This is a genomic window from Geomicrobium sp. JSM 1781026, assembly GCF_041949955.1.
GTDB lineage: Bacteria > Bacillota > Bacilli > Bacillales > Marinococcaceae > Geomicrobium_A.
Genome location: NZ_JBHFQF010000002.1, coordinates 345,304 through 460,393 on the forward strand (window position 1 = coordinate 345,304; position 115,090 = coordinate 460,393).

At 43.2% G+C, this 115,090-nt stretch carries 121 protein-coding genes, 1 pseudogene and 2 CRISPR repeat arrays (1 of these 124 cut by a window edge); of the genes and pseudogenes, 74 read left to right on the top strand and 48 right to left on the bottom strand.

What is annotated here, in order from left to right; translation table 11 throughout:
- On the bottom strand, positions 1–724 hold the 5' portion of the coding sequence (locus ACE1TF_RS04600; RefSeq protein WP_375014666.1) for a patatin-like phospholipase family protein. 191 nt of this gene lie to the left of the window's left edge; the window shows 724 of its 915 coding nt (coding positions 1–724); its start codon is at positions 722–724; its stop codon lies off the left edge, out of view.
- 149 nt (positions 725–873) lie between these two features.
- Positions 874–2,037: an iron-containing alcohol dehydrogenase gene (locus ACE1TF_RS04605; protein ID WP_375014668.1), complete on the bottom strand. Its 1,164-nt coding sequence runs from the start codon at positions 2,035–2,037 to the stop codon at positions 874–876.
- 133 nt (positions 2,038–2,170) lie between these two features.
- Between ACE1TF_RS04605 and ACE1TF_RS04610 the strand changes: the two genes are divergently transcribed.
- The 5 genes from ACE1TF_RS04610 to ACE1TF_RS04630 are packed head-to-tail and all read left to right on the top strand — an operon-like array spanning position 2,171 to position 4,182.
- Positions 2,171–2,461 (top strand): HNH endonuclease, encoded by a 291-nt coding sequence (locus tag ACE1TF_RS04610; protein ID WP_375014670.1) that lies wholly within the window; start codon positions 2,171–2,173, stop codon positions 2,459–2,461.
- A 29-nt stretch (positions 2,462–2,490) separates the two neighbouring features.
- Entirely contained in the window at positions 2,491–2,940 is a 450-nt protein-coding gene (locus ACE1TF_RS04615) for a hypothetical protein (protein ID WP_375014672.1), read from the top strand.
- A 12-nt stretch (positions 2,941–2,952) separates the two neighbouring features.
- Positions 2,953–3,165 (top strand): hypothetical protein, encoded by a 213-nt coding sequence (locus ACE1TF_RS04620; RefSeq protein WP_042400644.1) that lies wholly within the window; start codon positions 2,953–2,955, stop codon positions 3,163–3,165.
- Between the two features lie 60 nt (positions 3,166–3,225).
- Positions 3,226–3,768: a pentapeptide repeat-containing protein gene (locus tag ACE1TF_RS04625; RefSeq protein ID WP_042428823.1), complete on the top strand. Its 543-nt coding sequence runs from the start codon at positions 3,226–3,228 to the stop codon at positions 3,766–3,768.
- 18 nt (positions 3,769–3,786) lie between these two features.
- Positions 3,787–4,182, top strand: coding sequence for a VOC family protein (locus ACE1TF_RS04630; RefSeq protein ID WP_375014675.1), 396 nt, complete (start codon positions 3,787–3,789; stop codon positions 4,180–4,182).
- 35 nt (positions 4,183–4,217) lie between these two features.
- On the opposite strand, the gene ACE1TF_RS04635 is transcribed toward ACE1TF_RS04630, so the two are convergent.
- A complete protein-coding gene (locus tag ACE1TF_RS04635; RefSeq protein ID WP_042400639.1) occupies positions 4,218–4,691 on the bottom strand; it encodes a glutathione peroxidase in 474 nt (157 codons plus the stop codon).
- A 16-nt stretch (positions 4,692–4,707) separates the two neighbouring features.
- Positions 4,708–5,010, bottom strand: a complete 303-nt coding sequence (locus ACE1TF_RS04640) for a hypothetical protein (protein WP_042400635.1) — start codon at positions 5,008–5,010, stop codon at positions 4,708–4,710.
- A 185-nt stretch (positions 5,011–5,195) separates the two neighbouring features.
- Here ACE1TF_RS04640 and ACE1TF_RS04645 point away from each other — a divergent pair, with 185 nt between their 5' ends.
- The gene (locus ACE1TF_RS04645; protein ID WP_375014678.1) at positions 5,196–5,639 is read left to right on the top strand and encodes a PH domain-containing protein; all 444 of its coding nucleotides are present in this window, start codon (positions 5,196–5,198) and stop codon (positions 5,637–5,639) included.
- A 70-nt stretch (positions 5,640–5,709) separates the two neighbouring features.
- Here the strand turns inward: ACE1TF_RS04645 and ACE1TF_RS04650 are convergent, their stop codons facing one another.
- Both ACE1TF_RS04650 and ACE1TF_RS04655 read right to left on the bottom strand, forming a co-directional pair.
- Entirely contained in the window at positions 5,710–6,258 is a 549-nt protein-coding gene (locus tag ACE1TF_RS04650; RefSeq protein WP_375014680.1) for a hypothetical protein, read from the bottom strand.
- 14 nt (positions 6,259–6,272) lie between these two features.
- Entirely contained in the window at positions 6,273–6,464 is a 192-nt protein-coding gene (locus ACE1TF_RS04655; protein WP_375014682.1) for a hypothetical protein, read from the bottom strand.
- Positions 6,465–7,185: 721 nt separating this feature from the next.
- On the opposite strand from ACE1TF_RS04655, the gene ACE1TF_RS04660 reads away from it, so the two are divergent.
- Together ACE1TF_RS04660 and ACE1TF_RS04665 are read left to right on the top strand one after the other, a co-directional pair.
- The gene (locus ACE1TF_RS04660) at positions 7,186–8,037 is read left to right on the top strand and encodes a TetR/AcrR family transcriptional regulator (protein WP_375014684.1); all 852 of its coding nucleotides are present in this window, start codon (positions 7,186–7,188) and stop codon (positions 8,035–8,037) included.
- Between the two features lie 89 nt (positions 8,038–8,126).
- Positions 8,127–8,435, top strand: a complete 309-nt coding sequence (locus tag ACE1TF_RS04665) for a hypothetical protein (RefSeq protein WP_375014686.1) — start codon at positions 8,127–8,129, stop codon at positions 8,433–8,435.
- Between the two features lie 25 nt (positions 8,436–8,460).
- Here ACE1TF_RS04665 and ACE1TF_RS04670 read toward each other — a convergent pair whose 3' ends face one another.
- Positions 8,461–8,949 (bottom strand): GNAT family N-acetyltransferase, encoded by a 489-nt coding sequence (locus ACE1TF_RS04670; protein WP_375014688.1) that lies wholly within the window; start codon positions 8,947–8,949, stop codon positions 8,461–8,463.
- Between the two features lie 107 nt (positions 8,950–9,056).
- Here ACE1TF_RS04670 and ACE1TF_RS04675 point away from each other — a divergent pair, with 107 nt between their 5' ends.
- The 4 genes from ACE1TF_RS04675 to ACE1TF_RS04690 are packed head-to-tail and all read left to right on the top strand — an operon-like array spanning position 9,057 to position 11,886.
- Positions 9,057–9,479 carry an NUDIX hydrolase gene (locus tag ACE1TF_RS04675; protein ID WP_375014690.1) on the top strand — a complete coding sequence of 141 codons (423 nt, stop codon included), beginning with the start codon at positions 9,057–9,059 and terminating at the stop codon, positions 9,477–9,479.
- Positions 9,469–9,942, top strand: a complete 474-nt coding sequence (locus ACE1TF_RS04680; protein ID WP_375014692.1) for an 8-oxo-dGTP diphosphatase — start codon at positions 9,469–9,471, stop codon at positions 9,940–9,942. Before ACE1TF_RS04675 ends, ACE1TF_RS04680 begins: the two co-directional genes overlap by 11 nt.
- A complete protein-coding gene (locus ACE1TF_RS04685) occupies positions 9,929–10,819 on the top strand; it encodes an aminoglycoside phosphotransferase family protein (protein WP_375014694.1) in 891 nt (296 codons plus the stop codon). The genes ACE1TF_RS04680 and ACE1TF_RS04685 overlap by 14 nt, the downstream gene beginning before the upstream one ends.
- Positions 10,820–10,824: 5 nt before the next feature.
- Positions 10,825–11,886, top strand: coding sequence for an NAD(P)H-dependent flavin oxidoreductase (locus ACE1TF_RS04690; RefSeq protein WP_375014696.1), 1,062 nt, complete (start codon positions 10,825–10,827; stop codon positions 11,884–11,886).
- Here ACE1TF_RS04690 and ACE1TF_RS04695 read toward each other — a convergent pair whose 3' ends face one another.
- Genes ACE1TF_RS04695 through ACE1TF_RS04705 form a run of 3 tightly spaced genes read right to left on the bottom strand, consistent with a single transcriptional unit; the run spans position 11,887 to position 13,150 of the window.
- Positions 11,887–12,384: a cupin domain-containing protein gene (locus ACE1TF_RS04695; protein WP_375014698.1), complete on the bottom strand. Its 498-nt coding sequence runs from the start codon at positions 12,382–12,384 to the stop codon at positions 11,887–11,889.
- Positions 12,381–12,839, bottom strand: a complete 459-nt coding sequence (locus ACE1TF_RS04700; RefSeq protein ID WP_375014700.1) for a DinB family protein — start codon at positions 12,837–12,839, stop codon at positions 12,381–12,383. The genes ACE1TF_RS04695 and ACE1TF_RS04700 overlap by 4 nt, the downstream gene beginning before the upstream one ends.
- A gap of 11 nt (positions 12,840–12,850) precedes the next feature.
- Positions 12,851–13,150, bottom strand: a complete 300-nt coding sequence (locus tag ACE1TF_RS04705; RefSeq protein WP_375014702.1) for a hypothetical protein — start codon at positions 13,148–13,150, stop codon at positions 12,851–12,853.
- Between the two features lie 125 nt (positions 13,151–13,275).
- On the opposite strand from ACE1TF_RS04705, the gene ACE1TF_RS04710 reads away from it, so the two are divergent.
- Genes ACE1TF_RS04710 through ACE1TF_RS04720 form a run of 3 tightly spaced genes read left to right on the top strand, consistent with a single transcriptional unit; the run spans position 13,276 to position 15,431 of the window.
- Positions 13,276–13,785 carry a DinB family protein gene (locus ACE1TF_RS04710; RefSeq protein WP_375014705.1) on the top strand — a complete coding sequence of 170 codons (510 nt, stop codon included), beginning with the start codon at positions 13,276–13,278 and terminating at the stop codon, positions 13,783–13,785.
- A 60-nt stretch (positions 13,786–13,845) separates the two neighbouring features.
- On the top strand, positions 13,846–14,535 hold the full coding sequence (locus ACE1TF_RS04715; RefSeq protein WP_375014707.1) for a class I SAM-dependent methyltransferase: 690 nt from the start codon (positions 13,846–13,848) through the stop codon (positions 14,533–14,535).
- A gap of 2 nt (positions 14,536–14,537) precedes the next feature.
- On the top strand, positions 14,538–15,431 hold the full coding sequence (locus tag ACE1TF_RS04720) for an alpha/beta hydrolase (protein WP_375014709.1): 894 nt from the start codon (positions 14,538–14,540) through the stop codon (positions 15,429–15,431).
- On the opposite strand, the gene ACE1TF_RS04725 is transcribed toward ACE1TF_RS04720, so the two are convergent.
- Positions 15,428–16,273, bottom strand: coding sequence for a DNA-3-methyladenine glycosylase family protein (locus tag ACE1TF_RS04725; protein WP_375014711.1), 846 nt, complete (start codon positions 16,271–16,273; stop codon positions 15,428–15,430). The two genes, ACE1TF_RS04720 and ACE1TF_RS04725, sit on opposite strands and share 4 nt — an antisense overlap.
- Positions 16,274–17,293: 1,020 nt before the next feature.
- Between ACE1TF_RS04725 and ACE1TF_RS04730 the strand changes: the two genes are divergently transcribed.
- The 5 genes and pseudogenes from ACE1TF_RS04730 to ACE1TF_RS04750 all read left to right on the top strand — a co-directional run bounded on the left by ACE1TF_RS04730 (position 17,294) and on the right by ACE1TF_RS04750 (position 21,280).
- Positions 17,294–18,496, top strand: coding sequence for an MFS transporter (locus ACE1TF_RS04730; RefSeq protein WP_375014713.1), 1,203 nt, complete (start codon positions 17,294–17,296; stop codon positions 18,494–18,496).
- The gene (locus ACE1TF_RS04735; protein WP_052364178.1) at positions 18,493–19,104 is read left to right on the top strand and encodes a PadR family transcriptional regulator; all 612 of its coding nucleotides are present in this window, start codon (positions 18,493–18,495) and stop codon (positions 19,102–19,104) included. Before ACE1TF_RS04730 ends, ACE1TF_RS04735 begins: the two co-directional genes overlap by 4 nt.
- A gap of 86 nt (positions 19,105–19,190) precedes the next feature.
- Positions 19,191–19,508 (top strand): hypothetical protein, encoded by a 318-nt coding sequence (locus ACE1TF_RS04740; protein ID WP_375014716.1) that lies wholly within the window; start codon positions 19,191–19,193, stop codon positions 19,506–19,508.
- Positions 19,498–20,286, top strand: a complete 789-nt coding sequence (locus ACE1TF_RS04745) for a GNAT family N-acetyltransferase (RefSeq protein ID WP_375014718.1) — start codon at positions 19,498–19,500, stop codon at positions 20,284–20,286. The genes ACE1TF_RS04740 and ACE1TF_RS04745 overlap by 11 nt, the downstream gene beginning before the upstream one ends.
- Positions 20,279–21,280: pseudogene (locus ACE1TF_RS04750) on the top strand (C45 family autoproteolytic acyltransferase/hydrolase). The gene ACE1TF_RS04745 and the pseudogene ACE1TF_RS04750 overlap by 8 nt, the downstream one beginning before the upstream one ends.
- Positions 21,281–21,418: 138 nt before the next feature.
- Here the strand turns inward: ACE1TF_RS04750 and ACE1TF_RS04755 are convergent.
- Positions 21,419–22,573 (bottom strand): acyl-CoA dehydrogenase family protein, encoded by a 1,155-nt coding sequence (locus ACE1TF_RS04755; RefSeq protein ID WP_375014720.1) that lies wholly within the window; start codon positions 22,571–22,573, stop codon positions 21,419–21,421.
- 93 nt (positions 22,574–22,666) lie between these two features.
- On the opposite strand from ACE1TF_RS04755, the gene ACE1TF_RS04760 reads away from it, so the two are divergent.
- The gene (locus ACE1TF_RS04760) at positions 22,667–23,290 is read left to right on the top strand and encodes an HAD family hydrolase (protein WP_307189911.1); all 624 of its coding nucleotides are present in this window, start codon (positions 22,667–22,669) and stop codon (positions 23,288–23,290) included.
- A gap of 797 nt (positions 23,291–24,087) precedes the next feature.
- On the opposite strand, the gene ACE1TF_RS04765 is transcribed toward ACE1TF_RS04760, so the two are convergent.
- From ACE1TF_RS04765 to ACE1TF_RS04790, 6 genes are all read right to left on the bottom strand, one after another.
- A complete protein-coding gene (locus ACE1TF_RS04765) occupies positions 24,088–24,336 on the bottom strand; it encodes a YuzB family protein (protein WP_042404436.1) in 249 nt (82 codons plus the stop codon).
- Between the two features lie 8 nt (positions 24,337–24,344).
- Positions 24,345–24,842, bottom strand: a complete 498-nt coding sequence (locus ACE1TF_RS04770) for a hypothetical protein (protein WP_042404437.1) — start codon at positions 24,840–24,842, stop codon at positions 24,345–24,347.
- Between the two features lie 84 nt (positions 24,843–24,926).
- The gene (locus ACE1TF_RS04775; RefSeq protein WP_375014723.1) at positions 24,927–26,381 is read right to left on the bottom strand and encodes a glycoside hydrolase family 32 protein; all 1,455 of its coding nucleotides are present in this window, start codon (positions 26,379–26,381) and stop codon (positions 24,927–24,929) included.
- A gap of 12 nt (positions 26,382–26,393) precedes the next feature.
- Entirely contained in the window at positions 26,394–27,800 is a 1,407-nt protein-coding gene (locus ACE1TF_RS04780) for a sucrose-specific PTS transporter subunit IIBC (RefSeq protein WP_375014725.1), read from the bottom strand.
- Positions 27,801–27,815: 15 nt separating this feature from the next.
- Positions 27,816–28,310, bottom strand: a complete 495-nt coding sequence (locus ACE1TF_RS04785) for a PTS sugar transporter subunit IIA (protein ID WP_042404446.1) — start codon at positions 28,308–28,310, stop codon at positions 27,816–27,818.
- 5 nt (positions 28,311–28,315) lie between these two features.
- A complete protein-coding gene (locus ACE1TF_RS04790) occupies positions 28,316–29,329 on the bottom strand; it encodes a LacI family DNA-binding transcriptional regulator (protein ID WP_375014727.1) in 1,014 nt (337 codons plus the stop codon).
- 160 nt (positions 29,330–29,489) lie between these two features.
- On the opposite strand from ACE1TF_RS04790, the gene ACE1TF_RS04795 reads away from it, so the two are divergent.
- The 4 genes from ACE1TF_RS04795 (at position 29,490) to ACE1TF_RS04810 (ending at position 33,681) form a co-directional block, all read left to right on the top strand.
- On the top strand, positions 29,490–30,083 hold the full coding sequence (locus ACE1TF_RS04795) for a DUF1259 domain-containing protein (RefSeq protein WP_375014729.1): 594 nt from the start codon (positions 29,490–29,492) through the stop codon (positions 30,081–30,083).
- A 1,512-nt stretch (positions 30,084–31,595) separates the two neighbouring features.
- Positions 31,596–32,492, top strand: a complete 897-nt coding sequence (locus ACE1TF_RS04800; RefSeq protein WP_375014731.1) for a hypothetical protein — start codon at positions 31,596–31,598, stop codon at positions 32,490–32,492.
- Positions 32,489–33,349 (top strand): serine hydrolase domain-containing protein, encoded by an 861-nt coding sequence (locus tag ACE1TF_RS04805; RefSeq protein ID WP_375014734.1) that lies wholly within the window; start codon positions 32,489–32,491, stop codon positions 33,347–33,349. Before ACE1TF_RS04800 ends, ACE1TF_RS04805 begins: the two co-directional genes overlap by 4 nt.
- Positions 33,343–33,681 (top strand): HIT family protein, encoded by a 339-nt coding sequence (locus ACE1TF_RS04810; protein ID WP_375014736.1) that lies wholly within the window; start codon positions 33,343–33,345, stop codon positions 33,679–33,681. Before ACE1TF_RS04805 ends, ACE1TF_RS04810 begins: the two co-directional genes overlap by 7 nt.
- Before the next feature lie 25 nt (positions 33,682–33,706).
- On the opposite strand, the gene ACE1TF_RS04815 is transcribed toward ACE1TF_RS04810, so the two are convergent.
- Complete coding sequence (locus ACE1TF_RS04815; protein ID WP_152549159.1) at positions 33,707–33,850, bottom strand: lmo0937 family membrane protein; 144 nt, start codon at positions 33,848–33,850, stop codon at positions 33,707–33,709.
- 182 nt (positions 33,851–34,032) lie between these two features.
- On the opposite strand from ACE1TF_RS04815, the gene ACE1TF_RS04820 reads away from it, so the two are divergent.
- From ACE1TF_RS04820 to ACE1TF_RS04845, 6 genes are all read left to right on the top strand, one after another.
- Entirely contained in the window at positions 34,033–34,389 is a 357-nt protein-coding gene (locus ACE1TF_RS04820) for a VOC family protein (protein WP_375014738.1), read from the top strand.
- Positions 34,390–34,552: 163 nt separating this feature from the next.
- Positions 34,553–35,275, top strand: coding sequence for a class I SAM-dependent methyltransferase (locus ACE1TF_RS04825; protein WP_375014740.1), 723 nt, complete (start codon positions 34,553–34,555; stop codon positions 35,273–35,275).
- Positions 35,272–35,916 carry an HAD family hydrolase gene (locus tag ACE1TF_RS04830; RefSeq protein WP_375014742.1) on the top strand — a complete coding sequence of 215 codons (645 nt, stop codon included), beginning with the start codon at positions 35,272–35,274 and terminating at the stop codon, positions 35,914–35,916. Before ACE1TF_RS04825 ends, ACE1TF_RS04830 begins: the two co-directional genes overlap by 4 nt.
- Positions 35,913–36,776 carry a hypothetical protein gene (locus tag ACE1TF_RS04835; RefSeq protein ID WP_375014744.1) on the top strand — a complete coding sequence of 288 codons (864 nt, stop codon included), beginning with the start codon at positions 35,913–35,915 and terminating at the stop codon, positions 36,774–36,776. Before ACE1TF_RS04830 ends, ACE1TF_RS04835 begins: the two co-directional genes overlap by 4 nt.
- Before the next feature lie 40 nt (positions 36,777–36,816).
- A complete protein-coding gene (locus tag ACE1TF_RS04840) occupies positions 36,817–37,389 on the top strand; it encodes an LOG family protein (RefSeq protein WP_375014746.1) in 573 nt (190 codons plus the stop codon).
- Positions 37,390–37,396: 7 nt separating this feature from the next.
- A complete protein-coding gene (locus tag ACE1TF_RS04845; RefSeq protein WP_042404026.1) occupies positions 37,397–37,591 on the top strand; it encodes a hypothetical protein in 195 nt (64 codons plus the stop codon).
- Here ACE1TF_RS04845 and ACE1TF_RS04850 read toward each other — a convergent pair.
- Complete coding sequence (locus ACE1TF_RS04850; protein ID WP_375014749.1) at positions 37,556–38,284, bottom strand: lysophospholipid acyltransferase family protein; 729 nt, start codon at positions 38,282–38,284, stop codon at positions 37,556–37,558. The genes ACE1TF_RS04845 and ACE1TF_RS04850 overlap by 36 nt on opposite strands.
- A gap of 140 nt (positions 38,285–38,424) precedes the next feature.
- On the opposite strand from ACE1TF_RS04850, the gene ACE1TF_RS04855 reads away from it, so the two are divergent.
- The 4 genes from ACE1TF_RS04855 to ACE1TF_RS04870 all read left to right on the top strand — a co-directional run bounded on the left by ACE1TF_RS04855 (position 38,425) and on the right by ACE1TF_RS04870 (position 42,199).
- A complete protein-coding gene (locus ACE1TF_RS04855) occupies positions 38,425–38,877 on the top strand; it encodes a DinB family protein (protein ID WP_375014751.1) in 453 nt (150 codons plus the stop codon).
- 214 nt (positions 38,878–39,091) lie between these two features.
- Positions 39,092–39,361, top strand: a complete 270-nt coding sequence (locus ACE1TF_RS04860) for a hypothetical protein (protein ID WP_042404027.1) — start codon at positions 39,092–39,094, stop codon at positions 39,359–39,361.
- Positions 39,362–39,777: 416 nt separating this feature from the next.
- A complete protein-coding gene (locus ACE1TF_RS04865) occupies positions 39,778–40,419 on the top strand; it encodes a DsbA family protein (RefSeq protein ID WP_375014753.1) in 642 nt (213 codons plus the stop codon).
- A 1,330-nt stretch (positions 40,420–41,749) separates the two neighbouring features.
- Entirely contained in the window at positions 41,750–42,199 is a 450-nt protein-coding gene (locus tag ACE1TF_RS04870) for an NUDIX domain-containing protein (RefSeq protein WP_375014923.1), read from the top strand.
- Here ACE1TF_RS04870 and ACE1TF_RS04875 read toward each other — a convergent pair.
- Positions 42,196–43,689 carry a BCCT family transporter gene (locus ACE1TF_RS04875; RefSeq protein WP_375014755.1) on the bottom strand — a complete coding sequence of 498 codons (1,494 nt, stop codon included), beginning with the start codon at positions 43,687–43,689 and terminating at the stop codon, positions 42,196–42,198. The genes ACE1TF_RS04870 and ACE1TF_RS04875 overlap by 4 nt on opposite strands.
- Positions 43,690–43,981: 292 nt before the next feature.
- On the opposite strand from ACE1TF_RS04875, the gene ACE1TF_RS04880 reads away from it, so the two are divergent.
- A complete protein-coding gene (locus ACE1TF_RS04880; protein WP_375014757.1) occupies positions 43,982–45,220 on the top strand; it encodes a dicarboxylate/amino acid:cation symporter in 1,239 nt (412 codons plus the stop codon).
- A gap of 40 nt (positions 45,221–45,260) precedes the next feature.
- On the opposite strand, the gene ACE1TF_RS04885 is transcribed toward ACE1TF_RS04880, so the two are convergent.
- Positions 45,261–46,196 carry an arsenic resistance protein gene (locus ACE1TF_RS04885; RefSeq protein WP_375014759.1) on the bottom strand — a complete coding sequence of 312 codons (936 nt, stop codon included), beginning with the start codon at positions 46,194–46,196 and terminating at the stop codon, positions 45,261–45,263.
- Positions 46,197–46,275: 79 nt separating this feature from the next.
- On the opposite strand from ACE1TF_RS04885, the gene ACE1TF_RS04890 reads away from it, so the two are divergent.
- The 3 genes from ACE1TF_RS04890 to ACE1TF_RS04900 are packed head-to-tail and all read left to right on the top strand — an operon-like array spanning position 46,276 to position 49,305.
- Positions 46,276–47,646 (top strand): YjiH family protein, encoded by a 1,371-nt coding sequence (locus ACE1TF_RS04890; protein WP_375014761.1) that lies wholly within the window; start codon positions 46,276–46,278, stop codon positions 47,644–47,646.
- 51 nt (positions 47,647–47,697) lie between these two features.
- Positions 47,698–48,987: an aspartate aminotransferase family protein gene (locus ACE1TF_RS04895; protein ID WP_375014763.1), complete on the top strand. Its 1,290-nt coding sequence runs from the start codon at positions 47,698–47,700 to the stop codon at positions 48,985–48,987.
- A gap of 54 nt (positions 48,988–49,041) precedes the next feature.
- On the top strand, positions 49,042–49,305 hold the full coding sequence (locus ACE1TF_RS04900; protein ID WP_375014765.1) for a hypothetical protein: 264 nt from the start codon (positions 49,042–49,044) through the stop codon (positions 49,303–49,305).
- A gap of 4 nt (positions 49,306–49,309) precedes the next feature.
- On the opposite strand, the gene ACE1TF_RS04905 is transcribed toward ACE1TF_RS04900, so the two are convergent.
- Both ACE1TF_RS04905 and smpB read right to left on the bottom strand, forming a co-directional pair.
- On the bottom strand, positions 49,310–49,717 hold the full coding sequence (locus ACE1TF_RS04905) for a hypothetical protein (protein WP_375014767.1): 408 nt from the start codon (positions 49,715–49,717) through the stop codon (positions 49,310–49,312).
- 66 nt (positions 49,718–49,783) lie between these two features.
- Positions 49,784–50,257, bottom strand: coding sequence for an SsrA-binding protein SmpB (gene smpB, locus ACE1TF_RS04910; protein ID WP_042404043.1), 474 nt, complete (start codon positions 50,255–50,257; stop codon positions 49,784–49,786).
- Positions 50,258–50,336: 79 nt separating this feature from the next.
- Here smpB and ACE1TF_RS04915 point away from each other — a divergent pair, with 79 nt between their 5' ends.
- On the top strand, positions 50,337–51,038 hold the full coding sequence (locus ACE1TF_RS04915) for a nucleotidyltransferase domain-containing protein (RefSeq protein ID WP_375014769.1): 702 nt from the start codon (positions 50,337–50,339) through the stop codon (positions 51,036–51,038).
- Here ACE1TF_RS04915 and ACE1TF_RS04920 read toward each other — a convergent pair.
- From ACE1TF_RS04920 to ACE1TF_RS04930, 3 genes are all read right to left on the bottom strand, one after another.
- Entirely contained in the window at positions 51,033–52,103 is a 1,071-nt protein-coding gene (locus ACE1TF_RS04920; RefSeq protein ID WP_375014771.1) for a branched-chain amino acid aminotransferase, read from the bottom strand. The two genes, ACE1TF_RS04915 and ACE1TF_RS04920, sit on opposite strands and share 6 nt — an antisense overlap.
- A gap of 287 nt (positions 52,104–52,390) precedes the next feature.
- On the bottom strand, positions 52,391–53,269 hold the full coding sequence (gene htpX, locus ACE1TF_RS04925; RefSeq protein WP_375014773.1) for a zinc metalloprotease HtpX: 879 nt from the start codon (positions 53,267–53,269) through the stop codon (positions 52,391–52,393).
- Positions 53,270–53,277: 8 nt separating this feature from the next.
- Positions 53,278–53,847 carry a LemA family protein gene (locus ACE1TF_RS04930; protein ID WP_375014775.1) on the bottom strand — a complete coding sequence of 190 codons (570 nt, stop codon included), beginning with the start codon at positions 53,845–53,847 and terminating at the stop codon, positions 53,278–53,280.
- Positions 53,848–53,992: 145 nt separating this feature from the next.
- On the opposite strand from ACE1TF_RS04930, the gene ACE1TF_RS04935 reads away from it, so the two are divergent.
- The 4 genes from ACE1TF_RS04935 to ACE1TF_RS04950 all read left to right on the top strand — a co-directional run bounded on the left by ACE1TF_RS04935 (position 53,993) and on the right by ACE1TF_RS04950 (position 59,694).
- Entirely contained in the window at positions 53,993–55,150 is a 1,158-nt protein-coding gene (locus ACE1TF_RS04935) for an acyl-CoA dehydrogenase family protein (RefSeq protein WP_375014777.1), read from the top strand.
- Between the two features lie 704 nt (positions 55,151–55,854).
- Complete coding sequence (locus ACE1TF_RS04940) at positions 55,855–56,343, top strand: DinB family protein (protein WP_375014779.1); 489 nt, start codon at positions 55,855–55,857, stop codon at positions 56,341–56,343.
- 68 nt (positions 56,344–56,411) lie between these two features.
- Positions 56,412–58,451, top strand: a complete 2,040-nt coding sequence (locus tag ACE1TF_RS04945; protein ID WP_375014781.1) for a catalase — start codon at positions 56,412–56,414, stop codon at positions 58,449–58,451.
- 994 nt (positions 58,452–59,445) lie between these two features.
- Positions 59,446–59,694 (top strand): hypothetical protein, encoded by a 249-nt coding sequence (locus ACE1TF_RS04950; RefSeq protein WP_375014783.1) that lies wholly within the window; start codon positions 59,446–59,448, stop codon positions 59,692–59,694.
- Positions 59,695–60,496: 802 nt separating this feature from the next.
- Here ACE1TF_RS04950 and ACE1TF_RS04955 read toward each other — a convergent pair.
- Both ACE1TF_RS04955 and ACE1TF_RS04960 read right to left on the bottom strand, forming a co-directional pair.
- Entirely contained in the window at positions 60,497–60,661 is a 165-nt protein-coding gene (locus ACE1TF_RS04955) for a hypothetical protein (RefSeq protein WP_375014785.1), read from the bottom strand.
- 57 nt (positions 60,662–60,718) lie between these two features.
- On the bottom strand, positions 60,719–61,009 hold the full coding sequence (locus ACE1TF_RS04960) for a hypothetical protein (protein WP_375014787.1): 291 nt from the start codon (positions 61,007–61,009) through the stop codon (positions 60,719–60,721).
- Positions 61,010–61,105: 96 nt separating this feature from the next.
- Here ACE1TF_RS04960 and ACE1TF_RS04965 point away from each other — a divergent pair, with 96 nt between their 5' ends.
- The 4 genes from ACE1TF_RS04965 to ACE1TF_RS04980 all read left to right on the top strand — a co-directional run bounded on the left by ACE1TF_RS04965 (position 61,106) and on the right by ACE1TF_RS04980 (position 64,461).
- Entirely contained in the window at positions 61,106–61,549 is a 444-nt protein-coding gene (locus tag ACE1TF_RS04965) for a MarR family winged helix-turn-helix transcriptional regulator (RefSeq protein WP_375014789.1), read from the top strand.
- 175 nt (positions 61,550–61,724) lie between these two features.
- Positions 61,725–62,672, top strand: a complete 948-nt coding sequence (locus ACE1TF_RS04970; RefSeq protein ID WP_375014925.1) for a ring-cleaving dioxygenase — start codon at positions 61,725–61,727, stop codon at positions 62,670–62,672.
- A 21-nt stretch (positions 62,673–62,693) separates the two neighbouring features.
- The gene (gene wrbA / locus ACE1TF_RS04975) at positions 62,694–63,365 is read left to right on the top strand and encodes an NAD(P)H:quinone oxidoreductase (RefSeq protein WP_375014791.1); all 672 of its coding nucleotides are present in this window, start codon (positions 62,694–62,696) and stop codon (positions 63,363–63,365) included.
- A gap of 202 nt (positions 63,366–63,567) precedes the next feature.
- Positions 63,568–64,461, top strand: a complete 894-nt coding sequence (locus ACE1TF_RS04980) for an alpha/beta hydrolase fold domain-containing protein (protein WP_375014793.1) — start codon at positions 63,568–63,570, stop codon at positions 64,459–64,461.
- Positions 64,462–64,486: 25 nt separating this feature from the next.
- On the opposite strand, the gene coaA is transcribed toward ACE1TF_RS04980, so the two are convergent.
- Complete coding sequence (gene coaA, locus ACE1TF_RS04985; RefSeq protein WP_375014795.1) at positions 64,487–65,428, bottom strand: type I pantothenate kinase; 942 nt, start codon at positions 65,426–65,428, stop codon at positions 64,487–64,489.
- 86 nt (positions 65,429–65,514) lie between these two features.
- Between coaA and ACE1TF_RS04990 the strand changes: the two genes are divergently transcribed.
- The 4 genes from ACE1TF_RS04990 (at position 65,515) to ACE1TF_RS05005 (ending at position 69,016) form a co-directional block, all read left to right on the top strand.
- Positions 65,515–66,024 (top strand): GNAT family N-acetyltransferase, encoded by a 510-nt coding sequence (locus ACE1TF_RS04990; protein ID WP_375014797.1) that lies wholly within the window; start codon positions 65,515–65,517, stop codon positions 66,022–66,024.
- 13 nt (positions 66,025–66,037) lie between these two features.
- Positions 66,038–67,231, top strand: coding sequence for an L-2-hydroxyglutarate oxidase (gene lhgO, locus ACE1TF_RS04995; protein WP_375014799.1), 1,194 nt, complete (start codon positions 66,038–66,040; stop codon positions 67,229–67,231).
- 176 nt (positions 67,232–67,407) lie between these two features.
- Complete coding sequence (locus ACE1TF_RS05000) at positions 67,408–67,800, top strand: DUF4362 domain-containing protein (RefSeq protein WP_375014801.1); 393 nt, start codon at positions 67,408–67,410, stop codon at positions 67,798–67,800.
- Positions 67,801–67,933: 133 nt separating this feature from the next.
- A complete protein-coding gene (locus ACE1TF_RS05005; RefSeq protein ID WP_375014803.1) occupies positions 67,934–69,016 on the top strand; it encodes a DNA alkylation repair protein in 1,083 nt (360 codons plus the stop codon).
- 369 nt (positions 69,017–69,385) lie between these two features.
- Here the strand turns inward: ACE1TF_RS05005 and ACE1TF_RS05010 are convergent, their stop codons facing one another.
- On the bottom strand, positions 69,386–69,691 hold the full coding sequence (locus ACE1TF_RS05010; RefSeq protein ID WP_375014805.1) for a hypothetical protein: 306 nt from the start codon (positions 69,689–69,691) through the stop codon (positions 69,386–69,388).
- A gap of 330 nt (positions 69,692–70,021) precedes the next feature.
- Here ACE1TF_RS05010 and ACE1TF_RS05015 point away from each other — a divergent pair, with 330 nt between their 5' ends.
- Entirely contained in the window at positions 70,022–70,921 is a 900-nt protein-coding gene (locus tag ACE1TF_RS05015) for an NAD(P)/FAD-dependent oxidoreductase (protein WP_375014807.1), read from the top strand.
- A gap of 41 nt (positions 70,922–70,962) precedes the next feature.
- Here ACE1TF_RS05015 and ACE1TF_RS05020 read toward each other — a convergent pair whose 3' ends face one another.
- From ACE1TF_RS05020 to ACE1TF_RS05030, 3 genes are read right to left on the bottom strand one after another with little or no spacing between them, the layout of a single operon-like run.
- Positions 70,963–71,163 (bottom strand): hypothetical protein, encoded by a 201-nt coding sequence (locus ACE1TF_RS05020; RefSeq protein ID WP_042403867.1) that lies wholly within the window; start codon positions 71,161–71,163, stop codon positions 70,963–70,965.
- On the bottom strand, positions 71,138–71,302 hold the full coding sequence (locus ACE1TF_RS05025) for a YvrJ family protein (RefSeq protein WP_152550220.1): 165 nt from the start codon (positions 71,300–71,302) through the stop codon (positions 71,138–71,140). Before ACE1TF_RS05025 ends, ACE1TF_RS05020 begins: the two co-directional genes overlap by 26 nt.
- The gene (locus ACE1TF_RS05030) at positions 71,295–71,882 is read right to left on the bottom strand and encodes a sigma-70 family RNA polymerase sigma factor (protein WP_042403869.1); all 588 of its coding nucleotides are present in this window, start codon (positions 71,880–71,882) and stop codon (positions 71,295–71,297) included. The genes ACE1TF_RS05025 and ACE1TF_RS05030 overlap by 8 nt, the downstream gene beginning before the upstream one ends.
- Before the next feature lie 361 nt (positions 71,883–72,243).
- On the opposite strand from ACE1TF_RS05030, the gene ACE1TF_RS05035 reads away from it, so the two are divergent.
- Positions 72,244–72,435 (top strand): hypothetical protein, encoded by a 192-nt coding sequence (locus ACE1TF_RS05035; RefSeq protein WP_375014810.1) that lies wholly within the window; start codon positions 72,244–72,246, stop codon positions 72,433–72,435.
- Positions 72,436–72,466: 31 nt separating this feature from the next.
- On the opposite strand, the gene ACE1TF_RS05040 is transcribed toward ACE1TF_RS05035, so the two are convergent.
- Positions 72,467–72,967, bottom strand: coding sequence for a GNAT family N-acetyltransferase (locus ACE1TF_RS05040; RefSeq protein ID WP_375014812.1), 501 nt, complete (start codon positions 72,965–72,967; stop codon positions 72,467–72,469).
- 52 nt (positions 72,968–73,019) lie between these two features.
- Positions 73,020–74,285 (bottom strand): L-lactate MFS transporter, encoded by a 1,266-nt coding sequence (locus tag ACE1TF_RS05045; protein WP_375014814.1) that lies wholly within the window; start codon positions 74,283–74,285, stop codon positions 73,020–73,022.
- 677 nt (positions 74,286–74,962) lie between these two features.
- On the opposite strand from ACE1TF_RS05045, the gene ACE1TF_RS05050 reads away from it, so the two are divergent.
- The 4 genes from ACE1TF_RS05050 to ACE1TF_RS05065 all read left to right on the top strand — a co-directional run bounded on the left by ACE1TF_RS05050 (position 74,963) and on the right by ACE1TF_RS05065 (position 79,602).
- Positions 74,963–76,372 (top strand): sigma-54 interaction domain-containing protein, encoded by a 1,410-nt coding sequence (locus ACE1TF_RS05050; RefSeq protein WP_375014816.1) that lies wholly within the window; start codon positions 74,963–74,965, stop codon positions 76,370–76,372.
- Positions 76,373–76,514: 142 nt separating this feature from the next.
- On the top strand, positions 76,515–77,837 hold the full coding sequence (locus tag ACE1TF_RS05055) for a GntP family permease (protein ID WP_375014818.1): 1,323 nt from the start codon (positions 76,515–76,517) through the stop codon (positions 77,835–77,837).
- Between the two features lie 26 nt (positions 77,838–77,863).
- Positions 77,864–78,646 carry a 3-hydroxybutyrate dehydrogenase gene (locus ACE1TF_RS05060; RefSeq protein WP_042403877.1) on the top strand — a complete coding sequence of 261 codons (783 nt, stop codon included), beginning with the start codon at positions 77,864–77,866 and terminating at the stop codon, positions 78,644–78,646.
- 29 nt (positions 78,647–78,675) lie between these two features.
- Positions 78,676–79,602: a 3-hydroxyacyl-CoA dehydrogenase family protein gene (locus ACE1TF_RS05065; RefSeq protein WP_375014821.1), complete on the top strand. Its 927-nt coding sequence runs from the start codon at positions 78,676–78,678 to the stop codon at positions 79,600–79,602.
- A 707-nt stretch (positions 79,603–80,309) separates the two neighbouring features.
- Positions 80,310–80,804: a CRISPR direct-repeat array (repeat unit 32 nt; unit sequence GTCGCACCCTGCGTGGGTGCGTGGATTGAAAT).
- Positions 80,805–81,126: 322 nt separating this feature from the next.
- On the opposite strand, the gene ACE1TF_RS05070 is transcribed toward ACE1TF_RS05065, so the two are convergent.
- Positions 81,127–82,038 (bottom strand): LCP family glycopolymer transferase, encoded by a 912-nt coding sequence (locus ACE1TF_RS05070; protein ID WP_375014823.1) that lies wholly within the window; start codon positions 82,036–82,038, stop codon positions 81,127–81,129.
- Between the two features lie 156 nt (positions 82,039–82,194).
- Between ACE1TF_RS05070 and ACE1TF_RS05075 the strand changes: the two genes are divergently transcribed.
- The 15 genes from ACE1TF_RS05075 to ACE1TF_RS05145 all read left to right on the top strand — a co-directional run bounded on the left by ACE1TF_RS05075 (position 82,195) and on the right by ACE1TF_RS05145 (position 101,362).
- Positions 82,195–82,944, top strand: a complete 750-nt coding sequence (locus ACE1TF_RS05075; RefSeq protein WP_375014825.1) for a YveK family protein — start codon at positions 82,195–82,197, stop codon at positions 82,942–82,944.
- Positions 82,922–83,617, top strand: coding sequence for a CpsD/CapB family tyrosine-protein kinase (locus tag ACE1TF_RS05080; RefSeq protein ID WP_375014827.1), 696 nt, complete (start codon positions 82,922–82,924; stop codon positions 83,615–83,617). Before ACE1TF_RS05075 ends, ACE1TF_RS05080 begins: the two co-directional genes overlap by 23 nt.
- Positions 83,618–83,724: 107 nt before the next feature.
- A complete protein-coding gene (locus tag ACE1TF_RS05085) occupies positions 83,725–84,492 on the top strand; it encodes a tyrosine-protein phosphatase (RefSeq protein WP_375014829.1) in 768 nt (255 codons plus the stop codon).
- Positions 84,493–84,728: 236 nt separating this feature from the next.
- On the top strand, positions 84,729–85,613 hold the full coding sequence (galU, locus tag ACE1TF_RS05090) for a UTP--glucose-1-phosphate uridylyltransferase GalU (protein WP_375014831.1): 885 nt from the start codon (positions 84,729–84,731) through the stop codon (positions 85,611–85,613).
- A gap of 116 nt (positions 85,614–85,729) precedes the next feature.
- Complete coding sequence (locus tag ACE1TF_RS05095; RefSeq protein WP_375014927.1) at positions 85,730–86,329, top strand: sugar transferase; 600 nt, start codon at positions 85,730–85,732, stop codon at positions 86,327–86,329.
- A gap of 64 nt (positions 86,330–86,393) precedes the next feature.
- The gene (locus tag ACE1TF_RS05100) at positions 86,394–87,713 is read left to right on the top strand and encodes a flippase (RefSeq protein WP_375014833.1); all 1,320 of its coding nucleotides are present in this window, start codon (positions 86,394–86,396) and stop codon (positions 87,711–87,713) included.
- Positions 87,714–87,752: 39 nt separating this feature from the next.
- Entirely contained in the window at positions 87,753–88,901 is a 1,149-nt protein-coding gene (locus ACE1TF_RS05105) for a polysaccharide pyruvyl transferase family protein (RefSeq protein WP_375014835.1), read from the top strand.
- Between the two features lie 22 nt (positions 88,902–88,923).
- Complete coding sequence (locus ACE1TF_RS05110) at positions 88,924–90,081, top strand: glycosyltransferase (protein WP_375014837.1); 1,158 nt, start codon at positions 88,924–88,926, stop codon at positions 90,079–90,081.
- Positions 90,082–90,094: 13 nt separating this feature from the next.
- On the top strand, positions 90,095–91,303 hold the full coding sequence (locus tag ACE1TF_RS05115; protein ID WP_375014839.1) for a hypothetical protein: 1,209 nt from the start codon (positions 90,095–90,097) through the stop codon (positions 91,301–91,303).
- Positions 91,304–91,309: 6 nt separating this feature from the next.
- The gene (locus ACE1TF_RS05120; protein WP_375014841.1) at positions 91,310–92,395 is read left to right on the top strand and encodes a glycosyltransferase family 4 protein; all 1,086 of its coding nucleotides are present in this window, start codon (positions 91,310–91,312) and stop codon (positions 92,393–92,395) included.
- Positions 92,392–93,501, top strand: a complete 1,110-nt coding sequence (locus ACE1TF_RS05125) for a glycosyltransferase family 4 protein (protein WP_375014843.1) — start codon at positions 92,392–92,394, stop codon at positions 93,499–93,501. The genes ACE1TF_RS05120 and ACE1TF_RS05125 overlap by 4 nt, the downstream gene beginning before the upstream one ends.
- Before the next feature lie 13 nt (positions 93,502–93,514).
- Positions 93,515–94,885, top strand: coding sequence for a sugar phosphate nucleotidyltransferase (locus tag ACE1TF_RS05130; protein WP_375014845.1), 1,371 nt, complete (start codon positions 93,515–93,517; stop codon positions 94,883–94,885).
- 244 nt (positions 94,886–95,129) lie between these two features.
- Positions 95,130–96,176 (top strand): UDP-glucose 4-epimerase GalE, encoded by a 1,047-nt coding sequence (galE, locus tag ACE1TF_RS05135; RefSeq protein ID WP_375014847.1) that lies wholly within the window; start codon positions 95,130–95,132, stop codon positions 96,174–96,176.
- Positions 96,177–96,575: 399 nt separating this feature from the next.
- Positions 96,576–98,558, top strand: a complete 1,983-nt coding sequence (locus tag ACE1TF_RS05140; RefSeq protein WP_375014849.1) for a DNA methyltransferase — start codon at positions 96,576–96,578, stop codon at positions 98,556–98,558.
- A 2-nt stretch (positions 98,559–98,560) separates the two neighbouring features.
- Entirely contained in the window at positions 98,561–101,362 is a 2,802-nt protein-coding gene (locus tag ACE1TF_RS05145) for a DEAD/DEAH box helicase family protein (protein WP_375014851.1), read from the top strand.
- 210 nt (positions 101,363–101,572) lie between these two features.
- On the opposite strand, the gene ACE1TF_RS05150 is transcribed toward ACE1TF_RS05145, so the two are convergent.
- The 8 genes from ACE1TF_RS05150 to madL are packed head-to-tail and all read right to left on the bottom strand — an operon-like array spanning position 101,573 to position 108,677.
- On the bottom strand, positions 101,573–102,220 hold the full coding sequence (locus ACE1TF_RS05150) for a GntR family transcriptional regulator (RefSeq protein ID WP_375014853.1): 648 nt from the start codon (positions 102,218–102,220) through the stop codon (positions 101,573–101,575).
- Complete coding sequence (gene mdcD, locus ACE1TF_RS05155; RefSeq protein ID WP_375014855.1) at positions 102,201–103,859, bottom strand: biotin-independent malonate decarboxylase subunit beta; 1,659 nt, start codon at positions 103,857–103,859, stop codon at positions 102,201–102,203. Before mdcD ends, ACE1TF_RS05150 begins: the two co-directional genes overlap by 20 nt.
- Positions 103,856–104,143, bottom strand: coding sequence for a malonate decarboxylase subunit delta (locus ACE1TF_RS05160; protein WP_375014857.1), 288 nt, complete (start codon positions 104,141–104,143; stop codon positions 103,856–103,858). The genes mdcD and ACE1TF_RS05160 overlap by 4 nt, the downstream gene beginning before the upstream one ends.
- Positions 104,118–104,945, bottom strand: coding sequence for a triphosphoribosyl-dephospho-CoA synthase (locus ACE1TF_RS05165; RefSeq protein WP_375014859.1), 828 nt, complete (start codon positions 104,943–104,945; stop codon positions 104,118–104,120). The genes ACE1TF_RS05160 and ACE1TF_RS05165 overlap by 26 nt, the downstream gene beginning before the upstream one ends.
- A complete protein-coding gene (gene mdcA, locus ACE1TF_RS05170; protein ID WP_375014861.1) occupies positions 104,942–106,594 on the bottom strand; it encodes a malonate decarboxylase subunit alpha in 1,653 nt (550 codons plus the stop codon). Before mdcA ends, ACE1TF_RS05165 begins: the two co-directional genes overlap by 4 nt.
- A gap of 5 nt (positions 106,595–106,599) precedes the next feature.
- Positions 106,600–107,505, bottom strand: a complete 906-nt coding sequence (locus tag ACE1TF_RS05175) for an ACP S-malonyltransferase (RefSeq protein WP_375014863.1) — start codon at positions 107,503–107,505, stop codon at positions 106,600–106,602.
- Positions 107,506–107,520: 15 nt separating this feature from the next.
- Positions 107,521–108,288: a malonate transporter subunit MadM gene (gene madM, locus ACE1TF_RS05180; RefSeq protein WP_375014865.1), complete on the bottom strand. Its 768-nt coding sequence runs from the start codon at positions 108,286–108,288 to the stop codon at positions 107,521–107,523.
- Positions 108,285–108,677, bottom strand: a complete 393-nt coding sequence (gene madL / locus ACE1TF_RS05185) for a malonate transporter subunit MadL (protein WP_375014867.1) — start codon at positions 108,675–108,677, stop codon at positions 108,285–108,287. The genes madM and madL overlap by 4 nt, the downstream gene beginning before the upstream one ends.
- 133 nt (positions 108,678–108,810) lie before the next feature.
- Between madL and ACE1TF_RS05190 the strand changes: the two genes are divergently transcribed.
- Positions 108,811–109,401 (top strand): malonate decarboxylase holo-ACP synthase, encoded by a 591-nt coding sequence (locus ACE1TF_RS05190; protein WP_375014869.1) that lies wholly within the window; start codon positions 108,811–108,813, stop codon positions 109,399–109,401.
- Between the two features lie 259 nt (positions 109,402–109,660).
- Positions 109,661–110,096: a CRISPR direct-repeat array (repeat unit 32 nt; unit sequence GTCGCACCCCGCGTGGGTGCGTGGATTGAAAT).
- Positions 110,097–110,567: 471 nt separating this feature from the next.
- On the opposite strand, the gene ACE1TF_RS05195 is transcribed toward ACE1TF_RS05190, so the two are convergent.
- The 3 genes from ACE1TF_RS05195 to ACE1TF_RS05205 all read right to left on the bottom strand — a co-directional run bounded on the left by ACE1TF_RS05195 (position 110,568) and on the right by ACE1TF_RS05205 (position 114,172).
- Positions 110,568–110,849, bottom strand: a complete 282-nt coding sequence (locus tag ACE1TF_RS05195) for a helix-turn-helix domain-containing protein (RefSeq protein ID WP_375014871.1) — start codon at positions 110,847–110,849, stop codon at positions 110,568–110,570.
- Between the two features lie 220 nt (positions 110,850–111,069).
- On the bottom strand, positions 111,070–112,869 hold the full coding sequence (locus tag ACE1TF_RS05200) for a DUF262 domain-containing protein (RefSeq protein WP_375014873.1): 1,800 nt from the start codon (positions 112,867–112,869) through the stop codon (positions 111,070–111,072).
- The gene (locus tag ACE1TF_RS05205; RefSeq protein ID WP_375014875.1) at positions 112,853–114,172 is read right to left on the bottom strand and encodes a DUF262 domain-containing protein; all 1,320 of its coding nucleotides are present in this window, start codon (positions 114,170–114,172) and stop codon (positions 112,853–112,855) included. Before ACE1TF_RS05205 ends, ACE1TF_RS05200 begins: the two co-directional genes overlap by 17 nt.
- Positions 114,173–115,090 lie beyond the last annotated feature (918 nt).

The window sequence follows — 115,090 nt, forward strand, 5'->3', positions numbered from 1 at the left end:
GAAGGTCATGGGCTTGCATCATCGTTCTGAATATATTTTGGAAAAGATGAAACGGCGTTGGGATCGTTGCATTTGCCCGAATTTCTTCTTTAATGAAATGAAAGCCAAATGTTGGAAATTCAGGATCTTCGACATCAAACAACCAAACCGGGAAGTTGCTCAACAGACCTCCATCGATAATGTAGGACTTTTTTTGGTTTTTCGTTTTCCAAACGACCGGGCGATAAAAGAAAGGCATGGACGTACTCATCAAGATGGCTTTTGAAATATTCAGATCTTTAGGTGTCATGTTGTAGCGCGGCAGATCATCGGGGAATACGAGCATCTGTCCATTCGTAATGTCAGAAGCGATGATTTTTAACCGTTCATTAGGGAGGTCGGCGAACGTTTGAATCCCTTTTTCTCGCAGGCGCTCATGGACCCACGATTCGAGGTAGTTGTTTTTGTAGATGCCGAGGTGAAAGAGTAAGTTGTATAGTGTGCCGATAATCGGGATACGATTCACCCACGTTCGACCGCGTAATTGTTCATAATCAAGCGTTTCAAGCATCGCACGAATTTCTTTACTCGTATAACCGGCTGCGAGCAGTGCCGCAACGACGGAACCGACCGAGGTCCCTGCGAGCCTGACCCATTCTACGCCTTGTTCCTCCATGGCAGAAATGGCCCCGGCGAATGCAATTCCTCGAATACCACCGCCTTCAAATACAGCATCAGCTTTCAAAGCAATCACTCCTTTCTACTACGTAAAGAGAGAAACACGGGTCAAAAATCAACATAAAAACGAAAATATTTTTTCGTTTTATCTTATGTATGACTTAAGTAAAGTAGAAGAAGAGCCAGGGAGCGTTAGTGTCCCTGGCACTATATCGTTTACAATGCTTTCTTTAGCAGATCATAAGCGGTTGTTTCATCCATTTTAAAGTAGTTTCCAAACGGTCCGTTCGCAGCAGCAATGCCGGCCATTTGTTCAATCTGATCGGCGCCAATCTCGTAATCAGCGAGTCGTGTCGGTGCCCCGAGCTTAGCCCAAAACGAAGCGAGGCGATCAATGCCTTCTAGTGCCGTCTCTCGATCCGTTTTGCCTGACCCGTCAACACCGAACACACGGACGGCGAGTTGCGCGCCCCTTGCTGGATTCACATCGACGCTTTTTCTCATCCAATGAGGGAACAAAATGGCCAACCCTCCGGCATGAGGAATGTCAGATACGGCCGATACCGCATGCTCAAGATTATGTGTGCCCCAATCACCTCTTGCTCCCATTTGCGTAATGCCGTTAAGCGCCATCGTCCCTGAATAGAGAATCGTTTCTCGTTGATCAAGATTTGTCAGGTCTTCTAACAGTTCAGGGCCAGCTTCCATCACCGTTTGCAAAATCGATTCACAAATCCGGTCTTGCAATGGTGTATGTTCAGCTGGGTGGAAGTAGGCTTCCAATACGTGGGTCATCATATCAATGATTCCATACATCGTATGGTCACGAGGTGCAGAAACTGTATTTATCGGATCTAGTATTGAAAATGTCGGGTAGCTCGATGGGCTGGACCAGCCGACCTTTTGTTGCGTTTCCCAATTTGTAATGACAGACCCAGCGTTCATTTCCGATCCCGTTGCAGCAAGTGTCAAAATCGTGCCGAATGGCATTGCCGATTGTGCGGTTTCTTTTTTTGTAATGACGTTCCAAATATCACCATCGTGTTTGGCGCCAACGGCAATCGCTTTCGTTGCGTCGATCACACTTCCGCCGCCAACGGCAAGGATGAAATCAATATGATGTTCGTGAATGAGTTCAATCCCTTTTCGTACCGTCGTCAACCTCGGGTTCGGTTCCACACCGGCAAGCTCTATGACCGTTTTATCGGCACGGTTTAGTTGCTCAATGACACGGTCGTACAAGCCGTTTGCTTTAATGCTTCCTCCTCCGTATACGAGTAGAACATTTTTACCGAATGACGTAAGCTCCTCAGCGAGAGCGTTCGTTTGATCTTGACCGAAGATAAGTTTCGTTGGGTTTCGAAACACAAATGCATCCATACATAATCGTCTCCTTCGTTTTCTATATCATTATCTATAGTAGCGGGAAGTATCAATCAACAGCAACGAAAATGCTCGGTATTGACATGAAAAAAGAGCGTTTTGGGTAAAGGTTATGAGAAAGGTGGTATCCATGAGCACTTGTGAACTGTGTGGTCGACATCCGGTGAAATGCACGACTCATCACCTGCTTCCTAAAGTTGAAGGTGGGACATTTGGGGAGACGGCCAATTTATGCATACCTTGTCATAAACAGATTCATGCACTGTACACAAATCAAGAAATTGCAGCGCGTTTAACGACCATCCGCTCCTTAAAAGAAGATGCTAAATTACGATCGTTTATTCGCTGGATTCGAAAACAAAGTCCTAATACGATTCCGCGTACGAAAAAATCCAATGAACTCCGGAAAAAAGAGAGATGAGCGCTATAGATGGCAAAGGGGGGGATCATATGACGTCTTCTACAGAAAACACAGCGGATTACTTACACCGAATGATTTTTCGTGTCGCATTTTATTTGATGTTTATTGGAATGCTCGTCAACTCAGCAACGTTAATAACCCCGGGGTTCACAGCTGTGGATACGTTATTATATTTAATTGGAATTCCGCTCGTCGTTACTGGAGCTGTTGTGTTGTGGACGACGAGTCCTGAAATAAAAAGGGACGTAAATGAACTCGCTATTCTCAAGTACGGCATGGTCATTGGTGCGCTTCTTCCCGTTACTATGATGATTATACATGTGAGTACACTTACGACCTCGATCGGCGCTTACACATGGACGATGGCGAGCGTGCTCGTTCTACTGTGGGCGTTTGGTTTTACGTATATACAAGCGTATATAAAAAGAACGATCGGCTCTTCTGAGCAAAACGTAGAGAAACGTTCACACCATTTATGATAAAGTATGAGTATGAATAATTTTTTACTTCGATTTTCAGTGTCTACCGTTAGAATTGTAAACGTATCCGTTTGTCTCGTCGTGTTTGGTTTTGCTTTTGCTGGAATTGTTGTAGGAGTGACCGAACTACGAGATACTGCACTTATCCTCTTGCCTTTTGTTCTCGTAACGAGTTATTTATCACATAAGCGCAGGCAGTTAGAAGAAGGATCAGAAAATGAATGATAACGACCGTTTGCCCGCGGAGTTATCATTTTTAACGACAACCGTTAGGAGGAACGTTTTGTGAAGGAAGAAGACTTTGACGTCGTTCAAATGAATGATGAGCCAAAAGAAAAGAATGAACGTTTGAAATATAGTAATGAAACGATGAAGAGAGCGGATTTTTCCAATGTTGCCACGATCGGTGGGAAATACAACAGCAGCAACCTTAACCACTCAGAATTCAGCAACGCGGATTTGGAAAAGAGCAAGATTAGTCACTCGACTATGGATCACGTCGTCTTTTTAGAAACGAACTTAAATCGCACGAAGTTTAATTACAGTTCATTGAAATCGGCTTCGTTTGAGAATTGCTCTTATGAGGATGCCCGGTTTTTATACTGTACCCTCTCATATGCAGATTTCAGTTATGAAACCTTCAGGCGGACAGAGTTTAAGCAATGTACACTAAAACAAACGTCCTTTTACGGTGCGACATTTCGAAACGTCACCTTTAAAGATTGCACGGTGAAACATTGTGACTTTACCGGATCGAAAATGGATAGCACAACGATTGCATATTTGCGGAGCACCGATGCCAACCTAACAGATGTAGAAATTCTATAAAGAGAAGAGGGGAAATTCATGAAACAAATGCTGCCGTTTTTCATGTTTCAAGAAGGAGTCGCTGAGGAAGCCATGAACCATTACGTATCCGTATTTGAGGATGCAAAAATCCAAGCCATTGAGCGTTACGGTCCTGATGGTCCTGGAGAAGAAGGAACCGTGCTGCGCGCCCGTTTTATGGTGAAAGACCAGGAATTTATGTGCATCGACAGCCATATTCAGCATGACTTCACTTTTACCCCATCGATTTCGATGTACATCACTTGTGAAAACGAGGAAGAAATTGATCACTTGTATACCGAACTGAAAGAAGGCGGTAACGAGCTCATGCCGATCGGGGATTACGGGTTTAGTCAGAAGTTTGCTTGGGTGAACGACCGCTTTGGCGTATCTTGGCAGCTCAACCTAGAGTAGACGATCGCGCACAATCAATGCGCGATCGTCTTATTTTAGAGCAGTTCTTTAATGGAAGCTTCAATGTCTTTTGGTTTATCTTTCGGCGCAAATCGTTTGACGACTTGTCCTTCACGATCGACAAGAAACTTCGTGAAATTCCACTTAATTTCGTCACCGAATACGCCGCCTTGTTGTTCTTTTAAATGTTTATATAAAGGGTCTGCTTGTTTCCCTTTCACATCAATCTTTTTAAACAGTGGAAACGTCACTCCGAAGTTCAAGCGGCATGATTCCTCCATCTGATCGTCAGGAACCGGTTCTTGGCTCATGAATTGATTGCTCGGGAATCCGAGAACGCGCAGCCCGTCGTCTTTGTACGACTGGTGCAACTCCTCCAAGCCGTCAAATTGATTGGCGAACCCGCATTTTGTTGCCGTGTTCACAATTAATAAAACCTCGCCCTTATATTCAGAGAGCGGAAATTCTTCGCCATTACTTTTGTCCACAGTATAATCAAATACGCTCATTGGTTTTCAACCACCTTTACTCGTATCGTGTTTCGTCTTCAGCATCAGCCAAATATTGGTCCGCCTGCGTCGCATCACGGCGGTGCACCTCAAGCCGAGTCGTCGAGATGCCAAGAGAAGTGGAACCAGCACCAAGCTTTGGCGTAATGGTGCGGAGTCGGCACTTTACCCCTCGCCCTGTGAGAATGCTATGCTTTCGGATGACATGCGTTGCTCGTTCTGAAGGCGCCTCAGCAATCGTCTTCCAAGCCAAGTGATCCGCGTAAACGATAAACAAAAGTAAGAAGATGAAGATCACAATAATCAACGTCGTTGACATGCTATGACCACGATCCTTTCTTTTGTTTACATTCGCTACCGCTTCTTTGGATCCTGCTAGAACGCGAGTGTGAAAATTAGATGCTTATAGTTATATGTTCACGGGATTCATCATTTTGAAACCCTTACTTCCATTTAACTTTGCAAACAAGTATGAGAAAATGGGGAGAGGTGAGGTGAATAGCGATGAGTTTTGCCCCAAAACGAGATAAGAGCGTCGTCCTGTTGCTATTTCTTGGATGGGCCATTTTTATCACAATATTCGTTTTTCTTATGTTCCAGATTCAGCAACCCGCGTTTGTGTTCATCATTTCTACGCTTCTCGTCATTTACGTCGCGCTCGCTATCTTTCGGGTCGTCCGTCTACGGTATGAGCTGCATGATGAATTTCTCTACGCCCGGTCCGGTCATTACAACACGATTATTGATTACAATGACATTCGGGCTGTGGACACGTATGAACAAATGTATCCACTCGGGTTCAGTTTAGCGATGGCAAAACGTGGACTTGTTATCCATTACGACAAAGGAATTTACCGATCAGTGAAAATTGCTCCAGCCGATGAAACAGAATTCCTCGAAACGCTTCATCAAAAAAATGCAAACATTAAAATCGACGCTAACCGCTGATCGTCGTTAGCGTCGAATGAAGTTTGGCATCATCCCTTCACGAAGCTCTATATTGACTCCTCCACTATCATTACCGAAATTGTTTTTTTCGTTTTTTCTTATCTTCTTGGTCACTCAAGAAGTAAAAGGCGAATCCGAAGATGATGAGAAAGACAGGTGCCCATGTAACAAGAGCCCAGTCAACGAGGAACGAAATGAAGAAAATCATAGGAGCAAGTACAAAAAAGACGATGCCTGTATGCTTTTCCAACGTTCTTGTATCTCGGTACTTGCGCATTCTAAGCAATACATTTGCCGCAAGTAAAAAGGCAAGTTCTAGTAACACATACATGTATATAGCAAACACGATAATGCCTACAGTGACCGTCCCCCACCCACTGTCCACCTGGATGTTAATGGCGTGGAGAAGAGCAGCAACGGCAGGTACGACTAAGGTAATGCTGATCGTATATCGGGGGTGAGACGTGTACGTTTTCCACGTTTTCTTTTGTTGCCCGTGTAAAGAAGAGTAGTTCGATTTCTCAATTGAATGATTTAACAAATACTGCGCGATGAAAAGAGCGAGGAGTGACACATAAGTAATGAGCCAAGCATCCTCAGTGAGAAACATAGAGGTCAACAGGATCGTTCCTTTCAGTTTTTGCGATTTTGTTTATGATGGTTCAAGTGATAGAAACCTAAAAGCAAATAAACGAGCGTAAGTGTACCGAAAAGAATAATTGGAGGCAGTGGATTCACAAGCAAAACAATTAAGACGATCATCGTAACAAAAGCGGCCGGGGCCGCAAACGTAAAGTAAAAACGGTGTTTCAAACGTTTGTTCATAATAGCCTCCTTCAAACTCCTCAAGTATACCATCGCTTACGAGCAAGTAGAAAACGAATCGTCACGGCACTACTATATAAGTCGAACGAAAGAAATTCATTGAATCGGATGACCGAGATGGGTTTTTGCGGGTGAGTGCTTGCATATTGTCTGTCGACATTCATCTCATTGCACGATCGACAACTTCGTTGTCGATCGTTGTTCGTCTTTGCAAGGATTGCGGGCAACACGAGATACGTTTGCCCAAGGGAAAAGTCGTGACCGAGGCTCACCACCTGGCACAAGCATGTGACGGTCGGTCACTTATGTGACAATCCAGCCCTCAAACCGCGCACTTTCGGCACACAACTGTCACAAATTGCAATATTTGTGACAGTTGACACCGTTTATGTGCGCATTCACGTGTAAAATCATGATTTTTCTTTCTCAAATGTCACAAATATGGATATATGGGGCATTTGGACTTCTTTCCACACACCGTAGCCAGGGGTCACTACCGAACCGATGTTGCCCTTATAGTCCAGACTACAAGCATCCGCCTGCAGTGGAAGGCAACAACAAACTGCGCAATCAGGAAAATGTTAAGTTCTTTCTATATAGAAATGAACCTGTTTCGGTCGTTTACGTTCTAGTGACTGACCAGTCATTTTAACATGATTGTCACTCTTTTACGCTAAGTGGCTAGTCAGTCAATGATAGAATGGTAGATGAGGTGTAGAAGATGAGTGAAAAAAGAGAAGCCATTCTTAAAAAAGCCATCCATTTGTTTGCGACGGATGGGTTCCACCCGACGTCGATTCAAGATATTTGCACGATTAGTGGGATTTCTAAAGGAGCATTCTATTTGCATTTCCGCTCAAAAGACGAACTGTTGTTTAAAATATATGAGTACTATTATGAAGGGTTAAATCATAAGATTGATGAGGTGCGTAGACAAGGATTGTATCCACGGGAATCATTTGAGCAACAGATGACGGTACATTTTCAGGAAGTGCTTCGTCATCGAGACTTTATCGTGATGCAATTGCAAGAACAAGAATTATCCACCAATCCGACTATTGCCCAATTTGTTCGGGAAATGAAAGAACAGCGGCAAAAGTGGTACATCGAGACATTTGCTGCCATTTATGGAGAGGAATTTCAACCTCATATATACGATTTGAGTATCATGTTAGATGGGATTACGAAATCATATTTGCAAACATTACTCGATTTGGATAGTAACTTGGACCCGAGCACACTCGCACAATTCATCCGTCGACGAATCGATGAATTGGCTGCTGGGATGAAAGAAGAGCCCCAACCTCTTTTGCAAATGAACGACCGTATGGTGGGGACGAGCAATCGTGACAGCGCTGTTCATCTTCTAGAAGAGATCAGACAGTTGCTCTCACACATCACACTTACTGAACAAAAGCGGGAACAATTGCTCGAGGCGATCAGCGTCATTGAGGCCGAATTCGAGCACGACCAACCAAGAAAAATCATTATTGATGGGATGCTGCGGACGATGGATGATGTCGAAGGCATCGAATTCTACTGCAAACGCTTAAAAAAAGTGATGCGGGTTTGATTACAGTTTTCTTAAACGTCCGCATAGGCTTAGAAACTTTGAAATAATGAATAGCAAGAGCTGTCACAACGGGAAGGGACATGTTTTTCATGTTGCACGTATTGTCAATCTCGATGAGTATGTTGCTTTTTGCCGTCGCTTATCTCATTGGTGTGAAAAAGAAACGCGCACTCGTTCGACTGGCGTTGCCCCACGTATCGCCATCCGCACTGATTACGAATAAAGAAGAGTACGCAAGAATTCTCGGTTTGTATACATTTCTTACAGGAATAATCATGCTACTCTTGCCAACACTCGTTTTATTTTTTGGCGGACTTGTAGGTGCACTCATTTGTGTTGCTCTCGTCATCGTACTCGTGTTCGTGCTACTGGCTAAGATTAGACGGGTCTCAAGGTAGCACGGGGCGACGGCTACGCGCTTCATCACGGACCATTTTTGTAATAGATGTGGTAGTCCCTTCGCACATTGTCTTCTTCTGCAAACTTTTCCCGGATACATTCGAAAGCGAAACCCGCTCGTTTTGCTAAATTTATCGATCGTTGATTCTCTTCAACAATATGAGCTTCTAACCTCCGAAAGCCTTTTTCAGAAAAGAAGTATTCACACGCCGCATGCACCATCTCAACCCCGTATCCCCTACCCTGAAACTGTGGATGAAGCGAATAACCAACCATGCCCCAATCATAACTCATACGAAGAATCGTATACACTTCCACTTTTCCGATAAGCTGTTCGTCTGAATTCCTGAACACTCCGAACTGATATATGTCATCTTTTTGAGCGGCCTGCTCGTAATCGGCGATACGGTCGGCGAATGTGCGCTCTGATTCTTCGCTTTTATAAAGATCTCTCCATATTGCATAGTCGCTCTTCTCGTACGGTCGAACAGATAAGCGTTGTGTTGCAATCATCCGTGTCGCACCTCTACATTCTATATTTTTTTGCAGAACAGTGTCATAATAAAGTCATTATTATTCTATATTTTCTCACCATTCTAACATGAAAGAGGTGCGCCGTAATGGAGTTGTGGCAAGGAACGAGTGCCATATGTGTAAATGATCAACGTCAGTTATTGATGGTCAAACAAGGAACGCCAGAAGAAGTGAAAACGTGGGCCCTTCCTGGTGGTGGAAAGAATGATGATGAGACCATCGAGGAATGCTGTGTGCGTGAAGTGTGGGAAGAGACGGGTTACGTAGCCCGAGCGATAAAAGAACTGCACGTTAAACACACACAAATTGACCCGTTTCGTGTACAAGTTCACTATATCCTTATAGAAATTGTTGGGGGGAAGATAAACATTCTAGATCCCGATGACCTTATTGAGCGAGTGGAATGGATAGATGAGTCCACATTACGCGACCTTTCGTTATCTTATGAGGAAGACCGCAAAGGGTTAATGGCTCTATTGAAGTCAGGGGGCAACGAATGTGCCGAGTGACTTGAATGTGAAATTTTGGACGATTTGTCTGATTAGAGACGGGGACTATGTTCTATTGCTCGACCGCACGCATGATGATTTTAAAGGCTTCATACCTCCAGGTGGAAAGGTAGCATTTCCGGAAAGCTTCACAGCAGCTGCAATACGAGAAGTGTATGAAGAAACAGGGTTACATGTGTGGGATCTTACATATAAAGGCATCTATGAATTTGTGAATCCGGTAAAGAAAGACCGCTATATGATTTTTAATTATATGACTGAGCATTTTTCAGGTGAACTAACGAACCATCCCCGCGAGGGGCAGCCGAATTGGATACACATTGATGATGTTGATCATCTACCGATGCAACCGTCGATTCGCCGCCGTTTTCCTTATTTCTTTAAAGAGGGTACCTTTGAAATCCATGTCGTTTGGGATGAGGAGAACGATCAGGAAGGAGACATCTATATTGAACGAACATAGTGCGAAAGCTGAGATTCGGTCGTTGCCTGACGTCTCGATCCCAGAAGTATTTCAACCTTATGCAACGGTTTTAGGACTTTGCAATTATGACGGATGGGAAAAGTTACGGGGATGGGAGTTGTCAGAAGTTTGGCGAGCGTCAGCTGGGCAACAGTCTCATATTCTTAAAATAGGCATCTCTAGAAATGCGCGAGAAATCACGATTTATGACGAGTTTTTACAAAGAATTGAAGCCGCTCCTAAAGTTATTGACTATGTAAAAGATCAAGGTATAGCGATAATAAAGCTTCAAGATTTACAAGCGCCGAATCTAGAACAAGCCCCGAATGAAGACGGATACGAAATGGCTGCAGTGCAGTTATCGAAGCTCCGCCAGGCGACAGTTCAAGCAAAGGGGCAAGGCACTTCGGTAAACGATCACTTGCGAGACTTTGATCGCATTGCTTTGTATGAAAGTCGGTTAAAACGACACCGCCCCGTCGTTCTCCACCACCTTGTTGAACTTTATGACGGGTTTCCCCCTGTGTTAACCCATAACGACTATCATACAAAAAATCTCATTTACACTGGTGGAGACGTCCGTATATTAGACTGGTCAGAGGCGTATGTGAGTCCACATCTTGGCGATTTGTATAGTTTGATTAGCTCAGCTGAAGGAGCACGGAATCAGATTGTGAGCGCATACGAACAAGCAAGTGGAGAACGGAATGTGCATTGGCAACTGACCATCGGTGCGATCTGCTGGTTAATGGAGCGCATTCGCTACTTTTTGGATGGGGGTACAGAAGAAATCCCGATCGCAAAAGAATGGATTCCTGATCTCGTAAATGATCTCCTAATGCACTGTGAAATGTTAAAAGAATGGACGAAAGGGTGAATCGCATGTGGTATGAAACGAGCATAAGTGAACGTTTTGGGATTAACTATCCAATCGTACAAGCGGGAATGGCAGGAGGTTCAACGACAGCTGAACTTGTTGCTTCAGTCTCAAATGCTGGTGGATTAGGTACGCTTGGGGCTGGGTATATGACGCCTGAACAAATACGTGAAGCCATTCATCTGATACGAGAACAAACCGAGCGGCCGTTTGCGGTGAATTTGTTTGTATCAACGGAACTTGCTGTGGACGTGAGGAACCACATTCAACATGGGCTAGACGTGACGAGACCTTTTCGCGACACACTGGGTATTGATGAGCCCGTCATCGAGCGTATACAAGAAAGTTTCGACGAACAACTTCATGTCATTATTGAAGAACGAGTGCCTGTATTTAGTTTCACCTTTGGAGTTCCAACGAAAGCACAGATGGAAAAACTAAAAGAACAGCACATCATCACTTCAGGTACGGCAACAACCGTTGAAGAAGCGATTCAACTAGAAGCGGCAGGGGTCGATACGATTGTTGCTCAAGGAAGTGAAGCCGGAGGGCACCGGGGAACGTTTGCACGATATTCGTGCTTGCCGATGGTTGGATCGATGGCACTCGTCCCGCAAATTGTCGATCACGTCAACATCCCTGTGATCGCTGCTGGAGGAATTATGGACGGAAGAGGGGTCGCTGCGTCCTTGATGCTCGGCGCGTCTGGTGTGCAGTTAGGGACGGCATTTTTAACAGCAGAAGAAAGTGGTGCACACGCTTTGCATAAACAGGCGTTACTTGAAAGTGATGAAACGAGCACGGTGATTACGAAGGCATTCTCAGGGAAAGAGGCAAGAGGGGTGCTTAATAAGTTCATTGCTCATTTTCGTACTGACACCCACTTTGCCCCGTACCCGATACAACATGCAGTAACAAAAGGCATCCGTAAAGCATCTGGTGATCAAGGCAGCTCTGAATATATGTCGCTATGGGCAGGACAAGCGACGCGGCTGAATCGCCGGGAAACAGCCGCAAACCTCATGAAGGATATCGTGAATGAGACGACGAAGCGTGTCGGCGAGTGACTATGCATCGGGTAGTTGTTCATAAGCAAGATTTCGTATAATCGGTTCATGTTGTGGATATTCTGCCAGTAACTGCTTTTGGGTGAATAATTCAAAATCCTCGTAATCAAACCCAGGGGATACGAGGCAGCTGACAAGCGCATAGTCTCGGCGGACGGTTGAACCGAAGATCACACCTGCACGTACCGGGTAACTTAGCGTTTCGCCGGCGTGGACGTTCGTACCGAGACGGATGGCTTCGTACGTACCGTCTGGATGAATCATATGAATGGTCAACGGTTCTCCGTCGTGATAGTACCACACTTCATCACTTTTTAACCGATGGAAATGAGATGGAGATGACGGGTCAAGGAGAAAGTAAATACTCGAATATTCGCTTCTTAGCCGACCGTCTCTCGTTTTAATCTTTCCATCGGCTTGAAAGGTCTCAGCGAAATACCCCCCTTCACTATGAGATTGCATGTTCAACTCTTGGATCCAGTACGCTTTCGATTTCATAGATTCCTCCCAATGTAATTCGCTGAAACTGGCGACTGATTGAGTTGTCTTGCCCACACACTCAGCTGTCCGATATGATGAACTTCATGAACAATCACATGGGCAATAACGTCTTTCTTGTCAAACGACTCATCAAGCCAAGAGGCGTATACTTTTTTCTTTTCCTCGAAGAAAAAATCATCATCAAAGTAGGAAATGATTTCTGGTCGCAGTTGTTGTGAGAGTGTTCTGATTTCTTTGAGTGTACGATATTCGGTTGAATCGATGGGTACATCTGGTTTGCCCATGACAGCGCGAACCCAACTCACTTCTACGTCAATAATATGCAGAAGGGTTTGCAGTATGCTTCCAACCCCTCCGTCTCGTTGACGTGTCAATTCTTCAAGAGTCTGCTCAGCACACCAGTTGAACCACTCGTCTCGGACTTGCCAGTTATAAGTAAATAGTTCTCTCATATCCGTCTCCTTTATATAATTACGGAAAGGGCTGGGGGTGCGATGAGCATGGCTATGGCAGTTGTGACTAGCCATCGTGACATTCGCTTTGAGAGGACAGCCATTTCGGCCCCTTCATACCAACCGTTCCATTGGAATTTGTTGCGATACAGAACGAAAAACAAAACAGCGAGCCCGGTGTAGACGAAGAATGAGGCACTTTCTCCAACTTCCAATATGTTGTATACAGGTTCGATGATCAGGTTGCCTACGAACATGAATACGATAAATAGAACGATTAATCGCGCCAATTCAGCTACAGCGCCAAACATTTCCGATCACCTCAAGTCATACATTTCGTGTGAGTATAACATATGGAGTACAATTATTCGCCAATTGCTGGAAAAAAGCATAAAAGTTAGAATATAATGAAAGCATAATCAGGAAATTGATGGAGGTGTCGTCAATCGTTAATCACGAAGAGCTTACACGCACAAGGGAAAGATTATACGAAGAGATTCGTAGTTTAAGCAAAGACGAGTTGAACAGAAAGCCAGCGGAGCGAGAAGCGTGGAGTATCGGTCAAATTTGTCACCATCTTATTTTGTCAGAAGGGTCGTTTGCTGATGCCATTGATTATGGGCTGGAAAGGGGAAAGAAGATTCCAGCAGAAACGAAGCCGATTGAGCGGGCGTTGGACCGTTCGATCAAGACTGAAGCCCCTTCTACGTCCATTCCTGACCCTGGTCCTTTTCAAGTGACCCAACTGATGGAAGGTTTAGAAAAGTCTCGGGTATATTTTAACAATGTGATTAACAAAGTCGATGATGAGCAGCAGCTCACAGACATATCAGTAAAGCATCCGAAGTTCGGGAGACTGTCTTTAAAACAATGGATAGAGCTATTGCCGATGCACGAAACCCGGCATATTGAACAAATTCAAGAACTCAAAATAGACCAGTCATAATTACCGCTGCATCGCCCTCTCCACCATGAATTATCGTATAATGGAGGAGGGGGGTTTACTATGATAACGACGTATGAACAACTACTGGAAACGTTAGACGAATTGATGCGGACGAAACCACGACTAGATTGGGATGAATTTTATCATGATCGAGAACGGAATGTGCCTTTTTTTACATCTGATCCCGATGAAAACCTCGTCTCTTATGTAGAGGACGACAAGTTAACATTTGACCGTGTGTTGGAGCTTGGTTGTGGAAATGGTAGGAATGCGCACTTCTTAGCGGAAAATGGGAGTCAAGTTTTAGCAGTAGACCAGTCAAGAGAAGCAATACGATGGGCAAAAGAAACCGCCTCGTCAGTGGACTTCATCCAAGCAGATGTACTGAAGCTTGATGTGGACCGACACGCATTTGATCTCATCTATGATTCTGGCTGCTTTCATCACCTGGCCCCTCATCAACGTATCCAGTACTTAGCGCTCGTTGACCATGCACTCAAACCTGGTGGGTACTATGCTGTTTCATGTTTTAAAGCGAATGGGCCGTTAGGTGGCGCTGTTTTGACAGATGTCGAAATATACCGACAAAGAAGTCTTCAAGGTGGATTAGGTTTTACAAAAGGCGATTTAGAGGCGTACTTTTCACCGTGGAAGCCGATTGAAATTCGTGACATGCGGGAAACAGACGAGGAGGAGCAACGGTTTGGAAAAGACGGTTTGCTCGTCGCACGATTTCAAAAAGGAGAATGATTATGAAACCATTAACATTTACTTTACGAACGAAAGACGGTACTGATTTATTTGTTCGAAAATTCGAACCCGATCATTTCCCTAAAAAAATTGTTCTTATTGCTCATGGTCTCGCTGAGCATTCCGGGCGGTATGAACGGTTTGCGAACGTACTTAACAAGGCTAGCACTGTCGTGTATGCGCACGACCAAAGAGAGCACGGGGAAACGGGTGGGACGTACCCTGAATCAGATGTAATCGATCTCATGGCTGATGATGTGCACACGCTTTTTGAAAAAGCGACGAGTGAGTATCCTGATATTCCGGTGTATGTGTTCGGGCATAGCATGGGAACTGTCGTTGTACGTCGCTTTACGCAAGTGTATAAAGGCATTTCAGGCGCAATTCTTTGTGCTCCAGTTCATCTATTAGATGAAGCGGCGAACGTTCGTGATTTTGCGAAAGAACAAGCGAGCATTCAAGGGCGAGGAGAACGTAATGAAGCGGTTATCGGTCAAACGTTTGGGTCGTTTAATACCCCGTTTGAACCAGCAAGAACAGCTTTTGACTGGTTATCAAGAGATGATAAAGAAGTAGACAAGTATATTGAAGATCCGTTATGTGGCGGTGCAGCAACGCTCGGCTTAATGCATGATATGATGAACGCCGCTTTGGAAAACGATAAGCTTGCAAACGTCGAAAAGATGGATCGTGGTTTGCCTGTTCTCATCTTGAGTGGAGATAAGGATCCTGTTACCGACTTTAGTGATGGCGCAGTGCATATGAAACGACGATTTGAAGATGTTGGGTTGCAAGTGGAGTTGCGAGATTACGCGGAGGCGCGCCATGAGCTTTTAAACGAAACGAATCGGGAGCAAGTGATGGATGATGTGGTGGACTGGCTCCACCGTTTTTAATAGAGGAGTCGCCACAAATAGAACACCGCATAAGCCGTAAAGCCTTCCCAATGACGAGCAAGTACGTGTAGCTCATCTTTGGAAGGCTTTTCTTCGCGTTGTAAAGCAATACGTACAGCATTTTGGAATCCGACATCATCGATTGGGAATGCATCGGGGTCGCGGAGGCAACGCATGCGGACGTAATTGGCTGTCCAAGGGCCAATGCCTCTGATACTCGTCAGTGTGTGATGCGCTTTCGTTAGGTCCTTTTTGAGTTCAGACTTTTGCAGTTGTCCATCTGCGATAAGGCGAGCAACGTGGATAACGTATTCACTTTTTCGCCGGCTTAATTGCAAACGGACAAGCTCTTCGGGAGTACAAGCCGCTATCCGTTCGGGCTTTGGAAACAAATAGAGCGTATGCGCTCCATAATCGACATGTTCACCGTAATTTTCAACAATCCGTTTTTTTATTGTATACGCAAAGTTTAAACGAATCTGCTGGCCAATGATCGCCCAGCTTAGCGCTTCAAATAGATCAGGGACGCCCATTAATCGTAACCCGTAAAACCGTTCAGCCGGACCGGCTAACAAACGATCAACCGCCGCCATCTCATAAAATGGCGTCAAGTCATTAGATAGATCAAACCAGTCATCAATAAACGTTTGTACTTCGTGTTTTTTCCCTTGATGTCCTTCAAAAGCAAGGCCTCCATCTCCGCCTTCGCGAATTTCAATCACTTGTTTTTTACCCGCAATCTCAAGCGCTTTAATCACCCGGTCTCCTGCAATTAAATGGGTGATCTCTTCGTCGTTTCGCCGAAGATAATCGATGTTTGCTGAAAACGAAAAATGTTTCATCAGTGTACCGCTCCTCCTCACTTTTTTGTGTTCATTAGCTTACCATATTTCACTTCGGTTGCTGTGTATGTAAATTGAGATTTATATTTTCCTGAGTTGATTTGCGTTGAAGGCGGAGGTTTGCAGTCCAGACTACAAGTGCAACATCGGCGGCCAAAAGACGCCCGCCGTGTTTTCTATGCACTCCAGAGCAAAAGTGCAACATCGGCGACCAAAAGACGCCCGCCGTGTTTTCTATGCACTCCAGACTACAAGTGCAACATCGTTGTTCAAAGTACGCCCCCGTGTTTTCTATGGAGTCCAGAGCACAAGTGCAACATCGGTGGCCAAAGTACGCCCCCCGTGTTTTCTAGGCACTCCAAACTTCAAGGGTGACGTTAGCTCACTCTTCTGTCGACTAGTTGGAGATGTTCCAAATGTCACAAACGCTGATTTAAGTGACAGTTCAGGAAGCGAAATGGACGGTTTAGGACGGCAAATGCCTCATAAAGAGTCCAAACGGTCACAAATAGTAGCGTAAGTGACAATTGGGGCCGCCCTCGAGCCCATCCAGTCGAAAGTCAAGTGTACAGGAGAGTGCAAGGCCAGTGGCGCAAATTGTCACAAATACTGGTATAAGCGACATTTCAGGCAGAAATACCGGCGTTTGGAGCAGTCAAATGTCACATAAAAGTACCAACGGGTCACAAAAAGTCGTTTCTGTGACAAAATGAGTGGATATGAGCCGGATTGCTGGCACGAATGGTCACATAAATGAATCACAGAGAGCGCCCCCCCTGTTCTCAACGCGGCCCGCGGTTCACGCACGCTTCTTCCCAAGTAATTTTATTTCTGATATTTATCGCAAAGAGCTTCTTGTTTCCTCCGACGAGGGGAAGGAACGGGTGTTGAGCAATCTCAACCATCAGCCCAGTGAGTTTCCTTCCTTCACATGTAGAAGACAAAAATGTCTTGCTTTTTCCTTTGTTTTTATATATAAATATTTATATATAAAAACTTACATAAAGAGGAGGGGTTTTCATGTGGAATTCGGCATTTAAGGTGTTATTTACGAACCGATTACTCACATTATTTGCGGACGCATTGTTATTTTTTTCACTATTAAAAGAAGTGGAACAACGTGTGAGTGACCCGACGCTGTTCGCGTGGTTTTATGTGGCGTATTACGTGCCTGTCTTGTTTTTATCGTTACCGATCGGTGCTTGGATGGAATCCAGACAACTCAAGCGAGTCATCCGATTTTCAAACGTGGCAAGGGCTGTTTGTTTGTTGCTTATCGTATTCCTATTACCGATACTTCCGCTCCTCTATGTGCTCATCTTTTTAGCGGTGCTGAGCGTATTGGATTTGTTTTTCTTACCGGCGAGCCAATCATTTTTGCCTAGAATCGTTCCCGAACAGCATCGCCCTCGAGCGAATTCATGGTTTCAAATGGCGATTACAACTGTTCGAATTATTGCACAAGTGTTTGCGGGCATAGCCATTATGCTCAATGTACCTGTCACCTATCTGCTAGTCGTGGCGATGATCTGCTTAGCTGTGGCGGGGGGGATAGCTACAAAATTACCAGCTGTTCGTAATGTTGAATCCAATCGTGAAGCACTTCGTTTGCAAATTGTTGCCGGTTTTCGTTATATGCTCTCCCACACTAAACTTAGGTGGCTATTTGTTTTCGTATCCGTAGGTATGTTTGTTGCGATGTCATTTGAGCTTGTGATTATACACTTTCTCTCTGAAACCGTTCGGGTTGGGGTTGAGAACATCGCTTGGGTGAGTGTGAGCAACATCATTGGCATCACCGCCGGCGCTTGGTTGGCACCTAAACTGATGTTGCGTCTGGATCGGAAATGGCTGCTCTTTCCACCGTTTTTATTTTTGGTCATGACGTTCGTTGTGTTACTGTTCGTGACGACGCTACCCGTTCTTCTCCCGTTTTTTATTATGCAAGGGTTTGCCATCGGCGTGTTTCAAGTGACCGCTGTTACACTCATCCAAGAGTGGACAGACCGTAAATACTACTCCCGAGTGTTTGCGTTGTACTTTTTGGCGACGAGTGGGATGATGTTACCAAGTGTTTTTGTGAGCGGATTTTTATTATCGGTGAGCTCATTCCAAGTGACGGTCACGATTATGGGTTCAATTCTATCCGTAGCAGGAATTCTAGGGGTTTGCTTATTTCCGAGCATTGGTAAATCTAACAACAGGAAGGAGAACGCTTCATGAGTCTAAAACACGGTTTACTCGGACTATTATCGACGTGGGAAGCAAGTGGTTATGATATAAAACAAGAGTTTGACGGGTTTGTAAGCGTATTTTGGCACTCGAACCTGTCGCAAATTTATCCTGAACTCGCCAAGCTTGAAACGAACGGATGGATTCAAAGTAGACTCGTTCCACAAGTCGGTAAGCCCGACAAAAAATTGTATCAAATTACAGCGGCTGGAAAAGAAGAGCTAGTGACTTGGTTAAGCCAACCACCTGAGCTTCCAAAACGAAAAGACACGTTTCTTATGCAAACGTTTTTTAGCGATCAATTATCAACCGATGAAGCACTTTTTCAACTGCAAACATTTGGGCGGAAACAACGCGAAAAGATTGACGAGATGGAGAAGTTTCTAAACGATACACTACAAAGTATTCGCACCCGTCAAGCAATTAAAAAACGAATTGTTGTCGCCGCAAGTGTGTATACACATGCAATCGAGCAAGAAAAGCTGTACTTAGCGTGGGTCAAAAATATGATGGTGGCGTTAGAGAAAGCCCGAAGTATTTGGGATGATGACGAAGAGGAGCTTACGTTTGAAGAGTTTGACCGATTGTTTTTGAAATAGAAGAAGACGTAAACAGATGACCGGGAAACCGGTTTTTCAAAAAGGTACAGACAATTTGCTATAATGGCATAAAGGTGGGTGTTGAGATGAAAGTGATCACACTATGTGGATCGACGAAATTTAAAGAGCAATTCGAACAAGCGGAGCGAGCGTTAACACTTGAAGGACATGCGGTCATTAGTGTTGGTTTTTTTGAGCAGTCTGAAGGCATTGAAATTACCGACGAGCAAGTACAAATGTTTGGACAAATTCATTTTAAAAAGATTGATTTGGCAGATGAGATTTTTGTCATCGATCCAGGGGGGTACATCGGAGAGGCGACACGTAAAGAAATTGACTATGCACACAGTTATGAAAAAGCCGTTCAGTATTACTCAGAAAGTGGGATGGACGATGATTCGTAGGTTAACTCAAGCAGATCATGAAGAATGCTTTGCTCTATTGAAAACAAAGGCAGCAGAAAATTTATTTATTATTGGTGATATTGAAGCGTTTGGGTATGAACAGGATTTTCAAAGGTTATGGGGAGAGTGGGATGAGCGAGGCGAGCTTATTGCGGTTCTTCTTAAATATCGGCAAAACTACATTCCTTTTGCCGTCGCACCGTTTGATGCGCTAGCCTTTTCAGAAATCATGCTCAAAGATTCTGAGTTTCATATGATGAGTGGGCTGAAAGAAACGACTGAGAAGATCGAGCCGTATCTCGGTGCATATAAACGAAAACGAGAAACGTATTATGCGAAGTGTACAACCGTTAAGAATGATTTCCGTGACGTGTCTGTAGTAGAGCGAGCGACAGAGACTGATGCCGAGCCGATTGTGAATCTGTTAAACAGCATTCCAGAATTTGACCAATCGGTTGACGTGACCGCTAGTGACAAACGAAAAGGGATGGAAGATGGTGTATCACGCTCAGTATACGTACAAGTTGGCGGACGAATCGTCTCGACAGCTTCAACAGCAGCAGAAAATACCGTCTCAGCCATGATCATTGCAGTCGGCACACATGCAGATTATAAGCGAAAAGGGTATGCCTCCCAGTGCATGCAAGCCCTTTGCCAAGAGCTAATCTCAGAAGGAAAAGAGCTTTGCTTATTTTATGACAACCCCGAAGCGGGGAACATTTACAAGCGTATCGGATTTGAAGATATCGGTTTTTGGATGATGTATACATATGAATGAGTATCGCGTGAGTGTTCAAGAATTGAGAGGTAGCTCATTGGATATTGGAAAGGCACAGGGGCAGCACAAAGCTGTACAATTAAGTTCACATTTATTAAAGAAGCAAGACAATTTCTCCAACGCATTTCGCACTTTTCAACGTTTTGCTCCCCATCTAATCTGTGAGCTAGAAGGTATTTCAAGCGAGAAAGGTATATCTGTAGAAGAGGCTTTTTCAATGTATTCAGGGTATGGAAGGTTTGATTTTCCGGCAATGGGGTGTTCGACACACTTTACCAATAACGGCGCCGTTCGCAATTATGATTTCTCCCCGCAGCTGTATGATAAGCGTTTGGTTTGTTCAGCGCCAACGAAAGCGTATGCAAGCGTTGGTACTTCTCTCCATCTTATTGGTCGGCACGAAGGGGTTAATGAAAAAGGGCTATGGATTTCTTTGCACTTTGTAAACAAAACAGACGCTCAAGGGTTTTTAGCGACAATGATTGTTCGGATCGTACTTGATACATGTATGAATGTTACTGAAGCAGTTGCTTGTATAGAGCAGCTTCCTCATGCGTGGTGTTATAATTTTGCTATTCGTGATGAGGCAGGGGAAAGAGCGATACTTGAAGCGTCGCCAGAAAAGGTATATGTGAGGTCGGATGATTGATGTACAAATCATTTTCATACAATGACCCAAAAGAATCGTACAATTCTCAGTTCGAGTATACAGCGTTATAACGCAATGGATCAACTAGAGCGTCTATCATTGAAACAGGTGATGAAGAGCTTTATTGAAGAAGAATCTCCGTGGTTTTTAAAAGAATATGATGAATATTTTGGTACACTTCATACATTTGCCTACGATTTTGAACAGAAAAATATCTACTTCTCCATTCCTGGAGAAAAGACCCCGTTCCAATTGAATTGGCCTACTTGGGTTCAAGGGGAGAGGCTTACGATAAGTGAGTTAATCGGAGAGTTACCAGGGTTTCGTGAAAGCCGGGTAAAGTAATGGTTTCGACAATAAAGATATTCAGTAGCGCTACTGCCTGAATTGTATCGTGTCGTAATCTAGAAAAGTATTAGTAAAATACTTGAACATCTACCATAGATTGTACTATGGTAGATGTTCATTTTCAGCAAAGAAGCCCTACATGCCGAGATGTTTGGCAATGATGGTTTTCATAATTTCATTCGTTCCGGCATAGATGCTCGCGACAGGGACGTCTCGGTAGCGCCTAGCAATTTCATATTCTTCCATATAGCCGTACCCTCCGTGCAGTTGCATGCATTCCCCGGCAACTTTCTTCGCAAGGTCTGTCGTCCACCATTTCGCCATCGACACTTCGTTCACGATGTCTTCCCCGTCGATATGCTTAACGATGAGTTGATCCACAAATGTCCGACCGATCTGAATCTCAGTAGCTAGTTCTGCTAGTTTAAACTGGGTGTTTTGGAACGAGCTGACCGGTTTACCAAACGCATGACGTTGTTTCACATAATCTAAGGTGAGTTCCAACATCCGCTCACAAGACGCCATCGCGCTAATCGCAACAGTGAGACGTTCCTGCTGCAGCTTGTCCATGAGATAGTAGAACCCTTTTCCTTCTTCACCAAGTAGGTGAGCCGCAGGAACTTCGCAATCTTCGAAAATCAGCTCAGATGTACCACCGGTATGCTGTCCGACTTTTTCTAGTTTTTTTCCTTTTTTGAACCCAGGGACAGGTTGTTCAGTAGCATCAACGATGATCAGACTCAATCCGTGATGGGCTTTTTTTGCGTTCGGATCGGTTTTGCAGACGACAACAACGAAGTTAGAGAGACTGCCATTTGTAATAAAAATCTTCTCTCCATTTAACACGTACGTGTCACCGGTCTTGACTGCGGTCGTAGTAATGGCTGACAAATCTGAGCCTGTACCGGGTTCGGTCATGGCAACCGACGATATGAGTTCTCCGGTTGTTGCTTTTGTTAACCATTTTTGCTTCTGCTCTTCTGTCCCAAAGGCTTCAATATACGGCATGACAATGTCATTGTGGACGCCAGGACCCATGAGGCCTGTACCCACTCGCTCGAGCTCTTCCCCAAGGATCGCAGAGTAGCCGAAGTCAGCTTCGATGCCGCCGTATGATTCGTCTGCCCACGGGCAAAGGTACCCTAATTCGCCGAGGTCTTTCCAAAAGGAAAGCGGAACTTCTTTTTCTCGTTCCCATGAATCAAAGTAAGGTCGAACGTTTTTGTCTAAATATGAGCGGAGTGACTTTTGAAATAATTCATGACTTTCAGTAAAAAACGGGCGTGTCATCTTCATCTCCCCAATCATTCGTGATGTATTCACTGTATTTATTATACAATAGAGTGAGTATAGAGAAAGGAGTGAAGACCAATCGATAGCATTATTTTTGACCTAGATGGAACGCTTTGGGATTCGAGTGAGACCGTTTTAAAAACGTACAATCAAGCAATTAGTGCTCACCCAAAACTTGATCAGCCCATAACAGTAGAACAATTAGGGAGCACGATGGGCTTGCAAGCGAAAGAAATTGGAGAAAAGCTCTTTCCACAGTTAGACGAACAAGAACGAATGCAATTACTCGGTGAAGTTGAACGTAAAGAAAACGAACAACTTCTTCTGGAAGGAGGCAGATTGTACCCACAACTGGAAGAAGTGTTGGCTGAACTGTCCTCCTCCTATGCGCTCTACATCGTTAGTAATTGCCAAGAAGGGTACATTGAAGCTTTTTATGCGTACCATCAACTCGGGAAGTACTTTAAAGACTTTGAAAACCCAGGGCGCACCGGGCTATCAAAAGGTGAGAACATTACGCTTGTCATGGAGAGAAATCAGCTTCACTCCCCAGTGTACGTCGGCGACACAGTCGGGGATCAGAAAGCGGCTCAGCTAGCAGGAATTCCGTTTATTTATGCTGAATATGGCTTCGGTGAGGCGGATCATTTTGATCAGAAAATCAAACATCTAGCCGAGTTGCCAAGTGCCATAAAACAAATAGAGAAGTCGTAAACGACTAAAACCCGGATGGCCGTTGATAGGACATCCGGGTTTTTATGGTGGATCGAGAAGGTGAGGCGGCGACCTTCGCCACTCTACGTTTAATTGGTAAATTATAGGAGGATGGTGATCTAGATCACGCCCAAAATGATCTATATGTAATGAACATAACATTTTTCTAATTTGCGCTGTTGGGTGTTCGGTTGAAGGGGGATCGGGGTGCCATTTTGCGCGCAAGTTTAGTTTAACGATTTTGGCGCTCATTCTGCTAAACTTGCGGGCAGATTTAATGCCTATAAGCGAGCAACCTGTCGGCCCCAATGGGACCAAAGCCAAATCAGACGTCGGTTCGGTGCGGCTCGCACCGACGTCTTTTGGGTACTTCAGGGCGGAGATGTGTAGACGTGACCATGTAATTTGTTACCTTTATTAAAAAACATACCGCTTTTTCTGCGGTTTTCCCCAACTCGAGCACCGTTTCCCCTTGATCAATCTTACCATTGGTTCGTGAAGAGATTCTTTCGTTCAACTTATATAAAACTCCACACTTTACCTCATACTCGGCGAACTATGACCCGTCGTTACTTCACAGCCCTGTTTAGTCATATCAACCTTAAGAGCTAGCAACGATCGGCACCGGAGGTGCCGAAGATAAACCGAACGGCATGTCGTTCGGTTTTGTGACGGGTAGAATTTCTTACACGAAGCGTATGGAACGGACGGTTAATGCAGCGACAACCGCAAGAACTAGCGCATTTTTCTCGTGTAACATCATCTCCTAATGAAAAACCCGCTGCATGAGCAGCGGGTTACATGGAGTAAAGTTCGAGTTCCACTTCGATGCGGAATTTGAGTTTTTCGAGGCACTCTTCTGGCGTGTCGCCGAAAACCCGATTGCCGTTTACGACGGCAAAGGGGCGTACTGCACAAAGTCCGCATTGGGAGAGGCATTCGTTCGTGACGACATCGACTTCGGGGTACTTGTCTTCTAATATGGCTTCAACGTCTATATTCGTCATCGAACTGCTCTGGCAGAGCTCGACGATAATAATTCCCATCAGATCACCTACTTTGTTGTGCGTTTAGGGGGATAGAGGTGGACGACTCGGATCATGACGAACAAAATGTAGACGATGCTTATCACAATCCAAACGGTTTGCAACCAATCAACGGTCGTTAGAATCATAATGCTCAAACCAATGACTGGAATGATGGAAGCAAAGGCAGAGATTTTGTACAACATAAAAAAGCCCATTTTCCGCTTTACAATTCGAGCGTACATCATCAAAAACAGTGTAATGAATACGAGTGGTGTAAGAATGGTGAGTACGAAAAACGGATAATACAAAAATGTGAAATACACAAAAAAGATCGGCAAGGCGAGTTCCGCAGCCATATTCTCGCCGGACAGCACCATCTGAAGTCCAAGCGGAATGCTCACGATAAACAAAATAAAACAAAGAAATACAATGGGCAATCCAAAACCTTCCCGATTGAGCGTGAAGACCGCTTGCTTTTCGGGGAGTCGGATACTCAGTCGCAGAAATTCAAGGATTGTTTTCATAAAGGCTCGCCTTTCTGAGCAGTGATTATACGTTTAGTATACTAAATGCACGAAAGGGGATGCCATAAAAAGAAACCCTCCAAGCTAGAAGATTTCCCATTGTGTTCCTTGGATTGTCACATTTGTGTCGTTTGTAAATGTGTTAAACCCGGTTGCGCCTTCGCTCGGGAAGATGCGACTTGTGAATACGGCTTCGCCACCGTTGACGAAAATTTCTACGGAGGAGTGGTCCATGAATACGTGAAGGGTATGGCAATGTTCAGTAAGGTTGAGTGCCCGGGTGGTGCCTTCACTCGTTGCAGGTATTTCGCCTGAAAGGCTCCGGTCGAGTGTGAGCTGTTTCGTTGCCATCTCATAGGTGAGTACCGTTTGCTCGGACTCGCTCGTTCTCATGTTGATTCCGTACGTACTTGACGTCTCTCCTGGTGTGAAAGTGACGTATGCTTCGTAAACATGACCAAATGTCCTCGTTGTTGTATCTGAGAAATGCGTAGAAGCTCCCCGTTGTGTCTTCAGTTCGGCAACGGGGTTTTGTAAGAGACGTTCACCTGAAATCGTTAGTTCACGAGGGATGGTGAGGCAATGTGCCCATTCGTCTCGCTCAGTCGGCACGGAACGGTCAGGCAGCCCCATCCATCCGATGAGAATTCGTCGGCCGTCTGGACAGGTTGTCGTTTGCGGCGCATAAAAGTCAAACCCGTGATCAAGCTCTCTAAAAGGGCCGTGGCTCATCGAGCCGTCAGAAACGTTTAGCTTTGAGCCGAGAATGTATCCGCTTTGGAAAATGTTTCGATAAGCATCGCCCTTTGCCTCTAATCCTTGGGGGCAAAAGAGCAATACACCGTGACCGTCGAGTTCAAAGTAATCGGGACATTCCCACATGTACCCAAAGTTATCGAGGGATGTATTTATTTCTCCGACGAGTGTCCAATCTAAGAGATCAGTAGATGAGTACAGCAATGCGCACCCGGTGATGTCTTCACGTTGTGCACCGATCACAAAGTAATACTGATCATTTTCTTGCCATACTTTTGGGTCGCGCACGTGTTCAGTGTAGCCTGGCGGCGAACCTTCGACAACGGGCGAAGGGTGTTTTTCGATGCTGCCATCTGCCTTCATAATCGCAAGACACTGGTTCGGTGTTCGCTCCCAATTGGAATCTCTCTCGTTTCCTGTGTATAACAAGTACAATTGCTCATCAACAACAATGCCACTACCTGAATACGCACCATGACTTTCAAACGATTCTTCTGGTTCAATGGCAACCCCCTGACCTTGCCACAAAACGAGGTTTGTTGATGTTGTATGATACCAATGTTTAAGCCCATGAACAGCTCCGTATGGAAACCATTGGTAAAAGAGATGATACTGCCCGTTATAAAAGCAGAAGCCGTTTGGATCATTGAGCAAGCCCGTTGGCGGCTGAATATGATAGTGTTGCCGCCAAGGAGCGTGATCTACGACGTGCAAAAGTCGGGATTCTTCAGTTTTTGACATGGCAGAATACGGTCGGTAACGTTCCTCTTTCGTCCACTCCATCTGATCACCTCATTATGCTTCTTCGATTTGTTTCTTTTCTTTATCTGAATAACCAAATAGCCACGTGAGCACAAATGCAACCGCGATGGCGATGCCGTTTGCAGCGAGGTAGAGAAGAATCTGTCCATCGAGATATAACAGCGTACCTGGGATGACGGTAATGGCCATACCTGTCCCCGCTAAACCGACGAGTGAAGCGAAGAAACCACCCGCTGCTCCACCAACGAGACCCATAATAAATGGCTTTCCGTAACGAAGATTCACACCGAATATCGCAGGTTCGGTAATGCCAAGAAAGGCTGAGAATGATGAAGGAAGAGCGAGAGCCTTCAGCTTCTTTTCTCGGGTTTTCAGGCCAACAGCTAGTGCTGCAGCCCCTTGTGCGGCAATGGCTGTCGTAATGATTGCGTTAAATGGATTTGCCCCAAGCTGATTCAAGAGCTGTACTTCTAGAAAGTTAAAAATGTGGTGCACACCGGTAATGACAATCAGCTGGTGGAAGAAACCGATCACGAGACCGCTAATGCCAAATGGAATGTCAAGAAGGTACAATACCGCACTCATCACCGCGGATTCAAGCGCACTAAATACGGGACCAATCGCAAACAGAGCAAGGACGATCATAATAAACAATGTTAAGAAAGGAGTAACAATGAGATCCAACGACTCGGGTACTCGTTTCCGAATTGTCTTTTCTAGCTTCGCGCCTAAGAAACCGGCGATAAATGCTGGAAGAACGGAAGCTTGATAGCCCGATACTTCTAAAAATCCAAAGAAAACGATCGGGTCAGCCACGCCTTCTGCAACCGCCCATGCATTTGGCAGCGCAGGGTTAACGAGCATGAGCCCAAGAACAATCCCAATGACTGGGCTGCCTCCGAAAACACGAAACGCGGACCAAGCGATAAGTGCGGGTAGGAAAGCAAAGGCGGTATCGGTAAGAACTTCAGTGAATAGCAAAAAGTTTTCTGGTATTGTCTCTGGCGTGAGACCGAACCAAGCGAGAATTTCTTCTTGCATGAACAGACCGCGAAGTCCCATAAACAGTCCCGTTGCAACGAGCACAGGAATAATGGGGACGAAAACATCTCCAAATGTTCGAATGAGTCGTTGAAACCAGTTTCCTTGCTGCTTCATCTCTTGCTTCTGATCATCGGTGCTCACTTCTGCAATGCCAAGCTTCTCGAACTGTGCGTAAATTTGGTTGACGGTCCCTGTCCCAAAGATCACTTGGTATTGCCCTGAATTGTAGTACGCCCCTTTCACCTTTTCAATGTCTTCAACGGTTTCTTGGTCAATCGCCTCTTGGTCATGTACCATCAGTCGAAGCCTCGTTGCGCAGTGAGCGACAGATTTGATGTTGTCTTTACCGCCAATCGCGTCGATGAGCTGTTCCGCAATCTTACGATTATTTGCCAATTTTGACCCTCCCTATTAAGAACCTTGATAATGAACGATCATGTCTTCTCCAGCGCGAACGTCTACGTTTTCTTCTGTAATCGTCAACGCTTCATGGTCGGCGCCTTCGGTAATGATAATTGGGGTAATGAGACTTTCTGCGTTTGCTTTTACATGTTCCACATTGAAGGTGATTAGCGAATCACCGACGTTCACTTTTTGCCCCGCTTCTACATGACTTTCAAATCCTTGACCATCTAACTGCACGGTTTCTAACCCGATGTGAATCAAAATGCCAAGGCCTGTTTCTGAAATGATACCGATGGCGTGTTTCGTTGGGAAAACTTGTTCAACCTTGCCATTTACCGGTGAGAGGACTTGCCCGTTCTCTGGCATGATTGCAATGCCTTCTCCCATCATTCGTTTGGAAAAAGTCGGATCTGGAACGTCATCAAGACTCACTGTCTTTCCTTGAATGGGTGCATAGATTTGCTCTTCACGTCGTTGTTTTCCAAATAATTTTTTTAGCATGTACATCACTCACTTTCATCGTTTTTGTTGTGGGAAGATCGCAAGATTAGCGACGTTGCCAACAGCTCGTGGCGGTTTTCAATCGGCTGTTCATTAATTTGCGCAAGCAGTTTTTCCGATGCACGGACCCCGATATCAAACACAGGCTGATGGACAACACTTAGCGGTGGGGCGGTAATGTTCGCCCATTCGTAGTCATCAAAGCCAATGACGGCAACTTCACGTGGAATGTGGATGTTTTGTTCCTTTAAATAAGTAATTGCCCCGATGCACATGAGGTTGTTTGCCACAAACAATGCTGTAATCTGTTCGGTTTCAAACAGATGTTTGCACGCATTGTACCCTCCCTGAACGTGTGAATCACCACTTTTAACGAGGGCAGTATTGTAAGGAAGTTTCGCCTCTTGAAGTGCTCGTTTATATCCGGAAGTTCGTTCGACTGTCGTGCTCAATTGATTCAGCCCAGTAATCATACCGATGTGCTTATGGCCGGTTGATAGGAGTTCGGATACTGCTGAATAAGCTCCTTCTTCATTGGCAACGGTTACCGAAGGTTGGTCCATTCCTTTAGGAATTCGATCAATGAAGACGATGGGAACATCTTCAGGAAGGTACATCTGTATGTCTTTTACGTCCAGCGCACTTGTAGCGACAATTAATCCGCTCACTTGTTGGGAAGTAAACGCTTGCAGTTTTTGGATCTCAACGTCTACTCGCTCGTTCGTGTTGCCGACGAGCAGTTGGTACCCTGCTTTCTCTAACACGTCTTCAATCCCTTTCACAACAGATGTGAAAAAGTGATTGGCTAGGTCAGGTACGATGATGCCGATTGTGGATGTTTTTTGGCTGCGAAGGGTTTTCGCAGCATGGTTTGGAATATAACCTAAAGCTTTCATCGCCAGTTGAACACGTGTCGCGGTCGTTTCTGCTACATAACGTGTTCCGTTAATGACGTGGGAAACGGTCGCTGTAGAAACGTCAGCTTTCTGTGCAACATCACGGATGCTCGGTTTGTTCATGGAATCGCTTCCTTTAAGGAGGTTATGATGTACGTAATCGTTTACGTAATCGTTTACGTACATCATAACGGAACGTTCATAAATGTCAATCATTTTTTTATGGTTGCTTCGTCATAGGCGCCAACGCGCACACATAAGCAGTAAGAAGGAGGCGATGTGCATGACCGATGCTTGGCAACAATATGTTAATGACGTGCGGACGTGGTTGAATCAAATCCAATCGCATAGTGAAGCCGATTCCGCGCTGGAAAAGGAAGCAATGAATTTCAAAGCGGAGCTTAGAGATCTCGAGGAAAACGATGAGCATTACATCCAAAAACGTATGGAGGACATATACAACAACCTGCACGTGCGTGAAGATCGAAGATGTAAAGCTTACGGGGAAACGCTAGGGGGCACAGGTAGGGATGCGGATGGTGTGTGTAAAGTTGAGCTGAAACGTCATTTCGATACAACGATTGATGGAAAAAGGAGTCGTAGTGCAACGCCAGTAGGGGTAACCTTTGAGCCTATCGATGAAAAAGGGCAAGCGTTAAATCTAGCTGAAGTAGCGATTGTGCAATCAGAAGTTGGGCCGTTTCTTAGAGCGCTTGCCCGGCAAGGGTTAACGGTCTCGGCTTTACACAATCATTGGATCAATATCGAGCCATTTATCATGTACGTGCACATTCAAGATGTGTCAGAACCGGTCAAATTTGCGGGGAAACTCCATGAAGCGTTCAAGTCATTAAACAGAATGCCCGTACAAAAGTGACAATCATGTAAGATAGACTAAAGAAAGATCGATGCCTCTCCTTACTTGGCGCACGTAAGCTGATCATTAAGGAGGGGCATACGATGAAAGGATGGTTTTTGCGAGCTTAAAGTATACTAGATAGTGTGAACTTTACATTTTCCTGATTTGGGCTATGGATTGTTGCTTTCCACTACAGGCGGATGCTTGCAGTCCAGACTATAAGGTCAACATCGGTGGCCAAAAGACAGCCACCGTGTTTTCTTGACCGCGGAGGACCGGCCGAGCCTCCTCGGTCTAGCGACCTGCGGGGTCTCGTCTCGGTCCTTCTTCCGCAGGCGTCACCGCCTTTCGTTCCAATTAACGGTACTGAATGGGCGTCGTTGTTGTACTAGAGGTTCTTCGTTTTGAAACTGAACGGTATACATACACTTTGGAGATCATGGGTAGCCGCAAAAACCATTTATTGCTACATCTACTGTGAACGAATAACATCGATTTTCAATGAATTTGAATTTTTGCCTTTAACGTTTGGTTTACCATTGGTTATTAAAGAATCTCACTGAATCCGATGACCGAGAACGGTCTTTACGGGCAAACGTCTACCTATTGTCTGTTCATGTCCATCTCACTTCAACAACTTCGTTGCCGATCGTTGTTCATCACGGCAAGAGTTGTAGGCAATACGGAAAACGTTTTACAAAGGTTTAAAGTGGTGACCTAGGGTAACCACTTGACAAAAGCATGTGATGACCTGGCACTTATGTGACAATCCAGTGCTCAAACCGTGCACTTATGGCCCTCAATTGTCACTTATATCGCGTTTTGTGACCATTGACTCCGTTTATGTGCACATTCACGTTTAAAATGATGATTTTTCTTTCCCGATTGTCACTTAAACGAATATATGGGGCATTTGGACTTCTTCACACACATCGTAGCCAGTAGGTAGAAAACACGGTGGTTGTACTTTGACCACCGATGTTGCACTTGTAGTCTGGACTACAATCAACCACTTGCACTGGAAAGCAAAGACTCGTAGCGCGAATCAGGAACACATTCAGTTCATCCCAAATCGTAGGTGTGACTGGGGTGCACATGAGAGTCAAATACTTCGTCCAAAATGAACTTGTGGATAGGGTGAACCCGCTCATCTCGAAAAGAACTGTTATCTGTAATTGTTGAGGCGTCTTTTGAGATGGACGGGGACAGATACGAGTATGCGACATCGGGTGTTACAGAGAAAGGAAATCAAGTGAAATCACATTCTCTGCAAATAACCATTGCAACCTGGCGCTTACTTAGGATTGGATACGAGGAGTACATATGTACAAACGTGGAGGGAGGTTGAGGAAGCGGATGTCCCTGAAGAGGCGAGGGAACAGTTGTGCAATCAATGAAAGGAGCATTATTTCCTGGGCAATATAATCAACTATCTTAAAGTGTAGTGATCATTTGAAATATATCCTCCAGCAACAGAAAAAACTCACTTTTCGATTAATTTGTGGTAGGGTGAGTACAGGAGGGGATCGTATGTTTGCTCGTGAAACGAAATCTTGGATAAAACGAAATGCAAGACCTTTGGAACATGCGCGCTGGCAGTATTTGTTTGAAGGCAGGTCTTCGGCATCTGTGCTTGAATGCTTGACAGCATTTCAAAATGAAGATGGAGGGTTTGGTCATGGATTAGAGCCAGATGTTTGGTTGCCAAATTCTTCTGCCATTGCCACGTGGTCTGCGGGTCAAATTTTACTTGAAGTTGAAGCCACTCGGAATGAACCGGTCGTTCAGCGGATGTTGACGTACTTGATGAATGCTTATGATGAATCGATCGGTTTATGGCGAACAGTCACCCGAGAGTTTAATGACTATGCTCACGCACCGTGGTGGACGTATTCAGAAGAGGCGCAGCAATTTTGGATGTACAATCCGTCGGTAGAACTAGCGGCATTCCTCATCCACTGGGGCGAGCAAGGTGGCCAAGAAGCACGTTTAGGATGGCGCGTCATTGAAAAGGCTACAGATCGTATTCTTAGTTGTACGGAAATGGATTTTCATGAGATTAATAATTTCCAAAATATGTTAAATGTCGTCGGTGACGATTGGGAACGAGGAAAAGATGTAAAAGCCAAACTACACGAATTGGTCCATGAAGTGATGAACAAAGAGCCTGACACTTGGGAGCAAAGTTATAGTCCGACACCACTGCAACTCATTACGAGTACAGAAGATGAATTGTACCCGACGTACGAAGAGCTTGTTGAGGAGAATTTACGTTTCCTTAAGAGACAAATACAGCCTTCTGGTGTGTGGGACATCCCTTGGGAATGGGAAGGAGATGCGTTGAACTTTGCCGTTGCAAAGGAGCATTGGAAAGGAATTCGAGCAGTAAACCACATAAAAACACTTCGGACATTTGCTGCGTTATGATCAACGATATTAAAAGGAAAATGGACAAGTATGGGGTTCCTGCGGTTAGTTTGAGCACGTGTACACATGAGAATGTGTACAGTTTAACGATCGGTGCTCCCGAACACCAGTTGTTTCACGCATGTTCAATAAGCAAAATGATGACAGCGTTGCTCGTCGTCAAGTTGGAGCAGTTTGGAGAGTTGGATCTCGATGTGCACGTAGTTGAGGGTTGTACGCTTCGGCATTTACTCGTCCATCAGACAGGCATTCAAGATATTCCCGGACTTGATTCCTCGATGCCGTTTTCGGGCCAGTCGCTACAGCATACAGAGTCACGCACATTTGTATACGCAGATAGTAATTATTGTCTCATTCAACAATATCTAGAGAACAGGTTTCGACGGCCGTTTTGGCAATTGGTAGAGTCCTACATTTTTGATGAATATGAGATGTCGAGTAGCCGTTATCCCATTCGTCAAGATTCGGATTTAGTGTACGGGACTTTTGTGGATGGGGAACGAGGACAAGTCCAATTGCCAGACCCTTCATTTCATGCGGCTGAAGGGTTGTGGACGACAGCGGCCGACCTTGGACAAATGACTGCTCAACTGATGGATAGAGATGAAGAGCTTTTCATTCAAATGTGCACACCGTTACCGTCAGCACCGTGGGCGGGGTTAGGTATATTCATCGAAGGAGATGTTGTGAATTCACTTGGATGGGGAGAGACTTTCCAAGGGATGGTCGTGCTTGACCGAAAGACGAAAGTTAGTGCGATTGTTTTGACGAACCATAATTCAGGTAGGCATCAACGTGAAGGTTTCATTGGTGATGTTGTGGATTATTTATTGAAGAGAAGGGGAGATTTGTGTTGACTGAAGATTTTTATTGCGATGAAGTACTAAGTGGTAACACCGAAGTAAATAAGGTGTATGAAACAGAGCTTGTGCTGGCGTATTATCATACGAAACCTTTTTATCCCGTACATATCGTTGTTATCCCAAAACGTCACATCGGCTCATTACTCGATCTTGAAAAAGCGGATGATGCAATTTTGTTGCAAATGATGGATGTGGTTAAGGTCGTTGCAGCAAAAGTGAAAGAAGAATACGGGGCGTGCCGAGTACTGACCAACCTCGGAAACTATCAAGACTCGAAGCATTTGCACTGGCATGTGTATTTTGGAGAACCGCTTCATAAAAAGTAAAAAAGCCAAAAGGTTACCCTCTCGGCTATAATCTTCGACCCGTAACGAGCTGCACAATCAATACAATGAGTGCGACGACGAGTAAAACGTGGATTAATTGGCCGCCAAAACTTCCAATAAAGCCGAGTAGCCATAAAACAATGAGGATGAGAATTAATGTCCAGAGCATACGATGTCCTCCTCTCGTTGTCCAATTTGTAGATTGTATGACAGGGTGTCCAATAGAATGCATTATTTATTTCTACAAGGAATTTCTCAAACGTTCATCGATAGGGGTGCTCATGACTTTTATTCATCAGGCAGGTTCGCTACAATAAACGTGATATAGAAGGATGAAAGTGAGGATTTAATTTGGAGCCAAGAATTTCAAGTGTCACAATTTTTGTGGATGATCTTTCCCGCTCATTTGCGTTTTATCGACGGTTGTTTGAAATTCCACATGAACAGATGGTTATCCATGAAGATCATGTGGCGTTCTTTTTTGAGAATGACCTCTCCCTCGTTTTATTAGAAAATGTGGGAGCAAAAGCGAGTCAGATGATGCTTACCCATGCTGCTGAATTTGCAGATGATGTTGATGCGATTTTGCAACGAGTGGTCGCTGCAGGAGGGCAAGTTGTACAATGGCCAGAGAAGGATGCTTCTAGTTACGCAGCCCTTTTTGAAGATCCAGATGGCCACTTATGGGAAGCGATTGCGTGGATATAATGGACGAGGCGAACGATGCCTTGTTCATCTTCCCGATCGATCTTGACAAAGGAATTGTGCGAAGAAAGCAGGATTTTGTAGTTTTTTGACGAAAAACAGTATATAAATACGGCTGTAACTCACTTCGTAAAGTGAGATTCGTCATGAAAGAGAGTGAACGTTTGTGGAAGATACGTTTGAACACCTTGTTGACCCTTTTTTATCAGAATACATAAAAAATACAGAAGAAAAGATGTACAACATATTAGATTTGGCTTGTGGTACGGGAGATTACTTGATTAAACAGTCGGGTAACTTTTCGAAAGAACGGATGAACTGGCACGGTGTGGATTCATCCCCATATTTATTAGAGCAGGCAAATGGTCGAGCATCACAAATTATCTATCGCCACGGCTATGCAGAGGACCTCCCTTATGATAGAGAATGGTTTCACTATGTGGCGATGTACGATGCTTTTCAGTATTTCATTCAAAAAGAGCAAGCCTTAGATGAAGTGCACCGCGTATTGAAAGATAATGGCAGGCTGACAATCGGAAATACTTCTCCTGAAGATATGAAACAATGGTGGATCTATCACTACTTTCCGGAGGCATATGCGATTGATTTTGAACGGTATTGGACGAAACATCGGCTCGTTCAGGAGTTAGAGGACCGAAATTTTCAAGTGCAATTGACGATCAATCATCACGTGGAAGTGCTCTCTTTGCCGGAGGTTGTGGAGCGTTTAGAGGCAAGGAATTATCCTATCTTGTCGATATTGAATGATCGTGATTATGAAAAAGGAAGAGCGCGTGTCGAAGCGGATTTGCAGCACGAACCTGATAAAACGATAAAAAGTGAGTACACAGAAATGGTCTGCGTGGCAGATTTAGGAGTGGAGACATGAAAGCATATATTTTTGATTTCGATGGGACGTTAGCGAATACGTTGCCATTATGTTTTGATTGTTTTCGGCGCGTATTTAAAGAATTTGACAAGCGAGACATAACTAATGATGAGATCATCGGAATGTTCGGTCCGACTGAGGTGGACATTTTACGAAAACACTTGAGAACCGAGCAGAAAGAGCAAGCGGTTCATGAATTTTTGAGCCGTTATGAGCGGGATCATGAGTTGTATATTCAGCCAGATGAGGAGATCATTCGTGTGATTCGCTCGCTAAAAGATGCAGGTTATCGGTTAGCAATCGTCACAGGAAAAGGTAGAAAAGCTTTTGATCTCACTTTTGAAAAAGTTGGATTAGAGACGTTTTTCGATGTCACGATTACCGGAGATGAGGTGCGACAGCCTAAGCCACATCCTGAAGGAATCGAACGTGCCATGCAGGTGTTAGGTGTTGAGGCAACTGAAACGATTTATATTGGCGACAGCTCGGCTGATGTAGAAGCTGGGAGGCGAGCGGGGACAGAAGTCGCTGCGGTTCAATGGTTGCCTGTTTCGCAAACAGAGAAATTTGATGAACAAACAGTTCGTGTATGGCACACGCTCAAAGATCTTGAGCAGTTTGAAGCGAGTCGACGTGAATGAAGATTTTCGACACAGTTCCTTTTTTTGTTCGCTTGTATGAACCGTCACTTGCGTTTTTGCACAACTATCAACGTGCGTTCTCTAATACGTTCAAATCGTACCGAAAATATCATTGCAAAAACACGATAGAACAAAAAGAATTCGCGCTATCGGAATACGCCATTGACCACATCGAACGTGTGCATAAAGAGATTATTCCGATTATTGAGCGGTCAGCCCGAGCGTATGAAGAGCAATACAGCCTCGTATTTCCGATTTCTGTGCAGCTGATTGTCGGTGTGTATGGGTCAAATGCGTATGCAGAGCGAGAAGTTGTCCCAAACATAACGTTCGCACTTGAACAGTTGCCCGCAGATGAAGAGAGTCTATCAATAATCGTCGCTCATGAACTCGGGCATGTTGCCCACCATATGTTGACCGATCAATTGGGGTGCGATTGGGGAGAGATGATGTGGCAGGATCCACGCATCTCCGCGTTTCAAGAAGGAGCGGCGATGTATTTTTCGAAGCAAATCGTCTCCGGCCTTCCTGATTTTAAGTACTTCTCATTCGATGCTCAAAAAGAGGACGGCTACCAAAAAGCGTTAACGCTACTTCCGGGCATCGCCCGTGCGTTTTTAAAGGATCTACAACAGCAGTCAAGTACACAAATGGTTCGAGAATGGTTTTCAATTCGAGGTGGCGAACAATTTGAGATTCCGCGATTAGGTTATGTCATCGGAGAGCAGTTTGTGGCAACTGAGATTGAGCGGTTAGGGGAAGAGCGGGCATTGACTTTGTGGACGGAACCTAACTTTCTGCAATACATGAACAGCTGGTTGGAAGAAGTGTGTGAAAATGAATTTAAGAACAGATCATGATAAAATGGTACGAAATGAGAGATAAAGGCAGGCTACAACAATGAATGTCCAATCACTGGCAGTTTTTTGCGGATCTAGTTCAGGGACCGATCCGATTTATATGAACGTTGCCCGCGAACTTGGGGAGCGACTCGCAGAACAAAAGAAGACACTCGTCTACGGTGGTGCACGAGTCGGTTGCATGGGTGCAGTCGCAGACGGTTGTTTATCCAAAGGCGGTAAAGTATATGGCGTGATTCCTGAGCGCTTAACGAATGTTGAAATTGCGCACGCAGGGCTCACAGAGCTTCATACCGTTGAGACGATGCACGAGCGTAAAGCGAAGATGGCCGAGTTAGCCGACGCGTTTGTCGCCCTTCCAGGAGGTGCGGGGACGTTAGAAGAGTGGTTTGAAGTGTTCACATGGGCACAACTTGGCTATCATGAAAAGCCCGCTTGCATTTTAAATGTAAATGGATTTTTTGATCCGCTTCTTGAGATGCTCCAGCATACGATTGAGCAAGGCTTCATGAAACCGGAGTACCGAGATACGATCCTCGTCGCCGAGTCCCCTGAAGAGCTTATTCAGATCGTCGAAGATCACCACGTCAAACCGGTGTCAAAATGGGAGTAATCATTTCATGGTAAACGGTTGGCTTATTCTATTATTACTCATTGGTTCTGCGCTTACGATTGGCGTCACACTTGCCATCGCCAAAAACCCAGGGGAAGACCGGTATAGTAGCGAGAGCAGTTTCAATCTACTCACGTTAATGTACACCGTCGTCGTCCCGATTGTTTTAGTGTTGGTGATTGCCATTCTTTTCTTTCTCTAGCCTTAGAGGTGCGGCAATCGTGTTCTCAATCACCTCGTTAAACTCGGCAGTCGTCCCGTATTGTTCAGGATTCAAAGGAGGGTGGACGTGAATATTCACCCGAGCGGGTTTTATTTGCCCATTGTTTTCTTCCAAAATTTTATAAGAACCATCGATCGTGATCGGCAAAACGGGGATGCCGATCTTTTTTGAGATTCTTGCCGCTGAATTGCTAAATTCTCCTAAGAAACTTCCTTTGCTGCGATGACCCTCGGGGAAAATGCATACTGATTTCCCAGCTTGAACCATCTCGCCTGCTTCCTTTAATTTTCGAATGGCTTCACGTGGTTTTTCTTGATCCAAAAAGATGCATTGCTTATACGTCATCCACGTGCCGAACAACGGAACGTTCTGCAATGATTTTTTCGCAATAAACGATAGATTAATATTCACGTGACTCAAAAGCAGCGGGATGTCAAAGTTACCTTGATGATTGGAAACGTATAAATACGATTCTTTTTCTTTTACGTTGTGTTGGCCATGAACGGCTACATCGGTACTTGCGATGCGTAACGTTCGATCTGATAATTTTTTCGTCAGGCGGTTTGCTTCATTATATGCCTGCTCGCTAGGCTTACGACGAAGCCAAAACATCTTAGGAATGATCAAAAGTAAAAATAGTGCTGCGTGCCCATAGGCGAAAATTGTTCTCATGGTGTGTCACTCCTCGTTCATTCTACGCTAGTACTATATCTTGTTTTTAATCGATGCGTAAAGGGCGAGGCAAAACGTTCGTAAATAACAGAATTTTCATTTAAAATGAGGGTATACATTTCGTATATTGGAGGATCTCAATGGCACAGACATTTGAATCATTAACGAACTCGATGGTAGCGATTGAAAAGCTGTATGAAGTTGGAGAAGATCGACTCATCGAACCGATGAGAGAAGGGAAATGGTCGGTCCGCGAAGTGGTTGGTCATCTAGAGTCTTGGGACACGCACATTCTTAGCGAATGGGTACCTGCAATTGAAGAAGGTGCACGGTTATCGGCGTTTCCTGATCATGAAGCCTTTAATGATGAGGCGATTGAAATACGCAAAAACCTCGATGTGAAAACGAGTCTTGATCAGTTTCTTACAACGAGAAAGAAACTGATCAGTCAGTTGTTAGCGATTGACCCGAATGTACGGTTTACTATCGGTGATGGCAAACGGCAATATTCGGTTGAAACGTTCGCAAAAATGTTTGCAAAACACGATCAACATCACATGAAACAGATCGAAGAATTCCTAAGCAACGAATAGCGACAAAGAGATTTTTAAAAAGGTATTGACATGGCCTGAAAATAGGAGTATCGTAATCCCCGGCTCAACAAATAAAGATTGTCGATAAAATGTCACATTGATTTCGACGAGAGCCCGATTTCCGTGCTGCTGGGCATAGTTATGGCCGGATCACGTATTGGCTGCATAAGCTGTAATTGCAGCAGCGCGAGACTGTAATGTTGGGGGATTAGGGATGAAATACTTCGAGTTTTTTGCGCCATTTTATGCTTTGATTAAAGCACCAACGAAAAATAAGGCAATGAGTATCTACAAGAAAAGAGTATGGGAGAACGGGCCTGAAGACTGGAGAGAATGTTCCAGAGATTACGCACTCATGCGTTTTGCCATGGATCATCATCCTGCGACCACTGATATTCCGGTTACTCTCAACGAATTCACAGATACCGATGCTGACGTATTAATTGTTACATGTCAGCCTGCAAACTTAAAAAACGCAAACTAACAACTCACAGCCGTCCCTTTAAGGGGCGGCTGTTTTTGTGTTCTGCTGGGCAAACTAAAGGTGTTGAACGTTAAATTTTCCTTATTTTCGCTGTTCGTGCTTGTGTGAGACCGTTTTTGCTTCCAAAAGAGCTTGGATTGGAAACAAAATCACACACTATCCCCGTTTTGGCCCCGTTTTGGTTCCAATCCATGGACGTCTGTTTCCAAAGACACGTTTATGGAAACAGACCGACGAACGACTGTCTTCTTTTATTCCTTAAGTTTGAATCACGCGGCTTGCGAAGAATAAGGTCGTATCAAATTGAGTGAAATCATTATTTCACCTTACACATTCACATGTAAAAAAGTTGTCAAACGAAAGGCTATCAAAGAATGGTGAAACGGGTATGATGGACGAGAGGGAGTGGTGTACATATGAAATGGTTAGTCACATCTACCGTAGGAGTTATTGTGCTTGTCGTTGCTGGGTTTCTCCTTTTTGATTCGTCTGGAGGCACTCAAGATGTTACGGAGCCTTTGCTTGAAGGACAGCCAATACTTGGTGATGAAGAGGCAAATGTGACCATTATTGAATTTGGGGACTACAAATGTCCAGCGTGTAAAGTATGGGATGAAACTGTTTTTGAGAACTTGTACGATGAATACATCCAAACCGGTGAAGCAAATTTCGCCTTCATTCACGCGCCATTTCACGGTGGAGAGTCACTTCTTGCGGCATTGGCTAGCGAATCGGTATGGGATCGTCATCCAGATGCATTTTGGGAGTATCACAAAGCGATATACGACTTCCAACCAGAGAACGTTGCCCACGATGAAGAATGGGTAAGTGCAGAAGTTTTACTCGGTATTGCGGAAGATATTGAAGCGGATATTGATGTTGCACAACTTGCGAGCGATCTCGTTGACCAGACATATCAAGAAGAAGTCGAACAAGATATTGATCTTGTTCAAGAATACAATGTTGAACGGACCCCAACGATTATAATTAATGGAACGCTCATTGAAGATCCATTTGACGAAACATTGATTCATGAAACCATTCAATCTGAACGGTAGATTGTCCCGGTTCGTGCTCGACCTTTGCTACGCACGGCTGCTCGTTACTCACGAGCAGCCGTTTGACATCGGTCGACGCTTTTGGCGATCGGGTGGATATCGATGTAGAAGATTGAATTGCCGAAAAAAAAAGAGTTCCGACTAAGCCTAACCTGAATGGTTACATAAAAGAGTTAGAGAAACGAATTGCGGTTTACGTCTATATAAGTTGAACTAGAGAAGTTCACTGAATTGAATGATCGAGATGGGTATTTGTGCGAGTGAGTGCTTGTATATTGCGTGTTGAAATTCATCTCGTTGCCGATCGTTGTTCGTCACTGCAAGGGTTGCGGCCAACACGTAAAACGTTTGCCGAAGGGTGAAAAGTTGGACCGAGGCTCACCACCTGGCACAAGCATGTGATGGCCGGTCACATATGTGACAATCCAACCCTCAAACCGGGCACTTTCGGCACGCAACTGTCACAAATCGCAATATATGTGACAGTTGACTTCGTTTATGTGCGCATTCACGTTTAAAATCATGATTTTTCATTCTGAAGTGTCACAAATATGAAGATATGGGGCATTTGGACTTCTTTCGCCACACCGTAGCCCAGGCGGGCGCTGAAAAATTAACGTGTCTCTTCATAAGTGACTCGTTAACTCGATGTATTGGTTACATCTATGTGGGGATATCAACCATTTACCGTGTTACGACCGTTAAGAATCCCATCATAGAAGCGTCTATGTGGGAATATCGCCTTTCTATGTGGGGATTCCTGACGAAAATTGTTCTTAAATGAAGAAAATTCCATCATAGAAAGCGTCTATGATGGAATTTTCACCATTTATATCAAGGGAAACACTTTTATATGATTTTTAATTTCTCTTTTTTAGTGATCTCTAGCCAGAAGGCAGGAGTTCGCCGCCGATATTGCCCTTCTGCTACGGAGTGTAAAGAAAACACGGCGGACGTATTTTGACCACCGATGTTGCCCTTATGCTCTGGAGTACATAGAAAACACGGTGGCAGATGTTTCGACACCGATGTTGCACTTGTAGTCTGGACTGCAAGCATCCGCATGCAGTGGAAAGCACCAACAAACTGCGCAATTAGGGAAATGTTTCGTTCATTCTATATAGCTACAAGTGGGCGTCTACCCGTAAATCGCGGGCACCTTTCCGACGCCGAGGATATTTTGGGCAATCATTTACCAAAGAATGCAGTGAAGTTCTTTGAGTCACGATAAATCACGGGTACACGTGTGGAACTTAACGATTCTCAGTCACCGTTTTAAACGTTTGAACATGTTATAATGTGAGGATGACGATAGAAAGGCTTGATCGGGATGACGGCTTCTCAGCAGAAAGTAACGGCGTATATTACGCGAACGGTGAACGAAGATGTGCAGTTGTTGACGATGACGTCCAATGATACAACTTGGGCAGGAGTGGAAGTTCCAGGAGGAACCGTCGATGCTGGCGAGAATTTGGAAACGGCTCTATTTCGTGAAGTGAAAGAAGAAGCTGATCTCACTGATGTTGAAATCATATCCTACTTAGGGGATAACGAATATATTTCAAGAACGACCGGTGAGCGAATTATTCGGCATAACTATCATCTGTGCTTTAACGGTCAATCACATGATGCATTCCAAGTCATTGTTGAAAGCAATGATAAAGATAACGGCTGGCTCTATGACTATGAATGGGTCTCTCTTAGTCAAGATGAAGAGCTACAATTAGCCGACAAATTACAGCCGGGTCTCATTCAATTGCGCAAACGCATTCTTCATTAAGAAGAAGTGCGTTTGCGTTTTTCGTTTTTCAACGCTTTAAACAGCGACAAAACCATCAGAATCATAACGACGGAAAAAGGAAAAGCGGCGACAATCATCGTGTTTTCAAGGGCTTGCAAACCGCCGGAGTAGAGTAGAATCGTAGCAATTGCCGATAGAAGTAATCCCCATGTCATCTTGATTCGTGTCGGTGGGTTCGTTGAACCGTTTGTCGAGTGCATACCGAGAACGAACGATGCCGAATCGGCAGATGTGATAAAGAATACGGCAATTAATATGAGCGCCAATATTGACATGATGGTTGGAAAGGGTAAGGTAGTCAGAACGCCAAATAGCATTTCTTCGGTTGCGAGTTCATCTAACCCTAAATTCAATGTTTGTTCAGCGTGAATGGTCGTTCCACCGAGAAAAGCAAACCAAATGAAGCTTAAAACTGATGGGACGAGCAACACACCAATGGTGAACTCACGAAGGGTTCGACCTCTGGACACACGTGCGATGAACGTACCCACATAAGGGGCCCAAGCGATCCACCATGCCCAGTAGAAAATCGTCCAGTCTTCTGTCCAAGCGCGTAAATCGCTATTATCAGGTGCAGCCCGAAAACTCATCTCCGGAATGGTTTGTAGGTATTGACCGAACGACTGGGTGAGAATGTTTAGGTTAAAAAGTGTCGGCCCCGTAATCATGACAAAAATAAGTAAAAAAGCGGCGAGCAACATATTCGTGTTACTCAAATATTTAATGCCTTTATGAATTCCTGTGTAAGAGGATAGCAAAAATAACGCTGTAATTACGATAATGATGAGCACTTGAAACAGGAAACTTTCTCCAATTCCTGTCATGAATGTCAAACCACCGTTAATTTGTGTCGCCCCGAAACCGAGCGTTGTCGCAACACCACAAACGGTTGCAATGATTGCCACAATGTCAATAAACTTTCCTGTCGTACCACTCGTGTTCAGCAATGGTGAAAGTGTAGCGCTTATTAGGCCTGGTGCATCGAGCCGGAACTTAAAGTAAGCCAGGCAAATCGCCACGATCGCATAAATTCCCCAAGCGTGTAGGCCCCAATGGAAATACACGTGACTCATCGAGTCCAATACAGCAGCAGCTGAACCTTCAGTCGTGGTTGGGGCATCAATTAGGTAATGAGAGAGCGGTTCTGCAGCTCCCCAAAATACGAGACCTGTTCCCATCCCAGCGCTAAACAGTAGGGCAAACCACGTTACATAATTAAACTCAGGCTTGTCTGTGTCTTTCCCTAATTTAATCTTCCCGTAAGGTCCAACGATGAAAAAGAGGCAAATAACCACAAAAATAAATACAATAATCAGATAATACCAGCCGAATGCTTGGGAGATAAAGTCTTGCGCATGAGCGGTTGCGGATTCGAGCATACTAGGGTTAAGAGCACCGAAGATGACAATCAGTAAAATGACCGATGCGGATAAATAAAAGACTGGACCAATCCTCTTCATTTGTGGCATATTTTCTCCTTTGAGATGATTGTATTTGTAGTGGCGTTTTATACTTTATCCTTTTATACCCTAGTTGTCACGGGGTGAAACAAATTTTATATTATATTCAGAAAATATTTTTAGCGTATTTCTTTGAAAAAAATGTGGACAAATACTTTCACTACATAATATGATGTATCTACTGTTTAAAAGAAAAGCACTTCGTTCTCTTATGATCGATTTAACAGAAAAGATTATATTGTGAAACGATTAAGAAATATTTTAGGATAGGTCTTTGTCGTGCGTAAGGGGAGGATTTTTAATGAGTTTAACGAAAAAAATTATTATTGCTCTAATCGCCGGCCTTGTTGTCGGTCTTTCTTTAAATGCATTTCTTTCAGAAGAAGCATTTTCAACGATTGATTATTATGTGCTCAGCCCGGTAGGGGATATCTTTCTACGAGCGATCTCGATGCTCGTCGTTCCGCTCGTGTTCTTCTCCCTCGTCTTAGGGGCAGCGAGCATGAGTGATGTAAAAAAACTAGGCCGTATTGGCGGCTTTACGATGGGCTTTTACTTACTAACGACACCAATCGCGCTAGGCATAGGGATTGGGGTTGCGTATCTCCTTCAACCAGGTACGGAAGGCCTTATGCAGCAAGACATGGAAGGGTATGAGCCAAACGAAGCTCCACCAGTGATGGAAACGCTCATTAACATTATTCCTTCTAACCCAGTAGAAGCGTTAGCATCTGGAGAAATGTTACAAATTATCGTTTTTGCCCTCTTAATCGGGTTTGGAATTGCGATGCTCGGTGAAAAAACGAAAGGTTTGCTCGACCTTGCTAGACAAGCAAATGACGTCATGATCTGGCTCGTGAAGATTGTCATGTTGCTTGCCCCATTTGGTGCATTCGCGCTCATCGCTTCAGCCATCGGAGAACTCGGTTGGAACGCGCTCGAATCGATGTTTATGTACATGTTAGCGATCGTACTCGCGTTATTTATACAAATGATCGTCGTTTACGGTGGGCTCGCATATTTCTGGGGGAAGAAAAACCCAATCGAGTTTTTCAAAGGATTCTTTCCAGCAATGGCTGTTGCGTTTAGTACATCGAGCAGCAGTGCAACACTTCCAGTGACGATGAAGTCAGCAGAAGAGAATTTAGGCGTGCCTAAACAAATCAGCTCGTTTACTTTACCACTCGGTGCAACGATTAACATGGACGGAACCGCAATTATGCAAGCGGTAGCTACCATCTTCCTTGCCCAAGTGTATGCCGTAGATTTAGGCGCTACAGAATTACTCACGATTATCCTGACTGCGACACTTGCAAGTTTAGGAACAGCGAGTGTTCCGGGTGCAGGCATTATCATGCTTGCCATGGTGCTACAGTCCGTCGGCATTCCGCTTGATGGCATTGCCCTCATCCTTGCCGTTGACCGTATTCTAGACATGACACGTACCGCCGTGAATATTACCGGTGATGCAACAGCTTCTGTTGTCATCACAAGAATGGAAAAAAAGCGCGGCGAAACGTTTGACGAAGAAAAAGCATAAAGAAAGAAGCGTCCTCACTCATGAAGTGTGGACGCTTTTTTTAAGCTCTTGAGCGGAGCAACACGCGGGCGAGGAGGGCGAGAATCGGCAACTCGATCAGCGGCCCGATCACAAGAGCGAGAGCGACGAGCGGCGTGTCAGGAAAAACGGCGACAGCGAACGCAAGCGCTACTGGGGAATTGCGCGCAATAATCGTCATTTGTAAGCTCACAGAGTCGGGATAATTAAACCGCCAAAGACGGTTCGTCCATTTCCCAACAAAGAAATTAACGATGAAAAAGAGAACGATCGGAATGAACAATAGACCGATCACTTCGACGTTTTGAACCAACAGGCTCCCTTGAGACGAAAACATCGCCACAATCGCCAGCATGAGAAAATACACTTGGGCGTGATCCCAAACGCGTACCCATCCTTCCAACTTCTTTTCTGATAGAAAGAAACGTGTCACTCCCGCTACGAGAAAGGGGAGAGCGAAGACGATGACAATGCTCGATAGTAAGGTTTCAAAAGAGATGAGTTGGAAGCTTCCAGCAAATACGAGTATATAAATAGGAAGTAAGACGATTTGTAATAGTAAATTCATTGGCAGAACAGATGTGGCAAGGGTAACGTTCCCTTTTGCCATCGCTGTAAAGATCAAATACCAATCTGTGCAAGGGGTCACCATGAGCAACATAAAACCGATCCATAGTGCTGGATGGTCTGATAGAAATAGTGCCCCGAGACCGAATGCGAGCAGCGGGGACCAAAGAAAGTTAATCCCAATCGTTGTTGTCAAAAACTTTTTGTTGCGCCACGACGCACGTATAGACTGTAACGGGATCGTAAGAAACAGTCCGTAAAGCATCAGTACAAGAGCAGGCACAATGAAAACTTCTGCATTCTGTTCGACAGCAGAGAACTGCCCTAAGAGAAGTCCAAGTAGGATGGCTAGTAGAATAAATAGTGTCTGGAATTTATTGAGGTTATTCATAGTTTTCATTATACAACAATTTACAATTGCATACTTATCCTTGTTATTGTATATTAATGAATAGAAATGAGGGAGCACAATGAATTCTACGACATCAACAAATGAAACGTTATCGATATATTCTAAGATGAAATTTTTAATACCAACGATTATAGGGGCGATGTTATTCCTCATCCCTCTTCCGGTCGGAGCAGATGGTCAATGGTTAGTTCTTATTGCGGTAATGGCTGATGCCGTGTTGGCTTGGACCGAACCGATCATCGTCGAATTGCTCGTGGCTGTGTTATTGTTTTCCGGTGTGGCGTCTCTGTTAGCAACGGTTGCAAAACCAGAATGGCTGGTGCGCTCAAAACTGCATCCGCTTTTCGTGGTCCATCCGATATGGCTCGTCATTCGACTTGTCGGTGCGGCGTTTGCTGCAATGGTGTACTTTCAATGGGGCCCGGCGTTTTTACTTAGCGAATTTACTGGCGGTGAAGTATTAACGAACTTGTTGCCAACGCTCGCTGTCTGGACATTTATTATGGGTATGCTATTGCCGTTGCTCGTTGATTATGGGCTAATGGAATGGCTAGGAACGATGGCGAATAAAGTAATGCGCCCGTTGTTTCAACTGCCTGGACGTGCTTCTGTCGATTCTGTCGCTTCGTGGATGGGAAATAATATGGTGAGCATTCTCATTACGATTGATCAGTATGAGAATGGCTATTATTCAAAGAAAGAATCAGCGGTCATTGTGACCAACTTTACGATTACAAGCATCGGTTTTGCTTTAATAATTGCGTCCTTACTCCAACTTGAACAGATGTTTCTGCCGTTTTACGCGACCGTACTCGTTGGTGTGTTTGTAGCAGCGGTCATTTGCCCGCGGATCCCGCCGCTTTCTTGGATGAAAAATGAATATTATGAGCCGGTGGGAAAGCAAATTAAAGAGGAAGCCCCAACAGACACGTCAACGTTTTCATGGGCGTGGACGAAGGCGGTTGCCAAAGCGGATGGTGCGGAAAAGCCGACGAACATTGTGAAAAAAGGGGTATACAATGCGGTGGATATTTGGTTAGGTATGTTACCGATCGTGATGGCAATCGGTACACTCGCCCTAATCATTGCGGAATTTACATCGTTTTTCCAGTGGATTTCCTATCCGCTCGTCCCGGTATTGGAATGGATGCAAGTCCCTGAAGCGGCACAAGCGGCGCCAGCGCTTCTCGTTGGGTTTGCCGATATGTTTTTGCCGGCCATTCTTGCAAGTGGAATTGAAAGCGAGTTGACCCGCTTTGTTGTCGGTGCGGTATCGTTGACGCAACTCATTTACTTGTCAGAAATCGGTGTGATGCTTATCCGTTCGAAGATTCCAGTGAACTTTTGGCAATTGCTCGCGCTATTCATTATTCGTACGATCATCACATTACCCATTGTTGTGCTCATTGCTCACTTTATCGTATTCTAAGTATAATAAAAGATCGAGTTTCGTCTTGTGAAGAAAAGGAGTCTGTTTACGTTGTCAACGAACTGGAACAATCTATTAGAGAAGTTACCGGAACGTCTCGCGCCGAGTATGGCAAAGGACCATCCGAATTTGCCTGTTGTTAAAGAAGAAGGAGTCTACTACTTCGGTGTGGACAAAAAGAAATATCTTGATTTCACGTCGGGTATTGCCGTAACGAACGTCGGTCATCGTCATCCAAAGATTGTACAAGCGATTAAGGATGCAGCCGATGAACTGACCCACGGTCCGATCGGGGTTATTCAGTACGAATCGATTTTGAAGTACGCCGATGAGCTGGCGAACGTCATGCCTGGTGATCTTGACTGTTTTTTCTTTGGAAACAGCGGTACAGAGGCAGTTGAAGGGGCGTTAAAACTTGCACGTCACGTGAAGAATAAGCCGTATGCCATCTCGTTTACGGGAGGTTTCCACGGACGTACGCTCGGTTCATTATCGGTCAGTACGTCAAAAGCGAAGTATCGTAAGCACCAGCCGGTAGGCGCTTCGTACCAGATTCCTTACTATGATCCGTCAGACGATGAACAGGTGGCCATCGAGAAGCTGGATGCCCAATTCAATCAGCTATTTGCTCATGCGGCTGATGTTGAGGAAGTGGCTTGTGTCATTATGGAGCCGGTGCTTGGTGAGGGCGGATACGTAATTCCGCCAAAGCGCTGGGTGCAACGCATTCGTGAGATTTGTAACGAAAATGATCTGTTACTCATCTTTGATGAAGTGCAAACTGGGTTTGGGAGAACGGGAGAATGGTTTGCCTCTAATTTGTTTGATGTTGTGCCTGACATTATGGCCATTGCGAAGGCAATGGCGTCTGGTCAACCGATTAGTGCGACCGTCGCCCCGCACAAATTGATGCAACAGTGGCCACTTGGAAGTCATGCGACCACTTATGGTGGCAATCCAATTGCGTGTCGTGCCGGGCTTGCTACTCTCGAAATTCTAAAAGAAGAGAACTTGTTGCAAAACGCAAAAGAAGTCGGCGCATATGCAGCTGCACAGTTAGACGAACTTAAAGCCAAATATCCAGTCATCGGTAGTATCCGTGCGGTTGGGTTAATGATTGGCATTGAGATTGTTCATCCGGAGTCCGGTGAGCCAGACGGAGAGCTAGCGATGAATATTCTTGATCGTGCACTTGAAGAAGGTGTTCTCTTTTATTTTTGTGGCAACAAAGGAGAAGTCATCCGTATGATCCCACCTCTTACGGTAACGAAAGAACAAGTAGACGACGGCCTCTTGATGCTCGGCCGTGCATTAGAGCGAGCAACGAAAAAATCAACATAAATGCCGTATGAAAGCCCCCTTGTCCTCATAGGAATGAAGACAAGGGGGCTTTTTATGGCAACTTTCACATTTATTCTCGTGTTTCAATTGGTAATCTTTCTTGCGCTGCTTGGCGCGCTTCTTTGGATCGGACTGCGCATTAGTCAGAATTCACCCGTGAACATACGCCGGGCCCTGTTCATAACCGTCATTGTAGCTATGGTTGCTGTGATGGTAAGCGATGCCGCGACGCACGGGTTCTCAATTGCGGGCTATTATTTATTGCCTGTCATCGTCATCATTGTATCACTCGCCATGCTCGTGCAAATAAAGAAATGACGCTTTAAGCGGAGTGCTCGCTCGTGTCCGCCTTCATTTCCCTGTGATCACCGAGGACGAGTAGCCCGGCAATGGTAATCGGAACACTCATCATTAAGGAGCTAATCAATAGCTGTACATCCAATTCAGGGAAAATGCTGATTCCTAAAGAGAGGGTGAGGGCAACCAAACCGGTAATGAGAAGCTGTTTGGCCGCACGTCCTTTTTTTTTATGAATGTTGAATGTACCTAACGCACCGATCGTCACTAAAGCGATAGGGATTAAAATGATTCCCCCCATCACCAGAATAACTATCCACCCACCTTCTGGAGCGATAAAGGCAACCAACCCAGATACAAAAAGCACACTAAACACATACGTGACGATCTGAACGAGGCTAAGCACTGAGAGAATGAGTTGCGTGACATACATGTTGAACTCTCCTTGAATACGCGTAATTTTTAGACAGTGAAAAATAAAAGAGGCAACGAAGCCTCCTTATTCCATGCCTTTCATCCGTTGACCCATTACTTTTTCCATCTGTCGTTTTGCATCTTTTTTCTTCAACGATTCCCGTTTGTCGTAGTTCTTCTTCCCTTTTCCTAATCCGATAAGAATTTTTGCGAATCCGTTTTTAATGTAAACTTTCAGCGGGACAAGCGCATACCCTTGTTGCCCTGCTTTACCTGTAAGTTTCTTAATTTGTTGTTTATGCATGAGAAGCTTTCGCGTGCGCACAGGGTCGTGATTATGACGATTCCCTTGTTCATAAGGATTAATGTGCGCTTGATAAAGAAGCACTTCGCCGTCTTCAATGCGTGCGAAACTTTCTTTAATGTTCATTTGTCCAGCGCGAATGGACTTAATCTCCGTTCCTTTCAGAACAATGCCAGCTTCAATTGTTTCTTCAATAAAAAATTCATGATTGGCTTTGCGGTTTTGAGCGAGAACTCGGCTATCATTTTTGGCCATAGAGGTGCATCCTTTTTTCCATTGTCGTTTCTTCATCGTAGCAAAAAAGCGGGGTACCTGCAACGAAGAAGGTGGTACAATGGGGCGAGGAGGTGATCGTTTGCATCCGCACGCAACCCATATTATGCAAAAATATATCGGAAAATTGAAACATAAATTTCCGAACGAGTTAATCGGCGTATACGTTCACGGGTCATTGGCGCTCGATGAGTATCGGCCAGACGTGAGTGACATCGACTTTGTGACGGTTATTCGTGAGCCGTTCACACGTGAGCAAATCGATCAGTTAGGCCCTTTGCATCACCCGGAAATGGAAGGGATATATGTGAGGGCTGACGATGTCGGTAAAACGAGGAGTTCTGTGGTTTATGTTAATGGGAAGCAGCCAGCAATGATTAGGGGTGTGCCACCCGTGACGTGGTGGCTGTTAGAAAAGAAAGGCATCCGATTGTACGGTCCACCATATGACGTGTTCCAAAGCAGAACGACCGACGAACAACTCGTTCACTATGTGAAAGAGAATATGAATACATACTGGCGTCATCATCCAGCACCTGTAACAGAAGAAGATGTGTACTGGTGTTTGAGTGGGGTGCTCAGGCAATGGTATACGCTCGAACACCGAGACATCATTTCAAAACGAGCGGCGCTCGTTTTTGGACACGAAAAACTGCCCACCGAGTGGCACGATTTACTCGGTGTAGAGCCGACCTCGAAGCCGATCAAAGACAAAGAGCATGCACATCGGTGCATGCTCTACATCATCGAACAAGCGTTATAATTGTACCGTCCAACCGAATGGGTCTTCGATACGGCCCGTTTGAATACCGGTAATCGTATCATACAACTTTTGGGCAGTCGCGCCGGTTTCGTAGTTGTTAATCGTTAGCTCTTCGTCCATGTATTGAAGTAGACCAACCGGTGAGATGACAGCGGCCGTACCTGTACCAAACACTTCCTCGAGCGTCCCAATTTGATGAGCGGCACGAATTTCTTCTAAAGAGATTCTCCGTTCGTGCACCGGCATGTTCCAGCTCTCGAGCAGTTGGATGACACTTTTTCTCGTGACCCCTTCTAAAATCGTTCCGTTAATCGCAGGTGTATGAATCTCACCATCGATTTTGAAGAACACATTCATACTGCCAACCTCTTCAATGTATTTTTTTTCGAGGCCATCCAACCAAAGCACTTGGGACCGCTTATGTGCCGTCGCACGGTCTTGTGCCTTGTACGCCGCACTGTAATTGCCGGCGGTTTTTGCTGAGCCCGTCCCACCAGGTGCAGCACGTGTGTAATGGTCTTCCACGAAAATACTGACCGGGTTCATCCCTTCAGGATAGTACGAGCCAACCGGAGACAAAATCACCATAAACGTATACGTTTGTGAAGGCGCAACGCTTAAATTCGCTTCTGTTGAAATCACGAACGGACGGATATACAAAGAAGTGCCGTCTGCAGTCGGAATCCAGTCTTTCTCAATTGTTACGAGCTCTTTTAAATAGCTGAGTACCGCCTCTTCATCGAGGGGAGGAATACTTAGGCGGTCATTTGATCGGTTGAGTCGTTGCATGTTCTCCTCGGGCCTGAATAAACGCACCGTTCCGTCGTCACCAACATAGGCTTTCAACCCTTCAAATACCGTTTGCCCATAATGAAAAACCATCGCCGCCGGGTCTAGCGTTAACGGCTCATATGGGACAATCCGTGGGCGAAACCACCCTTTATCCGTGTGATAATCAATCATGAGCATATGGTCAGTAAAGTATTTACCAAAGCCAAGTGCGTGTGGGTCGGGCTTTGCTTTTTTGGTCGTTGTAGGAATCACTTCTAAAGTTTGTTGTGTCATGCAAGAGCCTCTCCTTGTCAGAACATTCTTTTTCAATCACTATATCATGAATGCTAACCATTGTGTGGCAAAAAATAGACAAGCAGACTGTTGGGATTGCTGGATTTTAGGGTAGGCAGGGGAAGGGGGAGTGATCTAGATCGTGAATCTCCTAAATAATCCCAAGGCCTAACGACAATCGGCACCTTTGGTGCCGAAACAAAACCACACTTTCATCGGCATGGCTCATGCCGACAGGTCGTAGGTTCTTAGGATTCATTTAACCTAACGATTTTCCCCCACCGATGCTACATGTTTTGCAATCGTTCAATGCGGTTTTTGGGAGGTGGATGGGAGGAGAATAATCCTGCCACTTTTTTCTTTAAAGGGTCCGCGAAGTACAGAGAAGCAGAAGTGCCTGATGCTTCTTGGACGGGGCGTTCAACGCCGGTAATCTTTCGGAGTGCGGAGGCGAGCGCATGTGGATTGCGCGTTAGCTCTGCCGCTGATGCATCCGCCAAGTACTCACGATTTCTCGAGATCGCAAGTTGAATCATCGTTGCAATAACCGGTGCGAGAATAATGAGCACGAGGGCAACGATAAGCATGAGCGGGTGTTGTTTGTTATTGCCACCACCGCGGTTAAAGATCATCATCCTCATACCGATGTCGGTAAGAATGGCGACAGCACTCACAAGCGCCACGGCAATTGTTGATAAACGAATGTCGTAGTTTTGAATGTGCGCCACTTCGTGGGCAATAACGCCTTCCACCTCTTCGTTATTGAGTGTATCAAGTAGGCCCGTCGTAACCGCAACCGCCCCGTTTTTCGGAGACGTGCCGGTTGCAAATGCGTTCGGGCTCGGGTCTTTTATAATGAATAGCCGTGGCCGCGGTATGCGAGCAACCATCGCCATGTTGTCGACCGCTTCCCACAAAGGGATATTTTCACTTCGGTCTTTCACTTCATGGGCATGATTCATTCTCATGACAACGTTCGTACTCGACATAATCATCATCAGCGTATACCCACCACCAAGTACAATGGCAATCATGATTCCTGTGAAGATTTCACCGGTGGTAAAATACGTAATGGCTGCGCCAACGAGCAATACAAAAATGACAAAGCCCGTCACAATGAACACGGTTTTCGTTTTATTTTGTCGGATCTGTTTTAGTCGATTCATACGCCCTCTTAGAATTGAACCTGGACATTTTGACGTGCTTCCTCTGGTGTTTCAAGCATTTCATATTGCATAAAGTTGTGAACACCCGCAACAAAGTTCGTCGGGATCGACTGGACGGCAATATTGTAATCGCGCACGGTTGAGTTGTACGATTGTCGCGCATAGGCTAGCTTATTTTCCATCGCCGTTAACTCCTCTTGCAAGCGAAGAAAATTCTCATTCGCCTTCAAATCAGGATAATCCTCACGAAGCGCAAACAACCGGTTTAATGTCCCTTCCAACTCATTGTTCGCATGCACTTGCTCATTACGCGTGGCGTCTGACGAAGTCATCTTATTTCTCGCCTCAATTACTTGAGTGAACGTTTCCTGTTCATGGCTCGCATATCCCTTTACCGTTTCAACGAGGTTCGGGATCATGTCGTACCGTTGCTTTAACATGTTGTCAATCTGAGCCCAAGACTCCTCTGCCCACATGCGATATTTCACGAGACGGTTATATGAGCTGAACCAAAAGATTCCAACACCCACAACCCCGACAATAATCACACCGAGTAAAATTACTAAGATCGTTGTCATAAATGTATCTCCCTTCCAAAATGTGTGCTTATCCCTATACGAGACACAGATCACTTATGTTTCATATTTTATCACTACAATCCAAAACCATGTAGCTGAATTATTCCGATAGATTTAGTACAATTTAGTGAAAGGAGATGATCCGATGAGCGATTTATTCACATACACCACCCAAAACGAGAGAAAAGACGCCCTAAAAGAAATCGTTGAAGACTTCAAAGCCCGAGCGGAACAGCATGATCGGGCAGGTAGCTTTCCTCACGAAAACTTTAAAACCTTACGAAATAGTCGTTACCCCGGACTCACCGTCCCGACCCGGTTTGGCGGTAAAGGAATTTCACTGACAGAAATGCTTGAACTGCAAGAGATCATCGCCGAAGCGGATGGATCGACTGCCCTCTCCATCGGCTGGCATATGGGAATTATGAAAAGCCTCGGTGAAAACGAGACGTGGCGTGATCACGTTTATCGTGAAGTTGCGGCGCGCGTCGTCGAGCATGGCGCGCTTTTAAATAACGCCGCCAGCGAACCGGCGACGGGCAGCCCGACCCGCGGAGGTCGTCCCGAAACAACCGCTACGCCCGCAGACGGGGGTTACCTCTTAAACGGCAGAAAGACGTTCACGACACTCGCACCAACGCTCGACTACTTCGTCGTGAGCGCCGCGATCGAAGGCACAGAACAGGTCGGAAACTTCCTCGTCCGCGCCGGCCTGCCCGGTGTGCGTGTGGACAATACATGGGACACACTCGGTATGCGCGCCACAGGCAGTGACGACCTCATCTTAGAAAACGTCGCTTTGCGTGAAGAAGACTACGTTGAGACGCTTGGTGGGGGTCCGAAACCACCCGCAGGCTGGCTTTTGCACATCCCCGTGACGTACTTAGGCATCGCTACGGCCGCTCTTGCCTATAGTGCCCATGCCGCCAATCACTACTCGCCGAATAGCATCGACGGGACGATTGCCGACTTGCCGAACGTGCAACAAAAAATCGGCGAAGCTGAACTGCTCCGCATGCGTAGTCGCCACTTTTTATACAGTGTCGCTAGAAAATGGGATGAGAGCACGAGCGCTGAGCGCGAGCAGATGCAAGGTGAGCTCGGCGCAGTCAAGCATAGCGTCGTTAACGATGCACTGTCGATTGTCGATCTCGCCATGCGCGTCGTCGGCGCAAAAAGCCTCGCCGCGGACAACCCGCTCGGCCGCTATTACCGCGACGTGCGCGCCGGCTTGCACAATCCGCCGATGGACGACATGACCATCATCCAGCTCGCAAAGTCCACATTCGCCCGTCATCCGTAGTCATGGGGCGGGGGTGGCTGGTAAACATTAGGAGATTCGCGTTCTAGATCGTTTTTAGGTCGTACCGGCAAGGATCGGGCAAAATCTTTGCTCTATTTGTCATAATTTAGGAATTGTGCGATCTAGACTACCGCGCCTCCTCCTCGCCCCTGGCCTGAAAACCTAATGACCCGTCGGCATGAGCCATGCCGAGGGAAAAGCGGATTCGTTTCGGCACCGGAGGTTTCGACGGTCGCCGTTTATTGGGATTATTTAGGAGATCCGCGATCTAGATCGCACCCAAAACGATCTAGATCGCGTAAATTGCTCCGAATAGCTGGTAAAACAGGTGATCTAGATCAAAAATAGGGTGATCTAGATCATTTTTAGACCATATGGCAAGGGTCGGGGCAGGGAGCTTGGCTCTTTTTACATAATTTAGAAGAATGGCGATCTAGATCACCGGGCCTCACGCGCCTCCTCCTCGCCCCTGGCCTGAAAACCCAATGACCTGTCGGCATGAACCATGCCGAGGAAAAAGCGGTTTTGGTTCGGCACCGGAGGTGCCGACGGGTGTAGTGGTTTTGCTTCGGCACTAGAAGTGTCGATTGCTCAACTGCACCTCTTCTCACCGCAATTGCCTGTGAAGAATTTGCAGGAAAACTCGCATCGGTGTTGAATTGTTTCTATTTAAAGCGGTATGGGAGGGGACGTGTGCTTTTTCAATGGGAACGAAACAGGTGTTTCTTAGGCAACTGTCGGCATGTCATGATGAGAACCATTGGTTTGCTTGTCTGCAGCAATCGCTAATGGGTGTGACAGAGGAGCAGGCAAATTGGAAAGAATCGACGTCGAGCCATAGTATTCATCAAATCGTCAATCATCTAATTACGTTCAACGGGCGGTGTTTGGACCGTTTCAATGGCGAACCGGTGCCACCGATCGAGGGACGTAATGATGACACATTTCTGAGTGGGGATGACTTGGATTGGGACGTGTCGGTCGCGACATTGACGACGATTATGGACGATTGGCTCCTTAGAATTCAAGGCACAACCGACCGGGATTGGGAACGAAATATTCATGACCGCACGTCGGAAACGTGGGGGATGATGTTTACGAACATGATGCTTCACACGAGCTATCACATCGGGCAAATTGTTCATATCCGAAAACAACAAAATGCATGGGATGTAGAGGAAGAAATCTACTGACGACCTGCGAAAAGGCGCGGGTCTTTTTTTTATGAGCAGAAATATACATCATATTGGAGGTGTATGCAATGGAACGGAATTGGAACAAAAAAGACGAACAGTTAAAGAAGTTTACGCAAAATAACGACGGCGAAGAAATGGCATCCAATGAAGGAACGAAAATATCGAACGACGAGAATACATTAAAGGCGGGTGAGCGCGGACCTACGCTTCATGAGGATTTTCTTTTTCAAGAAAAGCTTGGGCATTTTGATCGGGAACGTATACCAGAACGTGTCGTACACGCCCGTGGATACGGTGCCCACGGGGAATTTCGGTTGTACAAATCGTTGGCGCATTTAACGAAAGCCTCCTTCTTGCAAGACCCAAACAAGGTTACACCTGTATTCGTGCGCTTCTCACAGGTGGCAGGTTCAAGGGGCGCCAACGAGACCAATCGAGATGTACGGGGATTTGCGGCAAAGTTCTATACCGAGGAAGGAAACTTCGACCTCGTCGGAAACAACATTCCTGTTTTCTTTATTCAAGATAGCATTAAGTTTCCGGACTTGATTCATGCGGTGAAGCCGGAGCCGCACAATGAGATTCCGCAAGGGCAGACGGCGCACGATACATTTTGGGATTTCATCGGCAGCAATACGGAGTCGGCACACATGATGATGTGGATCATGTCGGATCGCACGATTCCCCGAAGTTTTCGAATGATGGAAGGGTTTGGGGTGCACACGTTTCGTCTAGTGAACCGTGAGGGCACGTCCCATTTTGTGAAGTTTCACTGGAAACCGGTTCTCGGTGCGCATTCATTGACGTGGGATGAGGCGCAAAAGATTGGCGGAGCCGACCCAGATTACCATCGTAGAGATTTATGGGAAAATATTGAGATGGGCAATTTTGCGGAGTATGAACTGGGAATTCAAGTGATTGCGGAAGATGATGAGTTTATGTTTGATTTTGATATTTTGGATGCCACGAAATTATGGCCAGAGGAAGAAGTACCTGTGCAAATCATCGGGAAGATGACCTTGAATCGCAATGTGGATAATGTGTTTGCAGAGACGGAGCAGATTGCGCTCCACCCAGGACAAATTGTACCGGGCATTGATTTTTCTAATGATCCGTTGTTACAAGGGAGAATTTTCTCGTATGCCGACACGCAACTTTACCGGGTCGGGACGAACTATCAGGAGTTGCCGATCAACCGTCCGGTCTGCCCGATCCATAATAATCAACGGGATGGGCAAGGCAGGATTACGATTAACCGGGGGCAAGTCGCCTACCATAAAAATTCGTTGGCGGACAATACGCCATCGGAAGTACCGCCAGAAGAAGGCGGGTTCAGCACATATCGTTCCACGGTAAAAGGCTTCAAAGAACGAAAAACAGCGCCGAGTTTCAAAGACCATTATTCTCAAGCTCGCCTATTTTGGAACAGTATGAGTCCTGTTGAAAAGGATCACATCATTGAGGCGTTTTCCTTTGAGCTCGGGAAAGTGAAAACACCGTATGTCAGGCAGCATGTGGTGGATATGTTAGGAAGAATCTCTTCAGAGTTAGCGGCAATCGTTGCAAAAGAAGTGGCTGTGAATCGACCGAAAGAGAAACAGGTTGATGTGACAGAATCATCGCCAGCACTGAGCCTCATGAATCAAGTGCGGTATCCGAACACACTCAAAGTCGGGGTCATCATTGACAAAGGATTTGCCGGCTCTTTGACTGAAGGCATCATCGCACAGCTCGAAGAGGCTGAACTGATTCCTGTCTTTATCGGTGAAGAACTCGGAGACGTTCAAGGCACAGACGGGGTGAGTGTATCAATTGATGACACGTTCTTAACGGGGTCTCCACTTTTATATGACGGTCTACTCGTCGTTGGCGGCAAAGAGCCGAGCCGCTACTTTGAGCGCAAAGCCCGGACATTCATTCGCGATACGTACAATCATTTCAAGCCAATCGGGGCTCTCGGTCAAGGAGCGGAAATTGTCGGTTCGACGGGCATTAGCGGCAAGCCAGGTGTACTGGTCGACGAGGATGACACGAACTTCGCGGACGACTTTATTTCAGCGATGGCAACGATGCGCTTTTGGGAGCGCGTGTACCGAAAAGCGTAGGTTGCAGAATGTGTGTGCACCGTTAAGCTGAGAGATACTGCCCGAACGCTCAACAATGATGTTGAGCGTTCGGGCTTCTCGTGCGAACAGCAGTAAAGCGAGTGAGTGCGGGGGAAGCATGCCGAGCAGGGGATATTAGTAGTGTAAGGTTCGCAACGGCATGAGAGGACCAGAATATGGGAACGTAAAGCCGAAACGGGGTAGGTATCGGCATTAGAGTACCAGAATGTGGGAACGTAAGACCGAAACGAAGTTGGTAGTGGTGTTTGAGTACCAGAATGTGGGAATGTAAAGCCGAAACGGGGTAGGTATCGGCATCGGAGTATCGGAATATGGGAACGTGAGGCCGAAGTGGGGTTTGTATCGGCGTTTGAGTACCAAAATATGGAAGTGTAATGCCGAAACGAGCTTCATAACGGCATCGGAGTACCAAAATATGGGAACGTAAAGCCGAACCGGGGTTGGTAATGGCAATGGAGTACCAGAATATGGGAGCGTAAGGTCGAAACGAAGTTCATGGCGGTATCTAAATACCAGAATGTGGAAAAATACCGATACGAGAAAGACCTCCTTGGTAACATCCTAATGCCTGTCCAGTCTGCCTCTATGTGACTTTTATTCAGAGTACCTTTATATATGCAGTAGGGAAACAGCCGAAACCTTTAGTATATATAACAATCGCCACCTCCGGTGACGAAGCAAAACCGACCAGTCATGTCAATACCCGTGCGAGTCCCTCAATCTTGGTTAATATTACAATGAAGGGTGATTGTTAAGTGAGAGGACCCGAATATTTATCGAGGTTGTTCTATGCTTCTGCAGTAGTTAAAAAACGATAAGTCATACAATTATAATTTTTAAGAATATATGATATTATAAAAGTGGGATTTAATGCTTATGTGGAATAGAGTCGTAATACATTGATTAATGAGGGGCATGGTATCAACTCCAACATCAGAGTAAATCTATATCTATTGAGGTGGGGTGATTCTACATGTACAAAATAGTGAGCGCTTCTATACTCGCACTTGTTGCAGCATTTGTATATTTAGGCACGTATTTAATTGGATTCGTGCAAATTGGGCTTTCACAAGGTAGCCCTATGGGTGTTGAGCGGTCAATTGAAATTACAAACGACCATTTTGGGTATTTGTTCACGACCGGAATTGTGATCGGGATTATAGCTCTACTTCTTTTCCTATGGGGCATCGTCGATGAAGTCTTGAGTATTCGGTCTAAATAGCGATATGAGTTGGACAAAAGAAAATTACAGAACGCGATTATCTCGATCGCTCTTTCACGGGTAAACGCCTAGCAAGTGTATGCCTAAGCTCGTTTTGTTTCACTTCGACAGTCTCAGTGCTGATCGTTGATCGGCACTGAGATGGTAGCGAGTATAAAGACATGAACGTTGATCATAACTTGGCGCAAGCACCGTTACGATCTCTGCCTCTTTTAGGTGACAATCTAGCTGTGAAACAGGTCACTATAAGGGCTCGACTGTCACGTATATTTCGTTTTGTTGTAGTTGACTGCATATATGTGTCGATCGATTTTAAAAGGATAGTTTTCTTTGCCCAAGTGCCCCATAAATTAACTAATGAGGCACTTGGGCCTCTTCGGTACAATTCGTTGCTAGTGCCCTATCACTTCGTTCCTGCGAGGGGTGTCTGTGCGGAACAAAATTGAGAGCCATAGGATTTTCGTTCCGGCTAGAGGGTCTGTGCGGAACAAAAGTGAGAGCCGTGGGATTTTCGTTCCAGCTAGGGCGTCTGTGCGACACGAAACGTAGAACCCGCGTTATTAGGTTCCGGCGCGGAGGCAGCTGTGCTACACGAATGTGCATAGCGACCTTGCTCACCTGCCTTTGAGATCGTCTGTTGTCGTCTGACGGAGCGTCTAAAATAGCAAAAAGCCGTTGGGTTATATTTTTTCAAAAGGTAGTAAGCACGCAGTGGCTCGCACTCTAGGTGCAAAAGAAAAAGGACGTGACTATAACGATGTCGACGTCCTTTTTCTTTTTAGTTATGATGGTCCAAGCCGATTTATCTCGGGTCTGTTGCTGGATTAATGAATTGCGTGAGGCCTACGTCTTGGACGTTCATGTTGAGGTCGTCGCCACTCATGTGATGACCTGTGTCTGTTTCTCCTTTAGGTGCACAAGCTGACAGCATCATGAGTAATGCAGGCCGGCTACACGGCTCTTTCATGTTATTCTCATCCGTTTAGAGATAACTTTCCCTGAAACGTAAAGGCTATACGAAGCGTTATTTCTGTTTGTCTATTTCTTGCTGAACGACTGCTGCAAGATCGGTATTGCCAAACATCATGAGTACACCGAGCACGGTTTCATTAGCGATGGGTTCAGCTTCTTCTTTTGGCACTGCGAGTGCAAAGGTTTGTAGATGTTCTGGATGAATTTCTTGTTGTGGATAAGCCTCTTTATAAAGTGCTTGTGGATCGAGGTCGTGGTTCGTACACCACTGTGAAAAAACAAGAATCATGACGTTTTCATCTTGCTTGAAGTTTTCAACTACTTGTTTCTCGATCTCATTCATAGGATCACTCTTCCGTTTTTATTTCGATTTCGAGATATTTTCATGGATGACTTAAACCTTGCGTGTTATACTAGAGATGGAAAGGAGTTTACTATGATGTTTAATGAAAATCAAGAGCGTTCGCTAAAGTTATTTGTTGTTCTTACGAGAGCGCTTGAATCAATAAAGAAGAAAGTGGAAATTGATATACGTTCGCACGGTTTAAACCCTACGGAGTTTGCCGTCATTGAGCTTTTATATAATAAAGGGGATCAACCCGTCCAAAAAATCGGGGAAAAGGTATTAATTGCGAGCAGCTCCATAACGTACGTTGTTGATAAGCTTGAAAAACGAGGGTTCACCGAGCGAAGACCGTGTCCGAGTGACCGAAGAATCACATACGTCACGTTAACGGAAGCTGGGAAAACCTTTATGGATGAGTCTTTTCCATGCCATGTTGAGGCCATTGAAACCATTATGGAAGGGCTGTCAGCATCGGAAAAAGACGAAGTGATTCAACTGCTCAAAAAGCTTGGAGGACACGCCAAAAATCTTTCTTAAAAAAAATTCCTTGACGTTTCATTGGATTCTTTGATACGATTATCTCGAATTAAAGATAAACGAATCGGAGTTTTTTTCGTTTATTATCTCGAATTCATACTAAATGAATTCATTTAATGCAAATAACCGAGTTCGGTTTGGTTATATTATTCGTAGGAGGTGCCTTAGCTTGAGTATGCACACGAAAGGTATACACCACATCACTGCGATTGTTGGAAAACCTCAAGAAAACGTCGACTTTTATGCAGGTGTTTTAGGGTTACGCTTGGTGAAGAAGACGATAAACTTTGATGATCCTGGGACGTATCATCTTTACTTTGGAGATGATCAAGGAAGTCCAGGAACGATTATGACATTCTTTCCTTGGCCAAATGCGATGCAAGGGCGGATTGGTGGCGGGCAAGTGGGAACGACAGACTTTGCCATCCCGCCGCGAACGATGGATTTTTGGAAAAAGCGATTAGAGAAATTTGACATTGACTACGAGGAAGTGAGTCGACTCGGGGAGACGCACTTGGCGTTTACCGATCCTCATGGTTTACAACTCACACTTGTTGAACAAGAAAGTGGCAGGAATAATCCGTGGCCATTTAATGGTGTGTCGGATATTGAAGCGATAAAAGGATTTGCAGGTGCCACGCTTCTGTCGGTCAATCCGAATGAAACGGCACAATTGCTCGAACAAACGATGGGTTACGAAAAAATGACTGAAGATGATGAGTGGATTCGCTTTACGTCCACAGGAGACATTGGAAACACGATTGACCTAAAAAAAGAAAACGTCGGGCCGGGTCGGATGGGTGTTGGCATGGTGCATCATATTGCATTTCGGGCAAAAGATGATGACGACCAACTCAAGTGGCAGTCCCATGTCGCCGATGCAGGTTATCAAGTGACTCCGGTTCAAGACCGACAGTATTTCAATGCGATTTACTTCAGAGAACACGGACAGATTCTTTTTGAAATCGCGACAGACCCACCAGGCTTTGCTCATGATGAATCGTATAAAACAATGGGTGAGCAGCTCAAGTTACCCGAGTGGTATGAGCCAAAAAGAGAACAGATCGAGTCGCAACTGCATCCCGCCGAAGTTCGGACAATCAATCACCTTAATTCCGATTAGGAGGTGTGAAGGAGAATACGCATGGGTTTTTTAGCACGATTATTCGGGAAAGAAACGATAGAACCAGAAAAAAAGGAGACAGATAACATGGTAAAAGTAGCCGTCGTATATTACAGCTCAACAGGAACAAATTACAAAATGGCCAACTGGGCAAAAGATGCAGCAGAGGCTGAAGGTGCAGAAGTAAAGCTCGTCAAAGTTCCTGAGCTCGCACCAATGGAAGCAATCGAGTCGAACCCTGCCTGGAAAGCTCATTATGAAGCAACGAAAGATGTTCCAGATGCAAAAATTGATGATCTTGATTGGGCAGACGCAATCATTTGGAGTGTACCGACACGCTTTGGTAACGTTCCTGGTCAAGTGAAACAGTTCATCGACCAAGCCGGTGGCCTATGGGCGCAAGGAAAACTCGTAAACAAAGTCGTTAGTGCAATGAGCTCCGCGCAAAACGCACACGGTGGTCAAGAAGCAACTGTGCTTGCGCTATACAAAACCATGTTCCACTGGGGAGCGATTGTTGCAGCGCCAGGGTATTCAGATCCAGTCACGTTCGAGTCTGGTGGAAACCCATACGGAACAAGTGCAACTGTGGATGGCGAAGGAAACATTCAAGAAAACAAATTGGATGAAGCAATTGCTAACCAAGCAAAGCGGACTGTAGCTGTAGCTAAAGCCGTTACGTCAGGCATGTAATACGAACTGCCCGAAAAGACGATTCCCTCGCCTTTTCGGGCAGTTTTTCGTTTTTTTGCTGGAATCGTATCATAGAGAGGTGGGGTCGTGCACCATCCCCGCCCGCGTACATACGTAATGCCTACCGATCATACACTCATAAAGGGTATTCTTTATACACACACGAAATTTAATGATAGAATTTACAAAAAAGGAGGACCTGATGGAAAGTTATCAGAGCAAGTTCTTTAAGCTTGTGCTCCGGCTTTCACGCAGAAAGCAATTTTGGCAAAAGACAGGCGAGGAACTGGAACGGGGCATTCAGACGAGACGGTTGTTAGAATTTGAACCGCCAGGTGTCATCGTGCAAGAGTTGGATGTGGAAAAGCATGAACAGGACGGGCACTTCTATTACGTTATTCAACCGAAAGAACAAACGAGTGATCTGCACATTTTCTACTTGCACGGCGGGGCGTATGTAAATCGCATTACATCGCAACATTGGCATTTTTTAGCACGAATTGTAGAGGCGCTAGGGTGCAAGATCACGGTGCCGTTGTACCCACTTGCACCCGAGCATACGTTTGATGAGACGTATGATTTCGTGTTGCCGATTTACAATGAGCAAAATCCGCAAGTGATTATGGGAGACTCAGCAGGTGGGGGCATGGCATTGTCACTGTGCCAGTACTTGAAAGAACAGCAATTGCCGCAACCGGAGAAGGTGATTATGATCTCACCGTGGCTCGATATGACGATGGAGAATCCGGGGATTAAGAAGGTGGATCGGTTCGATCCGTTTCTGGCACTTCCGGGAGTGATTGAAGCCGGCGAGATGTATGCGGGAGATACGGAACGGACGGACTACCGACTGAGTCCGATGTTTGGCGATTTGCATGTAGATGCGGAGATGACGGTATTGATGGGGACGCACGACATTCTCGTGCCGGATGCGCGGAAGTTCGTTGAGAAAGCAAAGTCTGAAGGTGTGGATATTCACTACATTGAGGCGCCGAAAATGGTGCACATCTATCCGATTTTCAACTTCCCAGAAGCATTAAAGGCGACAGAGCAGATTATCGACGTATTAAAAGAAGCACCGAAAGCCCATTCCTAGCGTGCGCGAATGGGCTAATCTCCAGTTATAGTTTGCGGACGTGGATCGCTTCGACGGCGTGACCTTCGCCTTTACGTAAAATCAAATCTGCGCGGTTTTTCGTCGGCAGGATATTTTCGAGCAAGTTCACCCGGTTCGTCTGCTTCCAAATGCGATCGGCGACTTCTGACGCTTCCTCATCACTCAAGTCCGCATATTTATTAAAGTACGATTCCGCGTTTTGGAAGGCGGTTTGACGAAGCAATTGAAAACGATGTTTGTACCAATGCTCGATCATCTCTTCCTCAGCATCGATATACATCGCATAATCGAAAAAATCGGAGATGAACGTTTTTGTCTGATTCTTTTCTAATTTAGGAGGTTGCAAGACGTTAATTCCTTCGACGATGACGACGTCAGGTTGGTGTAACGTCTGTTGTTCGTGTTCCAACACATTGTATTTCATATGTGAATAGAGCGGTGCTTGTACCGTCTCTTGTCCTGACTTTAAGTTGGAGAGAAAACGGAACAGATACGCAACATCGAAACTTTCTGGAAATCCTTTTTTCGTCATGATGCCGAGTTCTTCCAACTTTTCATTCGGATAGAGAAAGCCGTCGGTTGTGACGAGTTCAACCCGCGGTTGATTCGGCCATTGTGCGATAAGGTTATGAAGAATTCTTGCTGTTGTGCTTTTTCCAACAGCAACACTCCCGGCAATACCGATAATAAAAGGCACTTTCTTCGTTTGCTGTTGCAAAAATGTATTCGTATCTCGGTGCAATTCTTGTGATTTCATATAATGCAGACGTAACAAATGGGACAAGGGTACATAGATGTCATCAATTTCAGTAAGTGATAACTGCTCGTTTAACCCTTGCAACTCCGTTAAGTCAACGTGATCCAACGAAATGCCGTTTTTTTTACGAAAATCTGACCATAGGTTGCGGTCAAACGATAAGTATGGGGAAAAGTGCGTTGCATTCACAGCAAGACCTCGCTTTTTGTGTATGTGCTTTCATTCAATTGAATCTTACAACATTCGACAGCAGTTGAAAAGGAGAGAATCTTCCTATGGTTTATTTACGAGAAATTCGAGAAGATGATTTACACGGTTTGTATGAGTCGTGCCAAGATCCAACGATCCTTCACCTGACCGGTACGCAGCGGACCTTTACGATGCAAGAAGTCCAACAAGCGTATGCGCAGTTTGATATGGATACGAGCCGCCGTGACTTTGCGATTTGTCACGAAACCGATGGTCAACTCATCGGCGATGTAACAATTATGGATATTGACGAGACGAATCAGTCTGCCCATCTTAGAATTTCCCTTCATCACGAAAAATGGTTTGGCAAAGGGTACGGAACGAAAGCTGTGCAGCTTGTACTAGCCGTTGTGTTCCAAGAACTGCAACTGAACCGACTCGAGCTCGAAGTGTTCTCACATAATGAAAGGGCAATCAGGACTTACGAGAAAGCAGGGTTTACACATGAAGGAACACGTCGACAAGCATTGAACCTGAACAATACGTATTATGACCAGCATTTAATGAGCATGTTAGCTGAAGAATATGCTACATAAAGGAGAGAGTAGAATGGACTATGTAATTATTGGCGGCGGCATAGTCGGTGTAAGCGTCGCCTATGCATTACAACAGGCTGAACCTGGCGCAAGCGTTCAGATAATTGAAAAAGAAACAGAGCTCGCTCGTCATCAGACCGGGCATAACAGCGGCGTCATTCATTCTGGCATCTATTACACGCCGGGAAGCTACAAAGCAAAATTCGCGCGCGCCGGTAGTGAGTCGATGCGCGCGTTTTGCGAAACGCATCACATTGACGTCGACATTTGCGGCAAAGTAATCGTTGCCACCGACGAGGACGAACTGCCGCGGTTGGAGCGTCTTTATGAACGAGGCTTAGAAAACGGTTTAGCTGTCGAGAAACTGGGTGCCGACCAACTTCGCAAAATCGAGCCACACGTAAATGGCCTCGCTGCGATCAGAGTACCGACAGCAGGCATCGTCAACTATACAGAAGTGACAAACAAACTTGCTGAACTCTTTCAAGAAAACGGGGGGATTGTTACGCTTTCAGAAACGGTGAGCGCCATCGACGAGACGAGAGAGCGTGTCGTTGTTACGACCGACAAACAATCTGTGGAGGCGCGGTACGTAGTGAATTGTGCCGGGTTGCAAAGCGACCGAGTGGCGCGTATGGCAGGGATTCATCTTGATATGAAAATTGTGCCGTTTCGCGGGGAATACTACAAGTTAAAAGCATCGCGGCGTGACCTTGTCCGCCACCTCGTCTATCCGGTGCCTGATCCTGATTTCCCGTTTCTCGGTGTCCACTTCACGCGGATGATTGATGGTGAAGTCGAAGCCGGCCCAAATGCAGTGTTATCGTTCAAACGCGAAGGGTATCGTAAGACGGATATTCGCCTTAAAGATCTCGGGGAAGTGCTGGCGTACCCAGGCTTTCTAAAAATTGCGCGTAAGTATATGAAAACGGGGGTTGGCGAGATGGTCCGTTCCTATAGCAAACCCCACTTCGTAAAAAGCTTGCAACGGCTCGTCCCAGCAGTGACCGCATCAGACCTTGAGCCTGCGCCGAGTGGCGTGCGAGCACAAGCACTTACCGTTGATGGGAAGATGGTCGATGACTTTCACCTCGTGACCGGCAAACGTTCGTTGCACGTCGTAAATGCGCCCTCACCAGCGGCAACAGCTTCTCTAGAAATCGGAAAAGAAGTGGCGAGGCGGATGTTGGCGCGAAGGGAACGGTAATTGTACTTTTGCTCCGGATAGCAAATGAACCTGGTTTAAAGCAGGTACTTTCATGCTGAGAATCCAAGTTTATTTGGAATGAAATTCATTAATTTTTGGATGTCAGGTCCATATGTTAAGGAGAGGAACGAAAATATAGGTGATGATAATCTCCTTTTAAGATATTGGAGGTTGCCATGAAAAAGCTGTTTCTATTATCTTTAGTTTTTTTATTGTACGGGTGTGGGTATGATTTAAATAGTGCAATTGGAAATGGTGATGTTATCGATCGTCATGGGAATTTAAAAAATCTATATAAGTTGGAGAATTTTATTGTTGATATGAATAGCGATAAAGAGTCTTCTCTAAGGGTAACGCAATTTACTGAAGAAGGTGATCCGATACTTATAGATTTATCATATGACCTAGATAATGGCTTACTTATGGAATATGATTCTTCAAGAGATGACTATTCAAATCTTGAACCTTTTTCAACGCAATGTCATTCAATTGAACATGTAGTAGATGGTTATTACATTTCAGGATGCAATGAAATAGATGAAATTCGACTGGTATATTACATGAATTGAGTTGTTAGTAGCAATCAAAATATCTTGATATATATAGCAAATGAAAATAATTTAGAAAGTGATAATTATTCAATAGGAAGCAGGGTAGAAGTCTATCAACTTTAAATTACGTTAATTAGTAAGGAGAGGAACAATGGCAGAACCATTAAAAGATATGTACGATCACGAGTTTTTAGCGTCTTTTGCACAACGGGTTAGCACTGTAGACGCTGAGTTCCATCCGGAAGCATTTCTGGCGGATATCTTCATAACAGAGTGGGACGACTATTCCTTGCTCACCCGCATGAGGCACATTGCTCGGGTGTTAGGAGAGCATCTTTCGGGAACATTTGAGGAAGCGTGTGACACGTTAGCTCGAATCGACGATACGTGCGAAGGCGGCCGTTATCTTTTTTTTCCAGAGTTCATTGCGATTTATGGTATGGACGATTGGGCGTTGTCGATGCGGATGCTCGAGCGTTGGACGAAACTCTCAACGGCGGAGTTTGCGGTCCGGCCGTTTATTTTGAAGGATCCCGAATACATGCTCGCTCAGATGTACAAGTGGGCGCAAGATCAGGACGAGCACGTGCGCAGACTCGCGAGTGAGGGAACACGTCCCCGGTTGCCGTGGGGGAAATCGTTACCGATGTTTATCGAAGACCCGGCGAGCACAAACCAAATTCTTGAAACGCTCAAAGCCGACCCGTCTCTCTATGTGAGGAGAAGTGTGGCCAACCACTTGAATGATATCTCGAAGGATCATCCAGAATACGTGTTGCGAGTTGCGGCGGCGTGGCAAGGGGAGCACAAGGATACGGATTGGGTGATTCGCCATGCGTGTCGGACGCTGTTGCGGCGCTCGATCCCGGAAGCGTTCGAGCTCTTTGGGTATAGCGATCGTCGTCTCGCACAAAACGCGTATATCCGTGTCGAGCCAGCGGAAGTAGCGATTGGTGATGACGTAACCGTTCACTATGGGTTTGAAGCAACAGACGAAGCAAAGTTACGGGTGGAGTACGCCATTGATTTTGTGAAGGCACGAGGGAAAACATCGCAAAAAAAGTTTTTATTAACGGACTCGACGATTCAAGGGGGGACTGGAGTCGAGCGGGTGCGCACTCACAGCTTTAAAGATTTATCCACACGCAAGCATTACACGGGGGACCATCGGTTCACGTTGTTTATCAATGGGGTTGAGGTCGCAGAGACATCACTGAGAATAATTTTCAATTAAGGGTTGACTTATAATGGAACATACCATAATATAGTAAGTGACATTGATATTCATTATCAATTAGCTTAATGAGAAGGCGTCATAGGCAAAAACCCGATGATGTTTTGCTCTCAACATCCCCTTTATGCAATACCTACTTTGCAGCGTGCCTCGGCTGGGCACGCTGCACTTTTTTTGTGTGAAGGAAGCGAGTTCAAATAAGGTTTATATAAGTTGAACGAAAGAATTTCTTCAAGGCCCAATGTAAGCTTGTTGAAGTGGAAACTGTGCTCGAGTTTCGATTGATCTGTTCTCAAGTTGAGAAAAATTGCAGCAAAAGCAGTCTATCCTCATAAACTAGGGAACAAAATGGACAAACACGGTAACAGATTACCGGGTCACGTGTACAATCCCCGCCCCGAAGTACCCACAAGACGTCGGCGCGAGCCGCGCCGAACCGAGTTCGGTTTTGTGTCGGCCCCGCTGGGGCCGACAAGTCGTTGGCACTGGAGCTTGGAATCTGCGCTCTAGTTGGGACAAACTGCGATCAAGTTTGGAGAAAACAGCACTAATTTCGTTGAAATGAGCAAACTGGAGCACAGATAGGGAAAACTCGAGCGCAGAACGGTCGTTCGTCTTGCCTGCATCCCCTGCGGCAACGGGTTCAATGAACCCTCCTTTGCATTTCCGCGGCAAAAACCTAGCATCCTGTCGGCGCGAGCCGCGCCGAACCCGAACCGGTTTCGTTTCGGCCCCGCTGGGGCCGACAAGTCGTTGGCACTTCAGCTCGGTATCTGCGCTCTAGTTGGGACAAACTGCGATCAAGTTTGGAGAAAGCAGCACTAATTTCGTTAAAATGAGCAAACTGGAGCGCAGATAGGGAAAACTCGAGCGCAGAACGGTCGTTCGTCTTGCCTGCATCCCCTGCGGCAACGGGTTCAGAAAACCCTCCTTTGCCCTGTACATTTTGTATTGAATACCCGCATCTTCTCCCGAGCACAATAGGAATGAAGGGAGAGGTGTGGGATGGAATTATATGATGTGATTATTATCGGAGGCGGCATTGCCGGACTGCAAGCGTCCATTCAACTCGGGCGCTATGACCGACGGGTGCTCGTCTTAGACCGAGGACAAGGGCGCTCAACCCGATGCTTGAAATACCGCAACATTCTCGGGTGGCCAGAGGGGGTGAGTGGCAAAGACCTTCGCCAGATTGGCATCGAGCAAGCGGAGGCGTTAGGGGTGAAATACGTGACGGAAAACGTCACCAACGTTCACCGGCATAGTCCTGAACGATTCCAAATCGCTACCGAGAATGGCAACACGTTCGAAGCGCGCCGACTGCTGTTTGCAACGGGTGTGTCCGACCAGAACCCGTTTCCCCAACTCGAGCCATGCTTCGGATTGAGCGTGTACATTTGCCCGGACTGCGACGGACACGAAGTCGAAAACGAACCCACACTCATCCTCGGCTCCGGAAAAGCTGGCGTCCATATGGCCGAGCGCCTTCACCGGTGGACGGGCGACCTCACATACATTAACCACGAGAAAGAACCGATTAGACAGCAAGATCAACAGAAATTAAAGGACCTTAACGTCACTTATATTGAAGAAAGCATTTTACGTCCTCTAGTTGAGGATCGTCAGTTTCAAGGTGTTGAATTGCAGAACGGGAATACGTTAGAAGCGTCCCATGCCTTCATCGCCTTCGGGTCTATCGATGTGCACTCCGATTTAGCTAGGAAGCTTGGGGCAGAACGGATGGAGAATGGCCACTTGATTACGAATGCTAGAACGAAAATGACGAATGTAGATCACATTTGGGCGGCAGGTGACGTTGGTGTGCATGCTGAACAAGTCACGATCGCGATGGGCGAAGGCACGCTTGCGGCTGTTTGGATTGAGAAATCGTTCGGAGAACGATAAAAATCGTATCATAGCTCGGCTATGATACGATTGTGGACCGATTAGCGGTTTTCGACTTGTGCGCGAAACTCATCAAAGTTCGGCGCGTTGTCTGAGTTGAAATTCGTGGATAGTTCAGTCAGTTTTAGCCACAACACTTGGCGCAAATCGTCTCGTTCATCTGGGGACGTTTGCAGTAAGCATTTGCGGATTTTTGGCTCAAAATCGTGAATCAATTCATCCAATTTCTTTCTCTGAATCATTCTCTTCACTCACTCTCTGTATTAATAGTTGCTCTAATCGTTCGAGGCGACGTTCAAACCGAAATAAAAGGTAAAAGGAAATGACGACAGGAAAACCATAGTTGGCAAATAGTTCAACAAACGTGGTTAGCTCAAACATCACGCTCACCTTCATCCATCACCTTACGCAAATGACGGATGGTGAGTAAGCGCATTCTAGACACCGCCTGTTGACTGACTTTCATTTGTTCCGCAATTTCTTTGTTGCTTTGCCCGTGCTTATAGTAACCGATGAGAATTTGTTGCTGACTGGGTGTTAGTTTCTTAAGTGCTTCTGATAACTTCGGATCTGCACTCCACGAGGTCACATCTTCGGATTCAAATACGTGACCATAGTCTTCATAATACGGTGTGCCTGAACCTAATAGGTTGTCCAAAATAAGTGGTTGGTCTTCGCCGGTTTTGCGGCGTTTTTGATCATAGTCAACCGCCGTCCAGTGTAACGACTTTGACAAATAAGCGGTTAACTGAACATTGGCATAGAAACTTTTAAACATGCGGTTGAGTTGCTTCTGATTTTCTTCAGAAGGTTGACAGATACTGCGAATGAAAACCGAACGCGCCCCGGGGTCATTTAAGAACTGCTTGATAATCGGCTGCTCAAACAATTCACGATTTTTGTGAATAAATGCTTTCATCTGCGGGCATTCGGTTTCCAGCTTTTCAAGTTGAACATGCATAGAACTCACCCCTCCCTGCTTGTATATGACAAAAAGAGTAAATTGGTGTGGGTTGTACAACAAAAAGGGGAACATTAGTTCTTATATCATAACGGATAACCGAACACATTGTCCAATGTTGAAAATAATTATTGACACATTATAGATATTGCTGTATTGTATTAAGAATAACATTTCGCGCATCACAAATCGCTGAATCTGATAGCGAAGCTGACACAGCATATTTTTAATAAGTAGTAAATAATGAATATTCCGACAAAATATGACGTTTTGCATAGCTCGAATTAGGGAATAGGATATTCATGGAAAAAGAGGGGTGCGCATAGAACAGTTATAGAGAGAATAAAAGAGGTGAGAAAAGATGAGAATGGGAACACTCCTATTGATCATCGCCGGAATGCTTCTGTCCATTTCGTTCTTAGTATTTGGTGTACTAACGAATGCAGAAGTGACGAGCATCGTAGCTCAAGTCATTGGCTTTTCTGGCATGGTCTTCACATTGTTATACGGTTTACTCATTACACGTACAGCAACTCAAACGACCGAAAGATAAAAAACCCGCGCCGCCTGCGGGTTTTTTGTTTTTAATTTTGATGAATGGCGTACAAGGAAACGTGCCGATTTCGGTGAAGCAGTTCTTTTTCCTTCACCATTCCAGCGCGGGTTGCAACGTTCACCGACCGTGCGTGACGCTCATCAATCAACGACACAATTCTCGGAACATCCAACGTCTCCAACGCGAAGCGCAGGCAGGCCCGGGCGGCTTCACTCGCATACCCATTCCCCCACTCCGCTTTGACGAACAAATACCCCATTTCTACTTCTACATGACCATCAATTCGGTGGGGCACAATGCCGCATTGACCGAGAAAGCGCCCGTCTTCTTCGTGCTCGACGACCCACATCCCGATATTGTATTTTCGGTAATTCTCAAGTGTCCAATCGAGCCAAGACGACGCGTCAGGTGTTTTGCCAGCATAATAGTGCATCGAATCGGTGTCTTCAAAGATGCGTGCTAATGATAAGTGATCGTCTGTCGTCATCTTGCGCACGTGTAACCGTTCTGTTCGTGTAATTGTCTCCATCAAAACCTCCTGCTGTCCTGCTATTATGAGGCATTGAGGAGACGATGTAAATTTACGCGGAGACGTTCATCTGTGTTGTCGTGTCTTGCTTCACGCGCTTGATGTTCACTTTCATGAGAATGGCCGCAAACAGCGCAACGGCAAGCAAGATCGTGAACAATACGAACGCAGAGGTGAATTCTCCTGTACGCTCAAACGTCATTGAAACAGCCGTTGGACCCGCAATTCCTGCCATCGCCCAAGCGGTCAGTGTGTAGCCGTGAATGGCGCCAAGTTGCTTCGTACCGAACAAGTCTCCGATAAATGCAGGCAAGCACGCAAATCCACCACCATAACACGTCATAATGAGATAAAGCAGAATCGAGAACATCACTTCATTCGTCGTAAACGGCAGGGCAATAAACGCGCCGAGCTGAATGACGAAGAAGACAATATACATATTCGCTCGCCCGATATAATCGGAAAAACTTGCCCAACCAATACGGCCAATGCCGTTAAAGAAGCCCATCACCCCGACAACGGTCGCTGCAAATGCACTTGAAGCGCCGGTGATCGTCTCGGTCATGTTGGCCGCTACCGCAAGCAGCATGATCCCCGCAGAGATATTAATGAACATCATGACCCACAACAAATAAAAACGCATCGTTTTGAGCGACTCATTCGCCGTCAATTGAGCCAAGTCGGTCGCCGCCGTACGTGGTTTCTCTTTCTCAGAGTCCGTTTGCATATTGGCTGGTTTCCAACCTTCTGGTGGCGGCGCCAAATAACTCGCGCCAGCAATCATAAGGACAAAGTATAAAGAACCCAATATGTAAAACGTTGATGCAATCGAAACATTGTTCATCAGAAACTCCGCCAACGGACTCGTAATAAGAGCCCCTGAACCAAAACCGAGCACCGCCATACCTGTTGCGAGCCCGCGCCTGTCTGGGAACCACTTCACGAGTGTCGATACCGGCGCAATGTAACCAATCCCTAAACCAATCCCGCCAATTACACCATAAAAAGTAACAAACATTGCGAAATTTTCGATTTGAATTGAGAAACCCGCACCGATCGTTCCTAAACCAAAGAGCAGCGCAGAAATAAGCCCCGATTTCCTCGGACCATTTCGCTCAACAAACTTGCCCATAAACGCCGCCGACATCCCAAGAAAAAATATCGCCACCGTAAAAGCAACCGTAACAGACGTGATACTCCAGCCTACAGAATCATTGATCGGATTCTGATACACACTGTACGCATACACAGAGCCAATCGACAAATGAAGCGCAATCGCAGAGATTGCAATCAACCAACGATTTCGGTTTGCCTGCACACTAAAACCTCCTAAATATTAACGCAATTTCAACCACTATCGTAAATCGTTTACGTGCGGATGTACAGAGAAAACCCTTACTCATGTGAGCGCAGAGGGAGGGGTGGGGTGTGTGGTCTAGATCGTAAGACCTGCGATCTAGATTGCAGGTCTCCTGGATATTTTCAGAAGACACCTGGTTTTTTGGTTGGTGGGGATTCTGCGCTCTAGTTTGCTCTTTTTTACTAATTTAGCGACGATTTCGCAAAACTTGCGCGCAGATTCTCAGGGGAAGAGTGCCGACGACATGTCGGCCCCAGCGGTGCCGAAGCTAAACCGGTCTGGGTTCGGCGCGGCTCGTGCTGATGGCAATTTGGATCTTGGTTCCGTGGGACGGAGCTCATTCTGTTACCTAGTTTAGAGAATCTGTACTCGAGTTGTGCGTAAGTTTCCGTTGAGCGGAAAAAGTGAGGAAGCTGGGGCACAGATGGGCGCAACTAGGTAACAGTTTGGAGGCAGAACCGAGCCGAAACACCCGCTGACGCATATCGGCACGTCGGGTCTGGGCGTTTTGGCGTGGCATTCTGCGCTCCAGCTACCTTACAATTGCACTACATAGAAAAAGCGATCTATGGTGATTTTTTCAGGTGGAAAAAATATTTGCGCTCTGATTATAATTAACGAGAGGAGTGACAGTGATGAAAATTAGCAGTCAAGGCTTTGTTCTTGAATACATAAAACAGTTAGCAAGTGAAAATAAAGATTTGCATAACGAACTACAGCTCTATCGATCGGCTTTGGAACATTCTTATGAGGGCGTCATTGTTGTTGACCATAATGGAATTATTATTTCGGTCAATGAAACGTATGCGGCATTTATTAACCAAACTGCAGATGATGTTCGTGGTAAGCATGTAACTGAAGTTGTAGAAAACACCCGCATGCATATTGTTGCTAAGACTGGCTATCCAGAGATTGCAAACGTTCAAGAGATTAATGGCCATCATATGATCGCCAATCGTATCCCCATTATTATTGGCAACAAAATCGTTGCCGTCGTTGGTAAGATCATGTTTCAAGATTTAGATGATCTTTTTAAGATGAACTCGCAATTTCGTGACTTCTTAAAGACGAAACTCTATGAATCTCCGAATGAGCAGTTAAAGGCGAAATATAGTTTCCATAGAATCGTGGGAAGTGACCAGCAAATTGACAAAACGCGGAAATTAGCGATGAAAGCGGCGAAGACAGATACAACCATACTAATCGAAGGTGAAAGTGGTACGGGAAAAGAGTTGTTTGCCCATGCCATTCATCGAGAAAGTAAACGTTCATTGGGTCCTTTCGTTCAGCTTCATTGTGCGGCGATTCCTGAGACGTTATTTGAATCTGAATTGTTTGGATATAAGGAAGGATCATTCACTGGAGCAAAACAAAGTGGCAAAATCGGAAAAATTGCACTAGCGCATAGGGGAACTTTATTTTTGGATGAAGTGAGTGAAATGCCTTTAGCGATGCAAGTGAAGTTACTTCGGGTTTTACAGGAAAAAGAAATTGAACCGGTTGGTGGCATCGCCCCTGAGCCTGTTGATGTTCGTATCATTGCTGCTACGAATCGATCATTGGAGGAGCTCGTAAAGAAAGGAAGTTTCCGAGCGGATTTATATTATCGTCTACACGTAATGCCCATCCATATCCCATCACTAAGGAATCGCCTTCATGATTTTGGAACCCTTGCCCATTCTTTATTAAGGGAGCTTGAGCAAGAGATGGGAATTGCAGTTGCTGGGCTAACAAGACAAGCCGAAGAGAAATTAAAATCGCACACGTGGCCTGGGAATATACGTGAGTTGAGAAATGTACTAGAACGGGCGATGATTCGTAAGGAAGATGAATGGATTGAAACGAACGACCTTAGCTTTTCAGCGATTCTTTCTGAAGAAGACACAGATGAAGAAACATTGCAAACAGCGATTGAGAAAGAGGAACGACGCAAGATCATTGCGGCGCTTGCGAAAGAAAATGGGGATGCAACAAAAGCGGCTTCAAGTTTAGGAATTGGTAAATCAAGCTTTTATGCAAAACGTTCGAAACATAACATTCCATAAATCAGGAAAATTTTCCGGAATTATGGAATGTGAAAGGTGTCCATGCTTAGAAACCCTTGATTTCTTGACATTTAATAATTGGCACACTTATTGCATTAGTATTATGTAATCGCTTTCAATTTTGGATGATGGAGGGATCTAGGTGTTATTCAGTTTAATTGGGTTAGTAGGGGGTCTAACATTACTTATCGTTTTGACGATGCGAGGGTGGAACTTATTAATTTCGACCCCTTTGTGTGCTCTGTTTTTAGCTGTCTTTAGTGGTATTCCATTGTTTCCTCAGCTTGTAGCAGAAGGAGATCCAAACCTTGTCGGAAACTATATGACCGGATTTGCAAATTTTGTCGGTCAATGGTTTTTAATGTTCTTGCTCGGATCAATGTTTGGAAAAGTAATGGAAGATGCACGAGCAGCAGACAGTGTCTCGAAGTTTGTCATTGATAAACTCGGCGTAAAGTATGCGATTGCAGCGATTGTTGCTGCGTGTGCGATTTTAACTTACGGAGGCGTTAGTTTATTCGTCGTAGGTTTTTCCGTATTTCCGTTAGCTTTAAGTTTATTTCGTCAAGGTAATTTACCGAGGCGCTTTATTCCAGCAACTCTTGCTTTTGGTTCAGTGACGTTTACGATGACTTCAGCAGGTTCACCAGAAATTCAAAACTGGATTCCGATGCCGATTTTAGGGACGTCACCTTATGCAGGTTGGCAAGTGAGCTTGATTGTTGCAATTTTTATGATTTTCTTTGGGTATTACCTACTTAAATGGATGGTTAACCGAGCAGTGAGAAAAGGTGAGAAGTTTGATCATCGTCCAGGTGATCCAGAGCCAGTCGAACAAGATTTACCAAGCCCATTGTTATCCGCAATTCCACTTGTTGTTGTGTTAGTCATTGCCTTTTTATTCCATGACACACTGGAACATTCTGCACTCATTATCGCACTTGCGAGTGGTATTTTTACGACTTGGATTTTAAACCGCAAATACTTAACGGATGTCTGGGGATCTGCTTCAAAAGGAACAATGGGTGCTTTGCTTGCGATCACGAATACTGCAGCCGTTGTTGGGTTTGGTGCAGTCGCACAAGCGACACCTGCGTTTAGTGCAGCGGTTGATATTGTGACTGGCTTTGATGGGAACCCGCTTATTGGTGCAGCCATTGCCGTCGGAGTTATTGCTGGTCTTACAGGATCATCTTCAGGAGGGCAACAAATTGCATTGCCGCTTATTGCTCCTCATTATCTTGATGCAGGTGTGAACCCAGAAGCATTGCACCGTGTTGTTGCGATTTCATCTGGTGCATTGGATACACTGCCACACGGCGGCTACGTTGTAACGACGATTCGAGCTATTTGTGGTGAATCACACCGCGTTGCGTATGGACCGCTAGCGATGGTTACAGTACTTGTCCCAATCATTGGAGTAATTCTTGCAATTATTTTATTCTCCTTTGGACTAGGTATCTAATAACAATAATAAAGGAAGGCGATATTATGACATCATTAGAAAACCGCGTTGCGATCATTACAGGAGCAGCAAATGGATTAGGTCTAGAAATTGCAAAATCCTATGTTAACGCTGGAGCGAAAGTTGTGCTTAGTGATTTGAACGAAGAAGTATTGCAAACAAGAGTTCAAGAGTTTAAACAAGATGGGTACGAAGTGATGGGGATTACGTGTAATGTTCAAAGTGAAGCAGACATTACACGTACAGTGCAAGAGACGATGACGACGTTTGGTCGAATCGATATTCTCGTCAACAACGCGGGAATGCAATATGTTTCATCGGTTGAGACGTTCCCAACGGTAACGTTTGAACGAATGATTGATATTATGCTTACTGGGCCTTTCCGCTTTATTAAAGAAGTGTTCCCAATCATGAAAGAACAACAATACGGACGTATTATTAATATGGCAAGTATTAACGGATTGATTGGCTATGCGGGGAAATCAGCTTACAATAGCGCAAAACATGGATTAATTGGTTTAACGAAAGTAACCGCTCTTGAAGGAGCAGCAGATGGGATTACCGTTAACGCTCTTTGTCCTGGTTATGTACGTACTGATCTTGTTCAAAAACAATTAGATGACTTATCAAAAGAACGTGGCGTCAGTGAAGAGCAAGTGTTAGAAGACGTCTTTTACCCGCTCATTCCGCAACGACGATTGTTAGAAACCGAGGAGATTGCCGATTATGCTCTCTTTTTAGCTCGTGAGCAATCTAAAGGCATTACCGGTCAAGCAAATACGATTGACGGCGGCTATACGGTTCAATAGCCTCGTGTTTTGTAAAGGAGAGAGGACCATTGAAACAAGTAACTGTTATTGGTTCAGGAGTGATGGGTCATGGCATTGCCCAGCTGGTAGCACAAGCAAATGTACCCGTCGTTCTCACTGACGTTTATGAATCATCATTAGAAAAAGCCACAGAACTAATAACTGCAAATTTGGCAATGCAAGTTGAACAACAAGCGATTAGCGAGAGTGAGAAAGAGCGGACGCTCATGACATTGTCAACATCGACGGATGTAATACAATCCGCTTCTAACAGTGATCTCGTGATTGAAGCCATTTCTGAGAAACTAGATTTAAAACATGAATTGTATGAAAAACTTGAAGAAGCGATTTCAAAGGAAACAATTATCGCATCGAACACCTCAACATTTTCACTTGAAGCATTAACGAAAAACGTCGCGCACCCTGAACGATTTATCGTGACGCACTTTTTTAACCCTGCTCAATTCGTTCCGCTTGTTGAAGTCGTCAAAGGCAATAAAACGACCGAAGATGTTGCGAAACGTGTGATGAACTTTATGGAGCAGGTTGGCAAACGGCCAATTTTACTTCAAAAGGATGTCCCTGGTTTTATTGCCAATCGGTTGCAAGCCGCCCTCGTTCGTGAAGCGTTTCATTTGTTAGAAGAAGGTGTTGCAGATGCAAGAAGTATTGATCTTGCAGTGACAGAAGGACCTGGCTTACGTTGGGGCTTTTCGGGTCCTCTTGAAACGGCAGACTTTGGAGGACTTGATATTTGGAAGAGTGTCGTGGAGAACTTGGCGCCTGAGCTTTCAGCAAAACAACAAGTACCATCGTTTATTGATGCGGCGATTGAAAATGGGAACTTAGGAACCAAAACGAGCAAAGGCATCTACTCGTATTCAGATGAAGTGATTCAATCGAGACTCGTGGAGCGAGATGAATATCTGCTGAAGATGAGTAAGGTGAGACAATAACAGCTTCACAACGGTTTATTGTTTATTTAATTAGGATGACACACTTTTTATGTCGAGGTTATATAACCAAGCTTAAATAAAATGGGAAAATTTTAAAATGCATTATTCGTTAGGTAGAAAAAATAGATAAATTCTCTTCATTGATTGTATTAAGTTAGTAATTTTATTGACTGGAAGGCTCAGATGCTAGAAACATGGATGTGGCGGCTAAACGACTACAAGAGTCAATCAACGGCTAATAGATTTTTTTATCTAATCCTAATCTAACGAAGCCGACTGAAAAGAAGCTATAAAAATAAACGAGTTTCTCCGGAAGCTCGTTTAATTCTTAAATTCAAAAAGTAGAAGACATCCAGCTTGCTGAAGAAAAAGGATTGAGGGCACCCTTTGACGAGAAAAGGACGACCAATGGATAGACGAATTTCTGTATTACAATACAACTGGTGCAATGGTGGAAGAGGAGCTAACTACAGAGTGCCGCAAGTGAATTTTATGAAATTCATATACAAAGTAATGTATAATGAAAGTTAAACTAGCAGAGCGAACCCTAAGCGAACATAAAATCCCTAGCTGACCCGCACCAACTTTTTGGTCAATTGTGATAAACTATGTAATAGATAGAGGGATTGTCTTGTGCAAAATAACACAAGAAGATTGAATATGCAGACAATATAATGGTTATAGTATAATTATAAGCTATAATCGCAGTCGCACCCTGCGTGGGTGCGTGGATTGAAATGTAAGTCCATCCATGTAATTATTGGATGAAATATGTCGCACCCTGCGTGGGTGCGTGGATTGAAATCATTATATGACTAATGTCATGAAAACCGCTACAGTCGCACCCTGCGTGGGTGCGTGGATTGAAATTTGTGCGGTGAAGAGTTTGATTTTCACCCTGAATTGTCGCACCCTGCGTGGGTGCGTGGATTGAAATAGAAACACCTTCGGTATCGACCGCCAATATGGAAGTCGCACCCCGTGCGGGTGCGTGGATTGAAATGATGTACCTGACTGTTCCACGGTCATTATGCTAAGGTCGCACCCCGCGTGGGTGCGTGGATTGAAATTAATCACTATGTTGAATCAGGAGAAGACAGCTTTGGTCGCACCCCGTGTGGGTGCGTGGATTGAATTTGGCACTTGGAGTACCTCAGCGGAATGGAACGGGTCGCACCCCGTGCGGGTGCGTGGATTGAAATACCTTCTTCAAAACTTCCCGAGACAGGCATCGCGTCGCACCCCGCGTAGGTGTGTTTGTACCTGTCATTCTGCACTCCAGTTTGCTCTTTTTAACGAAATTAGCGCCGAGTACGCAAAACTTGATCGCAGTTTGTCCCAACTAGAGCGCAGATTCTAAGGAGAAGAGTGCCAACGACCGTCGCCCCCGCCGCCGGGAGCCGAAACGAAAACGAGTGCGCTCTCCCATCGGCCCCCCACCCGCCGACAGCAACTAGCGTAACCATAACGAAAATAACCCCCGTGCTAACGTCGGAACAGAGACGCTAGCACGGGGGTTTGCATTTATGTGTCGAGCTGCAAGTGGGTGGCGAGTTCTTCGTGGACGCGTTGGATTTCGGCGTCGGGGACTTCGAGGTAGTAGATGTCGTCGATGCGTGTGCCTTCGCCGGTTAAGGTGAGCTGTTCGATATTGTGGCGGCTCGCTTGATAGCCGGCGAGGTCGGTGATGTCGCCAAACTCTAAATTCGTGCGGACGTTGTCTCCAACGGAGCTCACAATCGTGCCGATATTTGTAATAGAAGAAAGTGAGGCGGCTTCACTCAACACCGCTTCGATCACTTCGCGTTGGCGGTTGTTCCGGCCGAAGTCGCCCTGTGGGTCGTCGAATCGCATGCGCACGTAAGCGAGCGCTTCGTCGCCGTCGAGCTCAAGCTCGCCTTCACTGAATTCATGCGCGTCCATGTCAAACGCGAAATCATTGTCGACAGTAACGCCACCGACCGCATCCACCATGTCACGGAAACCATTCATATTAATCGTAGCGACGTAATCAATCGGGATGTCGAGCAGGTTCTCTACCGACTGCATCGCCATCTCCGCACCGCCGAAGGCGTGCGCGTGATTGATCTTATCCTGCGTGCCACGTCCGACAATTTCAGTGCGCGTATCTCTAGGGATACTTAACATTTTCATTGATTCATCTTCACCGTTGACGGTGACGACGATCATCGTGTCCGTTCGTCCCGAGATTTCTTCATCTTCGCGGTCATCGGTCCCGAGCAGCAGAAAGGATACGGGTTCTTTCGCGTCAATGTTGACGGGCTCTGGGCGATAGAGCGAAGGTTCGACTCGTTCCAAAGTGTTCATTTCATTCGCCGTTGTGGAGAAAGTAGAATACACATAAAATGCGAATCCTCCCGCAGCGACGAGGAATACACCGAGCACGGACCCTAAAACAATGAATAAACGTTTCATACTTTTTCACCTTTTCTTGAAATATGTAGTAAATTATTCGTGAATAATTAAGCTCATCATATTGTCTAAATCTGTCATAAAAGGTATACTTTCTATATCGTTTTTCATTCTACCAAAAATTTTCATAATTAGGTAACTTTTTTTCAGGGGGGCATTATGGAGGAGACGATTAGCCTTCAAGAGATTTTTGCAACCATTAAGAAGCGGTTGCTTATGATTTTCCTTATTACTTTCGTAGCAGTCGGCTTGAGTGGGGTAGTTAGCTACTTTGTGCTCACGCCTGAGTATGAAGCCTCAACGCAACTGCTCGTGAATCAAGAGACCGACAGTCAGACACCGGTGAATGTGAATGACTTACGGACGAACGTTGAACTGATCAATACATATAGCGTCATCATGACGAGCCCGGCGATATTGGATCTCGTCATCAACGAGTTAGGTTTGCAACAATCGGTTAGCGATCTACAGGATAAGATTACGGTCAGTTCTGAAGGGGATTCGCAAGTGGTGTCGGTTTCGGTGCAACATGAGAGCCCGGCGAGTGCGATCACGATCGCAAACACAGTCGCGAACACGTTTGAAGCGGAAATACCGAGCATTATGAATATTGACAATGTGAGCATTTTGTCCGTTGCCGGGCCCGAGCAAGTTCAGTCGCCCGTGTCACCACAACCGCTTTTAAACATGGCGATTGCGTTTGTTGTTGGAATGATGGCAGCGATTGGCCTTGCCTTCTTGCTAGAGTACTTGGACAACACAATTAAAAATCAATCAGACATAGAAGATCAACTCGGACTGCCTTTACTCGGTGTCATTCCAGTTTTCAATGAAGATGATGAGCGGGTAGACGCTGAGACCGCGACAAGAAAGGAGCGAACGCGTCGTGTTGAAGAGAAAATCACCTAAGAAAGCGAATCGTCGTAGAAGTATTATTACGAGAGATCAACCGCGGTCGCCGATCTCTGAGCAGTTTCGCACCATTCGTACGAACATCCAATACGCCGCCGTTGATGACGTAATGCAAGTCGTCATGGGTACGTCCGCTGGCCCTGGCGATGGCAAAACGACCGTGAATACGAACCTTGCCGTGACGATGAGCCAACAAGGTGGGCGTGTCTTGCTCATTGACGCCGACATGCGCAAACCGACGATGCACTACTCCTTCGGTGTGCCGAACCATCGCGGCTTAAGTTCAGTGATCACTCACCAAAGCAGCTTATCCCAAGCAATCCAACCAACCAATGTTGACGATTTGGACGTGCTCACGTGTGGCCCGATCCCACCGAATCCATCCGAGTTACTTAGTTCAAAGACGATGACGATGATGATGACCGAAGCGCGAAGCCTGTATGACTACATTGTGATCGACACACCTCCCGTTATTGCCGTCACCGATGCCCAAATCATTGCCGGACTGAGTGACGGGGCGATGCTTATCGTCAGTAGTGGAGAAACAGAAATTGACGATGGAAAGAAAGCAGTCGAGCGACTCGCGCAAAGCGGCGTGAAAATGCTCGGTGCCGTCTTAAATCGACAAGCACGTACAGGGAAACAATATGCGTATTATTACGGCAGCTAGAACTAATGGCTAATTATTAGTTCTATTGTGAAAAAATGGTTGTATTTTCCTAGTATATTGTTACAATAGATACATCCAAGTGGATCGCAAAGGAGATGCACACGATTATGATTGACATTCACTGTCATATTTTGCCAGGTATCGATGACGGATCTCCTCATTTACAGGAAAGTATTTCCATGGCGAAAGATGCGGTGAGGAGCGGCATCCACACGATGGTTGCCACACCTCATCATCGGCTAAGACACTACGAGAATTCTCGGGAGAAAGTGTTACAACGAGTGGAAGACTTTAATCGCCGATTATTTAATGAAGACGTCAACTTGACCGTGTTACCGGGGCAAGAAACACGGATTTATGGCGATATGTTAGAAGGGGTTTACGAGAAAGAATTACTCACGTTAAACGACGGAGACAAGTACTTGTTCGTCGAACTGCCTGGCGAGCAAATACCCACATATACGAGTCAACTGCTATATAACGTTTTGCAAAGTGGCATCACACCGATCGTTGTGCACCCAGAACGAAACAGCGCGATTCGAGCGAAGCCGAACTGGTTGTATGACATCGTAAATAGTGGCGTCGCCACCCAACTGACAGCCGGCAGCCTCACTGGTGAGTTCGGAAAAGCAACGAAGCAATTTGCAAATTCATTGATCGAGCATGAACTTGTACACTTTATCGCATCAGATACACACGGCATGAAACGACGCAAAAACCGATTGCAACAAGCATACAAACAAATCCAAGGCGATTTCGGCGACGAAACCGTTCTTTTCTTTCAAGAAAATGCCGAACTCGCCGTCGCACATCAACATATTATGATGAATGAACCATCTCGAATCAAAAAGAAAAAGGTATTCGGTTTATTTTAAATATAGGAAATTAAACAATTCGGTGATGTCTCCTAACCGTTATCAACGGAGACACTCGGCTGTACTGTGGGTGGACAAACCACCTTAGACAAACTTGTCACTAGTGCGGTGTGAGGAGAGGTTAGATGCCTCTGGGTACAAACCCGAAAAGATAGTGCAGAATAATTGAGCCGTTCCCTGAGTTATTGCGCAGTGTTTTTTCACACGTATTGTATAGAAAAAAGGTGGAGTTAACCATGAGTAGAGTGAAGAAAGCAATCATCCCGGCAGCCGGCTTAGGCACAAGATTCTTACCCGCTACGAAAGCGATGCCTAAAGAAATGCTTCCGATCGTCGATAAACCGACGATCCAATACATCGTCGAAGAAGCCGTCGCCTCAGGAATTGAAGATATCATTATCGTTACCGGCAAAGGAAAACGAGCAATTGAAGATCATTTCGACAATTCATTTGAACTTGAACAAACACTCATCGAAAAAGAAAAATTCGATGTATTGGAAAAAGTACAAGCATCATCGAAAGTAGAAATCCATTACATAAGGCAAAAAGAACCTAAAGGACTCGGTCACGCCGTTTGGTGTGCGCGCAAATTCATTGGCAATGAACCATTTGCCGTTTTGCTCGGAGATGATATCGTCCAAGCCGATACACCGTGTTTAAAGCAACTTATCGACCAGTTTGAGCAAGTCGAAAGATCGGTCATTGGTGTACAGCAAGTCGCAGATGAAGAAACGAGTCGATACGGAATCATTGATCCGTTATCCAAACAGGAGCGGTTATATCAAGTCGCTCAATTTGTTGAAAAGCCACCAGTGGGTTCAGCACCTTCAAACTTAGCCATTATGGGCAGATACATACTCACCCCAGACATCTTTCGCTTTCTCGATCGCCAAGAAACCGGTGCAGGTGGAGAAATTCAGCTAACCGATGCCATCCAAGCATTAAACGAAGAACAACAAGTATACGCCTACGACTTCCAAGGAACCCGCTACGACGTAGGGGAGAAATTGGGCTTTGTGTTAACGCAGATAGAGTTTGCGATGCAGAATGACGAATTGAGAGAAGATTTAATGAAGAAAATGAAAAGCTACCTAGGCAGCGCAAAAAGTTCAGTTCAATAATGGGAGGTATTATTTTGAACACATCGCGTGCGCGAGAAAGTGTATATACGGATAGTGATAATATTTCAATTTCAAAAAATGAAAGTACAATCAAGGATGAAAAAGGGTACATTTTTATGAAAAGAGCTATGGACCTTATTGTTGCATTCATTACCAGTATTATTGTATTTCCAATTGTTTTAGTTATTTTAGCCTGCTATTTATTTGAAGCAAAAAAAGGTCCAGTTTTTTTTAAACAAGAGAGAGCAGGAAAAAATGGTCAAATGTTTATGATTTATAAATTTCGCTCCATGGCAATTGATGCAGAAGATCGTTTAAAGAGAGACACGAATTTATATGAAAAGTATGTTGAAAACAACTACAAAATAGAACCTCAAGAAGATCCCCGAATAACTAAATTAGGAGAATTTTTACGCAAGACTAGTTTAGATGAACTTCCTCAGTTAATCAATGTATTAAAGGGTGAGATGAGCTTAGTTGGACCAAGGCCAGTTGTTAAGCCTGAACTTGAAGAATATGGAGATCACTTAGACAAATTCCTTTCTGTTAAACCTGGGGTCACTGGCTATTGGCAAGTAAGTGGTAGAAGTGACGTTGTTTATCCTGAGAGAATAGATGTAGAGCTTTATTATGTTTATAATCGAAGTCTAAAGCTTGATATAAAAATATTATTTAAGACTTTCTATCAAGTTATAACTCGGAAAGGTGCATATTAATAAAAGTATATACATTTGATTTTTTGAATAATTTAATCTAGCGGGATATTAGGGGATTAAAAAATTGAAAATTAGAGACAATATAACTTTTTTATTATCAAATGCAAGTTTTAGTAGTACCCTCTGGTTGTTAGGTGAAAGAATTTTTAAGATGGCATTAGGGTTCTTGATGTTCGCATTAATAGCTAGGCATTTAGGTCCGGAAAATTTTGGCATTCTAAACTATGCGATTGCATTTGTTACACTAGCCATCTCATTTACATCTTTAGGGCTATCAGGCTTATTAGTTAAGGATCTTGTTAATCATCCACAAGATAGGGATAAATTGTTAGGCAGTGCTTTAACTATGAGGTTTGTAGCAGGCATTGTCGCATTATTAATTATAACAACATTTTTATATGTTACAGAAGATAACATAATAGCACGTACAGTCTTGATAATAATCAGCTTGAGGCTTGTATTGGATTGTCTAGAAGTAATTGATCTCTTTTTCCAATCAATAGTTAAATCGAAGTTTACTGCTATATCAAAAATTATTGCTCTTATAGTCATATTTTTGGTAAATATGACATTAGTTTACATGAACGTTTCGATTATTGGTTTTGCAGTAATAGTTGTAATTGAATTTGTAATTATATATTGTTTGCTTTTTGCATTCTACATATGGAATTTTGGTTCACCCTTAAGATGGAGATTCAATTTTACGTTGTCGAAAAAATTGTTAAAAAGATCATGGCCACTTATAATCTCTGGAGTTGCGGCTATGATTTACTTGAAATCAGATCAAATTATGTTAAGATGGCTTGATTCTGATAGTGCAGTAGGAATATATAGTTCAGCAGTAAGGCTTTCCGAAGTATGGTTTTTTGTTCCAGTAGCAATTGTTACTTCCCAATTCCCCTCTATAATCAATGCAAAAAAACAAGGTATAGAACATTACAATAAAAAACTTCAAGATATATATACGCTGTTATTTTATATGGCTTTATCGTTAGCTATAATCGTAATGTTTATCGGCTCTCCACTTATAAACATCGCATATGGTTCTGAATACTCTGATGGATCCACTATATTAAAAATACATATCTGGACTGCTGTCTTTGTTTTTTTAAGAGCACTACTATCCAAGTGGTTAATTAACGAAGACTTGTATATTTTCTCTTTAGTAAGCCATGGTTTGGGAGCAATTGCAAATATATTTCTTAATCTATGGTTAATACCAATTTATGGAGGTATCGGTGCTGCTGTTGGAACGTTCTTGTCATTTTCAATTTCAACATTATTGTTTACTTTCTTATCTAAAAAGACTAGGGCCGCAGGTATAATGATGATTAGAGCAATTTTAGATCCAGTATTTAGGTTAATTGGATTAATGAAAAAGTAAAAGCATTGAAAATGAATTACAGAGAAAAGAGGAATTAAATTGATTCATAAATATATAACTATTGTTGGGGGAGAACTGTACAATAAAGGCGCCCAAGCAATGACTTTTACAGTAATAAGCGAGTTGGGGAATAAATATCCTAATGCCAAAATCATACTGTTATCATCGATGGATTATAATAGAAGTGAAAATGAAAAAAATATATATAACTTTGAAATCCTTCCGTGGTCAATTAAAGATAAATCCAGAATATTGAGGGGACACGATACAAATCTATCAAAAAAATTAAAGAACTCAATTTTAATGGTAGATATTAGTGGTTTTGCTCTCTCATCTCAAAGAGGATTTAAACCATCTATTCAGTATTTGTTAAATATTAAGATCGCAAAAAAATTCAAATTGCCTATGTATTTATTGCCTCAATCGTTTGGACCATTTAATTATTCAAGAGTCCAAGCTTTTGTAGTAAAAAGTCTCCTAAAAAAATATATTAAGTATCCAAAAATATATGCTCGTGAAGATGCAGGACTTAGTGAAATAAAAAAATATAATTTAAATGCTCAAAGAAGTTATGATATTGTTTTACAGTCAAACAAGAAATATGACTTAGAGAAAATATTTCTTAATGATGCTCAGTCTCAAGTCACTTCAGATACAAGAAAAAATTCTGTAGCTATTATTCCAAACAAAAAATTAGCAGATCATAAGGTGGACATTAATTTAAATAAGATTTATAAAGAATTGGTTGAGAAATTACTAAGTCTTGGTAAAACAGTATATCTAATTTTTCATTCCCCTGAGGACCGTGAGATTTGTGAAAGTATAAAGCAAGATTTTAATAATGATAATAATGTAATATATATAAATCAGGTTGTTGAATGTACAAATGTAGAGACATTCTTAAAAGAAATGGATTTTATAATTGCTTCAAGATACCATTCAATAATACACGCTTATAAAGAATTTACTCCTGCTTTGGTGCTTGGTTGGGCAGTTAAATATAAGGAGTTATTAGAGGCTTTTGGTCAAGAGAGATACTTATTCCAAGTTCAAAATAGCTTTGTAATCAAAGATCTATTGGATAAAGTCGAGGAGCTTGAATTAAATAAGAGTAATGAGAGTAGTAAAATTAAAGTAAGATTAACTGAAATTCAAAAACACAATGTCTTTGATGAAATAAAGATTTAGTTAAGTAAGTGGGTGCGCAAAATTGGAGAAGAAAAACATTGTCTTTTTAAGTCATACAAATATGGGAGGTCCATTTGTTGTAGGCTCTCATCATTATGCTAAGGAGCTTTCCATGAGAGGACATAAAGTATTTCATATTAGTACTCCGGTTACATTATTTCATAAATTAAAAAAGGATAGTATTACAAGGTATAAGATTAGAAACATGAATAAATTGATGGTAGAATCGGATAATTTATTTCAACTAATTCCATATTCTAGAGGTTTACCATGGAAATACTCTCGCTACATATATAATGTTTTTGGTTTAAATTTCCTCACAAAACCTATTGAGCGTAAAATATCTCAACAGGTTAAAGAAATATTTAATAATGAAGAAGTTGATTACTTAATTTTAGACCAACCAATTATGGTTGGTCTAGAAACTGTAATCGAATACAATAAACTTATTTATAGACCTACAGATATATATGAAAAAATAATGGAAGATCGAATTGTAACTGTAGCTGAGAAGAATATTTTAAGTATTTGTGATGGTGTTATAAGTACATCACCTACAGTCGACAAGCATATTAGCCAATTAATTGATAAAAAATTTAAAATTACTCTAGAAAATGCAGGAGAACTTAATCATTTTAAAAAAAAATCACCAATACCAAAAGAATACGAAGAAATAGCTGGTTTTATTGCGGTATATATCGGAGCATTAGATAAACGATTTGATTTTAGTGTAGTTAGCAAATTGGCTTCAAATTATAGCAATCTTACAATAGTTATAATTGGGCCAATTGTTAATGTTAAAGAAGCAGAAAAATTAAAAAAGCACAAAAATGTAAAACTCCTTGGGTCTATTGATTATTCTGAAATACCTTCTTTTCTTCAACACAGTGATGTTGCATTATTGCCACTTAGTGATCATCCTGCGAACCAAGGAAGGAGTCCCATGAAACTTTATGAATATTTAGCTTCTGGGTTACCGGTAGTAAGTAAAAATTTAAATGATTTGAGAGAGCGGAATTTAGATTATGTGTATTTTTATGACAATGTGGAAAGTTTGCATACTCTGATAAGCGATATTTTGAAAGAAAAAATTGATCAGGACAATATAGCAAGTAGCGTCGGAGAAATATCCTGGAGTTCTAACACAAATAAACTTCTGGACTTCATAAATAAATTGTGAGTTGATATTTTTTATGAATAATATTTTAAAGCCCCATGTGATAGTTTTTGTGACCGTAATGTCAAGTTTTATACTATGGTGGCTTCCAATTGATACTCGTAAAGGTTTTCTCATTGAAGAGGATTTGGCAGCTAAATCTATCTTATTAGTACTCTTTTGGTATACTTCGGTAATTTTTTTCGCTTACATAGGTTACTCATTTGGGAAAAAAATAAAACCTATAGAAATGCTGAATAAAAGTAGCTTAATAGTGAATAACTATTTTTATCGTTTTATATCAATTTTAAGTATAATCGGGATTTTGTTTACCTATGTCACTGTAATTGTTAATAATCCTAATTTCATTTTTGATATTTTAGATGCAAATGCTAATCAACTTAAATATACATTATATGACAACTATTCACAGGGACTACATTCTCTTCGGTATTTAACTATAGTAAGTGGGGCATTGGCAATATTGAAATTAATTAAAAGGCAGCAAAGCATTCTTGATTGGATAAACATAGTGGCTGTCCTAATGACTGCACTAGTATCTTCTAGATTAGCAATAGTAATGTTAATGGTTTTACTATTTTGCAGTCTTATTCAGCAAAGAATAAAAGTAAAAAGAGGTATACTTATAACTCTTGGCATTCTTATGTTTTTCGCCTTAACAATTTTTAATTATACTAGAAATGCTAACTTTTACAGAGATCATTATAATATAGAAAATCCTATATTAATGAATTTAGCTGAAATAATGACTTATTTAGGGACTCCCTTCCAAGCTACCTTGGGGGTGCTGAATAACATTGAACATTTTAATAGAACTACGACATTAACTGAACTAATTAGTTTTATCATACCAGAAACGTTTCATGGTTTGCTCGGTATTGAAGTGAATTTCATAAGTACTTATCGATACTTTGTCAATTTAGAAGATGCATTAACTACAAATTCATCGCTAGTTTTATTAGTTGATTCCATTGGCTTCTATTCTTTTTTTATAATAATTTTTACTGTTATTGTATACTCAGTTATTATTGGACATTTTAGTAATTATAGTAATGCACTGGTTTTAATATCGTATATTTTTCTTTATTGTATGTTTGAATTATGGAGGACTTTTTTATTTAACCAAGGAATCGTACACACCTTAGCTATAGGCACAATACTTAGCTATATTTGTGCTCTGATAATCTATTTGATGACAAGAAGTAGAAGTTTGAAAGAGGGATAAAAGATTATGAATGTAACTATAGATGTTAGGATGTTAAATAATTCCGGTATCGGAACTTATTTAAAAAATATTATTCCTTATATAATTCAAGAGGGAATACATATTTCATTAATTGGACAAGAACATGAAATTTCTGAACTTGGCTGGAATGAATTCAAGAATGTTGAAGTGATTGCTTGCGACTTTAATATTTATTCGATCAAAGAACAAATTTCTTTGAAAGAATTTGTTCCAAATTATACAGACCTGTTATGGGTTCCACATTTTAATGTGCCAATAAATTATCGTGGTAAATTACTGGTCACCATTCATGATGTTTTTCACTTAGCTATGGCAAAAAAAGTAGGAGGTTTATTGAAACGATACTATTCAAAAAAACTATATAAAAATGCTGTAGATTCTGCTGATCATATTATAACTGTGTCTGAATTTTCAAGAAAAGAACTATTGCAGCATTTAGCTTTAAGAATTCATGATTCGAAAATTAAAACTATATATAACGGGGTTTCTCCTAGTTGGTTTAAGTTGAATAAAAATATTCAGATTTCAAGTCCTTATATTGTTTTTGTTGGAAATGTAAAGCCACATAAGAATTTAAGAATATTATTAGAGGCATTTGATTTTATAAAAGATCAATTTCAAATAGAATTAGTTATTGTTGGGAAGAAGGATGGCTTTATTAATGGAGATAATAAGCTATTAACTGAACAATTGAAAAAAATGGATGATAAAATTAAATTTACTGGATATGTATCAGATTTTGAAATAAAAAATTATATTAGTAATGCACAATTACTAGTATTTCCGTCATTATATGAAGGCTTTGGCTTGCCTCCATTAGAAGCAATGGCTTCTGGAGTTCCAACAGTAGTTTCTAACGTTGCATCAATGCCAGAAGTTTGTGGTGATGCGACAATTTATTTCAACCCAACTGATTCAGCAGATTTAGCACAGGCCATAGAAAAAGTACTTAATGATAAAAATTTACAAAAGCATTTAATAAATAAGGGAAAAGAAAATGCGTTAAAATTCACTTGGGAAAAAAGTGCTGGAGAACATATAAGTTTATTAAAGGAGCTATGTAAATCGTGAAAGTTGCTATTGTGCATGATTGGCTTACTACTTATGCAGGTTCAGAAAAAGTAGTTGAACAATTATTGAGAATTTATCCTAATGCTGACTTATTTAGTATCGTTGATTTTTTAGATGATAGTCAACGCTCGTTTATTATGAATAAACCTGTGAATACAACATTTATACAAAAATTGCCACTCGCAAAAAGGAGATACCGAAATTATCTTCCTTTAATGCCAATTGCTATTGAACAGCTGGATGTATCAACATATGATTTAATAATTTCAAGTTCTCATGCGGTAGCTAAGGGAATTATTACAGGACCAGATCAACTCCACATATCTTATGTTCATTCGCCAATACGTTACGCTTGGGATCTACAACATCAGTATTTCAAAGACGCTAATCTTAATACTGGATTAAAGGGAATAATTGCAAAAATAATGATGCACTATATGCGGATGTGGGATTATAGAACATCAAACGGAGTTGATTATTTTATATCAAACTCTTTTTTTATTGGGAAGAGGATAAATAAAGTTTATGGTAGAGAATCTACAGTTATTTATCCACCTGTAGATGTATCATCCTTTTCCTTCTATATTCCAAAAGAAGATTTTTATTTAACAGCATCTAGAATGGTACCTTATAAAAAAATGGATTTAATTGTTAAAGCATTCTCAAATATGCCCGATAAAAAGTTGATAGTAATTGGCGATGGACCTGATTTTAATAAAATTAAAGAAACAGCAGCAAGTAATATTGAACTGTTAGGGTATCAATCCTTTGAAAAATTAATTAGTTATATGCAACGTGCAAAAGGCTTTGTGTTTGCTGCTGAGGAGGATTTTGGCATAACACCAGTTGAATCTCAAGCTTGTGGTACACCAGTAATTGCGTATGGGAAAGGGGGGGCCCTTGAAACGGTTAAAAATACTAAAGAATTAAAAACCGGTATCTTCTTTTATAAGCAAGATGTAGAATCTATTAAAAATGCTGTTATAGAATTTGAAAGTCAATCATTTGATTATCTGAAAATACGCGATCATGCATTAAATTTTTCTCCAGATATATTTAAGAGTAAATTTAAAGAATTTGTACTTGAAAAGTATAATCAGATGTAAAGGATGTGTGTAAATGAAAGTAGTACTATTATCCGGTGGTTCAGGTAAACGTCTATGGCCATTATCAAATGACGCTCGCTCTAAGCAATTTCTTAAAGTATTAGAAGATAAAGATGGATTAAATGCTTCAATGGTAGAAAGAGTTTGGGAGCAACTGAAAGGTGTAGAACTTGATAATTCGACGATTATAGCAACGAGCTTTCCTCAAGTTGATATGATTACAAATCAACTTGGACAAAATGTTCCCCTTATTGTTGAACCTGAACGACTTGATACGTTCCCTGCAATTGCTCTTGCAGCAGTTTATTTGTATTCAGTGCAGGGAGTGAGTCTTGAAGAAGTTGTAACTGTTCTTCCTGTAGATCCTTATGTTGATGATGCGTTTTTTCATAAGGTTAAAGAACTTGAAGAATTATTAAATAATACAAACGCGCAATTAGGTTTAATTGGCGTTCAGCCTACATATCCTTCTTCTAAATATGGGTATATTGTTCCTGAAGAAACAAAACAAGCTCATGTTGAAGTTAGCCATTTTCAAGAAAAACCAACTGAAGAAAAAGCTGAACACTTGTTATCTTTCAATGCTCTTTGGAACACTGGAGTCTTTGCTTTTAAGCTAGATACTATTATTAACCTACTAGTCGATAAAGGATTACCTATTAATTATAGTGAACTATTAAATCGTTATAGTGAATTACCGAAGATCAGTTTTGATTATGAAGTAGTTGAAAAATTAAATCATATCGTTGCATTACCTTATGCAGGGGATTGGAAAGACCTAGGAACGTGGAATACATTAACGGAAGAAATGGCAACTACCGTTTTGGGTAAAGGGGTTATTAGTTCGGATTCTACTAACACGCACATCATTAATGAGCTTGATGTACCAGTCGCTGCGTTGGGTTTAAATGACATTGTCATAGCTGCTAGCCCTGATGGTATACTCGTGACTGATAAATCGGCTAGTCCACGTATTAAAGAGTTGTTAAAAGGTTTTGAGCAGCGTCCGATGTTTGAGGAGCGCAGATGGGGATGGTACCGAGTTGTAGATTCAGCTAGTTATGAAGATGGACAAGAGATGTTAACGAAGCGTATATGTGTAATTGCTGGGAAAAATTTAAGTTATCAATATCACGAATCAAGAAGCGAGGTATGGACAATTGTAAAAGGGGAAGGTGAGTTTGTACTCGATGACAAAATTATACCTGTAGCAGCTGGTGATGTATTGCGCATTCCAGCTAGAGCAAAGCACGGTGTTAAGGCGTTATCAGAACTGGAATTTATTGAAGTACAAACTGGGTTTAATTTAGTTGAAGAGGACAATTATCGTGTTTTTGAAATTTGGGATGATATCGTAAACCATTGTTCAGTGGTGCGGAACTAAAAGTTATAAATAACTGAAGAATTAAACATAATATTCAATAATTTATAGAGATGCTCAAGTGAGTATTTTTTTAATGGACGAAACTGCTTTAACATCGAAGAAATGAAAGTAGCAAAGCTAAATTATTTTTCAGTAGGCCGTAGCTCAGTAATTACGGAAAAGAATATCGCATTATAGACAACACTCGTTGCCAAGTACACGATAAGGCGACGGTTTTTTATTTTCTATAGAGAAGAGGTGGGTCATGGCTATTTTAGTTACTGGCGGTGCGGGCTTTATCGGTTCTCATACGGTGAAGCACTTTACTGATTTGGGAGAGGAGGTCATTGTTGTAGATAATCTTCACACTGGGCATAGGGGTTCTTTAAGCAATGAAATATTCTATGAGTTGGATATTCGAGATACTGCTGCTTTAGAACACGTGTTTAATCAACACCCTATAGAGGCGGTGATACATTTTGCAGCGAGCTCATTGGTTGGTGAAAGTGGTCAACACCCTCACGAGTATTATCATAATAATGTGTACGGCACGATGTGCTTGTTAGATGTGATGAGGCGGAACGACGTCAATTGGATCGTATTCTCATCGACGGCGGCTACGTATGGAGATCCTGAAAGGATTCCGATTAAGGAGCAAGACGTGACTTCACCTACGAACACGTATGGTGAGACGAAATTAACGATGGAGAAGATGATGAAGTGGTACGACCACGCTTATGGATTGAAGTACGTATCACTTCGGTATTTTAATGCTGCTGGGGCACACCCAAGTGGTGCAATCGGTGAACGCCATGACCCAGAAACACACCTGATTCCTTTAATTCTAGAAGTTCCTAATAATCAAAGGGAGAAAGTGTACATCTTTGGCGATCGCTATCCGACGAAGGATGGCACGTGTATTCGAGATTACGTTCATGTCATGGATCTGGCGTCGGCGCATCATGACGCGTTGAACTACTTGCGTGCGGGGAAAGAGAGCGATATATTCAATCTCGGCAACGGTAACGGCTATTCAGTGAAGGAAGTCATTGCCATGGCCCGAGAAGTTACCGGCCACCCGATCCCAGCAGAAGTTAAAGAACGCCGAGACGGCGACCCTGCACAACTCATCGCCTCATCAGAAAAAGCGAAACAGATGTTAGGCTGGGAGCCCCGATACGGATCGCTCAGGAAAATTATAGAGGACGCGTGGAAGTGGCATAGTGGGGAGGGGGCGGGTAAAAAAGTGTCTACAATCTCCGAGCGGCTCTATAACGTGCGATTGGCTATCTCAAAAAGTTCTTTTAAATGAACAAAATTTGCTACTGTACGGAAAAACGATCGAAGGTGCATTTCGACCTTGTTCACTTTCTCTACTATGTTGCGAAACTCGCTTGTAATCGTCTTAATGAGCTACAATGGGTTAATGATTTTTAAAGCCATCGATATACATTTGGCTCCTTTATGCTCTTTAAGAAAAGAGGTTATCAAATCTGATCAGTCTATTAAATAAGAAATAGAATTATTGAATTAGTTAAATTAGTCAACAAGTTGATATTATCATTAGAGGGTTCGTAAATATAGAATAGAAACGAAAGAATTTACAAAATTCACGACAAATTATGCTATATGTAGTGAGTATGAAACGCAGTCCTAATGCAATAGAAACAAGCCAATATCAAAATAAAATCAACTAGGAGGAAGTTGACGTATGAATAAAGAACTGCAAGATTTGTTGCTTTCAAAAGAAAAATACATAGTTGAGAACGCTCTTAACAAAAACTTAGTGGGACATTTAGCGCGAAATTACGACACTGAACTTTTAAACACCCTTCAATCAAACAAGAAGTTAAGCGCCCATTTTTTCTCTTCGACCAATGGAGGTCTTATTTTTAAGGTTGAGGTTTTTCTTCAGTTCTTGAATAACAAGGCATTTTTGCCTGATAGCTATACAAATTATAAGCAAAAAATTGGACTAGGATATAAAGGTGAGGCTGATTTATTTTCTCAAAATAAACAAATTGTTCTTAACTGGCCTTACAAAGATTGTATTCTTGAAGGTGGGCAGAATAAAGAAGATGCGAGAAGAGAAGAAATGTTTTTTAATGAGGTTTTGTCACCAACAGAGGTGACAAGGTTAATGGAACCAAAAGCTTTCTCAAATTTCACTTTACATGATTCGACAGGCGTTTCCAAAGTAGAAAAAGTTTCAGGTAATGAAAATTTAATTATAAAAGGCAACAATCTAGTAGCGCTGTCTAGCCTAAAAGAAAAATTCGCAGGAAAAATTAAATTGATCTATATCGATCCACCATATTATTTCAATGGTAGTAAACCTGAGGATACTTTTAGATACAATTCAAATTTTAAATTATCAACTTGGTTGGTTTTTATGAAAAATCGTCTAGAATTTGCAAAGGAGTTACTGTCAGAGGATGGTGCAATTTTTGCTCAAATTAGTGATGATGGTGTTGCAGAACTACATTTGTTGATGAAGGAGATTTTTAACACACCAACAACCAACAATTTCATTAATAAGATTACGGTGAAAACAAAATCACCTTCAGGTTTTAAGAGTGTTAATCCTGGAGTTTTTGAAACAGCAGAATATATTATTGGCTTTGCAAAAAATAAATCTAAGTGGACATATAATCGCCAATATGTTGAAGCGAGCTACGATGATAACTATAAATGGGTAGTAACCAATAAAGACGATGATTTTAAAAATTGGAATATAAGTAACATTAAAGATGTCATCGCTAATGATTTAGGTTTGACGTTACAAGAATTTAAAAAAAATTATAATAAGAAGTTAATTTTAGGGATGATGGCTGAATATGCCCTAAAAAATTCAGATAAAGTATTTCGACTAGTTACAATAAATGATAATGCAGGGGCAAAAGTAAAAAAAGTCAGAGATGAATCGAAATTAATCCCCAATGAAACCTTTATAGTAAGAAGAAAGGATCAATATGATGTATATGTATATAAAGGTCAAGAAATGGCGTTTTATCAGAAAAAAATTAGAGATATAAATGGTGAAATGGTGCCTAGTGTCCAGGCAACAAATATGTGGATAGACACACCATATGAAGGGATTGCAAAAGAAGGAAAAGTAGATCTAAAAAGTGGAAAAAAACCTGAGAAACTTCTCAAGCGGATTATTGAGATGGGAACTGACTCTGAGAACGATATAGTCATGGATTTCTTTTTAGGTAGTGGTACAACGTGTGCGGTTGCCCATAAACTTGGTCGTAGATATATTGGTATTGAGCAATTAGATTATATCAAAGAACTTGCCATCCCCCGACTGGAATCAGTTATAAATGGAGAAAAAAGTGGTGTTTCTAAGATACAGGAATGGACTGGAGGTGGTTCATTTATTTACTGTGAAATTAAGAATGATGCAAAGAAATTTGTTGATAGAATTGAAGTGGCAACTGACGATAGTGGGCTACTTGAACTATTTGAATTAGCGAAGAAATCCTCTTTTATTTCATATAGAGTGAATCCAAAAAAAATGAAGTCTTTAGAATTCAATAGACTATCATTTGCAGAAAAAAAGCAATTACTATGCGAAATCATCGATAATAATAACTTGTATGTGAATTATTCTGATATTGAGGACCAGTCGTATGGTATTAGTGCCGAAGACAGATTGTTAAACCGCCAATTCTACGGAGGTGAAAAGTAGATATGACGCAGTTCTTATACGAAAAATATGATGGTGGGTTAGGAATTTCTTATAACTATTTTAAAAGTCAAGTTCCACATTATATCAGTGAAAATCTTAGGCATGAATTGCGTGAGTATCAATCAGAAGGTATTGGTCGCTATTTGAACTATGTGCATAAAGAAGAGCAAAAACGGAAATACCCAGAACATTTGCTCTTTAATATGGCAACTGGATCAGGTAAAACGATGATAATGGCGGCAATGATTTTGGAGAAGTATAAGCAGGGTGAAAGGAACTTTCTATTCTTTGTAAATAATTCTAACATTATCGAAAAAACGCGGTCTAACTTTCTGGATTCAACTTCAGGAAAATATATGTTTTCCGATTCCATAATGATTGCTCATGAGTTAGTTGAAATTCAAGAAGTTACAGATTTTTCGGATTCCAATGAAGATGCAATTAACATCTTATTTACAACAATCCAGCAACTTCATATAGACTTGAATTCACCTCGTGAAAATCGTCTTTCGTACGAACAGTTCGAGGATATTTCTGTTGTAATGCTCGCCGACGAAGCACATCATTTGAATGCCGGTCTCAATGCAGGTGAGAAAAAGGATAATACAAGCTGGACTACAACAGTTGATAATATTCAGAGAAATGCAAGGAAATCGTGCCTTTTCGAGTTCACAGCAACGATAGATTTATCCAACTCTGATATCGTAGCAAAGTATAAAGATCACTTACTGTATAAATATGATCTTCAAGATTTCCGATTAGATGGTTATAGTAAAGATGTTTTGTTCCACCTGGTAAATAATGAAGTTGATGTGCGTATGATCCAAGCAATAATAATCAGCCAATTCAGGAAGAAAGTAGCGTTAAAGAATGGAATTAACTTAAAGCCACTCATTCTATTTAAGTCACAATTGAAGACAGAGAGTTCAAGAAATCTATCTAAATTCCTTGGAATTTTGAAATCCCTAACAGTTGAACAAATTGAACAACAAAAACAATCTTCAACTGGTCTTGATGGCATTTTGACACAGGCGTTTGATTTTTTTGATAAAAATGGCATTACTAATGAGAATCTAATTGCCGAATTAATAGATGATTTTCGCGAAGAAAGATTAATGCTTATTGATAGTGCTAATAAGACGAGTAATAAGTTAGTTGAATTAAACACTTTGGAAGATCCTAAAAATGAGATTCGTGCTATCTTTGCCGTTGATATGTTGAACGAGGGATGGGATGTACTAAATCTATTTGATATCGTTCGTCTCTACGATACTCGTGATGGAAGTACAACTAAGGCTGGGTTTAAACCCGGGACCACAACTAATGCAGAGAAGCAACTTATTGGTCGGGGAGCTCGTTACTATCCATTTGTCATCAATAACGACTTAGCTATGAAATACAAGCGGAAATTTGATCATGATGAAGCCTCAGAACTAAGAGTAATTGAACAACTTCACTATCATTCGAAAGACAACCCTAGATATATTTCCGAATTGAAGCAAGTGCTTCGTGAATCTGGAATCTATGATGACCAAACAATGGTGGTAAGGCAAATCAAATTGAAGCGATCCTTTCAGAAAACAGGAACTTATAAGAATGGTGTCGTATGGGTGAATAGTCGAGTTGAGAAGTCATCCTATCCAACAGTGCAAGGATCTTTATTCGGGGAAGATTGGTTAATCACTCTTCCAGATGTACTGGAAGTTTACCTTCCAACCGCTGGTGTTGGAGACTTTGCAGCATTTGAGGGCGAGGTGATGGAGGTTTTCCAAGTTAGAAAAAGGCAGGACAGTCGAAAATTTAAAGTCGGAAAAGAAATCACACTTAATGTTTTGAGAGCAGCAGCAAACCTAAAAAATAAAGATTTTAACTTTGAGAAACTGCATAAGTTTTATGTTGGTTTACCAACTTTGGAAGATCTCTTGAATGAAATTCGAAAAAAAGTATCTATTATTGTTTTTGGAGATGAAGGGGATATAGTAAATCTATCTCAAGACCACAAGCTGTTTATTTCAAATGCAATCTTTCGGGCTATTGCAGATCAATACATTAATGTTCAGAAGCAGTACGAAGGAACTATAAAATTTAAAGCAGTTAAAATTAAAGATATTTTCGGTGAGAGAATTCAACGCAAATATGTAACTGGCTCGAATAACAATAAGGAGAGCGGTGTTTCTCAGAAGGACATGACTGAAACTAATTTTTTTGAGGATATTGACAAACTTGACTGGTATGCTTATACGGATAACTTTGGTACAAGTGAGGAAAAATTAGTTGTTAGAACTATTAAACAACACATGGATGACCTTGAAACAAAATTAACCGATATATACTTGCTACGAAATGAGAAAGCTATAACAATTTATAGTTTTGATAAAGGTAATGCATTCGAGCCAGACTTCATCATGTTTGCAAATGATTCTGAGACTAGAAATGTTTCTTGGCAATTCTTTATTGAGCCTAAAGGCAGTCAATTTTTAGATTCCAATGGGCTATTTGATAATGGTAAAGAGGGTTGGAAGCAAGCTTTCATGAAAAATATTAAAGAAAAGGATGAGAAAGGCATTTTAGTGGATAATACTAATTATCGAATTGTTGGTCTTCCGTTTTACAACGATGACCGCACAAAAGAAACTTTTCTCTATGAATTAAAGACATCACTTAATATCACTGAAGAATTGGAGTTTAAAGCTAGTAATCCAGCTCATGAAATTCACTTTAATGAAAATGAAAACTTTATGCAAGTTGCCGAAGAAAATTCGAAACAAAAATATAAGAGTCGATTTCATAAGCCCCTTTCTTAAATAACGTACAGAAGATCGATGTATATCTATGGCTTTTAAAAAATCGCTAACCCATAGTTGCTAATTAAGACGTTTCGTTGGCTTGTTGGACAATTACCTAACATAGTATCTACGCATTGAGAAAATAAATATATCATCACTAAAAAATATTCTTTGCAAACCCGGTGCCGGCTGTTCTAAACAGCCGGCACCGGGTTATTCACTATGAATTTATTTATTGTGAAACTGTTCATATAGCTTTAATACGTCATCGGTATGCGTGTTTAATAATGTTTTTGCTTTTTGTATGTGGTTATCTTTGAGGTATGTTGTTAATAGATCGTGTTCTCGTTTTGATTTTGCTAGTTTTCCTGGCTCGGAGAATGCAATGGCTTGAACACGTAGTAAAGAGGATCCGATTCGGTGGTACAAGTCGAGTATCATTTTACTATTACTCATTTGAACTACTAGTAAATGGAATTGATGGTTGTAGTACGTATAGTGATACACGTCGGTCTCTTCACGCATTGTTGTTCCAAGGTCTTGCATTCGGGTGACGTAATCTTGATCAATGCCTCGCTCTTCGATCCGCTCCATTGCTAGATGTTCTAAGAAGTTACGTACTTCCAAAATGTCTTTGATTTCTTCAAAGCTGTATGTGCGAACGACTGCTCCTTTTCTTGCTTCTTTTTCAACCAACCCTTCGGCGGTGAGTAAATATAAGGCATCACGGATCGGGGCGCGGCTTATGCCGTATTCATCGGCATAGTCTTTTTCAACTAATTTATCACCGGGTTTTAAATCGCCAGACATGATTTTCATTGAAATTTGATCTGCGATTTGTTTTGCTAAGGAATGTTTATTTAGTTCTTCCATCATTGTTCCTACCTTCTATATGCCACTGTTTGGCCATTTCTTCACGAATAATAATGGACGCTGCTCGTGTTTGCTTGGCTCGCTCATTCCGTAATCGGTGATGAGAGAGGTGGTGTTTTTGCTCGTTCTTGATGCTTTGAAGTTGGTGCAGAAGTTGGTCCTTTACTTGCTCTGCATCTTTTTCACTTGGTTGATCAAAGTTAATGCTATTAATTAATGAGTCGGTTGCACCGAGAGAGTGGAACGATTGAATATCATAAGCCATTGCAGGAACATCTTTTGTGAATCGCTCTAATTCAGACAATGAACGTCTTGTTACTTTCGCTGCTGATTGTTTTGACATGACATGAACTTGGACGTATGGATCGTCAAAAGCGACAATTCGATCCGCTTGCAACCCATGACTTAGAAAAGCTGCAGACAACGCTTTGCCTACGACAAGAGCAACAATTTTATGCCCATGTAGACGAGCTCTGGCATACGCATGAACAGCCGCTGCGCATGATTGATGTAAGCCGAGTGCTTCCTCTTGATGTCCGTATGCCTGGCTTACAACATCAACAATTGCAATAATGGGTGTTTTTCGTTCACGGTTAGCGTCCGCTTCAATCCATTGGTCTATTACATCGGCGATTGCGTAACCTTCTAGTAAACCAAACTCCCCATTTCTTACTCGTGGGAAACGATGAGTGTTGTCTTTTGTGATCGATAGTACGTGAACCGGCTCATCTAACGTTACTTGACCGATTTGTATCGTTGGAACGTTTGTTGATTGAACGCTTCCTATATCGGCTAATTGTTCCAACCAAGTCAAACCCCTAGAGTCTATAGACGGATTATTCTGTTCACTTGAACTTTTCGAGGTCACGTCACATCTTAGTAGATGATACAGGTTTTCTTTATTATTTGTCACTCGCGCATTCTCTGTCATGCCCCTTGCTTCATCAATCGCTTTCTGAATGGCATCAACAGCATCGTCAACGAGAAATTCAATTAATGTTTGCTGTTTTCTAGAATGACTCCCGATACGTAAGTACGTCGCTTTACGATCACTACTGTTTACCTCTGTAATACCTGCTTCTTGTTCAATTACTTCAGGTCCATTCAGACCGAGCCTCGCTTCTTTGGTCATAATGAGTGCATTAAAGAGGCCAGCTGTAATTGACATCCCACCAAAACTACCGATCCGTCCAGGGATAATGCCTATAATCGGCGTGTATTCTTGAAGTTGGACCGCCACTTGCTGAATTTCTGCAATGGCAAGTAAGCCATAGTTTGCTTCTTGGAGGCGTACCCCCCCTGTATCTAATATGATGACTACGTCAAGCTCTTTTCCATTTTTAAGATCACTTAACGCGAGTTCTAAAGCAGCGGCAATCTTAGCTCCAGAAACTTCACCAATCCCACCTCCTTGAAAGTTGCCTTCGATTGAGACTACGCAGGTAGGATAATTGTTTCGGGTGCCTTTCATGACAATAACACCATCATCATTTTGCGGAACGATGTTTTGTTTTTCTAAATGAGGAGAACGTAAACGGTCAAAAGGTCCAAGAAGTTCATAAGCACTGTTCTGATCTAGTAGTGCAAAAGCTTTGTCTCGTGCTGAAGATTCGGCTAATGATTGGGGGATTGTGATTTTCATGATTTTGCCTCCTCTAATGCTTGTTGCAACCGTAGACGAATAACGCCGGGTGTTGCACCAAAGTCATGAATTTCAATTTGCGCACAAACGTCTGCTTCTTCCATAAACCTTTGCAAAACATCTTCCCATAAGTTCTTAAACCCTTCAACATTCGTTTTTACGGTTACGCTACTTGTATTTGCAGGCTCCATAAGGATTTCTGCGTCCCCTGAACCGACGACACCAACATGGACACGCTTTTCAATCGTCTGCGTTGATTCATATGTGTACTGATACTCTTCCATCGTTGCTTCCTCCTAACTTTTCGATAAAAAGGGAAGCAGCGTATAAGTCTGCACTACCTCCTGGTGATATATTGCGGTTGATAAACTGTTGATCAAGTTCTTCGAGAGTGAGGGTACCATTTAGTGCATGTTGTGATTGGATTTGTGCGTAACGTAGACCAGCCATACCCGTTCGGTGGATTACACACGTATCCATTAAATTACGCATGATCGTTAGCAATCGGACGTGTTGTGGTAACAATGAACGATGTGCTAGCGGCAATGGTCTAAGAGCCAATTGCACATGTGGGAAACCACTTTGAGCTTCTCCCTTGGCTCCAAGTACCCCGTGCTGATGAAAGACGTCTTGCCCATTTGAGCGTTCTGATGGTGACTTTAGTTCTATTCTAGCAAGATTTCCAGCTCGATTTAAAATCGATGTTGGTGAACCCATTCCCATTGCATAGGAGGCAGCCAGAAGACCGATGCACCAAATTGCTCCACGATGCGTGTTAACGCCTCCAGTGACGTGCAGCATTTTCCTTTCCGCTTCTAAGCCGATCTCAGCCAATTGTTCTCGTAATTGAAATGAAGGTTGTTGACGATAAGCCAATTCAGCCATCACACCAAAGTATGGAGCAATCACGTTACATGATGCTTCCATCATCTGATAGTCCATGTCGTAGTGAGCACCGTTATTCGCTTGATCGATAAGACCTGGTTTGAAGGTTAGTGCAAGTTCTTCTCTTAATGCGAATTGAGCGGCATGAGTGACATGTTCACGCAGTTTTTGACGAGATAATTCAGCGGTAGCAACACTCATGTCCAGTAGCTCCTAAATTTCTCAGGGGGTTGATACAACCCGTCAGACCACATGACAAGCTCTTCAATGCTTTTAGCAGCGAGTAGTGAACGGTTGGCTTTTGTGACGTCTACGTTTAAATCAGTTGAGGTTGCCACGATGCCTAAGTCTCGTAATCGACGCTTTTCTTGAACAGAACTCGTCATGCCAAGCTCCGTCACACCAGCCACTGCCGCTATCGCTTGCTTTCGTTCTGAAGGGCTGTCACTTTTGTATAGGTAGGCAATGCCTTCTTCCGTCACAAGGTGTGTCACATCGTCGGCATAAATCATAACAGGTGGTGTATCAAGTTTCGCTTCTTTGGCAACTTTGATCGCATCAAGACGCTCAACGAACACTGGGCGATTCCCTGGTTGATGTGTTTCCATCATTTGTACGACTAGTTTTCGTCCTCGAATGAGATCTTCTTGTTCATTTTGCAAATCCAGCCAAGCTTTTGTGCTATGTCTGCGGCCTTTCGGATCGTGCCCCATATTCGGCGCACCACCAAATCCTGCGAGACGTCCACGAACAACGGTTGAAGAGTTGCCGACATAATCCATTTGCAGCGTAGAACCGATAAATAGGTCGACTGCATATTGTCCTGCCATTTGGCAAAGCGTTCGATTTGAGCGCATTGTCCCGTCGCTTCCGACAAAAAACACATCAGGGCGAGCAGATATATATTCTTCCATTCCCTTTTCGCCGCCAAATGAATGAATGCTTTCTATCCAACCGCTCTCAATTGCTGGAATGAGGGTAGGGTGGGGGTTCGCTGCCCAATGTTTACATATCTTTCCTCGTAACCCGAGTGATTGTGCGTATGTCGGTAGTAACAACTCGATTGCAGCCGTGTTAAAGCCAATGCCATGATTTAATGATTGAACTTCGTGCTTTTCATATACCCCGCGAATGGAAAGCATGGCCATTAGTATTTGAATCTCGGTAATGTGTTGAGGGTCACGAGTGAAAAGTGCTTCTAATTGATAGGGCTCATCGCTTTGAACGATCACATCCACCCATGAGGATGGAATATCTACCCGAGGAAGCTCTTCAACAATTTCGTTGACTTGTGCAATGACAATACCATTTTTAAATGCCGTCGCTTCAACAATCGTTGGGGTTTCTTCGGTGTTTGCTCCTGTATACAAATTGCCATTCACATCGGCTTGGTCGGCAGCAACGAGGGCGATATTCGGAATGAGCTCGATAAATAATCTTCCATACAGTTCAATGTATGTGTGAATGTTCCCAACATTGATCTCCTCATCTTCAATCATCTGAGCAATGCGGGTGCTTTGCGGACCTGAAAAGGAGAAGTCAAGTCGGTCTGCAATTTGTTTTTCAAATAAATCTAAATGCTCTGGCCTAGAAACACTGGACATAATGATATGCAGATGATGCAAGCTTTCAGTTGATACTTGCGAAAGTGCTTTGGATAAAAAGGAGGCTTGTTTTTGGTTATTCCCTTCAATGACAACACGGTCGTATGGTTGAATCACACGTTCAAGTAAAGGAATGATGTTGTCACGATGAACAAAGTGACGGTCCATCATCGATGAAACGTTCGCGAGCCTCTCCCGTTTTGCATCGCGCTTTTTTGTCCAATTTCCCTTTATGATTGTTTCCATTTTCTTCACCTCTGTGTATTGATTAACGATTGAATATCTCTTAACCCAATGGTTTCTAGCGACAACGCCTGTATTCCTCCTTGTTCATGTTTTAGTAGATTTGTATAGACACTACCTGGGGGTACTTGAATGAAATTTTGAACCCCTCGCTCAATGAGCATACGCATTCCTCGCTGCCAACGAACTGTCGAACGAATATTACTAGCAAGGTCTTCTACAATGCCCTTTTCTTGACGCAGTAGCTTGCCCGTTTGATTGGCCACAAAAGGATATTTCGGAGGAGACGTCCGTAAGGTTTTGAACCGTTCAAGTAACGTATCTGCAACGTCAGAAAATAAAGGGCTATGTGAGGGAACTGTCACGGATAGATTTGTAATGCGACGTGCGCCTTTTTGTTTTAATACAGAAGAAATCGCGTCTAGCGCGTTTCGCTTACCTGATAATACGACTTGTTCATGAGCGTTTTCATTAGCTAAAAACACGTGCTCTTCTCGTTCAATGAGTTCACGAACGAAGTTCAGATCGAGCCCTTGAACTGCAATCATGCCGTAACCCGTTGGAAAAGCTTGCTCCATTAAAGTCCCACGTAATTGAACGAGATGTATCGCATCTTTTAGTGTGATGACGTTTGCCATAACCGCAGCTGCAAATGCACCTGCAGAATGACCTGCAACAGCATCTATCACAATGTCCGATTCGAGTAATTCATATGCACTACTCACGCCAACGACGAGGAGTGCAAGTTGCACGTGTCTAGTTGAGCTAAAGTTTTCAATATACGCATCAATGTCTTCCCTTAGTTCGTCTTCTAGCAATCTTTTGATGTCTTCAAACGGTTTTGTTCCTCGAAAAGGATCGTACATAGCTTTTTGTTGTGATCCTTGACCAGGAAATAACACAGCGGTTTTCATAAAAGCATCGCCTCTTTACCCACCAAAAATTACGCGCATCATCATATACAATACTGAAGGTCCAAGTAAGCAACCAAGTCCAGTGTAAAACGTAGCGGTTACTGCTCCATACGGAACGAGTTTTGGGTTTAATGCAGCAAGCCCTCCTGCGACACCACTCGTCGTTCCGAGCAATCCTCCAAATACCATGGCAGAACGAGGGTTATTTAAACCGATGTACTTGCCTAAGAAGGGAGTCAAACTCATGGTTAAAATTGCTTTCACTAATCCTGCAGCAATACTAATGGCAATGACTTCTGAACTTGCCCCAATCGCAGCCCCAGTCACGGGTCCAACAATGTATGTTGTTGCTCCAGCGCCAATCGTCGTTAAACTAACCGCATCAGTGTAACCAAACAGTAGACCGAAGATGACACCAATTGTAAAAGAAAGGATGATCCCAAGGAAAAGCGCAAAAACGCCTGTGAAGCCTGCTCGTTTAATTTCTCGAAAATCAGCCCCAAAAGCCGTTGCCACAATGGCAAAGTCGCGCATCATCCCTCCACCAAGAAGACTAATCCCAGCAAAAAGTGAAACATCGGCTAATCCATTCTCACCACCCGTTAACATACCACCGATGTAGGCAAGCACTAGACCAATAATGATCGCAATAGATGAACCGTGGACAAGCCCTCGAGTTGCATATTTTGATAGGGTATAAGCGATGAACATAATCGCCCCAACGATTGCAAAGCCGAAAATAAGACCATTTCCTACAAGAACATTCTCAATGGCTTCAATCATAGAGAGCGCCCCCCGTCATCAAGAGGTTCTTGCTTCCCTTTCCCAATGCGTGTGACGAGCGGAACCGCTAAAAATGAAATAATGACGACACCTATACCTGTAACGATGGCAAGAGGACCGCCACCAATCGCTGCAACGACATTTTGGTTGGCAGCCATAGCTATGACGATTGGAATATACATCGCATTCCAAAAGCCAAGACCCATCTGTGTTGCTTCATTTAAGCGACCTTTAATTTTTAAGCGATCAACTAACAAAATAAGTAACAACATGGCAATTCCAACTCCACCAACGTTCGCACTCACACCCATTGCTAAACCTAACCATTCACCGAATAACATTCCTACAATCATGCAGACCGCCAATATGGCAACACCATAGATAACCATCGCGCACCCCTTTTTTTTGTAAGCGTTTTCAATTTATGGTATACAGTCGACTGTGTACTGGTTTTCGATTATAATGGATATATACTTAATTGTCCATACTTTTCGAAATATTTATTTTTTAGGAGGTGGGGTTTTGTATACGCCACATGATTTATTGAAAATAAATGTTATAGCCTTCTTAAAAGAGCATACTTCTGCTCCTCTATGGGTTCAAAGCTCTCTTCAACAAGTGCCTTTTGTTGTTGTCAGACGTGCTGAAACTACTACAGCGATCCCCATCGGTATTAGAGGCAGCAATCGTAGTGAACGGTTCGCTACAACCGTTAATCCTTCAGTTGTGATTAAAAGGATAACGCCATATGAATTACAGAGTTATCCTTGCCAGTACCTTCACTTAGAGAAAGCCAAACAAACTTTTATATACGTAAAAAAAGTCTTGCAAGAATATAGCTGGGGACCAATAGGTAGCGTTGGCTTTGAAATTGCCACCAGAACAAACGTTATGAATGAGTATAGTGATTTCGATATTATTATCAGATGCAAACATATGGAAGTTTCTAAAGCAAATGATCTCCTTGAACAATTAAACCAAGCACTTGTTTATGTTGATCCTATTGTTGAGACTAATGGTGGGTGGTTTTCTCTAAGAGAATTTGCCAAAGGGGATGGAGTGTTGTTCAAGACATCATTAGGACTGGAACTTCGTCAACACCCTTGGGCATAACAGTATTCGCAACTAATACTGAGTATCAAAAATATGCATGCAATTCCTTTAAGGTATTCACAGTTATACTGTCACGACCGAACAACTAGCAGTGCGAACCCCAAGCGAACATAAAATTCCTAGGTGACCCGCACCAAATTTTCGGTCAATTGTGATAAAGTATGTAATAGATACAATGATAGATGCGCTGAACAAAGCAAAAAAGAGTGAATATGCAGACAATATAACGATTATAGTATAATTATTAGCTGTAATCGCAGTCGCACCCCGCGTGGGTGCGTGGATTGAAATCAAAATTGAATGCATGCGTAAGAATATTGTTTTTGTCGCACCCCGCGTGGGTGCGTGGATTGAAATGCTCCCCTTCCCGCCGTATGCGCAATGAAGTCGGTGTCGCACCCCGCGTGGGTGCGTGGATTGAAATTACAAAGTGATGATTGAAATTGGTGCATTCAGTATTGTCGCACCCCGCGTGGGTGCGTGGATTGAAATTCTTACGCCCGTTTCTAGTTCGGCGACAGTGCGCCGGGTCGCACCCTGTATGGGTGCGTGGATTGAAATGGGGAAACACATTTGCAACCAAGATTTGATGTTATGTCGCACCCTGTACGGGTGCGTGGATTGAAATTGAAATATGCTCTGCTTTTAAGACAATTGGATAGTGTCGCACCCCTCGTGGGTGCGAGGATTGAAATAATTTAGTAGTAGTAATTTAAAGGAGCTTGCGATTTTTAAAATCACATTCGCATTGGGGTTAGTTAATTTTTAATTATTGCGAATTTTAAGAAAAGAATGTAAATGAGTTTTATTATCATTAGCAACTTTAGTTATAAGTAGTACAATTCTATATACTTTTTTATTAGTTGATGCGCCTGGGGTATTGATTTGTATAGTTCTATTTTTGAATTTTATTTTTTTACATCCAATTTGAACTTTATAATAATAATAAGTGTAGACTTCGTATAAAAGCATTTAAAGGTTTGTAGACTGTTTATGAATGTGACACTCTCAGTTCACATGATTCCTCATTATATGGAAGGCTATTTATTAAATATTTTGTGGTGCAATTAAAAATTCAAAAGCAAAGAGCCGCTTAAAGCATAAGGATAGCCTCTTCATGCTTTAAGCCACCTAAGTAGTAATGTAACTTTATAAGATGTCCATTGTTACGTTGGGTCACTTTTTAGTTCATCAGCGGTAACATTAAAATGCTCTGCAAGTTTTTGTAAGAGGTCTTCGGATACGTCTATATCTCTGGATTCGATTTTAGAGAGTAGATATGGTGGAACATTTAATCTTGCAGCTAGTGATTGAACAGATAAATCTTGTTCACTTCTCAATCGTGACAGGTTATTAGCTATGCGTTTTTGGGTTTTTAAGGCTTGCCATTCTCTTTCAAATTCAGGGTCTTTCCTGGCTTCATGGATACGATCATCAATCCAGCTCATTCAGATAAACTCCTTTCAAATTTAGTAATGCAAGTTAATCGTGCAGAGATAAGGCTTGTAAACGCTAGAATGAAGTTGACACTTTTTGATTGATAAGATTTTACACTTTTGCTCAGCTATCCTACCACTTAAGTAAAAAACGTGGGACGGACCACATGGTTGCACAACCCTAACAGATGTAGAGCAAATTCACCAAGGTTTTCCAGTGTTGATTTAGGAATTACCTAAAGCGCTGAATCTCTGCTTCTAAGATTTCAATCATTTCTTCACCGTGAATGCGGGCTTGATTTGGCGTCCAGTCTTTAGAGAGATTTGCCATAAGTTTCAACTTGGGACTTTGTTCAATGACATTCTTATAGCTTTCTTTTTTCCCGGTTGGTGGTAGATTTGAGAACTTGGAATTATCTTGGACTGTAATGAGTGCAAGGTTTCCAAAGTGGTGAACGTCTTCTTCGCTCCATTTGTTGGATTCACCATTAGGTTGTTGCGGGAAGAAATGTTCGATTGAGTTTCTAAATTGAAAATCCCATTCAGAAGAGATGTGATCGCCTTTGTTATCTCGGTAAAGTACGTAATCTAAATACGTGAAGGCGATTCGCTGGATTTGAAAACCTGTAGTTTCTGCAAAATCAATTCTTTCTAGTCTGCTAATACAAAACTGCTCTAGGTGACTGACTAGTTTCTCGGTAAGGTCGTTATGGAGCTTGTTTTTTTGTTCTGATGCCGCTTGCATTAAGTGAAGTAACGTGTAATGAATCCATTTCATTGTTCGTGGAGAAGTGTATGTTACACGTAAACATGATTGTAACTTTCTTAATTGATCTTGGTGTCTGGCAAACGTTGAGTTGTATTTAGGTGCGTCATACTTGTTCTGTTTTGAGAGCTTCTGCAGTGACCATTTTCCGTCGTCTTGGGTCTTAGCGGAATACTCTCGTTTAATAATGAATGTGTCAAAAACAACTCTGGCGTATAAAAGATTAAAGATAAACTTCTTTGCAGAAGTGGAACTCATGAAATTCTCACTTAAAATACTTAATAAATGTTGATCATTAAGTAAGTGCTCTTCTTGTTCCTCATCTTCTGAATGATCTAAGGCATTGACTTGAAGTAAGAAATTCGGGAAGCTTAATATGGATTCAAAACGAGTACTTTCGTAAATCGTCTCTGCTTCGTTCGTTTGTACTGGTTTTTTTGCTGTTGTTAGAATGTCTAACAATTGAGTGCGTTTATTTGTTTGCGTCTGTTTCTCGAATGACTGGAATGCAACAAGCAGTTCGTCAAAATTATTATACGTAAATGTGGACCATTGACTTCCAAAGAGCCAATCCCGTATCGACTTGTCGAAGTTCATTTGGACGTATCTGTTCATGTTCGCGCACGCGTCCCAAATCGTAGCAGCTAATCGCTTCTCTTCTTCAGAGGAAGATAATTGGCTTAATAGCTTTCCTTTAGCAACCTCATGCAATTCCAGTTGTTCACCGCGATTGTTCATAATTTCAAAGTAATGGTTCAGGTCTGTATCTGGAGGAACCTGTACTTGTAATAGCTTTACCGAGTCAAGCTTTTTCTTAAAGTGGTCTTTCTCTTTTTCCGAGAAAGTCTTAAAGTAATTCTCGATCATTGCGTAACCTTGGACAATTTCTTCAGTATACGTTCCATAGCGAAGTTTAGAGGTGTCTTCAAGTACATCTAACGTGTAATTCGAACGTTTACGGGCTTGAAATTCAAGTATGTTCGTTCTGGGTAACTGTAAGTAAGTCAACAAAATAAACAATGTTGTAAGACGTTGTTGCCCATCGATGACTTCCAACTGGTCATTTTTTCTTTTGTTAACGATGAGGTTTCCAAGAAAATAATTATCGGTGTTGCTAGTGACTTGAAAGTAATCAATATCATTAAGCAACAGTTCAATTTCAGTTTGTCCCCACGCATAATTACGTTGATAGATTGGTACTACGTATTCATGCGTAGTAAAAACTTTACTTACAGACAGTTCTTCCACTTCACGAGGCTTCTTCATTTCCGATCACCACCATGTTAATCGTTTTTATTTTACGGATTACCGGTTCGAGACTTTCTTGGGTTGAACGAATTTCTTCTATAGGATCGAGGATGATTTGATTTAATTCGTCTAGGGAGTGCATCTCTGAAATTTGTAGAAATAGTGGGATGTCGTGATTAACTTTACTGTCATCTAAAGCAGACGCATAGTTGTTAATCGTTTGTAACGTTAAGTTTTGCATCGTTAACCGAATTGAGTATGCCCAAGAATAGAGTTTTTTTATGGTAGAGTCTGAGAGTGCATCGATGGAGAAGCGGTCAGCTGTTAAAAGTAGACTGCATATAAACAAACGTTTCGCATACACATTTCCTGCACCGTTTGTCGGAAGTTCATCAAGTGAAAATACTTTTTCAATTTTCACTGTGATATCTTTTAGTAACTTGTCGTAGTAAGAAATAAAATGAAAAAAGCGTCTTCCAGCAATAAGAGGTTGCGTGAGTTGAAAAGCATGGAGTTCGACATTTATTAGGTGGCGATAAGGACTAATATTGTATTGTTCACTATAAATATGAGAGGCAAGATGGTATTTCGCATAACGATGTGTAGTATCCATTTTTATACCTTTAAATATGGAAATTCTTGACGTATCAAAATTGATGCCACTTCGTCTCTTTGACCACTGAATGGTTGGGTAAAGAAAATCAGAGAATAATGCCTCAAGTTGTCGTTGGTCCATCTCTTCCCAATGATCAACGATTTTACCAGTCCCATCTTCATCTGAACCGCTCATTTCCCGTAAATGATACGCCTTTAACAAATCGTGTGGTGACAGAGCCTTCCCACGACTGTTCTGCGAATCAAAGAACTGGAAAGCTTCTTGCTCTGAGTCAGTCACGACTTTAACGATCGAACAGGATTCTTCGATATACTGAATAAAATCGCTCAACCTATTTTCCAAGTCATTTTTCTTTTGGGTGAATAACTGTTGGTTTTCAAGTATGGCGTTTTTAGAAATATCATCATACTCTTCAGACAAAAGCGAGAAGTCCATCGTGTTTTTACCGAGACAAAAAAGCAAGATGGTCAATGTCGTAAGACGTTGTTGGCCATCAACAATGTTGAATTTACCCGAAGGGTCTTTATGTAGAATCACCGTTCCAATTCGATATTCACTAATACCATTTTGATAAGCGTGGAGAAGGTCATTAAACAACATATTTGCTGTCGATACTTTCCATTTGTACGAACGCTGATATTCAGGGATACGTAAGTTTAAAGACAACAGTTCCCTTACGGACACAATTTGCTGTTCTTTTAGCATCATCACCGGTCCTTACTATCTTTCGAGAGAATTGAAAACATAGAAGCATTGAACTGAGCATTAGATGAGTGATATTTTCCAGTATATAACAAACAACTTGTTTTTTCATCAGAAGCACATATCATATAACATATTTTTCTACTTATTAAACATTACTCCCAGTTAGTTGCGTAGTAATGGCGTCGCACCCTGCGTGCATGGATGGAAAAAGAAATATGCTTTGCTATTAAGACAATTGGATAAGTCGCACCCATTATGGGTGTGTGGATTGTAATTATTGGGTGATAGAATTTTGACGGTAATTCCGAGACGAACTCTGCATGGTTGCGTGGGTTGAAATTTACGCAACTAACTGGGTAGTTAGTTGATTAAAGTCACACTTCCTACGAGACGAATGAATTGAAAATAGTAGAGTTCTTCGCCGTTTATATTCACATGGAGGCGAACAAAATAGAATATCTGTATCAATTAAAGTAGAGAAGCGTTTGGTATGTATAGTAGTTGACAAATCATACAACAAGAGCTCTTGGTAAAGATCTCTGACGAATCGGTACAAAGTAGATGTTGTATACAATTGTTGTGTTGAATTAATGAAAATCATATACAAAGTAATGTATAATGAAAGTGAAACTAGCAGTGCGAACCCCAAGCGAACATAAAATCCCTAGGTGACCCGCATCGAATTTTCGGTCAATTGTGATAAACTATGTAATAGAGAGTGGAATTGTCATATGCAAAAAAACTATAGAAGATTGAATATGCAGACAATATAACGGTTATAGTATAATTATAAGCTATAATCGCAGTCGCACCCCGTGTGGGTGCGTGGATTGAAATAAACCCCTTGTTAAATGGTCAAGTATCCGTGTACCTGTCGCACCCCGTGTGGGTGCGTGGATTGAAATTGTAAAACTCAAC

Coding starts and splice junctions, on each gene's coding strand:
- ACE1TF_RS04900 (WP_375014765.1), top strand. CDS start 49,042: ATGGCAACTTTCACATTTATTCTCGTGTTTCAATTGGTAATCTTTCTT.
- galE (WP_375014847.1), top strand. CDS start 95,130: ATGGCTATTTTAGTTACTGGCGGTGCGGGCTTTATCGGTTCTCATACG.
- ACE1TF_RS04935 (WP_375014777.1), top strand. CDS start 53,993: ATGAGCGATTTATTCACATACACCACCCAAAACGAGAGAAAAGACGCC.
- ACE1TF_RS04730 (WP_375014713.1), top strand. CDS start 17,294: ATGTGGAATTCGGCATTTAAGGTGTTATTTACGAACCGATTACTCACA.
- ACE1TF_RS04890 (WP_375014761.1), top strand. CDS start 46,276: ATGAATTCTACGACATCAACAAATGAAACGTTATCGATATATTCTAAG.
- ACE1TF_RS04755 (WP_375014720.1), bottom strand. CDS start 22,573: ATGACACGCCCGTTTTTTACTGAAAGTCATGAATTATTTCAAAAGTCA.
- ACE1TF_RS04930 (WP_375014775.1), bottom strand. CDS start 53,847: ATGACAACGATCTTAGTAATTTTACTCGGTGTGATTATTGTCGGGGTT.
- ACE1TF_RS04735 (WP_052364178.1), top strand. CDS start 18,493: ATGAGTCTAAAACACGGTTTACTCGGACTATTATCGACGTGGGAAGCA.
- ACE1TF_RS04790 (WP_375014727.1), bottom strand. CDS start 29,329: ATGAACAAACCGAGCATCCGTGATGTTGCACAGAAAGCTGACGTTTCT.
- ACE1TF_RS04835 (WP_375014744.1), top strand. CDS start 35,913: ATGAAGATTTTCGACACAGTTCCTTTTTTTGTTCGCTTGTATGAACCG.
- ACE1TF_RS04660 (WP_375014684.1), top strand. CDS start 7,186: ATGAGTGAAAAAAGAGAAGCCATTCTTAAAAAAGCCATCCATTTGTTT.
- ACE1TF_RS04885 (WP_375014759.1), bottom strand. CDS start 46,196: ATGAATAACCTCAATAAATTCCAGACACTATTTATTCTACTAGCCATC.
- ACE1TF_RS04970 (WP_375014925.1), top strand. CDS start 61,725: ATGCACACGAAAGGTATACACCACATCACTGCGATTGTTGGAAAACCT.
- ACE1TF_RS04830 (WP_375014742.1), top strand. CDS start 35,272: ATGAAAGCATATATTTTTGATTTCGATGGGACGTTAGCGAATACGTTG.
- ACE1TF_RS04670 (WP_375014688.1), bottom strand. CDS start 8,949: ATGATTGCAACACAACGCTTATCTGTTCGACCGTACGAGAAGAGCGAC.
- mdcA (WP_375014861.1), bottom strand. CDS start 106,594: ATGGAAACAATCATAAAGGGAAATTGGACAAAAAAGCGCGATGCAAAA.
- ACE1TF_RS05060 (WP_042403877.1), top strand. CDS start 77,864: ATGACATCATTAGAAAACCGCGTTGCGATCATTACAGGAGCAGCAAAT.
- ACE1TF_RS04715 (WP_375014707.1), top strand. CDS start 13,846: ATGATAACGACGTATGAACAACTACTGGAAACGTTAGACGAATTGATG.
- ACE1TF_RS04745 (WP_375014718.1), top strand. CDS start 19,498: ATGATTCGTAGGTTAACTCAAGCAGATCATGAAGAATGCTTTGCTCTA.
- ACE1TF_RS05035 (WP_375014810.1), top strand. CDS start 72,244: ATGAGAATGGGAACACTCCTATTGATCATCGCCGGAATGCTTCTGTCC.
- ACE1TF_RS04610 (WP_375014670.1), top strand. CDS start 2,171: ATGAGCACTTGTGAACTGTGTGGTCGACATCCGGTGAAATGCACGACT.
- ACE1TF_RS05025 (WP_152550220.1), bottom strand. CDS start 71,302: ATGTTTGAGCTAACCACGTTTGTTGAACTATTTGCCAACTATGGTTTT.
- ACE1TF_RS05145 (WP_375014851.1), top strand. CDS start 98,561: ATGACGCAGTTCTTATACGAAAAATATGATGGTGGGTTAGGAATTTCT.
- ACE1TF_RS05205 (WP_375014875.1), bottom strand. CDS start 114,172: ATGCTAAAAGAACAGCAAATTGTGTCCGTAAGGGAACTGTTGTCTTTA.
- ACE1TF_RS05070 (WP_375014823.1), bottom strand. CDS start 82,038: ATGAAACGTTTATTCATTGTTTTAGGGTCCGTGCTCGGTGTATTCCTC.
- ACE1TF_RS04775 (WP_375014723.1), bottom strand. CDS start 26,381: ATGGAGTGGACGAAAGAGGAACGTTACCGACCGTATTCTGCCATGTCA.
- ACE1TF_RS04840 (WP_375014746.1), top strand. CDS start 36,817: ATGAATGTCCAATCACTGGCAGTTTTTTGCGGATCTAGTTCAGGGACC.
- ACE1TF_RS04655 (WP_375014682.1), bottom strand. CDS start 6,464: ATGAACAAACGTTTGAAACACCGTTTTTACTTTACGTTTGCGGCCCCG.
- ACE1TF_RS04705 (WP_375014702.1), bottom strand. CDS start 13,150: ATGTTTGGCGCTGTAGCTGAATTGGCGCGATTAATCGTTCTATTTATC.
- ACE1TF_RS04605 (WP_375014668.1), bottom strand. CDS start 2,037: ATGGATGCATTTGTGTTTCGAAACCCAACGAAACTTATCTTCGGTCAA.
- ACE1TF_RS04620 (WP_042400644.1), top strand. CDS start 2,953: ATGAATAATTTTTTACTTCGATTTTCAGTGTCTACCGTTAGAATTGTA.
- ACE1TF_RS04630 (WP_375014675.1), top strand. CDS start 3,787: ATGAAACAAATGCTGCCGTTTTTCATGTTTCAAGAAGGAGTCGCTGAG.
- ACE1TF_RS04965 (WP_375014789.1), top strand. CDS start 61,106: ATGTTTAATGAAAATCAAGAGCGTTCGCTAAAGTTATTTGTTGTTCTT.
- ACE1TF_RS05005 (WP_375014803.1), top strand. CDS start 67,934: ATGGCAGAACCATTAAAAGATATGTACGATCACGAGTTTTTAGCGTCT.
- ACE1TF_RS05130 (WP_375014845.1), top strand. CDS start 93,515: ATGAAAGTAGTACTATTATCCGGTGGTTCAGGTAAACGTCTATGGCCA.
- ACE1TF_RS04865 (WP_375014753.1), top strand. CDS start 39,778: ATGAAATGGTTAGTCACATCTACCGTAGGAGTTATTGTGCTTGTCGTT.
- ACE1TF_RS05085 (WP_375014829.1), top strand. CDS start 83,725: ATGATTGACATTCACTGTCATATTTTGCCAGGTATCGATGACGGATCT.
- ACE1TF_RS04950 (WP_375014783.1), top strand. CDS start 59,446: ATGTACAAAATAGTGAGCGCTTCTATACTCGCACTTGTTGCAGCATTT.
- ACE1TF_RS04860 (WP_042404027.1), top strand. CDS start 39,092: ATGAAATACTTCGAGTTTTTTGCGCCATTTTATGCTTTGATTAAAGCA.
- ACE1TF_RS04805 (WP_375014734.1), top strand. CDS start 32,489: ATGATCAACGATATTAAAAGGAAAATGGACAAGTATGGGGTTCCTGCG.
- ACE1TF_RS04785 (WP_042404446.1), bottom strand. CDS start 28,310: ATGCTAAAAAAATTATTTGGAAAACAACGACGTGAAGAGCAAATCTAT.
- ACE1TF_RS04635 (WP_042400639.1), bottom strand. CDS start 4,691: ATGAGCGTATTTGATTATACTGTGGACAAAAGTAATGGCGAAGAATTT.
- ACE1TF_RS04870 (WP_375014923.1), top strand. CDS start 41,750: ATGACGGCTTCTCAGCAGAAAGTAACGGCGTATATTACGCGAACGGTG.
- ACE1TF_RS05160 (WP_375014857.1), bottom strand. CDS start 104,143: ATGGAAGAGTATCAGTACACATATGAATCAACGCAGACGATTGAAAAG.
- ACE1TF_RS04765 (WP_042404436.1), bottom strand. CDS start 24,336: ATGGGAATTATTATCGTCGAGCTCTGCCAGAGCAGTTCGATGACGAAT.
- ACE1TF_RS04800 (WP_375014731.1), top strand. CDS start 31,596: ATGTTTGCTCGTGAAACGAAATCTTGGATAAAACGAAATGCAAGACCT.
- ACE1TF_RS04690 (WP_375014696.1), top strand. CDS start 10,825: ATGTGGTATGAAACGAGCATAAGTGAACGTTTTGGGATTAACTATCCA.
- htpX (WP_375014773.1), bottom strand. CDS start 53,269: ATGAATCGACTAAAACAGATCCGACAAAATAAAACGAAAACCGTGTTC.
- ACE1TF_RS04665 (WP_375014686.1), top strand. CDS start 8,127: ATGTTGCACGTATTGTCAATCTCGATGAGTATGTTGCTTTTTGCCGTC.
- ACE1TF_RS05140 (WP_375014849.1), top strand. CDS start 96,576: ATGAATAAAGAACTGCAAGATTTGTTGCTTTCAAAAGAAAAATACATA.
- ACE1TF_RS04700 (WP_375014700.1), bottom strand. CDS start 12,839: ATGAGAGAACTATTTACTTATAACTGGCAAGTCCGAGACGAGTGGTTC.
- ACE1TF_RS04920 (WP_375014771.1), bottom strand. CDS start 52,103: ATGACACAACAAACTTTAGAAGTGATTCCTACAACGACCAAAAAAGCA.
- ACE1TF_RS04905 (WP_375014767.1), bottom strand. CDS start 49,717: ATGTATGTCACGCAACTCATTCTCTCAGTGCTTAGCCTCGTTCAGATC.
- ACE1TF_RS05050 (WP_375014816.1), top strand. CDS start 74,963: ATGAAAATTAGCAGTCAAGGCTTTGTTCTTGAATACATAAAACAGTTA.
- ACE1TF_RS04675 (WP_375014690.1), top strand. CDS start 9,057: ATGGAGTTGTGGCAAGGAACGAGTGCCATATGTGTAAATGATCAACGT.
- ACE1TF_RS05200 (WP_375014873.1), bottom strand. CDS start 112,869: ATGAAGAAGCCTCGTGAAGTGGAAGAACTGTCTGTAAGTAAAGTTTTT.
- ACE1TF_RS04945 (WP_375014781.1), top strand. CDS start 56,412: ATGGAACGGAATTGGAACAAAAAAGACGAACAGTTAAAGAAGTTTACG.
- ACE1TF_RS04955 (WP_375014785.1), bottom strand. CDS start 60,661: ATGAAAGAGCCGTGTAGCCGGCCTGCATTACTCATGATGCTGTCAGCT.
- madL (WP_375014867.1), bottom strand. CDS start 108,677: ATGGTTATCTATGGTGTTGCCATATTGGCGGTCTGCATGATTGTAGGA.
- ACE1TF_RS05120 (WP_375014841.1), top strand. CDS start 91,310: ATGAATGTAACTATAGATGTTAGGATGTTAAATAATTCCGGTATCGGA.
- ACE1TF_RS05115 (WP_375014839.1), top strand. CDS start 90,095: ATGAATAATATTTTAAAGCCCCATGTGATAGTTTTTGTGACCGTAATG.
- ACE1TF_RS05175 (WP_375014863.1), bottom strand. CDS start 107,505: ATGAAAACCGCTGTGTTATTTCCTGGTCAAGGATCACAACAAAAAGCT.
- ACE1TF_RS05030 (WP_042403869.1), bottom strand. CDS start 71,882: ATGCATGTTCAACTTGAAAAGCTGGAAACCGAATGCCCGCAGATGAAA.
- ACE1TF_RS04980 (WP_375014793.1), top strand. CDS start 63,568: ATGGAAAGTTATCAGAGCAAGTTCTTTAAGCTTGTGCTCCGGCTTTCA.
- ACE1TF_RS04915 (WP_375014769.1), top strand. CDS start 50,337: ATGGGGCGAGGAGGTGATCGTTTGCATCCGCACGCAACCCATATTATG.
- madM (WP_375014865.1), bottom strand. CDS start 108,288: ATGATTGAAGCCATTGAGAATGTTCTTGTAGGAAATGGTCTTATTTTC.
- ACE1TF_RS05015 (WP_375014807.1), top strand. CDS start 70,022: ATGGAATTATATGATGTGATTATTATCGGAGGCGGCATTGCCGGACTG.
- ACE1TF_RS04990 (WP_375014797.1), top strand. CDS start 65,515: ATGGTTTATTTACGAGAAATTCGAGAAGATGATTTACACGGTTTGTAT.
- ACE1TF_RS04960 (WP_375014787.1), bottom strand. CDS start 61,009: ATGAATGAGATCGAGAAACAAGTAGTTGAAAACTTCAAGCAAGATGAA.
- ACE1TF_RS05195 (WP_375014871.1), bottom strand. CDS start 110,849: ATGAGCTGGATTGATGATCGTATCCATGAAGCCAGGAAAGACCCTGAA.
- ACE1TF_RS04720 (WP_375014709.1), top strand. CDS start 14,538: ATGAAACCATTAACATTTACTTTACGAACGAAAGACGGTACTGATTTA.
- ACE1TF_RS04795 (WP_375014729.1), top strand. CDS start 29,490: ATGACCGATGCTTGGCAACAATATGTTAATGACGTGCGGACGTGGTTG.
- ACE1TF_RS04815 (WP_152549159.1), bottom strand. CDS start 33,850: ATGCTCTGGACATTAATTCTCATCCTCATTGTTTTATGGCTACTCGGC.
- ACE1TF_RS05165 (WP_375014859.1), bottom strand. CDS start 104,945: ATGAGTGTTGCTACCGCTGAATTATCTCGTCAAAAACTGCGTGAACAT.
- ACE1TF_RS04845 (WP_042404026.1), top strand. CDS start 37,397: ATGGTAAACGGTTGGCTTATTCTATTATTACTCATTGGTTCTGCGCTT.
- ACE1TF_RS05000 (WP_375014801.1), top strand. CDS start 67,408: ATGAAAAAGCTGTTTCTATTATCTTTAGTTTTTTTATTGTACGGGTGT.
- ACE1TF_RS05040 (WP_375014812.1), bottom strand. CDS start 72,967: ATGGAGACAATTACACGAACAGAACGGTTACACGTGCGCAAGATGACG.
- ACE1TF_RS05150 (WP_375014853.1), bottom strand. CDS start 102,220: ATGATGGAAGAACTAAATAAACATTCCTTAGCAAAACAAATCGCAGAT.
- mdcD (WP_375014855.1), bottom strand. CDS start 103,859: ATGAAAATCACAATCCCCCAATCATTAGCCGAATCTTCAGCACGAGAC.
- lhgO (WP_375014799.1), top strand. CDS start 66,038: ATGGACTATGTAATTATTGGCGGCGGCATAGTCGGTGTAAGCGTCGCC.
- ACE1TF_RS05020 (WP_042403867.1), bottom strand. CDS start 71,163: ATGATTCAGAGAAAGAAATTGGATGAATTGATTCACGATTTTGAGCCA.
- smpB (WP_042404043.1), bottom strand. CDS start 50,257: ATGGCCAAAAATGATAGCCGAGTTCTCGCTCAAAACCGCAAAGCCAAT.
- ACE1TF_RS04770 (WP_042404437.1), bottom strand. CDS start 24,842: ATGAAAACAATCCTTGAATTTCTGCGACTGAGTATCCGACTCCCCGAA.
- ACE1TF_RS04725 (WP_375014711.1), bottom strand. CDS start 16,273: ATGAAACATTTTTCGTTTTCAGCAAACATCGATTATCTTCGGCGAAAC.
- ACE1TF_RS04940 (WP_375014779.1), top strand. CDS start 55,855: ATGGGAACGAAACAGGTGTTTCTTAGGCAACTGTCGGCATGTCATGAT.
- ACE1TF_RS04855 (WP_375014751.1), top strand. CDS start 38,425: ATGGCACAGACATTTGAATCATTAACGAACTCGATGGTAGCGATTGAA.
- ACE1TF_RS04880 (WP_375014757.1), top strand. CDS start 43,982: ATGAGTTTAACGAAAAAAATTATTATTGCTCTAATCGCCGGCCTTGTT.
- ACE1TF_RS04640 (WP_042400635.1), bottom strand. CDS start 5,010: ATGTCAACGACGTTGATTATTGTGATCTTCATCTTCTTACTTTTGTTT.
- wrbA (WP_375014791.1), top strand. CDS start 62,694: ATGGGTTTTTTAGCACGATTATTCGGGAAAGAAACGATAGAACCAGAA.
- ACE1TF_RS04740 (WP_375014716.1), top strand. CDS start 19,191: ATGAAAGTGATCACACTATGTGGATCGACGAAATTTAAAGAGCAATTC.
- ACE1TF_RS04875 (WP_375014755.1), bottom strand. CDS start 43,689: ATGCCACAAATGAAGAGGATTGGTCCAGTCTTTTATTTATCCGCATCG.
- ACE1TF_RS04695 (WP_375014698.1), bottom strand. CDS start 12,384: ATGAAATCGAAAGCGTACTGGATCCAAGAGTTGAACATGCAATCTCAT.
- ACE1TF_RS04645 (WP_375014678.1), top strand. CDS start 5,196: ATGAGTTTTGCCCCAAAACGAGATAAGAGCGTCGTCCTGTTGCTATTT.
- ACE1TF_RS04615 (WP_375014672.1), top strand. CDS start 2,491: ATGACGTCTTCTACAGAAAACACAGCGGATTACTTACACCGAATGATT.
- ACE1TF_RS05075 (WP_375014825.1), top strand. CDS start 82,195: ATGGAGGAGACGATTAGCCTTCAAGAGATTTTTGCAACCATTAAGAAG.
- galU (WP_375014831.1), top strand. CDS start 84,729: ATGAGTAGAGTGAAGAAAGCAATCATCCCGGCAGCCGGCTTAGGCACA.
- ACE1TF_RS05095 (WP_375014927.1), top strand. CDS start 85,730: ATGAAAAGAGCTATGGACCTTATTGTTGCATTCATTACCAGTATTATT.
- ACE1TF_RS04850 (WP_375014749.1), bottom strand. CDS start 38,284: ATGAGAACAATTTTCGCCTATGGGCACGCAGCACTATTTTTACTTTTG.